Source organism: Abyssogena phaseoliformis symbiont OG214, from assembly GCF_016592595.1.
Classification (GTDB): domain Bacteria; phylum Pseudomonadota; class Gammaproteobacteria; order PS1; family Pseudothioglobaceae; genus Ruthia.
Genome location: NZ_AP012977.1, coordinates 786,363 through 898,536, shown reverse-complemented (window position 1 = coordinate 898,536; position 112,174 = coordinate 786,363). Strand labels below are relative to the sequence as shown.

The 112,174-nt window shown below is 36.4% G+C and carries 131 protein-coding genes, 1 other RNA gene, 12 pseudogenes and 1 riboswitch (2 of these 145 only partly in view); of the genes and pseudogenes, 96 read left to right on the top strand and 48 right to left on the bottom strand.

Annotated features, from left to right (window positions below; all coding sequences use genetic code 11):
• From glyQ to ccmA, 5 genes are all read right to left on the bottom strand, one after another.
• A protein-coding gene (gene glyQ / locus CVPH_RS05720) for a glycine--tRNA ligase subunit alpha (protein ID WP_201340778.1) crosses the window boundary here: on the bottom strand, nt 1-55 show its 5' end (the start). 869 nt of this gene lie to the left of the window's left edge; only the first 55 of its 924 coding nucleotides appear in the window; the start codon lies at nt 53-55; the stop codon falls past the left edge of the window.
• 99 nt (nt 56-154) lie between these two features.
• A complete protein-coding gene (locus CVPH_RS05715) occupies nt 155-1,525 on the bottom strand; it encodes an adenosylhomocysteinase (protein WP_201340777.1) in 1,371 nt (456 codons plus the stop codon).
• 25 nt (nt 1,526-1,550) lie between these two features.
• Nucleotides 1,551-1,622: riboswitch (S-adenosyl-L-homocysteine riboswitch) on the bottom strand.
• A gap of 23 nt (nt 1,623-1,645) precedes the next feature.
• Nucleotides 1,646-2,779: a methionine adenosyltransferase gene (gene metK, locus CVPH_RS05710; RefSeq protein WP_201340776.1), complete on the bottom strand. Its 1,134-nt coding sequence runs from the start codon at nt 2,777-2,779 to the stop codon at nt 1,646-1,648.
• A gap of 153 nt (nt 2,780-2,932) precedes the next feature.
• Complete coding sequence (ccmB, locus tag CVPH_RS05705; protein ID WP_201340775.1) at nt 2,933-3,598, bottom strand: heme exporter protein CcmB; 666 nt, start codon at nt 3,596-3,598, stop codon at nt 2,933-2,935.
• Nucleotides 3,595-4,191, bottom strand: coding sequence for a cytochrome c biogenesis heme-transporting ATPase CcmA (gene ccmA / locus CVPH_RS05700; RefSeq protein ID WP_201340774.1), 597 nt, complete (start codon nt 4,189-4,191; stop codon nt 3,595-3,597). The genes ccmB and ccmA overlap by 4 nt, the downstream gene beginning before the upstream one ends.
• Nucleotides 4,192-4,206: 15 nt before the next feature.
• On the opposite strand from ccmA, the gene CVPH_RS05695 reads away from it, so the two are divergent.
• A complete protein-coding gene (locus tag CVPH_RS05695) occupies nt 4,207-5,154 on the top strand; it encodes a S49 family peptidase (protein ID WP_201340773.1) in 948 nt (315 codons plus the stop codon).
• 151 nt (nt 5,155-5,305) lie between these two features.
• On the opposite strand, the gene CVPH_RS05690 is transcribed toward CVPH_RS05695, so the two are convergent.
• A complete protein-coding gene (locus tag CVPH_RS05690; protein WP_225879651.1) occupies nt 5,306-5,740 on the bottom strand; it encodes an outer membrane protein assembly factor BamE in 435 nt (144 codons plus the stop codon).
• Between the two features lie 64 nt (nt 5,741-5,804).
• On the opposite strand from CVPH_RS05690, the gene fur reads away from it, so the two are divergent.
• Both fur and CVPH_RS05680 read left to right on the top strand, forming a co-directional pair.
• Nucleotides 5,805-6,212, top strand: a complete 408-nt coding sequence (fur, locus tag CVPH_RS05685; RefSeq protein ID WP_201340772.1) for a ferric iron uptake transcriptional regulator — start codon at nt 5,805-5,807, stop codon at nt 6,210-6,212.
• Nucleotides 6,213-6,218: 6 nt separating this feature from the next.
• Entirely contained in the window at nt 6,219-7,007 is a 789-nt protein-coding gene (locus tag CVPH_RS05680) for a metal ABC transporter permease (protein WP_201340771.1), read from the top strand.
• On the opposite strand, the gene prfA is transcribed toward CVPH_RS05680, so the two are convergent.
• On the bottom strand, nt 6,999-8,090 hold the full coding sequence (gene prfA / locus CVPH_RS05675; RefSeq protein WP_201340770.1) for a peptide chain release factor 1: 1,092 nt from the start codon (nt 8,088-8,090) through the stop codon (nt 6,999-7,001). The genes CVPH_RS05680 and prfA overlap by 9 nt on opposite strands.
• Nucleotides 8,090-9,340 carry a glutamyl-tRNA reductase gene (gene hemA, locus CVPH_RS05670; protein WP_201340769.1) on the bottom strand — a complete coding sequence of 417 codons (1,251 nt, stop codon included), beginning with the start codon at nt 9,338-9,340 and terminating at the stop codon, nt 8,090-8,092. Before hemA ends, prfA begins: the two co-directional genes overlap by 1 nt.
• A gap of 76 nt (nt 9,341-9,416) precedes the next feature.
• Here hemA and CVPH_RS05665 point away from each other — a divergent pair, with 76 nt between their 5' ends.
• The 12 genes from CVPH_RS05665 to CVPH_RS05610 all read left to right on the top strand — a co-directional run bounded on the left by CVPH_RS05665 (nt 9,417) and on the right by CVPH_RS05610 (nt 18,361).
• Nucleotides 9,417-9,929 (top strand): lipoprotein insertase outer membrane protein LolB, encoded by a 513-nt coding sequence (locus tag CVPH_RS05665; protein WP_201340768.1) that lies wholly within the window; start codon nt 9,417-9,419, stop codon nt 9,927-9,929.
• A gap of 22 nt (nt 9,930-9,951) precedes the next feature.
• Nucleotides 9,952-10,980, top strand: coding sequence for a Holliday junction branch migration DNA helicase RuvB (gene ruvB, locus CVPH_RS05660; RefSeq protein ID WP_201340767.1), 1,029 nt, complete (start codon nt 9,952-9,954; stop codon nt 10,978-10,980).
• Nucleotides 10,981-11,370: 390 nt separating this feature from the next.
• Entirely contained in the window at nt 11,371-12,036 is a 666-nt protein-coding gene (gene tolQ / locus CVPH_RS05655; protein WP_201340766.1) for a protein TolQ, read from the top strand.
• Between the two features lie 3 nt (nt 12,037-12,039).
• Nucleotides 12,040-12,492: a protein TolR gene (gene tolR / locus CVPH_RS05650; protein WP_201340765.1), complete on the top strand. Its 453-nt coding sequence runs from the start codon at nt 12,040-12,042 to the stop codon at nt 12,490-12,492.
• Nucleotides 12,492-13,373, top strand: a complete 882-nt coding sequence (tolA, locus tag CVPH_RS05645; RefSeq protein ID WP_201340764.1) for a cell envelope integrity protein TolA — start codon at nt 12,492-12,494, stop codon at nt 13,371-13,373. The genes tolR and tolA overlap by 1 nt, the downstream gene beginning before the upstream one ends.
• Nucleotides 13,373-13,765, top strand: a complete 393-nt coding sequence (locus tag CVPH_RS05640; RefSeq protein ID WP_201340763.1) for an antitoxin Xre/MbcA/ParS toxin-binding domain-containing protein — start codon at nt 13,373-13,375, stop codon at nt 13,763-13,765. The genes tolA and CVPH_RS05640 overlap by 1 nt, the downstream gene beginning before the upstream one ends.
• A complete protein-coding gene (gene minC, locus CVPH_RS05635; RefSeq protein WP_201340762.1) occupies nt 13,762-14,463 on the top strand; it encodes a septum site-determining protein MinC in 702 nt (233 codons plus the stop codon). Before CVPH_RS05640 ends, minC begins: the two co-directional genes overlap by 4 nt.
• 16 nt (nt 14,464-14,479) lie before the next feature.
• Nucleotides 14,480-16,558: a glycine--tRNA ligase subunit beta gene (gene glyS / locus CVPH_RS05630; protein ID WP_201340761.1), complete on the top strand. Its 2,079-nt coding sequence runs from the start codon at nt 14,480-14,482 to the stop codon at nt 16,556-16,558.
• Nucleotides 16,558-16,995 carry a D-aminoacyl-tRNA deacylase gene (dtd, locus tag CVPH_RS05625; protein WP_201340760.1) on the top strand — a complete coding sequence of 146 codons (438 nt, stop codon included), beginning with the start codon at nt 16,558-16,560 and terminating at the stop codon, nt 16,993-16,995. Before glyS ends, dtd begins: the two co-directional genes overlap by 1 nt.
• Complete coding sequence (locus tag CVPH_RS05620; RefSeq protein ID WP_201340759.1) at nt 16,989-17,399, top strand: PGPGW domain-containing protein; 411 nt, start codon at nt 16,989-16,991, stop codon at nt 17,397-17,399. Before dtd ends, CVPH_RS05620 begins: the two co-directional genes overlap by 7 nt.
• Nucleotides 17,400-17,426: 27 nt before the next feature.
• Nucleotides 17,427-18,035, top strand: a complete 609-nt coding sequence (locus CVPH_RS05615) for a hypothetical protein (protein WP_225879650.1) — start codon at nt 17,427-17,429, stop codon at nt 18,033-18,035.
• Nucleotides 18,032-18,361 (top strand): Spx/MgsR family RNA polymerase-binding regulatory protein, encoded by a 330-nt coding sequence (locus CVPH_RS05610; RefSeq protein ID WP_201340757.1) that lies wholly within the window; start codon nt 18,032-18,034, stop codon nt 18,359-18,361. The genes CVPH_RS05615 and CVPH_RS05610 overlap by 4 nt, the downstream gene beginning before the upstream one ends.
• Before the next feature lie 3 nt (nt 18,362-18,364).
• On the opposite strand, the gene trxA is transcribed toward CVPH_RS05610, so the two are convergent.
• Nucleotides 18,365-18,724 carry a thioredoxin gene (trxA, locus tag CVPH_RS05605; protein WP_201340756.1) on the bottom strand — a complete coding sequence of 120 codons (360 nt, stop codon included), beginning with the start codon at nt 18,722-18,724 and terminating at the stop codon, nt 18,365-18,367.
• Between the two features lie 91 nt (nt 18,725-18,815).
• Here trxA and ruvC point away from each other — a divergent pair, with 91 nt between their 5' ends.
• Nucleotides 18,816-19,286, top strand: coding sequence for a crossover junction endodeoxyribonuclease RuvC (gene ruvC, locus CVPH_RS05600; RefSeq protein ID WP_201340755.1), 471 nt, complete (start codon nt 18,816-18,818; stop codon nt 19,284-19,286).
• Here ruvC and CVPH_RS05595 read toward each other — a convergent pair.
• The 4 genes from CVPH_RS05595 to CVPH_RS11235 form a co-directional block, all read right to left on the bottom strand.
• A complete protein-coding gene (locus CVPH_RS05595) occupies nt 19,283-20,437 on the bottom strand; it encodes a cation diffusion facilitator family transporter (RefSeq protein ID WP_201340754.1) in 1,155 nt (384 codons plus the stop codon). The two genes, ruvC and CVPH_RS05595, sit on opposite strands and share 4 nt — an antisense overlap.
• 49 nt (nt 20,438-20,486) lie before the next feature.
• Nucleotides 20,487-20,807, bottom strand: a complete 321-nt coding sequence (locus tag CVPH_RS10780; protein ID WP_425353129.1) for a tyrosine-type recombinase/integrase — start codon at nt 20,805-20,807, stop codon at nt 20,487-20,489.
• A gap of 65 nt (nt 20,808-20,872) precedes the next feature.
• A complete protein-coding gene (locus CVPH_RS11240; protein ID WP_201340753.1) occupies nt 20,873-21,025 on the bottom strand; it encodes a tyrosine-type recombinase/integrase in 153 nt (50 codons plus the stop codon).
• Nucleotides 21,026-21,191: 166 nt separating this feature from the next.
• Nucleotides 21,192-21,377 carry a phage integrase N-terminal SAM-like domain-containing protein gene (locus tag CVPH_RS11235; protein WP_201340752.1) on the bottom strand — a complete coding sequence of 62 codons (186 nt, stop codon included), beginning with the start codon at nt 21,375-21,377 and terminating at the stop codon, nt 21,192-21,194.
• A gap of 469 nt (nt 21,378-21,846) precedes the next feature.
• Between CVPH_RS11235 and bfr the strand changes: the two genes are divergently transcribed.
• The 17 genes and pseudogenes from bfr to CVPH_RS05495 all read left to right on the top strand — a co-directional run bounded on the left by bfr (nt 21,847) and on the right by CVPH_RS05495 (nt 37,363).
• Nucleotides 21,847-22,197, top strand: a complete 351-nt coding sequence (bfr, locus tag CVPH_RS05575) for a bacterioferritin (RefSeq protein ID WP_225879649.1) — start codon at nt 21,847-21,849, stop codon at nt 22,195-22,197.
• A gap of 71 nt (nt 22,198-22,268) precedes the next feature.
• Nucleotides 22,269-22,658, top strand: coding sequence for a ferritin-like domain-containing protein (locus CVPH_RS05570; protein ID WP_201340751.1), 390 nt, complete (start codon nt 22,269-22,271; stop codon nt 22,656-22,658).
• A gap of 1,298 nt (nt 22,659-23,956) precedes the next feature.
• A complete protein-coding gene (locus tag CVPH_RS05565; protein ID WP_201340750.1) occupies nt 23,957-24,223 on the top strand; it encodes a hypothetical protein in 267 nt (88 codons plus the stop codon).
• Entirely contained in the window at nt 24,217-24,525 is a 309-nt protein-coding gene (locus tag CVPH_RS05560) for a hypothetical protein (RefSeq protein WP_201340749.1), read from the top strand. Before CVPH_RS05565 ends, CVPH_RS05560 begins: the two co-directional genes overlap by 7 nt.
• Nucleotides 24,494-24,682 carry a hypothetical protein gene (locus CVPH_RS05555; RefSeq protein ID WP_201340748.1) on the top strand — a complete coding sequence of 63 codons (189 nt, stop codon included), beginning with the start codon at nt 24,494-24,496 and terminating at the stop codon, nt 24,680-24,682. The genes CVPH_RS05560 and CVPH_RS05555 overlap by 32 nt, the downstream gene beginning before the upstream one ends.
• Nucleotides 24,683-24,732: 50 nt before the next feature.
• Nucleotides 24,733-26,040: an imelysin family protein gene (locus tag CVPH_RS05550; RefSeq protein ID WP_201340747.1), complete on the top strand. Its 1,308-nt coding sequence runs from the start codon at nt 24,733-24,735 to the stop codon at nt 26,038-26,040.
• A 43-nt stretch (nt 26,041-26,083) separates the two neighbouring features.
• On the top strand, nt 26,084-27,385 hold the full coding sequence (locus CVPH_RS05545) for a di-heme oxidoreductase family protein (RefSeq protein ID WP_225879648.1): 1,302 nt from the start codon (nt 26,084-26,086) through the stop codon (nt 27,383-27,385).
• Between the two features lie 21 nt (nt 27,386-27,406).
• On the top strand, nt 27,407-27,733 hold the full coding sequence (locus CVPH_RS05540) for a hypothetical protein (RefSeq protein ID WP_201340746.1): 327 nt from the start codon (nt 27,407-27,409) through the stop codon (nt 27,731-27,733).
• The gene (locus CVPH_RS05535; RefSeq protein WP_201340745.1) at nt 27,726-28,289 is read left to right on the top strand and encodes an imelysin family protein; all 564 of its coding nucleotides are present in this window, start codon (nt 27,726-27,728) and stop codon (nt 28,287-28,289) included. Before CVPH_RS05540 ends, CVPH_RS05535 begins: the two co-directional genes overlap by 8 nt.
• 160 nt (nt 28,290-28,449) lie before the next feature.
• The gene (locus CVPH_RS05530) at nt 28,450-29,277 is read left to right on the top strand and encodes a sterol desaturase family protein (protein WP_225879647.1); all 828 of its coding nucleotides are present in this window, start codon (nt 28,450-28,452) and stop codon (nt 29,275-29,277) included.
• A 2-nt stretch (nt 29,278-29,279) separates the two neighbouring features.
• Nucleotides 29,280-30,977, top strand: a complete 1,698-nt coding sequence (locus tag CVPH_RS05525; protein WP_201340744.1) for a multicopper oxidase family protein — start codon at nt 29,280-29,282, stop codon at nt 30,975-30,977.
• 62 nt (nt 30,978-31,039) lie between these two features.
• Complete coding sequence (locus CVPH_RS05520) at nt 31,040-31,690, top strand: ABC transporter ATP-binding protein (RefSeq protein WP_201340743.1); 651 nt, start codon at nt 31,040-31,042, stop codon at nt 31,688-31,690.
• Nucleotides 31,691-31,745: 55 nt separating this feature from the next.
• Entirely contained in the window at nt 31,746-32,765 is a 1,020-nt protein-coding gene (locus tag CVPH_RS05515; RefSeq protein ID WP_201340742.1) for an extracellular solute-binding protein, read from the top strand.
• 92 nt (nt 32,766-32,857) lie between these two features.
• A complete protein-coding gene (locus CVPH_RS05510) occupies nt 32,858-34,465 on the top strand; it encodes an ABC transporter permease (protein ID WP_201340741.1) in 1,608 nt (535 codons plus the stop codon).
• Nucleotides 34,466-34,686: 221 nt separating this feature from the next.
• On the top strand, nt 34,687-35,916 hold the full coding sequence (gene argJ, locus CVPH_RS05505) for a bifunctional glutamate N-acetyltransferase/amino-acid acetyltransferase ArgJ (protein WP_201340740.1): 1,230 nt from the start codon (nt 34,687-34,689) through the stop codon (nt 35,914-35,916).
• Between the two features lie 5 nt (nt 35,917-35,921).
• A pseudogene (locus CVPH_RS05500) lies at nt 35,922-36,555 on the top strand (formyltransferase family protein).
• A gap of 385 nt (nt 36,556-36,940) precedes the next feature.
• Nucleotides 36,941-37,363, top strand: coding sequence for a TSUP family transporter (locus CVPH_RS05495; protein ID WP_225879646.1), 423 nt, complete (start codon nt 36,941-36,943; stop codon nt 37,361-37,363).
• Here the strand turns inward: CVPH_RS05495 and CVPH_RS05490 are convergent.
• Nucleotides 37,360-38,235, bottom strand: coding sequence for a LysR family transcriptional regulator (locus CVPH_RS05490; RefSeq protein ID WP_201340738.1), 876 nt, complete (start codon nt 38,233-38,235; stop codon nt 37,360-37,362). The two genes, CVPH_RS05495 and CVPH_RS05490, sit on opposite strands and share 4 nt — an antisense overlap.
• Nucleotides 38,236-38,358: 123 nt before the next feature.
• On the opposite strand from CVPH_RS05490, the gene CVPH_RS05485 reads away from it, so the two are divergent.
• From CVPH_RS05485 to CVPH_RS05470, 4 genes are all read left to right on the top strand, one after another.
• On the top strand, nt 38,359-39,741 hold the full coding sequence (locus tag CVPH_RS05485; RefSeq protein ID WP_201340737.1) for a ribulose-bisphosphate carboxylase: 1,383 nt from the start codon (nt 38,359-38,361) through the stop codon (nt 39,739-39,741).
• A gap of 101 nt (nt 39,742-39,842) precedes the next feature.
• Complete coding sequence (locus CVPH_RS05480) at nt 39,843-40,652, top strand: CbbQ/NirQ/NorQ/GpvN family protein (protein WP_201340736.1); 810 nt, start codon at nt 39,843-39,845, stop codon at nt 40,650-40,652.
• A gap of 15 nt (nt 40,653-40,667) precedes the next feature.
• A complete protein-coding gene (locus tag CVPH_RS05475) occupies nt 40,668-42,914 on the top strand; it encodes a nitric oxide reductase activation protein NorD (RefSeq protein WP_201340735.1) in 2,247 nt (748 codons plus the stop codon).
• Complete coding sequence (locus CVPH_RS05470) at nt 42,914-43,219, top strand: hypothetical protein (protein WP_201340734.1); 306 nt, start codon at nt 42,914-42,916, stop codon at nt 43,217-43,219. Before CVPH_RS05475 ends, CVPH_RS05470 begins: the two co-directional genes overlap by 1 nt.
• A 101-nt stretch (nt 43,220-43,320) precedes the next feature.
• Here the strand turns inward: CVPH_RS05470 and mog are convergent, their stop codons facing one another.
• A complete protein-coding gene (gene mog, locus CVPH_RS05465) occupies nt 43,321-43,851 on the bottom strand; it encodes a molybdopterin adenylyltransferase (protein WP_201340733.1) in 531 nt (176 codons plus the stop codon).
• Nucleotides 43,852-44,089: 238 nt separating this feature from the next.
• Between mog and CVPH_RS05460 the strand changes: the two are divergent.
• The 12 genes and pseudogenes from CVPH_RS05460 (at nt 44,090) to CVPH_RS05400 (ending at nt 54,045) form a co-directional block, all read left to right on the top strand.
• Nucleotides 44,090-45,033 (top strand): annotated as a pseudogene (locus CVPH_RS05460) (MFS transporter).
• A 256-nt stretch (nt 45,034-45,289) separates the two neighbouring features.
• Nucleotides 45,290-46,406: pseudogene (locus tag CVPH_RS10170) on the top strand (MFS transporter); the annotation flags it as partial.
• A 166-nt stretch (nt 46,407-46,572) separates the two neighbouring features.
• Nucleotides 46,573-49,866 (top strand): annotated as a pseudogene (locus tag CVPH_RS10775) (molybdopterin-dependent oxidoreductase).
• Nucleotides 49,863-51,392 (top strand): annotated as a pseudogene (gene narH / locus CVPH_RS05435) (nitrate reductase subunit beta). The pseudogenes CVPH_RS10775 and narH overlap by 4 nt, the downstream one beginning before the upstream one ends.
• Nucleotides 51,389-51,541 (top strand): hypothetical protein, encoded by a 153-nt coding sequence (locus CVPH_RS05430; protein WP_201340729.1) that lies wholly within the window; start codon nt 51,389-51,391, stop codon nt 51,539-51,541. The pseudogene narH and the gene CVPH_RS05430 overlap by 4 nt, the downstream one beginning before the upstream one ends.
• A complete protein-coding gene (narJ, locus tag CVPH_RS05425; RefSeq protein WP_201340728.1) occupies nt 51,519-52,103 on the top strand; it encodes a nitrate reductase molybdenum cofactor assembly chaperone in 585 nt (194 codons plus the stop codon). Before CVPH_RS05430 ends, narJ begins: the two co-directional genes overlap by 23 nt.
• Nucleotides 52,100-52,730, top strand: a pseudogene (gene narI / locus CVPH_RS05420) (respiratory nitrate reductase subunit gamma). Before narJ ends, narI begins: the two are co-directional and overlap by 4 nt.
• A 142-nt stretch (nt 52,731-52,872) precedes the next feature.
• Complete coding sequence (locus CVPH_RS05415) at nt 52,873-53,193, top strand: hypothetical protein (protein WP_201340727.1); 321 nt, start codon at nt 52,873-52,875, stop codon at nt 53,191-53,193.
• Between the two features lie 68 nt (nt 53,194-53,261).
• Entirely contained in the window at nt 53,262-53,411 is a 150-nt protein-coding gene (locus CVPH_RS11230; RefSeq protein WP_425353104.1) for a TusE/DsrC/DsvC family sulfur relay protein, read from the top strand.
• Nucleotides 53,408-53,539: a TusE/DsrC/DsvC family sulfur relay protein gene (locus tag CVPH_RS11015; protein WP_342590476.1), complete on the top strand. Its 132-nt coding sequence runs from the start codon at nt 53,408-53,410 to the stop codon at nt 53,537-53,539. Before CVPH_RS11230 ends, CVPH_RS11015 begins: the two co-directional genes overlap by 4 nt.
• 138 nt (nt 53,540-53,677) lie before the next feature.
• Complete coding sequence (locus CVPH_RS05405) at nt 53,678-53,893, top strand: HPP family protein (protein ID WP_201340726.1); 216 nt, start codon at nt 53,678-53,680, stop codon at nt 53,891-53,893.
• A 17-nt stretch (nt 53,894-53,910) separates the two neighbouring features.
• A complete protein-coding gene (locus CVPH_RS05400; RefSeq protein ID WP_245396145.1) occupies nt 53,911-54,045 on the top strand; it encodes an HPP family protein in 135 nt (44 codons plus the stop codon).
• A gap of 63 nt (nt 54,046-54,108) precedes the next feature.
• On the opposite strand, the gene moaD is transcribed toward CVPH_RS05400, so the two are convergent.
• Genes moaD through CVPH_RS05380 form a run of 4 tightly spaced genes read right to left on the bottom strand, consistent with a single transcriptional unit; the run spans nt 54,109 to nt 57,155 of the window.
• Entirely contained in the window at nt 54,109-54,345 is a 237-nt protein-coding gene (moaD, locus tag CVPH_RS05395) for a molybdopterin converting factor subunit 1 (protein WP_201340724.1), read from the bottom strand.
• Nucleotides 54,346-54,365: 20 nt separating this feature from the next.
• Nucleotides 54,366-55,361, bottom strand: coding sequence for a GTP 3',8-cyclase MoaA (gene moaA / locus CVPH_RS05390; RefSeq protein WP_201340723.1), 996 nt, complete (start codon nt 55,359-55,361; stop codon nt 54,366-54,368).
• Nucleotides 55,354-55,893 carry a cyclic pyranopterin monophosphate synthase MoaC gene (gene moaC / locus CVPH_RS05385; RefSeq protein ID WP_201340722.1) on the bottom strand — a complete coding sequence of 180 codons (540 nt, stop codon included), beginning with the start codon at nt 55,891-55,893 and terminating at the stop codon, nt 55,354-55,356. Before moaC ends, moaA begins: the two co-directional genes overlap by 8 nt.
• Entirely contained in the window at nt 55,890-57,155 is a 1,266-nt protein-coding gene (locus CVPH_RS05380) for a molybdopterin molybdotransferase MoeA (protein WP_201340721.1), read from the bottom strand. The genes moaC and CVPH_RS05380 overlap by 4 nt, the downstream gene beginning before the upstream one ends.
• An 81-nt stretch (nt 57,156-57,236) precedes the next feature.
• Between CVPH_RS05380 and mobA the strand changes: the two genes are divergently transcribed.
• A complete protein-coding gene (mobA, locus tag CVPH_RS05375) occupies nt 57,237-57,821 on the top strand; it encodes a molybdenum cofactor guanylyltransferase MobA (RefSeq protein ID WP_201340720.1) in 585 nt (194 codons plus the stop codon).
• Nucleotides 57,822-57,823: 2 nt separating this feature from the next.
• Here mobA and moaE read toward each other — a convergent pair whose 3' ends face one another.
• The gene (moaE, locus tag CVPH_RS05370; protein WP_201340719.1) at nt 57,824-58,273 is read right to left on the bottom strand and encodes a molybdopterin synthase catalytic subunit MoaE; all 450 of its coding nucleotides are present in this window, start codon (nt 58,271-58,273) and stop codon (nt 57,824-57,826) included.
• A 288-nt stretch (nt 58,274-58,561) separates the two neighbouring features.
• Here moaE and nirB point away from each other — a divergent pair, with 288 nt between their 5' ends.
• The 4 genes from nirB to CVPH_RS05350 are packed head-to-tail and all read left to right on the top strand — an operon-like array spanning nt 58,562 to nt 65,607.
• Complete coding sequence (gene nirB / locus CVPH_RS05365; protein ID WP_201340718.1) at nt 58,562-60,937, top strand: nitrite reductase large subunit NirB; 2,376 nt, start codon at nt 58,562-58,564, stop codon at nt 60,935-60,937.
• Between the two features lie 15 nt (nt 60,938-60,952).
• Nucleotides 60,953-62,419 (top strand): MFS transporter, encoded by a 1,467-nt coding sequence (locus CVPH_RS05360; RefSeq protein ID WP_201340717.1) that lies wholly within the window; start codon nt 60,953-60,955, stop codon nt 62,417-62,419.
• Between the two features lie 2 nt (nt 62,420-62,421).
• The gene (locus tag CVPH_RS05355; RefSeq protein WP_201340716.1) at nt 62,422-64,122 is read left to right on the top strand and encodes a bifunctional protein-serine/threonine kinase/phosphatase; all 1,701 of its coding nucleotides are present in this window, start codon (nt 62,422-62,424) and stop codon (nt 64,120-64,122) included.
• A 9-nt stretch (nt 64,123-64,131) separates the two neighbouring features.
• Nucleotides 64,132-65,607, top strand: a complete 1,476-nt coding sequence (locus CVPH_RS05350) for a molybdopterin oxidoreductase family protein (protein ID WP_201340715.1) — start codon at nt 64,132-64,134, stop codon at nt 65,605-65,607.
• A gap of 161 nt (nt 65,608-65,768) precedes the next feature.
• On the opposite strand, the gene CVPH_RS05345 is transcribed toward CVPH_RS05350, so the two are convergent.
• The 7 genes from CVPH_RS05345 to CVPH_RS05315 all read right to left on the bottom strand — a co-directional run bounded on the left by CVPH_RS05345 (nt 65,769) and on the right by CVPH_RS05315 (nt 69,022).
• Entirely contained in the window at nt 65,769-65,915 is a 147-nt protein-coding gene (locus CVPH_RS05345; protein WP_201340714.1) for a hypothetical protein, read from the bottom strand.
• Entirely contained in the window at nt 65,915-66,067 is a 153-nt protein-coding gene (locus tag CVPH_RS05340) for a hypothetical protein (protein ID WP_201340713.1), read from the bottom strand. The genes CVPH_RS05345 and CVPH_RS05340 overlap by 1 nt, the downstream gene beginning before the upstream one ends.
• Nucleotides 66,068-66,156: 89 nt before the next feature.
• On the bottom strand, nt 66,157-66,528 hold the full coding sequence (locus CVPH_RS05335; RefSeq protein WP_201340712.1) for a hypothetical protein: 372 nt from the start codon (nt 66,526-66,528) through the stop codon (nt 66,157-66,159).
• Nucleotides 66,529-66,554: 26 nt separating this feature from the next.
• On the bottom strand, nt 66,555-66,881 hold the full coding sequence (locus CVPH_RS05330) for a hypothetical protein (protein ID WP_201340711.1): 327 nt from the start codon (nt 66,879-66,881) through the stop codon (nt 66,555-66,557).
• Between the two features lie 143 nt (nt 66,882-67,024).
• Entirely contained in the window at nt 67,025-67,585 is a 561-nt protein-coding gene (locus CVPH_RS05325; RefSeq protein ID WP_201340710.1) for a hypothetical protein, read from the bottom strand.
• 607 nt (nt 67,586-68,192) lie between these two features.
• Nucleotides 68,193-68,375: a hypothetical protein gene (locus tag CVPH_RS05320; RefSeq protein WP_201340709.1), complete on the bottom strand. Its 183-nt coding sequence runs from the start codon at nt 68,373-68,375 to the stop codon at nt 68,193-68,195.
• Between the two features lie 194 nt (nt 68,376-68,569).
• Nucleotides 68,570-69,022, bottom strand: a complete 453-nt coding sequence (locus CVPH_RS05315; RefSeq protein ID WP_225879644.1) for a hypothetical protein — start codon at nt 69,020-69,022, stop codon at nt 68,570-68,572.
• A gap of 289 nt (nt 69,023-69,311) precedes the next feature.
• On the opposite strand from CVPH_RS05315, the gene CVPH_RS05310 reads away from it, so the two are divergent.
• Nucleotides 69,312-69,455: a hypothetical protein gene (locus CVPH_RS05310; protein WP_201340707.1), complete on the top strand. Its 144-nt coding sequence runs from the start codon at nt 69,312-69,314 to the stop codon at nt 69,453-69,455.
• Nucleotides 69,456-69,543: 88 nt separating this feature from the next.
• Here the strand turns inward: CVPH_RS05310 and CVPH_RS05305 are convergent, their stop codons facing one another.
• Genes CVPH_RS05305 through CVPH_RS05295 form a run of 3 tightly spaced genes read right to left on the bottom strand, consistent with a single transcriptional unit; the run spans nt 69,544 to nt 71,719 of the window.
• Nucleotides 69,544-70,581: a 4-phosphoerythronate dehydrogenase gene (locus CVPH_RS05305; RefSeq protein WP_201340706.1), complete on the bottom strand. Its 1,038-nt coding sequence runs from the start codon at nt 70,579-70,581 to the stop codon at nt 69,544-69,546.
• On the bottom strand, nt 70,581-71,255 hold the full coding sequence (gene ung / locus CVPH_RS05300; protein ID WP_201342434.1) for a uracil-DNA glycosylase: 675 nt from the start codon (nt 71,253-71,255) through the stop codon (nt 70,581-70,583). Before ung ends, CVPH_RS05305 begins: the two co-directional genes overlap by 1 nt.
• The gene (locus CVPH_RS05295) at nt 71,237-71,719 is read right to left on the bottom strand and encodes a redoxin domain-containing protein (RefSeq protein ID WP_201340705.1); all 483 of its coding nucleotides are present in this window, start codon (nt 71,717-71,719) and stop codon (nt 71,237-71,239) included. The genes ung and CVPH_RS05295 overlap by 19 nt, the downstream gene beginning before the upstream one ends.
• A 27-nt stretch (nt 71,720-71,746) precedes the next feature.
• Here CVPH_RS05295 and CVPH_RS11225 point away from each other — a divergent pair.
• The 19 genes and pseudogenes from CVPH_RS11225 (at nt 71,747) to CVPH_RS05200 (ending at nt 85,853) form a co-directional block, all read left to right on the top strand.
• Nucleotides 71,747-72,415, top strand: a pseudogene (locus CVPH_RS11225) (class I SAM-dependent methyltransferase).
• Entirely contained in the window at nt 72,372-72,686 is a 315-nt protein-coding gene (locus CVPH_RS05280; RefSeq protein WP_201340703.1) for a cold-shock protein, read from the top strand. Before CVPH_RS11225 ends, CVPH_RS05280 begins: the two are co-directional and overlap by 44 nt.
• Nucleotides 72,683-73,291 (top strand): transglycosylase SLT domain-containing protein, encoded by a 609-nt coding sequence (locus CVPH_RS05275; RefSeq protein WP_201340702.1) that lies wholly within the window; start codon nt 72,683-72,685, stop codon nt 73,289-73,291. Before CVPH_RS05280 ends, CVPH_RS05275 begins: the two co-directional genes overlap by 4 nt.
• Before the next feature lie 5 nt (nt 73,292-73,296).
• Nucleotides 73,297-73,593: a Rieske (2Fe-2S) protein gene (locus CVPH_RS05270; RefSeq protein WP_201340701.1), complete on the top strand. Its 297-nt coding sequence runs from the start codon at nt 73,297-73,299 to the stop codon at nt 73,591-73,593.
• Between the two features lie 4 nt (nt 73,594-73,597).
• Complete coding sequence (locus CVPH_RS05265) at nt 73,598-74,662, top strand: anthranilate phosphoribosyltransferase (RefSeq protein WP_201340700.1); 1,065 nt, start codon at nt 73,598-73,600, stop codon at nt 74,660-74,662.
• Nucleotides 74,663-74,841: 179 nt separating this feature from the next.
• Nucleotides 74,842-74,970 (top strand): hypothetical protein, encoded by a 129-nt coding sequence (locus CVPH_RS10770; RefSeq protein ID WP_281064620.1) that lies wholly within the window; start codon nt 74,842-74,844, stop codon nt 74,968-74,970.
• A gap of 448 nt (nt 74,971-75,418) precedes the next feature.
• Nucleotides 75,419-75,793, top strand: a pseudogene (locus tag CVPH_RS10765) (pyridoxal-dependent decarboxylase); the annotation flags it as partial.
• 7 nt (nt 75,794-75,800) lie between these two features.
• Nucleotides 75,801-76,445, top strand: coding sequence for a pyridoxal-dependent decarboxylase (locus CVPH_RS10760; RefSeq protein WP_342590475.1), 645 nt, complete (start codon nt 75,801-75,803; stop codon nt 76,443-76,445).
• Between the two features lie 87 nt (nt 76,446-76,532).
• Nucleotides 76,533-77,021 carry a cupin domain-containing protein gene (locus CVPH_RS05250; RefSeq protein ID WP_201340699.1) on the top strand — a complete coding sequence of 163 codons (489 nt, stop codon included), beginning with the start codon at nt 76,533-76,535 and terminating at the stop codon, nt 77,019-77,021.
• Nucleotides 77,011-77,865 carry a hypothetical protein gene (locus CVPH_RS05245; protein ID WP_201340698.1) on the top strand — a complete coding sequence of 285 codons (855 nt, stop codon included), beginning with the start codon at nt 77,011-77,013 and terminating at the stop codon, nt 77,863-77,865. The genes CVPH_RS05250 and CVPH_RS05245 overlap by 11 nt, the downstream gene beginning before the upstream one ends.
• Before the next feature lie 468 nt (nt 77,866-78,333).
• Nucleotides 78,334-78,477: a DUF1566 domain-containing protein gene (locus tag CVPH_RS05240; RefSeq protein WP_201340697.1), complete on the top strand. Its 144-nt coding sequence runs from the start codon at nt 78,334-78,336 to the stop codon at nt 78,475-78,477.
• A gap of 569 nt (nt 78,478-79,046) precedes the next feature.
• Nucleotides 79,047-79,295: pseudogene (gene bufA1, locus CVPH_RS05235) on the top strand (BufA1 family periplasmic bufferin-type metallophore).
• An 18-nt stretch (nt 79,296-79,313) separates the two neighbouring features.
• A complete protein-coding gene (locus CVPH_RS05230) occupies nt 79,314-79,496 on the top strand; it encodes a YgaP family membrane protein (RefSeq protein WP_201340695.1) in 183 nt (60 codons plus the stop codon).
• A 77-nt stretch (nt 79,497-79,573) separates the two neighbouring features.
• Nucleotides 79,574-79,933 carry a rhodanese-like domain-containing protein gene (locus CVPH_RS05225; RefSeq protein WP_201340694.1) on the top strand — a complete coding sequence of 120 codons (360 nt, stop codon included), beginning with the start codon at nt 79,574-79,576 and terminating at the stop codon, nt 79,931-79,933.
• A gap of 226 nt (nt 79,934-80,159) precedes the next feature.
• Nucleotides 80,160-80,456: pseudogene (locus CVPH_RS05220) on the top strand (multinuclear nonheme iron-dependent oxidase); the annotation flags it as partial.
• Complete coding sequence (locus tag CVPH_RS05215; protein WP_201340693.1) at nt 80,449-80,802, top strand: HvfC/BufC N-terminal domain-containing protein; 354 nt, start codon at nt 80,449-80,451, stop codon at nt 80,800-80,802. The pseudogene CVPH_RS05220 and the gene CVPH_RS05215, both read left to right, overlap by 8 nt.
• Nucleotides 80,803-81,341: 539 nt before the next feature.
• Nucleotides 81,342-82,825: pseudogene (locus tag CVPH_RS05210) on the top strand (FMN-binding glutamate synthase family protein).
• A gap of 12 nt (nt 82,826-82,837) precedes the next feature.
• Nucleotides 82,838-84,478: an acetolactate synthase large subunit gene (locus tag CVPH_RS05205; RefSeq protein ID WP_201340692.1), complete on the top strand. Its 1,641-nt coding sequence runs from the start codon at nt 82,838-82,840 to the stop codon at nt 84,476-84,478.
• Nucleotides 84,471-85,853: an aldehyde dehydrogenase family protein gene (locus tag CVPH_RS05200; RefSeq protein WP_201340691.1), complete on the top strand. Its 1,383-nt coding sequence runs from the start codon at nt 84,471-84,473 to the stop codon at nt 85,851-85,853. The genes CVPH_RS05205 and CVPH_RS05200 overlap by 8 nt, the downstream gene beginning before the upstream one ends.
• On the opposite strand, the gene msbA is transcribed toward CVPH_RS05200, so the two are convergent.
• A complete protein-coding gene (gene msbA, locus CVPH_RS05195) occupies nt 85,850-87,571 on the bottom strand; it encodes a lipid A export permease/ATP-binding protein MsbA (protein ID WP_201340690.1) in 1,722 nt (573 codons plus the stop codon). The two genes, CVPH_RS05200 and msbA, sit on opposite strands and share 4 nt — an antisense overlap.
• A 64-nt stretch (nt 87,572-87,635) precedes the next feature.
• Between msbA and CVPH_RS05190 the strand changes: the two genes are divergently transcribed.
• The 12 genes from CVPH_RS05190 to CVPH_RS05140 all read left to right on the top strand — a co-directional run bounded on the left by CVPH_RS05190 (nt 87,636) and on the right by CVPH_RS05140 (nt 94,017).
• Nucleotides 87,636-87,842, top strand: a complete 207-nt coding sequence (locus CVPH_RS05190; protein ID WP_201340689.1) for a hypothetical protein — start codon at nt 87,636-87,638, stop codon at nt 87,840-87,842.
• Nucleotides 87,843-88,001: 159 nt separating this feature from the next.
• On the top strand, nt 88,002-88,283 hold the full coding sequence (locus tag CVPH_RS05185) for a DNA methyltransferase (protein ID WP_201340688.1): 282 nt from the start codon (nt 88,002-88,004) through the stop codon (nt 88,281-88,283).
• 165 nt (nt 88,284-88,448) lie between these two features.
• Nucleotides 88,449-88,820, top strand: a complete 372-nt coding sequence (locus tag CVPH_RS05180) for a DNA methyltransferase (RefSeq protein ID WP_201340687.1) — start codon at nt 88,449-88,451, stop codon at nt 88,818-88,820.
• Between the two features lie 68 nt (nt 88,821-88,888).
• Nucleotides 88,889-89,065, top strand: coding sequence for a hypothetical protein (locus CVPH_RS05175; RefSeq protein WP_201340686.1), 177 nt, complete (start codon nt 88,889-88,891; stop codon nt 89,063-89,065).
• Nucleotides 89,066-89,267: 202 nt separating this feature from the next.
• Nucleotides 89,268-89,432, top strand: a complete 165-nt coding sequence (locus CVPH_RS05170) for a DEAD/DEAH box helicase family protein (RefSeq protein WP_201340685.1) — start codon at nt 89,268-89,270, stop codon at nt 89,430-89,432.
• Nucleotides 89,422-89,667: a hypothetical protein gene (locus tag CVPH_RS05165; RefSeq protein ID WP_201340684.1), complete on the top strand. Its 246-nt coding sequence runs from the start codon at nt 89,422-89,424 to the stop codon at nt 89,665-89,667. Before CVPH_RS05170 ends, CVPH_RS05165 begins: the two co-directional genes overlap by 11 nt.
• 56 nt (nt 89,668-89,723) lie before the next feature.
• The gene (locus tag CVPH_RS10755; protein WP_281064618.1) at nt 89,724-89,858 is read left to right on the top strand and encodes a hypothetical protein; all 135 of its coding nucleotides are present in this window, start codon (nt 89,724-89,726) and stop codon (nt 89,856-89,858) included.
• Between the two features lie 492 nt (nt 89,859-90,350).
• Entirely contained in the window at nt 90,351-91,151 is an 801-nt protein-coding gene (locus CVPH_RS05160) for a hypothetical protein (RefSeq protein ID WP_201340683.1), read from the top strand.
• Nucleotides 91,135-91,485, top strand: a complete 351-nt coding sequence (locus CVPH_RS05155; protein WP_201340682.1) for a hypothetical protein — start codon at nt 91,135-91,137, stop codon at nt 91,483-91,485. Before CVPH_RS05160 ends, CVPH_RS05155 begins: the two co-directional genes overlap by 17 nt.
• Before the next feature lie 45 nt (nt 91,486-91,530).
• Nucleotides 91,531-93,168 carry a CTP synthase gene (gene pyrG / locus CVPH_RS05150; RefSeq protein WP_201340681.1) on the top strand — a complete coding sequence of 546 codons (1,638 nt, stop codon included), beginning with the start codon at nt 91,531-91,533 and terminating at the stop codon, nt 93,166-93,168.
• An 88-nt stretch (nt 93,169-93,256) separates the two neighbouring features.
• Complete coding sequence (locus tag CVPH_RS05145) at nt 93,257-93,799, top strand: M48 family metallopeptidase (protein ID WP_201340680.1); 543 nt, start codon at nt 93,257-93,259, stop codon at nt 93,797-93,799.
• Between the two features lie 77 nt (nt 93,800-93,876).
• Entirely contained in the window at nt 93,877-94,017 is a 141-nt protein-coding gene (locus CVPH_RS05140; protein ID WP_201340679.1) for a hypothetical protein, read from the top strand.
• Nucleotides 94,018-94,041: 24 nt separating this feature from the next.
• Here CVPH_RS05140 and der read toward each other — a convergent pair whose 3' ends face one another.
• The 3 genes from der to hisS are packed head-to-tail and all read right to left on the bottom strand — an operon-like array spanning nt 94,042 to nt 97,329.
• Nucleotides 94,042-95,439: a ribosome biogenesis GTPase Der gene (gene der / locus CVPH_RS05135; RefSeq protein WP_201340678.1), complete on the bottom strand. Its 1,398-nt coding sequence runs from the start codon at nt 95,437-95,439 to the stop codon at nt 94,042-94,044.
• 7 nt (nt 95,440-95,446) lie between these two features.
• On the bottom strand, nt 95,447-96,064 hold the full coding sequence (locus CVPH_RS05130; RefSeq protein WP_201340677.1) for a YfgM family protein: 618 nt from the start codon (nt 96,062-96,064) through the stop codon (nt 95,447-95,449).
• Nucleotides 96,061-97,329, bottom strand: coding sequence for a histidine--tRNA ligase (gene hisS / locus CVPH_RS05125; protein WP_201342431.1), 1,269 nt, complete (start codon nt 97,327-97,329; stop codon nt 96,061-96,063). The genes CVPH_RS05130 and hisS overlap by 4 nt, the downstream gene beginning before the upstream one ends.
• Nucleotides 97,330-97,549: 220 nt before the next feature.
• On the opposite strand from hisS, the gene CVPH_RS05120 reads away from it, so the two are divergent.
• The 4 genes from CVPH_RS05120 to CVPH_RS05110 all read left to right on the top strand — a co-directional run bounded on the left by CVPH_RS05120 (nt 97,550) and on the right by CVPH_RS05110 (nt 99,597).
• Complete coding sequence (locus CVPH_RS05120) at nt 97,550-97,729, top strand: integrase (RefSeq protein WP_225879643.1); 180 nt, start codon at nt 97,550-97,552, stop codon at nt 97,727-97,729.
• Between the two features lie 483 nt (nt 97,730-98,212).
• Nucleotides 98,213-98,377, top strand: a complete 165-nt coding sequence (locus CVPH_RS05115) for a hypothetical protein (protein WP_201340675.1) — start codon at nt 98,213-98,215, stop codon at nt 98,375-98,377.
• Nucleotides 98,378-98,602: 225 nt separating this feature from the next.
• Nucleotides 98,603-98,728, top strand: a complete 126-nt coding sequence (locus CVPH_RS10750) for a hypothetical protein (RefSeq protein ID WP_281064617.1) — start codon at nt 98,603-98,605, stop codon at nt 98,726-98,728.
• Nucleotides 98,725-99,597, top strand: a complete 873-nt coding sequence (locus CVPH_RS05110) for a toxin TcdB middle/N-terminal domain-containing protein (RefSeq protein ID WP_225879642.1) — start codon at nt 98,725-98,727, stop codon at nt 99,595-99,597. The genes CVPH_RS10750 and CVPH_RS05110 overlap by 4 nt, the downstream gene beginning before the upstream one ends.
• Nucleotides 99,598-99,842: 245 nt before the next feature.
• Here the strand turns inward: CVPH_RS05110 and CVPH_RS05105 are convergent, their stop codons facing one another.
• On the bottom strand, nt 99,843-100,034 hold the full coding sequence (locus tag CVPH_RS05105) for a hypothetical protein (RefSeq protein WP_201340673.1): 192 nt from the start codon (nt 100,032-100,034) through the stop codon (nt 99,843-99,845).
• 89 nt (nt 100,035-100,123) lie between these two features.
• On the opposite strand from CVPH_RS05105, the pseudogene CVPH_RS05100 reads away from it, so the two are divergent.
• The 4 genes and pseudogenes from CVPH_RS05100 to CVPH_RS10475 all read left to right on the top strand — a co-directional run.
• Nucleotides 100,124-100,414: pseudogene (locus CVPH_RS05100) on the top strand (RHS repeat-associated core domain-containing protein); the annotation flags it as partial.
• A gap of 17 nt (nt 100,415-100,431) precedes the next feature.
• Nucleotides 100,432-100,857 carry a hypothetical protein gene (locus CVPH_RS05095; RefSeq protein ID WP_201340672.1) on the top strand — a complete coding sequence of 142 codons (426 nt, stop codon included), beginning with the start codon at nt 100,432-100,434 and terminating at the stop codon, nt 100,855-100,857.
• A gap of 242 nt (nt 100,858-101,099) precedes the next feature.
• Nucleotides 101,100-101,348: a transposase gene (locus CVPH_RS11220; protein ID WP_201342409.1), complete on the top strand. Its 249-nt coding sequence runs from the start codon at nt 101,100-101,102 to the stop codon at nt 101,346-101,348.
• The gene (locus tag CVPH_RS10475) at nt 101,272-101,475 is read left to right on the top strand and encodes a transposase (RefSeq protein ID WP_201340671.1); all 204 of its coding nucleotides are present in this window, start codon (nt 101,272-101,274) and stop codon (nt 101,473-101,475) included. Before CVPH_RS11220 ends, CVPH_RS10475 begins: the two co-directional genes overlap by 77 nt.
• A 163-nt stretch (nt 101,476-101,638) precedes the next feature.
• On the opposite strand, the gene CVPH_RS11215 is transcribed toward CVPH_RS10475, so the two are convergent.
• The 6 genes from CVPH_RS11215 to CVPH_RS05055 form a co-directional block, all read right to left on the bottom strand.
• The gene (locus CVPH_RS11215) at nt 101,639-101,749 is read right to left on the bottom strand and encodes a JmjC domain-containing protein (RefSeq protein WP_201340670.1); all 111 of its coding nucleotides are present in this window, start codon (nt 101,747-101,749) and stop codon (nt 101,639-101,641) included.
• Nucleotides 101,750-101,802: 53 nt separating this feature from the next.
• Nucleotides 101,803-101,958, bottom strand: coding sequence for a JmjC domain-containing protein (locus CVPH_RS11210; RefSeq protein WP_425353103.1), 156 nt, complete (start codon nt 101,956-101,958; stop codon nt 101,803-101,805).
• A 34-nt stretch (nt 101,959-101,992) separates the two neighbouring features.
• The gene (locus tag CVPH_RS11010) at nt 101,993-102,163 is read right to left on the bottom strand and encodes a hypothetical protein (RefSeq protein WP_342590423.1); all 171 of its coding nucleotides are present in this window, start codon (nt 102,161-102,163) and stop codon (nt 101,993-101,995) included.
• 135 nt (nt 102,164-102,298) lie between these two features.
• Nucleotides 102,299-103,759, bottom strand: a complete 1,461-nt coding sequence (gene guaB / locus CVPH_RS05065) for an IMP dehydrogenase (protein ID WP_201340668.1) — start codon at nt 103,757-103,759, stop codon at nt 102,299-102,301.
• Entirely contained in the window at nt 103,759-104,409 is a 651-nt protein-coding gene (locus CVPH_RS05060) for a TIGR04211 family SH3 domain-containing protein (RefSeq protein ID WP_201340667.1), read from the bottom strand. Before CVPH_RS05060 ends, guaB begins: the two co-directional genes overlap by 1 nt.
• The gene (locus CVPH_RS05055) at nt 104,406-107,153 is read right to left on the bottom strand and encodes a valine--tRNA ligase (protein WP_201340666.1); all 2,748 of its coding nucleotides are present in this window, start codon (nt 107,151-107,153) and stop codon (nt 104,406-104,408) included. Before CVPH_RS05055 ends, CVPH_RS05060 begins: the two co-directional genes overlap by 4 nt.
• 75 nt (nt 107,154-107,228) lie before the next feature.
• Between CVPH_RS05055 and CVPH_RS05050 the strand changes: the two genes are divergently transcribed.
• Together CVPH_RS05050 and CVPH_RS05045 are read left to right on the top strand one after the other, a co-directional pair.
• Entirely contained in the window at nt 107,229-107,321 is a 93-nt protein-coding gene (locus tag CVPH_RS05050; RefSeq protein ID WP_225879819.1) for a GIY-YIG nuclease family protein, read from the top strand.
• Nucleotides 107,322-107,526: 205 nt separating this feature from the next.
• Nucleotides 107,527-107,685, top strand: a complete 159-nt coding sequence (locus CVPH_RS05045; protein WP_201340665.1) for a hypothetical protein — start codon at nt 107,527-107,529, stop codon at nt 107,683-107,685.
• A 344-nt stretch (nt 107,686-108,029) separates the two neighbouring features.
• Here CVPH_RS05045 and CVPH_RS05040 read toward each other — a convergent pair whose 3' ends face one another.
• The 7 genes from CVPH_RS05040 to CVPH_RS05010 form a co-directional block, all read right to left on the bottom strand.
• Nucleotides 108,030-108,299 carry a hypothetical protein gene (locus CVPH_RS05040; RefSeq protein ID WP_201340664.1) on the bottom strand — a complete coding sequence of 90 codons (270 nt, stop codon included), beginning with the start codon at nt 108,297-108,299 and terminating at the stop codon, nt 108,030-108,032.
• A 118-nt stretch (nt 108,300-108,417) separates the two neighbouring features.
• Nucleotides 108,418-109,002: a recombination mediator RecR gene (recR, locus tag CVPH_RS05035; protein WP_201340663.1), complete on the bottom strand. Its 585-nt coding sequence runs from the start codon at nt 109,000-109,002 to the stop codon at nt 108,418-108,420.
• Nucleotides 109,002-109,307, bottom strand: a complete 306-nt coding sequence (locus CVPH_RS05030) for a YbaB/EbfC family nucleoid-associated protein (RefSeq protein WP_201340662.1) — start codon at nt 109,305-109,307, stop codon at nt 109,002-109,004. Before CVPH_RS05030 ends, recR begins: the two co-directional genes overlap by 1 nt.
• Nucleotides 109,300-110,889 (bottom strand): DNA polymerase III subunit gamma/tau, encoded by a 1,590-nt coding sequence (dnaX, locus tag CVPH_RS05025; protein ID WP_201340661.1) that lies wholly within the window; start codon nt 110,887-110,889, stop codon nt 109,300-109,302. Before dnaX ends, CVPH_RS05030 begins: the two co-directional genes overlap by 8 nt.
• 33 nt (nt 110,890-110,922) lie before the next feature.
• Nucleotides 110,923-111,018: signal recognition particle sRNA small type (ffs, locus tag CVPH_RS05020), an RNA gene on the bottom strand.
• Between the two features lie 14 nt (nt 111,019-111,032).
• Nucleotides 111,033-111,707, bottom strand: a complete 675-nt coding sequence (murU, locus tag CVPH_RS05015; RefSeq protein ID WP_201340660.1) for an N-acetylmuramate alpha-1-phosphate uridylyltransferase MurU — start codon at nt 111,705-111,707, stop codon at nt 111,033-111,035.
• A protein-coding gene (locus tag CVPH_RS05010) for an aminoglycoside phosphotransferase family protein (RefSeq protein WP_201340659.1) crosses the window boundary here: on the bottom strand, nt 111,695-112,174 show its 3' portion. It continues 465 nt past the right edge of the window; only the last 480 of its 945 coding nucleotides appear in the window; its start codon lies beyond the right edge, outside the window — the gene reads right to left on this strand; its stop codon occupies nt 111,695-111,697. The genes murU and CVPH_RS05010 overlap by 13 nt, the downstream gene beginning before the upstream one ends.

Below are 112,174 nucleotides of genomic sequence, written 5' to 3'. Positions count from 1 at the left end.
ATTTTAAGATTAAATTTTGGAATGAAGTACAGGCGTCTAAGTCTGAAATTGACATACTAATTCAACAGAAAAATAACAAAAATTTTACCGCAAATTGCCATAAAAAAGTCTTGTATCAAAGTGTTTTTTCTGGGCGTCTTTTTGACATGATTATTTAATACTTATAGCTTTCAGGCTTGAAAGGGCCATTTTTAGGGGCATTAATGTAGTTAGCTTGAGTAGTTGTCATAACTGTAAGTACACCACCAAAACCACTCACCATGTTTGAGGCCACTTCCTCGTCTAACTTTTTAGGCAGTACCTCAACATAAATATCACCGCCTTTGTCGGCAAATTTTGCATCAAATAAGTGCATTTGTGCCAAGACTTGATTGGCAAATGAGCCATCCATAATACGGCTTGGGTGTCCTGTTGCATTGCCCAAGTTAACTAGGCGACCTTCGGATAATAAAATTAAATAGTCATTTTTATTATCTGTTCTAAAGATACGATGAACTTGAGGCTTTACTTCGTCCCAACGCCAATTATCACGCATATACTGTGTATCAATTTCATTGTCAAAATGCCCAATATTGCAAACTACTGAGCCTGATTTAAGGGTTTGTAGCATCGCATCATCACAAACATTAATATTGCCTGTGGTGGTGACGATTAAATCAGTTGTACTTAACAAGTCTTTATTGATACCATTAATTGAGCCTGTATTGATGCCGTTAATATAAGGAGAAACAATTTCAAAACCATCCATACAAGCTTGCATGGCGCAGATTGGGTCAATTTCACTGATTTTAACAATCATGCTTTCTTGGCGTAATGATTGCGCAGAACCTTTACCAACGTCACCATAGCCAATCACCAGTGCTTTTTTACCCGACATGAGCATATCAGTGCCGCGCTTAATAGCATCATTTAACGAGTGACGACAACCGTATTTATTGTCATTTTTTGATTTGGTGATTGAGTCGTTTACATTAATAGCAGGCACTTTAAGCGAGCCTTTTTCCATCATTTCTAATAAACGATGAACACCCGTTGTGGTTTCCTCAGAAATACCGTGAATGTTAGCCAACATTTCTGGATATTTTTCGTGTAGCATTTGGGTTAAATCACCACCATCATCAAGCACCATGTTGGCTGCCCAGGGTTTGCCATTTTCTAAAATAGTTTTCTCAATACACCATAAAAATTCCTCTTCAGTCTCGCCTTTCCAAGCAAAAGTTGGAATATTGGCTGCTACCATAGCACTAGCGGCGTGGTCTTGGGTTGAAAAGATATTGCAACTTGACCAGCGCACTTGTGCACCTAAATCAATCAATGTTTCCATTAAAACAGCGGTTTGAATGGTCATGTGAATACAGCCAAGAATTTTGGCATCTTTTAATGGCTGCGTGCTTCGATATTTTTCCCGAAGTGTCATCAGTGCTGGCATTTCTGCTTCTGCAAGCTCTATTTCTTTACGGCCATAATTGGCTAGTGCCATATCAGCAACTTTGTAATCTTGGTTATTTAAGGTTGGGTTACTCATTTTTTTGTTCTCCTAAAAGGGTTTAAAAAAATGAGCGTCGTTTTGATTTGCCAAGCCTGATTGAAAAGGGTTTTTCAATGCAACGCTCCTTGGTATGTTGGTTATTATACCAATAATGATTTATTTTAATAAGTGAGCACGGTCAGTTTTTTCCCAACTGATGTCATTTTCTATACGTCCAAAGTGACCATAACTGGCAGTTTTTTGATAAATAGGGCGTTTAAGGTCAAGCATTGCAATTAAGCCTTTAGGACGTAAGTCAAAGTGCTCGTGTATTAAGCGCTCAATTGCCTGGTTGCTGATTTTTCCTGTACCAAAGGTTTCCACATTAATTGAGGTAGGTTCTGCCACACCAATGGCATAAGAGACTTGAATCTCACACCTATCAGCCAAGCCAGCAGCAACAATATTTTTAGCTATATAACGCGTTGCATAAGCTGCAGAGCGGTCAACCTTTGATGGGTCTTTGCCAGAAAATGCACCGCCACCGTGGCGAGCCATGCCACCATAAGTGTCAACAATAATTTTACGACCTGTAAGACCTGCATCACCTACTGGGCCACCAATGACAAAATGACCTGTTGGGTTGATGTGATACTGGGTTTTATTACTTAGCCATTCACTAGGCAGTACAGGCTTTATGACTTCCTCCAAGATAGCCTCTCGCAAATCTGTAAGCGAAATATCATTATCATGTTGGGTTGATAAAACAACAGCGTCAATACCTTTAATTGTATGACCATCATAAATCATGGACACTTGGGATTTTGCATCAGGGCGCAACCAAGGTAATGTACCATCTTTCATTAGTTTTGCTTGACGTGCAACCAAAAGGTGTGCATATAAAATAGGTGCCGGCATCAATACGTTAGTGGCATTGCAAGCATAACCAAACATTAAACCTTGGTCGCCTGCACCTTGTTCGTGATTAGATGATTCGTCAACGCCTAAGGCGATATCTTGAGATTGTTCACCTAATAAATTAGTAATGTCGCAAGTGTGACCATTAAAGCCATATTCATCACAATTGTAGCCAATGTCAATAATAGTGTTGCGCACAATTTGCTCAAAGTTAATGTTGGCGCCTGTGGTAATTTCACCTGCCAGTACGACATGATTGTCTTTAACTAAAGTTTCAACAGCAACACGTGAATTTTTATCTTGTGTTAATGCTGCATCTAAGATGGCATCAGAAATTTGATCACAAACTTTATCAGGGTGACCAGCAGAGACAGATTCAGAAGTGAATATCATTGTTTATTCTCCTTGTAAAACAAAAAAACCCTTAAAGCGGGTTTTCAATAAAGAAGAACACCTACTTTAGCTTGTTTTAGCTACCTTTTAGGTAACAACGCTAGCAATCGGGGCAAATCAGCGTGTGATTGAAATTATAACAGAGGTAATTAATTACTCTAGGCTTATTTTTAAGGCAATACCACTGACAAATGGTGCAGTCATTAAACTTACCATGAGAATTGTGGCTAAAAAATACAATTGGCCAGTAATCTCTAAGCCAAATTGTGCTTGAGATACTGCACTTGAGGCAAAAATAAGAATGGGAACATACAAAGGTAGTATCAGTAAAGATAACAACATGCCAGAATTTTTAATACCAACAATCAGTGAAGCGCCAATGGCACCAATAAGACTCAAGCTCGGTGTGGCTAGTAATAGCGTTATCATTAGTACCCAAATACCATCGCTATCAAGAAATAAAAACAACCCCAATAAAGGCGATAGTAGAATAATGGGAATACCAGTTAAAATCCAATGAGCGATTATTTTTGATAAAATAAGCAAAGGCAATGAGTGATGAGAAATCACCATTTGTTCTAAAACGCCATTTTCAAAATCGTGATGGAACAAAGCGTTAAGTGAAAGCAGTACTGAAAGCATTGAAGCAACCCAAATAATGCCCGCTGCAATTTGAGCAAGCGTGGTAGCTTCAGGACTGATGGCTAAGGGAAATAGTGATACTGATATTATAAAAAATAATAGGGGGTTTAGTATGCTAGAAGGGTTGCGAATAGCAATACGCAAGTCACGCTTTAAGGCTTTAAGGTAAATATTCACAGCGCTAACATCTTTTGATTAAGCAGGGTTGAACTTTGATGTGTAGTAAATAGGCACAAACCACCTTGTTCGCAGTGTTTGCTGATTCTACGCTCAATAATGGTTACACCATTAGGGTCAAGTGCAGTAAAAGGCTCATCTAGTAGCCAAACTTTAGCATTGGAGATGAATAATCCTGCCAAGATAACGCGGCGCTTTTGTCCTGCTGATAGTTTGGCGCAGTATTCATCTTCATAACCTTTTAAACCAATGCTACTTAATGCTTTAATTAATTGCACTTGGTTGGTAGATTTATTAAGCCCAGTTAAAAATTCAAGATTTTCAAGCGCACTTAATTCTCCACTGAGTGCTGATAAGTGGCCTAAATAAAAAATTTCTTCTTGGTAGGCTTCTGATTTGACCGCATGATTGTCTAAAGAAACACAGCCTTGTTCTTGCACGTCAAGGCCTGCTAAAATTTTGAGCAGTGAAGTTTTACCGCTACCATTGGTACCAATAATGCGTAAAATATCACCTGAGTTGACCTCGAAAGAAAGACGGTTGAATAAAAGATTGTAGCCTTTTTGGCAACTAAGATTATCTATTTTTAACATAAACGAAGATTATATATGAAACGCACCACTGATGAACAACTAGCCGATATTGCACAAGAATTTGTACGTCAAAATAAATCCAAACGTCGTTGGCGTATTATATTTGGCCTATTGTTTATTGGTTATTTTTCTTTTGTATCTTATATTGGTATGAGTGAAAGCGGTCTATTAGAAACTGTACTTAAAAAAGAATCCCCTTTTGTTGCTGAAGTGGTACTAAGTGGCACCATTCAAAGTTCAGGTTCAATTGATGCTGATGAGGCTATTGAATTACTACGTAGTGCATTTGAATCAGAAAATGCAAAGGCCGTTATTCTAAGAATTAATTCACCAGGTGGCTCACCCGTGCAATCTAGTAGAATTTACAAAGCCATTGTGCGTTTTAAAAAGCAGTTTGATAAAAAAATCTATGCGGTCATTGAAGATGTTTGCGCTTCAGGTTGTTATTATATTGTCTCAGCTGCTGATGAAATATATGCAGACGAATCTTCAATTATTGGTAGTATTGGCGTGGTTATGTCTAGTTTTGGTGCGGTTGATGCTATTAAAAAACTAGGCATTAAAAGGCGGCTCTATACCGCAGGAAAATATAAGGGCTTGTTAGATTCTTTTTCCCCAGAAGATGAAAAAACATTAATACACATTCAAACCAACATCTTAGATAAATCACATCAAAACTTTATTGATGCCGTTAAAGCGGGCAGGGGTGACAGATTGTCAAAACATAAAGACTTATTTACAGGTTTGATCTGGCTTGGGCAAGATGCTAATAAACTAGGGTTAATAGATGGCATTGCAGATGCGAATTATATCGCTAAGCATATTATTGGTATTGATTCAAGAATTTTATTTGAAAAAGAAAAGACCCTGTTAGAGCAGTTAACCGAAGCAAGTGCTAAAGGTGTTACATTGGCTATTGGCGATAAGTTAACATTTCAAAACCTCATTGGATCTTTACAGTAAGTAATTAGGTAAAGGCCTTTACTAAAACTTATATTAAGGTGTTTTTGTATTAACAATCTTTTCATTGCTGGTGCTATTTTCTAATTGGTTTGCAAATTTACGAATGGATTTTTTGGCTGTTTAGCGTAACTCTCTAATGCTTTGGCTTTGGTCACTGCTTTTTCTTTAGCAATTTTAGCTTTTTTGCCTCTTTTTCATCGCCAATACGTTTGTTTTCTGCCTCTTTTTCTTTGTCAGTGAGTTGTGATAATGAGCCGATACCAGTTGTGTTGATATGTGTCAGTACGTCATCGTTAAATTTTAATACTAAGCGATAGTGAATATCATCCTTTTTATGCAAAGTAGAATGGTTAATGTAGTCCCATTGGTTATTGTGAAAGGAGTCAATAATGCTTGGCGATCCAATTAAATCTTGCACCTGTATTTTAGACATGCCTAATTTCAATTGATTAATTTTAAACCTTTCCAGTACCGAACCTTGGCGGATGTCATCTTTATATAGTGTTAGTAATGACATATCTGGTATTTCAGGCAAACATGCAGATAAGAATGGTAATAAGAATACAATCAAAGTTAATTTGTTCATTTGCTGGTTTTTGATTTAAAATGATTAAAAATCATTGGCTAATTTTACATTAAGGATATTAAATATGGACGCTCAAGATTTAAAAAGCGCAGGGCTTAAAGTCACACTACCAAGGTTGAAGATTTTGGAAATTTTAGAAACCAGTGAAAATCATCATATGAGTGCTGAAGATATCTATCGCACTTTAATCATGCAGGGTGAAGAAGTAGGTGTGGCAACGATTTATCGAGTACTCACTCAATTTGAAGAGGCGGGTATGGTCAATAAACTTAATTTTGACAATGGCCAAAGTGTGTTTGAGTTGTCCAATGTGGATCATCATGATCATTTAGTATGCGTTAAATGCGGTAAAATCGATGAATTTGCTGATGAGGTTATTGAGCAGCACCAACATGGTATCGCTAACAAATATGGCTATCAACTTACCGATCATTGTTTGTATTTATACGGGCTTTGTAAGGACTGCCACTAATCCATTGTGGAAGATTTTATTTTTAGGGCTGTTCTAGCGGCTATTGGCATTTCAATTATTGCAGGTTCATTGGGCTGTTTTATTATCTGGAAACACATGAGTTATTTTTCAGAATCGATTTCGCATTCGGCGCTTTTGGGCGTGTCTTTAGGGCTTGCTAGTGGTCTAGGTATTCATTTTGGTTTGGTAATAGTGGGTGCAATATTTGCAATACTTATTGTTATCTTACAACGAAGGCGGTTTTTGTCTAATGATGCTATTTTGGGTATTTTTTCACACATTGCCTTATCATTAGGCATTGTTGTTTTAAGTTTTATTGGTGGCGCTAATACGGATTATTTTTCACTCTTATTTGGTGATATTTTATCTATTACTAACGCTGATATTGTTTGGGTGTATGTCATTTTAATGGTGCTTGGCTCACTACTTACTATTTTTTGGCAACGTTTATTATTACTAACCTTAAATGAAGAGCTGGCAGTCGCACAAGGGCTTAATCGAGATTTTTATCAGTTGTTATTTATGTTAATGATTGCGTTGGCTGTCTCTGTTTCAGTGCAAATTGTGGGCGTGCTTTTGATTACTTCTTTGCTGATTATTCCACCAGCTATTGCCAGGGCATTTGCTAATACCCCCAGTGGCATGGTATTTCAGTCAGTTATTGTTTCCATGGTTGCAGTTGGTATTGGTCTTAGTACTTCAATGGTTTATGATTTAGCCACAGGACCAGCAATTGTGATTGCGTTGGGTGGATTGTTTATATTGTCACAACTTGTGTATAAAAGATCAGCTTAGAGCGTCATTCAATTCTGTTAATTGATTGGTTTGTTGCTCAACGATTAATGGTTCAATAATTGCACTTAAATCGCTTTCCATAATTTCTGACAGTTTGTATAAGGTTAAATTAATGCGATGATCGGTAATACGTCCTTGTGGGTAATTATAGGTACGAATGCGCTGTGAACGGTCGCCACTACCTATCAATTCCTTGCGAGTTGATGCTTGTTGTTTGTGTTGCTCTTGCTGTTGTGCGTCAAGAATACGTGATGCTAATACTGATAAAGCTTGCGCTTTATTTTTATGTTGTGAGCGACCATCTTGGCATTCAACCACAGTACCAGTTGGAATGTACGTTACGCGTACAGCAGAATCAGTTTTATTAACATGTTGACCACCTGCACCACTGGCTCTGAAGGTATCAATGCGGACATCACTCATATTAATATTGACTTGTTCAATATTTTCAACCTCAGGCATGATGGCAACTGTACATGCTGAAGTGTGCACTCGACCTTGGCTTTCAGTTTCTGGTACACGTTGTACGCGGTGTGCACCAGATTCAAATTTTAATTTTGAGTACACATCCACACCACTAATGCGCGCAATGATTTCTTTAAAACCACCATGCTCGCCAAGGCTGGTGCTTATAACTTCTATTTGCCATTTTTGTTTTTCGGTGTAGTGACTGTACATTTTGAACAAATCGCCTGAAAAAATACTGGCTTCATCGCCACCTGTGCCTGCTCTAATTTCAATGATAATGTTTCGAGAATCGTTAGGGTCTTTTGCTAAGAGAGATTTTTTAAGCTCTAAATCAAGATGGTCTAAATTTTTTTTAGCATCCAATATTTCTTCTTTGGCCATGGCTTTTATATCCATGTCGTCTTCAAGCAGCATTAACTGTGCATCTTCTAGATTTTTCTGATGTGATAAATAGGCCTGAAATTGTTGATTAACTGGGGTTAATTGAGCATGCTCAATAGACAGCTTTGTGAATTTTTTAACGTCACTAGCAACTTCTGGGTCGGATAACATGGCACCCACTTCTTCAAGGCGCATTGATAGTTGTTCTAATTTAGCAAGGATAGATGTATTCATTATTTTTTAATAGGAGGTATACAACCTTCACATTGGGATAAATTTTCAATGGAAGTTTGTTTGATGTTTTTAAAGGGTAAATGTAATAGTTTGTTGGCTAATTGATCAGCAAGCTTACGAATAATATCTTCAGAATCAGCACCATTTTTTAGTTGTTTGATGGCTTTTTCTAAGAGTTCGTCTTTAATTGAATTGGCACCAAATCGGTAAAATTGCACCAATTGCTCATTAGGTAAAATATCCAGCCATTGATTAAAAACTTGATTTTGCTTAATAATAATTTCTTGTGCCAAGCCTTTTTCTTTTTCTCTATTGCCAATATTATCATTAACCACCTGTTCCAAATCATCAACGGTATATAAATACACATCATCTAATTGGCCTACTTCAGGTTCAATGTCACGAGGAATGGCTATATCAAGCATAAATATTGGTTTGTGTTTGCGCTTTTTTAAAGCGCTTTCAATTAAGCCCTTGCCAATAATGGGCACTGAAGCTGCTGTTGAAGAAATAATAATATCTGCTTTGTGCACAACGGATGAGAATTGTTTTAGACTAATAGACTGTGCTTGGTATAAATGAGCAATTTTTTGTGCATTTTCAATGGTTCTATTGGCAACAATCATCTTATTAACCCCTTTCTGGTTAAGATATTGCGCACACAATTCAATCATCTCTCCTGCACCGATGAGCAAAACAGTTTGTTCAGACAACTGTTCAAAAATCTTTTCACTAAGTTTAACCGCGCAATAGGCGATTGAGACGGGTGAAGTACCAATTTGAGTATCGGTGCGTACTTTTTTGGCAGTTGAAAACGCATGTTGAAATAGTTTTTCTAATAGCTTGTTTAGGGTTTTGGCTTCTTTTGCTATGTGGTAGGCATCTTTTAATTGACCCAGAATTTGCGCTTCGCCCAGTACTAATGAATCAAGACCTGTGGCAACGTTACACAGATGTGTAAGCGCTTCATTGTCTTCAAAATAATTTAAATAAGAATTAATTGTGTCACGTTTAATATTGTGCGTTTTGGCAAGATAATCACTCAATAGTTCTTTAGGGTTTTGGTGATTAGAAGCGACATAAATCTCTACGCGGTTACAAGTAGAAAGAATAATACAGGCGTCAATACCATCAATATGATGAAGATTATTGAGTGCTTGAGTTAATTTATCTGGCGTAAAAGCAACTTTTTCTCGCACTTCAACAGGCGCGAGCTGGTGATTAACACTTAAAATTGCAATTCGAGACATAAATTAGCAAAGATAACTCAAATAAACGCTTGATTATACCCAAAGGACAAGTTTCACGCTACAATGAGCAACTTATATGAAACGAATAATAATGACGTGCTTTGCTTTGTTTTTATCAAGTTGCTCAACACTTAACATCCAGCCTATAAAGTTAGCATATCAACAAACTTTGCCGAGTGTTTGGGAGGCGCATGGCAGATTAAGTGTGAGTATTAATAATGACACAAAAACATCAGGTTTTGAGGTGAGTTTTAATCACCATGACTATAAACTTATATTAAGCACAGCCCTTGGCTTTGGTCAAATTTCGATTGAATTTAATCAACAAAAATTGTTGGTTAATGATAAGTTAATCAATCTAATGTTCAATCAGTGGATGATGAGTGAGATGGGGTGGTACTTGCCTATTGACATCTTGGCAAAGATATTGTTTAAAAATGAGATAAATAGCACTCGTCTTTGGCAGACTAAAATTAGTCGTTATCAATTGATTAATGGTATTCAATATCCAAAAGTGATTCGTTTTAATCATTTGACTAAACCCATCAAAATCAAACTACTGATTAATGAAGTTAATCAGTTAAAATAGCATAAAAATTAAGTAATTTAGCATGATAGAAGAAGATTCTTTAGTAGGTGGGCAAAACCAAGGCAATGAAGATTTGGTGATGACTTCAGTGCGTCCAGATTCTTTAGAGAGTTATATTGGACAAGATGATGTTAAGTCGCAAATGGCATTGTTTATTAAAGCGGCAAAAAAACGCAAAGATGCACTGGATCACTGTTTAATTTATGGCCCTCCTGGTTTGGGTAAAACCACACTAGCAAATGTGATTGCCAATCAAATGTCCACAGGTATTAAGCAAACCTCTGGTCCAGTATTAGAGCGTTCAGGAGATTTGGCAGCAATTTTGACAAAACTTGAGCCGTATGATATTTTATTTATTGATGAAATTCATCGCCTCAACCCTGTAGTTGAGGAAATTCTTTATCCAGCTTTAGAAGATTTTAAATTAGATATTATGGTGGGTGAGGGTGTGGCTGCGCATTCTGTGCAACTTGAATTACCACCTTTTACGTTAATTGGTGCCACTACTCGTGCTGGCATGTTAACTTCACCACTTAGAGATCGTTTTGGCATTGTCCAGCGTTTGCAGTTTTACAATGTTAAAGATTTAAAAACGATTGTTGAGCGTTCAGCAGGTATTTTGGGCATTCAAATTGAATCAAAAGGCGCATTAGAAATTGCCAAGCGATCTCGTGGAACGCCTAGAATTGCTAATCGCTTATTGCGTCGCGTTCGTGATTTTGCTGATGTCAAGACCAATAGTGTGATTCATCAAGCCATTGCCAAAGAAGCACTAACAACACTTAAAGTAGATGAGGCAGGACTTGAGCAATTAGACCGTGATTATCTTGCTATTATGATGAATAAATTTTCTGGTGGTCCTGTGGGTTTGGACACACTGGCAACCGCTATTAGTGAAGAGCGTGGCACCTTAGAAGACATGGTAGAGCCGTATTTGATTCAACAAGGTTTTATTATGCGCACGCCACGTGGGCGTAGTGCTACAGACTTAGCTTATGCACATTTAGGCTTAACCAATGGCTCAAAATCGAATGATTTATTTAATCAATGAGTCAATTAAACGTTCGTGTTTATTACGATGACACTGATAGTGGTGGTGTGGTTTATTATGCCAATTACCTTAAATTTATCGAAAGGGGCGTAGTGAATTTTTACGAGAGTTGGGTTTTGAACAAGATCAATTAATGCATCATCAAGCAATTATTTTTTGCTGTCAAATCACTGAGTGCCGAGTATTTACTCCCAGCCAAATTTAATGATTTATTAACCGTTTACACTGAAATAGAAAAATCAAACTGGCGCGCCAGTTTGATTTTTTCACAAAAAATAGTGGGTTTAAAGCAAAATAAGGTATTATTTAAAGTGCAAATAACCGTAGCTTGTTTGAATGCAATTAGTTTTAAGCCTTGTGCTATTCCCAGTGCAATTTTGGAGAAAATAAATGGATAACAGTTTATCAATTTTTAGTTTAATTCTTAGTGCTGGCTTTGTGGTGCAAGTAGTGATGTTTATTTTAGTATTGATGAGCATTTATTCTTGGGCGCTTATCTTGTCAAAAAAGAAAATCTTGATTGATGCTAACAAGGATATCAAATTATTTCATCAAAAGTTTTCAGCCGATGTTGATTTAGAAAAATTAGCACACCAAACGCTTCAAAAAGCCACTAATCAAAGCTCAATAGAGCGTATTTTTAGCACAGGCTTTCAAGAACTTACCCACACCACCTCAAATTCTAACCAGGTATTAATAGATGCTGAGCGTGCTTATCGTATTATGAATACCACGGTTAATAATGAAGTTGATCGCCTAGATAGCGGTTTGAGCATTCTAGCTATGACTGCTTCATCTAGCCCGTATATTGGCTTATTTGGTACAGTTTGGGGAATTATGCACTCGTTTATTGGCTTGGCATCAGTTAAGCAAGCAACCATTGCCATTGTTGCTCCGGGTATTGCTGAGGCGCTTATTGCAACGGCATTTGGTTTGTTTGCTGCTATTCCTGCCACCATCGCCTACAATCGTTTAATTTCCCAAGTGGGATCGATTAACAATAAATATACAGCCTTTGTTGAGCAATTGTTTGTTATGTTTCAAAGACAAAAATAAATAATGATTGAACTACCAAAACGCCACAGACCTGTCATAGATGCACAAATTAATATTGTGCCATATATTGATGTAATGTTAGTACTATTGGTAATTTTTATGATGACCACGCCTATTATTGAGCAAGGTATTGAGGTTGATTTACCTTCTGCTGAGGCAAAAATGGTAGATTTCACGCAACAACAGCCTACAATTATTACCATTGATAAGCAAGGTAAATATTTCATCAATTTACTTAATGAGGATGATTCTGATGTTGCCAAAGGTGAAAAATTGCCATTAGGCATTATTGCAGGGCGCGTTAGCGCTCGGCTTGAAATTTATCCACAAATGAAAGTATTTGTTCGTGGTGATAAGCAGGTGGCTTATGGTTCTGTTGTATCATTGATGTCTTTTTTACAAAAAAACGGGGTTGATAAAGTTGGTATTGTGACTGAATCTCCAGATGCAAAATAATGAACATTGATTTTTTAAAAAAAATTAAACCGCCTAAAATTGCCAGGCAACACCCTTTTGCTTTTTGGGTGGCAATTGTGCTTCATGTTGGGTTGGTTATTGGCTTGCTATTTTCAAATGTTCAACGTTGGGAAATTCCAAAACAGACTGCTAAATCAAGCATGACACTTAAAGCAGTGACGATTGATTTAACTGAAATTAAAAAAGAAAAACAACGATTAATCAATATTAAGCAAAAGCGAGAAAAGCGTCTTGAAGCGTTACAACGTGCAGAAAAAAAAGTTGAGAATGAACGTTATAAAGAACAACAACGCTTGAAAAAACTCAAAGCTAAAGTTAAACAAGAAAAAAAAGCTAAAATCATTGCACAAGCCAAAAGAAAGAAAGCTGAAAGAAAAAGTAAACAAGCCTTAAAGAAAAAGAAATTGGCTGAGAAGAAAGCCCTTGAAGCAGAAAATAAAAAACAAGTAATTGAAAAATTACGCCAAGTCGAAGCTAAAAAATTCAAAAAAGAACAAGACAAGCGCTCATTGAAAAAAGAAATTCAGGCTGAAGAAGACCAAGATAGACAACTCGCTCAAGAGGATATTTTAAATGAGCTAAAACTTAACTATATCAATCAAATTGCTTCAAGAATAAAAGAAAAATGGCGTTATCAAGGCGCGAAAGATAGTTGGGGTTGTGACGTTGAAATTTTACAAGATTTGAATGGACAAGTAAAAAGTGTCCACCTTAAATCTTGTAATGTTGATAACAGCGCTAAGGCGCAATCATTTAAAGACTCAATTGAGCGTGCTGTTTATAAAGCATCGCCATTACCACATGCGCCTGATAAGAGCGTATTTGATGCGCAAGTCTTGTTTCACTTTAGGGTCAATTAATGGATATTTCCAAGTTAGATGATAAGGCTCAGTCAAAGCTTACTTTTCAGCTGTCTCAAATCTTAGAAAATTGGCATTTAGAAGATGTTGAGCAATTGAAATTATTAGGCCTATATGGGGTTATTAAGCCTAGACATTTGTACTTATACAGACGTTTAGATAAGTCGTTTTATTTTGATGAGCAATTGGCAAAACGCACTGAAATGATTTTAGGAATTAGTGAGTCTTTGGGTACAACTTTTCCAACCAATAAAGAATATGGGGCAATTTGGTTAAAGCGCTCGGTTAAAAAATTCAAGCATAAAACGCCGTTAGAACTTATGCTAAGTGGTGATACTGGTATGACACGCGTTTGGCATTTTTTGGATTGTACTCAAGGGTGGAGAAATTGAACAAGGTTGAAATTATTACTCAATCTGAAGTGCTTTATACACTCAAAATACGTACTAATGATACTGATGTATTGGCACAGAAAATTAACACTCTGAGTTGCGATAACAAGCAGCAATTTCAATATGCACCTGTTATTATTCAAATTGAGGATAAAAATTTATCTGCAAATGAATTGGCAGTACTGGTTGAAATTTTGACCCAAAATGATATGGTGGCAGTGGGCATTCGTTCAGATAAGCAAGAGTTAATTGATTTTGCTAAGTTTTCTGGTATGGCTGTGTTTGGTAAATCACTTACGTCCAATAAGCCCGAGTCAATTCAAGAAAAAACAACCAAAACCGCATTAAGCTTACTTCAGGATAAAGCCTATCAAGCGCCTAAAGTTGTCACTAATGAGGTTAATTCGTTTGAACAAATTATTGCAAAAGATAGTGATTTGGTTCTTTTGGATGAGGTTAAATCGGGCGCTGAAATTATGTCATTTGGCAATATTTCAGCCTACAAAGAAGTACAAGGGTGTTTGTTTGCGGGCATTGATGGTGATGAAAAAGCCACTATTTTTGTGCAATCTTTTAATGCGCAATTAATATCCATTGCTGGCATTTATAAACGATTTGATGTGGTGCCAACCAAATTATATGCACGTCAAGTGATGATTGATTTATCAGATGGTAAGTTAAGATTCCAAATTGTCTAAGATAAAATACACCCTTATGAATACACAAGATTTTTTATTAGAGCTTGGATGCGAAGAGCTTCCACCAAAGCGTTTACAACAATTATCCAATGCACTTACGCACAATTTAACCACTGAACTGGATAAACTTAAACTGTCTTATTCAAGCGTTGAATCTTTTGCCACGCCTCGTCGTTTAGCAGTGCTAGTTAGTAACCTTCAACTGCAACAAAATGATCAAACTATTGAGCGCAAAGGCCCACCAATTAGTGCACCTAACCAAGCCATTGAGGGCTTTGCTAAATCTTGTGGTGTGGCCAAGAATGTGTTAGCGAAAAAAGTATTTGGCAAGACGGAATATTATTTTTTCACTAAACAGCAAAAAGGCTTTAAAACGATAGATTTACTTGAATCTGCTATTGATGCTAGCATTCAAAATATCCCTATTGCTAAACCCATGCGCTGGAGTGATTTAGATACGTATTTTGTACGCCCAACGCATTGGCTGATTATGATGCTAGGTTCTGATGTTGTGCCAGCTTCGATTATGGGTTTGACTTCTAACAATACAACCAGAGGCTTACGTTTCACAGGTGAGCGCACATTTGGCATTGCTTACGCTAAGGATTATCAAAAAACTCTCCTTGAAAAAGCACAAATTGAAGTTAATTTTAATGCACGTAAGGAAATTATTCGAAAGCAAGTGATGCAGGTGGCGAAAAATAATAATGCTATTGTGGTTATTGATGAATCTTTGCTTGACGAAGTTTGTGCATTGGTTGAATATCCACGTGCATTTTCGGGTAGTTTTTCAAATAAATTCTTAGATGTGCCGAAAGAGGCGCTTATTTCTGCAATGAAGTCGCATCAAAAGTATTTTCATATGTTGGATACGGATGGTAATTTGATGTCAGCATTTATTTCAGTTGCTAATATTGAGTCTAGTGATTTATCAGTGATTGTCGATGGTAATGAGCGTGTAATTCGTCCACGGCTAGCTGATTCAGAATTTTTCTGGGAGCAAGATAAGTCAACTACTTTAGAATCTAGAATTCCAAAATTAGACAGAGTGTTATTCATGGATGGACTTGGTTCAATGGGTGAGAAAGCTAGGCGCATTGAAACATTATCGGGCTATATTGCTGATATTATTGGTGCAAATACAAAACACAGTGCACGCGCAGGGCTACTATCGAAAACGGATTTAATCACTGATATGGTGAGTGAGTTTGCCGATTTACAAGGAGTGATGGGTGGATATTACGCCCTTAATGATGGCGAAGACCCAGTAGTCGCAAGTGCTATCAGTGAGCATTACCATCCAAGATTTTCAGGCGATACATTGCCCTCTACAAAAGAGGGTTTATGTGTTGCAATTGCCGATAAAGTTGATAGTATTGTGGGTATTTACGGTATTGGACACAAACCAACTGGCTCAAAAGACCCTTATACACTAAAACGTGCGGCATTAGGTTTGCTACGCATGATGATTGGGTCAAAATCACAGCTGGATTTATTTGAATTGATTGAACAATCAGTTAAGTTGTATGAATTTGACGAAGAAATTATTCAAGAAATTTATGATTTTACTGTTAGCCGTTTAGAGATGTACTACCAAGAACAAGATATTGATAAAACAGTTGTAAAGGCAGTGTTAGCAGTAAAAAGTAGTGAGTCTATTGTTTATGACTGGCACTTACGCATTAAAGCAGTGCACAATTTTGTGCAAGATGAAAATTCAAAAAGCTTGATTGGGGCTTACAAACGCATTAACAATATATTTAAAAATATTAGTTCTAAAGATACGGCTGATGGTAGATACATGCTTGAACCATCTATAACTATAGATGGTGAAGATATAGAATTTACCAATAAATTTGATAAAAATCTTTTAAATGCACACACAGAATTCTGTGAAAAAATAGAGGGAAATAAACGAAATTATTTATTTATCGTGGGCGCTCTTTTAGAATTAAAACCTGCTATCGATGACTTTTTTGATAATGTTATGGTACTTGATGATGATTTAGAACTTAGAGAGAAAAGAGTTGGTTTGCTTATGGCAGTAAATTATTCATTTAGGTCTATTGCTAATTTTTCATATTTGTCAAAATAATGAAAGCCCTAATCCAGCGTGTTTCCAATGCTAAGGTTGAAGTAGATGGTAAAGTAACAGAGGAAATTAAGCAAGGGATTTTGGTCTTTTTAGGGTTTGAGAAAAATGATGAAAAACTACAAGTTGATAAAATGATTAAGAAGTTATTGATTTATCGAGTATTTGCTGGTGAGCAAGAAAAAATGAATTTATCAATTAAAGAGGTATTGGGTGGTATATTGGTTGTTTCTCAATTTACCTTAGCAGCCGATACTAATTCAGGCGCAAGAGCTGGTTTTTCTACCGCTAAGTCACCAGAACAAGCCAAAGTATTGTTTGATTATTTTTTGACCCAAATGAGGGCTGATTATCACAAAGTTGCCAGTGGTGTTTTTGGTGCTGACATGCAAGTATCTTTAACTAATGACGGGCCTGCGACATTTTTATTATCATGTTAGATGACATTATGGTACTTTTAAGTCAATTTGAAGACGTGTTAATAATGATTGGTATCGTTTCTGGTGTGGTTTTTATCATTAGTTTATTATTAATGCCTTATTTATTAGGATTAATTCCATCAAATTATTTTTTAAAAAACTCAGAAAAGCAATTAAAAATAAACAAACCCTTTGACTTAATCAAATTGATACTTAAAACACTGATTGGCTTTATATTACTGATTGCTGGTATTATTATGTTGGTGACGCCAGGTCAAGGACTGGTATCAATTTTATTAGGTTTGTTTTTAATGGAATTTCCAGGCAAGCGACAATTAGAGATTAAATTAATCAATCACAATCCAACCTTTAAAACACTCAACTGGCTGCGTTCTAAAGCTAATAAACCTCTATTTAAACGATAATTCATGAAAGAAAGCAAAATAATATCGATGGTGTTATTAGCAGCAGTGGCAATATTTATGCTGTTTTATCTACTGACTCGTGACATGCAAATGCCACAAAACCAATCCATGCCGTGGCAAAGTTTTATCAATAATCAAGGCAATACAGTTGCGTTTAATTTAACTATGGGTAGTAGTAATCTTACCGATGCAATGCATTTATTCGGCTCTGAGGTTGAGGCTTCTTTGTTTGAAAGTAAGGGCAAAATGCCAGAACTAGAAGCATTTTTTTCCAGCACCAAAGTAGGCGGTATTGGTACTAGTATTATTTTAAATTTAATGCTTGATCAAAAACGCATTGAGCGTTTAAATAACAACATTAAAGAATCAATGGTTATGCCTTCAGGCGTTAGAAAAATAACGTTTAATTTAACTGCTGAAGCGTTAATGTTTGATTTAAAAATTAAGTCATTAACTTTTATACCCAAAGCAGATTTATCAAAAGAAACGATTATTAATCTATTTGGTGAGCCTAGTAGAGTAGAGCTGGCCAGTCAGGGTGTGTCGTACTGGTATTATCCAACCAAGGGTTTACGTATTATTGTTGATGATGAAAATAAAGAAATTTTAGAGTTTTATAATGAGACAATTCAATGATTAAAATGTATGGCATTAAAAACTGCGACACCATTAAAAAAGCACAAAAATTCTTAATTAATCATCAAGTTGATTTTGAATTTATTGATTTTCGTGACAATCCGATTGATAAAACCAAACTGCAAACATTTGTAGATAAGCTCACTTGGGAAAAACTAATCAACAAGCGCTCTACTACTTATCGAAACTTAAATGATAAAGAAAAAGATAATATTACTTTAGAATTAGTATTAAAAAATCCAACACTTATAAAACGTCCAGTGTTGGTAACGAATAATGATATTATAGTTGGATTTAGCGAAAAATATTATTTAGAGTTGTGTTAACTATTATTTTTGCTCTTTAATTTCTTCACGTACTTTATCCATATCAAGCGCTTTGGCTTTGTCAATAACAGCTTTCAAGTCAGCACCTGACATTGCGCCTGGTTGAGAAAAGACTGCAACTTGCTCTCTAAAAATCATCAAAGTAGGAATGGAGCGGATTTGAAAATTACTTGCCAGTTCTTGTTGATCTTTAGTGTTTACTTTGGCAAAAATAACACCATCTACTTTGTCAGAGACTTCATCATAAGTAGGTGCAAATTGCTTACAAGGACCACACCATGGTGCCCAAAAATCCAACACAACAATATCGTTATTTTGAATGGTTTCGTCAAAATTACTTTGGTTTAATTCTAATACTGCCATTTGATTAATCCCTAAAACTTAAAAAATAAAAGTATATCATAAGGGTGTAATATGTGTCGAACAAAGCCCAAGCTTTTGATAAAATATTTTTATGAAAATTTTAGGGATTGATCCCGGATCAAGAATAACAGGCTTTGGCTTAATTGAAGCCAATAAGCTTAAATTTAATTATTTATCTAGTGGCTGTATCCGTACTCAAGGTACGCTGCCTGAGCGCATTACGACTATTTTTGTAGAAATCGAGCAAATTATTCAGAAATATCAGCCTGATGTTGTGGTGATTGAGCGTGCTTTTATGCGCCCTGATCGTCCAAATCCTGATGCAGCAATTAAGCTTGGGCATGCGCGAGGTGCTATTATTTCAGCAGCAGGTTCAAATCATAGGCTGATGGTTGAGTACAGTCCTAATCAAATCAAAAAAGCTGTTGTTGGGAATGGACATGCCGCTAAAGAGCAAGTATCGTTTATGGTGCAGGAGCTATTAAAACTTAATAAAGCGCCCCAAGCAGATGCAGCAGATGCATTATCAGGCGCTATTTGCCATGCTTATCATTGTCTTTAATCTTGGCTAAAATAAACTTTAATTTTGCCAAAACCCTTAAGCTTGCTAACAGTTTCTTGTAATTTTACTAGTATTTTGTCGGCACTATTATCAGGCTGGAGGCATTTAAGTGGTAGGTAAAAATCCACATGAATTTTGCCTCCTAAATAGTGCAACTGAATACGGCTAATTTCACCATCGCACTCATTATTAAATAAAGCTTTAGTCAAAATTCCCAATGCTTGCGCGCGTTCTGGCAAAGCCTCGTAAGGCATATTAATTTCATCATTTTCTACGTCAATATGCACGGTTACATCGCTTAAATCTTTTAAGCATTTTTTAGCCACACGCTCCACACTAACACTAATAATATGCCCCTCGCTAACACTTAAAAATGGATCAACCTGCACATGTACATCACAAGAAATGGTGTGCCCAATTTTGCGAGTGCGTAGGGAGTGAACACTATTAACACCACTAATTTGCCCTAGTGCGTGTTTTAATTGCGCCACTTGTTGTGCGTCAATAGAGGTGTCTACTAGTTCTTTGGTTGCATCTAAACCCAATTCCCAAGCAATGTAGATAACCATCAAACCCACAACAATAGCCGCAATGTTATCTAAATATGGATAGCCATTTAAACTGCCAAAAATACCAATCAACACTACAATTGAAGACAATGCATCTGAGCGGTGATGCCAAGCATTGGCTTTTAATAAGTCAGATTTATAAGCATTAGCCACCTTTAAGGTATACCAATATAAAGCCTCTTTAGAAAAAATTGACAAAGCGGCAATGCTTAAAAGTAGGGCACTATGCGAAAGTGAGGCAGGGTTGGCTAATCTGGCCATGGCATCAAAAATAACACCCGAGCCAACAATGGCTAAAATAACTGCAAGACCTAGCGTGGCAACCGTTTCAAAGCGCTTATGCCCATAAGGGTGTTCTTCATCAGCATCAAGGGCTGAATGTTTGGTGGCATATAAAACCAAGCCATCAGACAATAAATCAGAACACGAGTGGATACCATCTGCAATTAAAGCACCAGAATTGCCAATAAAACCTACAATAATTTTAAATACTGCTAATAAAAAATCAACAACAGCACCCACAAAGGTGACTTTTTGACTGGCTTGTGTGCGTTTAGCTAAATCCAAAGTGGTAAAAATCATGAATGACGATTGCCTTATTTTATGTTATCTCTGTTCAAATATGCAATTATTAAACCATGTCTAGTGGTGATAATGGCTTATTAGAGCTTTCTTTTTGTGCAGCATGTGAGTAAATTAAAGTAGAGCCTATGTATTTGTGACTTAAAAGTTTTTGCACAGTTTTAAGGTCAATTTGATTTTGTAATAAATGCACTGCATAGGAATGCCTGAATGTTTGTGTGCTGATTTTCATGGTTATTTTTGCCTTTTTTGCTGCCAAGGAAGGGTTGTAATTAAGTGTGTTTCTAATAATAGGCAATCTAATTAGTAGCCTATCTACGTTATTGCATAATTGTTTTATTGGAAATAAATAACATTCATCTTGCTTGATTTGGTGAAAATATTTACTTTTTATATCTTTTTAAAATTGTTTTTTAACCAATTTTATTTGGTGGTTTAAATGGCTAATAATTTTAGTGGGCAAGATAAAGTTCTAAAATACCTAGGGTTGGAAATGGTGAGTTTATTAGTGCTAAAATTAATGTCTTTGATTTTAAGTTTAAGTACTTCACTTGGTCTTAAACCACAGCTATATAATAAAGTAAGCAATAAACTGATAAGTGCCTTTTAGTTGACAGATGATTGATTCTATTTGTTCTTGGGAGAGAATATCAGGCAAGTTTTTCTTATGATTAACTCTTTTTAATGCTAATTTTTAATATCTTTTGATAAAAAAACAAAATTGAATTTAGCGTTTGATTGTGAGTGGATACTTTTAATTTTTTTTATTGAGTAAATGGGACAAATATTTTTCAATGTGACTCAAGTTAAATTGAGCACTTTTAAGATGATGATATTTTACAAAACGCAAAATCCAAGATTGATAAATAAGAACCGTATTTTGACTGTAGTGATACTTGGTTAATTGATTATTAATATCTTGTTTGCTAATAAACTGCATTTAAAATTCAAGGAATAAAATGGTGAAATGTCATTATTCATTGATAAAAATAGTACAAATGATCTAAGGTAATTTACTTAAGCGGTATAGTTAAGTAATGGTCATTAAGTAGGGATTGGGGTTGCTTTAAGGCTGGGGATGTTTAAGGTTTAAGGTTTGAGCGGGTGAAAAAGAAAACTGGTTTAGTATTTTTTTAGCGCAAGATTTACAACGACTACAACAGGTACCGACGTTGAGTTGTGTGCTTAAATCATTCATTGAACAAGCACCCTTGTTAATTGCTTTTTTTGATGTCTTTATCGGTGACTGCGTTGCAAATGTACATGGTTATTAAATGTTAATAAGAATGGTTAATATTATAATGTAGGTATTCATTAAATGTCAATCACACACAATAGGAGAAAAAATATGAAAGTTGATAATAATATTAATCATTCGTTAAACTAAGTGCTCAAAGAGTCTTTAAAGCATGATTAATCAGTATTTTTTGCATGCAAGAATGCTAGAAGATTGGGGTTTTAAGGGGCTTAGTGAGAAGAATTTTAAGTATTCAATCAAAGCCATGAAAGAATCTGACAGCATAGTTCAGCGTATTTTGTTTTTAGAAGGTTTGCCAAATCTACAGGATTTAGGCAGGCTCAACATTGGCGAAGATGTGTCCGAAGTTTTAACAGCTAATTTAAATATGGAGCTAAGTTTTAGGACCATACTTCAAATAGAGATTGCTAAGGCTGAAAAGGAAAGGGATTATGTGACTCGTGATTGTCTTAAAGAGTGTTTAGAGGCATGCGAAGAGAGATTAGATTATTTTGAAACATAAATTAGCCTACTTTTAAAGGTAGGTACGGATAATTATCATCAATCAATTATGTAATAGTAAGGAATGTTAATATGCAAGGCAACACAAGAGTAATTAATCAGTTACAGGACTTATTAAAAGGCGAGTTGGCGGTTCGCGACCAATATTTCACGCATTCACGTAGGAGCTTATCAAAGTTATTTGAGCGTTTGAATCATGAAATGGAAGAGGAAACTGACCATGCTGATCAAATTATCAAACGCTTGCTGTTTTTAGAAGTCGCACCAGATTTATCAATTCAAGAAGGTTTGAATATTGGTCGTGATGTGACATCATGCATTGAAAATGACCTTAAGTTGAAGTATAAAGTGGTAAGTGATTTAAAGAGCTCTATTAAGTTGTGCGAACAAGAGCAGGATTTTATTACACGCACGATGTTGACAAGTCAGCTAGAAGCTACCGAACAAGACCATACTTATTGATTGGAAAAACAATTGGGCTTGCAAAATTATATCCAACCACAAATGTAAGCTTAGCTTGCTCAAAATGTTTTAATAGCACGATTTTTCGTGCTATTTTTTTTATGTTATTTCACAAAAATATATTTTTTGCATAAATGACTTGCAATTATAAATGATAATGAGTATCATTTGTGTTTAAGTTCTTCAAGAGAAGATGCTTACTAACAAAAAAAATACAACTTGATGGAGAAGTGTAATGCAAAAGGAATATTTCATATTGTCACAAAAAGAATTGAAAGATTATTTGGCTTATTTTGATAAGTTGGCTAATTAATTAATGCAGGTTAGAAATGTATTGCTTATCTCTCTTCGCTAATTACCTCCGATAGCAATCATTTCAACATCGCCTCATGCTCTTAAATCAAGTGTGAGGCAAACCAAAAATGCATGACGGGTTTATATCATCCAACCCCTCAAATTCAATGGGTAAATTGGTTACCCCAGCCTTGTAGGGGCAACTATTTAACATGGAAAAACAAATGAAAAATATCATAACACCATCAAGCAAATCTAAGTCTTGCGGTAGTTGTGCTAATAAAATATAAATATGTTTGGTTTTTGGCAACAATATAAACTTAGTTATCTGCGCAATCATAATCGATTAGATTTAGACTCTATAGCGGCGCTTTAATTTTCCAAACTAAATGATTAAACAAACATTTCTTGATGAAATAAAGAAAGACTTAAGCAACCATTTTGAATAAGAATTGGGAGTACGAAAAGAGTGATTATTAATTAAATTAAGTGCAAATACTAGATCTATGGAAATTAATTTAATTAATAGCATGGCTAAGTATTTAAGAGATTTTGACGATTCACTTTTAATTGAGAGTGAACTTGATTTGACTGAAATTTAGCTACTAAACAATATTTTTGCTTATTAAGTTGTTTGTTTGAACTGTTAAGAAAATGATATATCATAAAATTCTTATATCGTATTGCAAATACAAATACGAACTGATATCATTTACTAACTCAAAAAATTAACCCTCTAATAAAAAACAAAAGAAGTTGAATTAAGAGTGATGCGTATAGGCATCAAATTTGCAGGAGTAGTTCTGCGACATTTCTAATTAAAATGTATAGGATAGACACAATGAAAAGAAATAAGGTAATAGCATTAAGTATGTTAATTGTTGGTACAACTGCACTTGCAAGTACAGAAATAGATGTATTAAAAGATCGTATTACTGCTTTAGAGACAACGTAATCAGCAACAAGTGTCAGCGGCTTGATTGAAACGGTATACAGTTCAAGTAATGACAAAGGTTGAGTTTGGCGATTTAGAACTGACTGTTTCACACGCAGTGAATGAGCAGTTTGATGGCACAATCAAAGTTAAAAGAAGAGGGGAAGACGATATTATTTTAGATGAGGCAATGATTAATTATCACAATGGTAACTTTACAGCTAATAAAGTCCGTATTGGTGTGCCATCATTTGGCACTTATAAAACTGGCATGATAACAGACCCACTTGCCAAGGGCATAACAAATGCCGACAAGGGGGTAGCAAAGATATGCTAATGCTAAGTGCTGATTTTGGTGATGTTCAAGCTTCTATTTACAGTTATAAAGACACTGATAACGATACTGGTGTTAGCATTAATTATGGCAAAGATATTTTTAGTACTGGTATGGATTATTTCAAAGGCGGCACAACAGGTTACGGCAGTTCTAATGCTTATCATTTAGGAGTTAGTTTGGACAATGGCTTGGGCTTTTTTTACTATGAAGCTGTGAAAACTAACCAAGGTGTGGCAAATAGCATTAAGGCTCAATATATTGAATTGAGTTATGCTCACCCAATTAAAAGGCATAGATGCTAGTCTTAACTTGGCTTATAGTAAGATTGATGGCGGCGATAAACAAAAAGGTTTGACTTATAGTCTTTCACCGGCAGAAGGTGTTACTGTCTTTTTTGAAAACAATAAAGTGGATGGACAAAAAGCAGTCAATGGCTTAAAAGTTGCTTACGAATTCTAATGAAAGCAAATATTTTGAGTAAAATTTAAAAATTTTAAGGAGAAATACACATGAAAGTACAAAAAAAATTGATAGTTTCATCTGCTTTAACAGTGGCAATGGCAATCTCTACTGCAAGCGCATTTTGGGGTAATGACGAGACCAGCCCATTGTTGAGCACTTATGCAGACATTGCAACAGCAAATTACACGGATGCTTTAAATGATGCTAAAACACTAAAGACAAAGCTTAAAGCTTTTACTAATCGTCCCACAATGGTTTTGATGGAAAATGCTAAAGCAGCATGGTTAAATGCTCGTGAATCTTATGGCCAAACGGAAGCATTCAGATTGTCTAATGGACCTATTGATGCAGAGGAAGGTTGGCACACGTCTTATGGCGCGCCAGAAGGGCAATTAAATGCTTGGCCATTAGATGAAAATATGATTGATTATACGACTAATGCTAAGGGTAGAAAAACGTCAGGTAATATTATTGACACCAAAGGCATACTCAATCCAGGTGGTGAAAACCCAACAGCGGTTGATGTCAGTACAATTACTCCTAGTGTATTAGCAGCTCTTAATGAAAATGGTGGCGATGCTAATGTTGCAACGGGTTACCACGCGATTGAATTTTTATTATGGGGTCAAGATCAAGATTATGCTAATTTTATGAAAGATAGTGTAACCAATGGTGCGCTGGTAGCAGGTCAAAGAGCGCTTTCTGATTATACAACTAATGCAAATGCTGATCGTCGTAAGCAATATTTAAATGCAGCAGCAAGTTTAATTGTTTCTGATTTAGAGTCAATGGTTTCAGCTTGGGCAGATGGCGATAACGCTAATTACAAGGCGGCATTATTGGGTAAAAATTCTGATGCAACTAAGAATATTGACGCAAAAGTAGCACTAAGACAAATCTTTTCTGGTTTAGGTGTTTTTATTAAGTCTGAGCTTGCTAATGAGCGTATTGCAGTGGCGGTGCTTACACCTTCTGAAGAGGACGAGCACAGTTGTTTTTCTGATAACACACATCGTGATATTACGCAAAATTTCCAAGGCTTTAAGAATTTGCTGTTTGGTACTTATAATGGTGTTGATTATGGCGTAGCACCTATTGATGCTATGAAAGATAAAACTAAGTTGATGGATTTGATTGCATCGGCTAATGCCAAAATTAATCAAATGAATACATTGGCACAAGTGAGCCGTCATTTTGATTATCAAATTCGCCCAAATGATACGCAAGCTAGACAAATCAAAAAACTTAAAAATGAGTTAAGAGCTATTGGAGATCAAATGATTTATGTGGCAAAATCAAATGGCGTTGATTTGACAGTTGGAGATATAACAGATATTGAGGAAACCAAACTATAAACGTTTAGTGGTTCTAAGCATATTAACCCTTGCTGTTAGTCTAATGGCAAGGGTTTTTGCTAGTGGCTTGGAGGATTTATCAACCCAAATATTAAATCAATCTTTTACACAAGCCAAGCCTGACTTAAATAATGATGAGGTGGATGAGTTTATTTTAGGCAAAAGTTTTTTTCGCATTCCTTGGGTGGAGGCACCTTCTGCAACAACAGCACGTGATGGATTGGGTCCATTATTTAGTGCCAATACTTGTGTTAATTGTCATGTAAAAAATGGTCGTGGCAAAGTATTTGAAGCAAGCAATATCGTTGATAGGTCGCATGTGATACGCTTGTCTATACCGTCCAATGGCACTGATGAACATCAGCGTATGACGGCCAAAATTGGCTTTATTCCTGAGCCGAGTTATGGTGCTCAAATTAGTATTAATGGTGTGTTAGGCGTGCCTTTTGAAGCCAAGCTCTTGGTGCATTATTCAACTAAAGATATTCATTATCCTGATGGTGCTATTGTTACCTTGCAACAACCAATAATTAAGTTAAAAAATTTGGGTTATGGTGATTTACACCCTAATACAATTGTCAGTGCTAGGATTGCACCAGCACTTGTGGGATTGGGTTTGTTAGAGCAAATTACTGATGCGCAAATCCTAGCCAATGAAGATGTGAATGATGCTAATCATGATGGCATTTCTGGCAAGGCCAATCGGGTTTGGTCAAGTCAAACCAAGCAAGTGGAGATTGGTCGTTATACTTGGAAAGCTTCTGTACCAACGGTAAGGCATCAATCAGCCAATGCTGCTATTAATGATATGGGTTTGACTAATCCTATTCATGAACATCAGTCGTGTACACCAATACAAGTTGCATGTATTAACGCTTCAAAAGATGGGGGAAAGCATGAGCTGACAGCACAAAGATTAAGCGCCATTAGTTACTATTTGACACACTTAAAACTGCCAAAATCTATTGTTAAAGAACATCAAGGACAAAGACTATTCTCTGAAATTGGCTGTTCGCAATGCCACGTTCCAAGTTACTCACTACCTGGCACTACTATATATCCATATAGTGATTTTCTATTGCATTATATGGGAGAGAATTTGGCAGATTTTCGTTCAGAGTTTGATGCTTTGGGCAATGAATGGCGTACACCGCCATTATGGAGACTGGGTAGAGCTGCTTTAATACTCAAAGATAATAAGAATTTTTTGCATGATGGTCGTGCACGCAACCTTGAACAAGCAATCCTTTGGCATGGCGGTGAGGCTGAGAAGTCTAAAATTTTGTTTATGAATTTACCTATTAGTAGTAGGGGTAAAATATTTCAATTTTTGAATGAAATATAGGGCGAATTGATGAAATACTTGATGGCGGTTGTTTTTTTGCTTGTGTCGGTTGGTACAAATGCAGTTGGCGAAAAATTCTTTAACCAAGTTATTATTGTTAATGTTGTATCAGCTATTAAAAATGCTGAGTTGTTGATTGATAGTATTAACCAATCTAATCAGACAGTCGTTAAAAGGCAATTTGGTAACTTAGTTTCAAGTTGGAAAAAAGTCGAAACCACTTATTTATTGGGTGATTTAAATGAGGATTATTTAGACACACCAAGACACATTGATATATTTCATGGCAATAATGAGAATATCAAATCTCAACTAGACTTAATAATAATGATGATGTGCTATGTATAAGCATTCACATAAAACCATTAACGCTTTGGAATACATACTTTTTACAAAAGATTTGTCCCATCAAAGGGTCAAAAATATGGCGTTAATGATTACCAAGTCAATCAAAAATTATTTGTCTGAAATTCTAAATAGTTATAAGGTGCATCAGTCAAAATTTCTTGAAAGCGAGCAATACGCCAGGGCAATTTTGCTAAATACTTTGGTTGATGGCACTTATAAACTTAAAGAGTGGCGCATTGGTGATGTGGCTGGTTTGAGTAAGAAATTTAAGAATAGACCAAACAATCATAGGGCGGAATACGCAATTAGTGGCAATAGCATGAATTCCATTCTTGCAACGCAAGTTCAGGTTATTAATTCACCAGATTATCAAGATTTCGGCGATATTGCGCGCCAATTTAAAGCAAGCAAAGAGATTGATCAGGCTATTAGTGCATTAAATGATTCGATTGCTAATGCGAACGATATATGTCCGAGTTTGATTTTATTAATAACAAGGGTAAGTGCTTATACCAATCAACCAATAGGCTTATGCAAGCTTATTATATTTCTTTAATGGATAGACTGGGATTTGTCTCTAAGGTATTGGATGCTGATGGAGATTAATCCACTTGAATATTCAATAAACCCTCATAAGCGAATTTATTGGCTGTTTTTGTTAAGTTCGCTGGTGATTGCTTTTATTTTTTTAAAGCACTACCCAAAGCAAAAGCGTATTGTTTTATCAAAAAAAACTATGGCTACATCCCTCTAGTTTATTGGATTACGGCTACTTTATTTTTTCTGTATTTTTTAAAGTTACGGGTATTTTACCAATACTAATAAGCGCTAAAGAAGTGGCATTATTTGTTAATATTACTTTATTAGATCAATACGGTTTTGTACACATAGATGGCTTTTCTTATGTGCAAGTAATGGTGTTATTTACACTTAGTTTATTTATTTTAAGCGATTTCACCCGCTACTGGTTGCATCGTCTATTGCACTTTACGTCATGGTTGTGGGCGTTTCATAAAGTGCACCATAGTGCCAAGGTTTTAAATCCATTGACGTTTTATCGAGTGCATCCTGTAGAATCCTTGTTGTTTGGCTTGCGTTATTTCCTGAGCATTGGTTTTGTGACAGGTATTTTTGTATTTTTATTTGGCAGCTTAGTGGGTGTTTATGATATTTTAGGGGCTAATTTATTTTCTTTTATGTTTTTATTGTTAGGGTCTAATCTTAGGCATTCACATATTAAGTTAGGTTCTGGCAATGCGGTTGAGCGATTTTTAATTTCTCCGCTACAACATCAAATTCACCATTCTAAAAACCATGTTAATACCAATTTTGGTGGTTTTTTGTCAACTTGGGACTATCTATTTGGTATATTAACCCTTTCAAAAAATATAACTAATATTAAATTTGGCTTAGAAAGGGCGCAGATGAAAAACTTTCAAAGTCTGCAAGTTTTGTTGTTTTCCCCTTTTGTTGCTATTTATAAGCAAATAAAAGTCAAGAATTTTATAGCAGTGTGTAAATTTCAAAAACTAAAAATACAGTAACAATGAAACGTAGAAATTTTATTAAAACATCCATATTGGCTAGCAGCGCTTTGGTGGTGGGCTGTGGTGATAAAAAGTCTGCCAAATTAATCCTGCCTGACTATGCAGATAGAATTTTTGTTGTACCGCCACTCATTGAGCCTGGAATTATTAATGGTAAAAAAATCTTTAAATTTTCAATTAATCACAACACAACAGAAATTTTTAAAGGTAAATTAACGCATGTATTGAGCTATGGTGATAGCCTTCTAGGCCCAACTATTCGGGTGAATAATACAGATGATGTGGGTTTTGAAATAACCAATCATTTGTCAGTCAATACCACCACACATTTCCATGGATTGCATTTGCCAGCCAAAGAAGATGGCGGTCCGTATCAAGTTATTCCACCTAATAAAACGTGGAAACCCAGCTGGCGTATCAATCAATTAGCCTCAACCCAGTGGTATCACCCACATCTTGAGGGTTATACGGGTGAGCAAGTGTATAAAGGCATGGCGGGTTTTTTCTTAATTGATGATGAAACATCCAAATCATTAGATATTCCTAAAACCTATGGTGTTGATGATTTACCCATGGTGATTCAAGATAGGCGGTTTGATAAAGATGCTCAATTGCTGTATTTAAATAAAGGTGATTTTGATAAATCAGGTGGCATGAAAGGGCATACAATTTTGGTGAATGGCAGGCCTGTACCTATTTTAAATACACACGACCAAGTGATTAGATTGAGAATACTCAATGGCTCTAATGCAAGAATTTATAATTTGGGCTTTGAAGATGACATTCAGTTTTATCAAATTGCCAGTGATGGTGGTTTTTTAGAAAAACCAGTGCCGCTCACTAGAGTGCTATTAGGCCCTGCAGAACGCGTGGAAATTTTGCTTGATTTGGGTAAAAGTAAGGGAAAAATATTACGACTAAAAAGTTTTAGTGCTGAATATTATGATAAACAAAAGCTTAATGGACACCAGTTTGGAGGGTCATTTAAAGTAGGTGGCGCAGGTCGTCTGTCGCATTCAGTAGATGCGCTAGATAAAGTCAATTTTGATATTATGAGTATCCACGTTAATCAATCAACTAGTACTAATGCGGTTAAAAAAATTCCTAATAAACTCACTAAAATAACCCGATTAAAAGCACCAGATGCCGCTAAAACTAGGCATTTTGGATTGACAGTCATGAGTGGTTTTAGAATCAACAGACGAGTGTTTACTTCGATGTTTAAAACCATCAACGGTATTGCGCTTGAAGGCGAGCATATGTTGCATTTAATTAATGGTATGCAAATGGACATGAGCGTGATTAATGAAGTGGTAAAAAAAGGTGATGTTGAAATTTGGCGAATTACCAATGGTGCGCACACCACACATCCTTTTCATATTCATGACATTCAGTTTCAAATTCTTGACAGAGAGCAAGGCGATAGCTCAGACCCAACGCCACCTAATGAAAATGAGCGTGGCTGGAAAGACACTGTGCTACTCATGCCAGAAGAAACCGTGCGAGTGATTGCTAAATTTGACCACTACGCCGATACTCAATATCCTTATATGTACCATTGCCACATATTAGAACATGAGGATGCGGGTATGATGGGGCAGTTTTTAGTAGTGGAGCCAGAGGATTTTGACATGGTCATGGCTGATATTGATAACAATAAAAGAATACCGTTAAAGTCTTTTTGCAAGGTTAGTTAATCATGGCATTCTTTTTAGTTATCTTATATAATGATGCGAATCATTATCATTTTTATTGTTAAATGCTATCAGTTAACGATTTATCAATTGCTTATCAAACCACTCAAATCTTAAGTGAATTTGATTTAAGCCTTGCTACAGGTGATATTTTTGCATTAACAGGTGATAGTGGCAGTGGCAAAAGTTCAGCACTTAGATTTATTGCTGGTCTTGATGAGGTGCAAAGCGGGCGGGTTATTTTAGATGGCAAGCAATTATCTAACAATGGCGTACATAATATAGCGCCAGAATTAAGAGAAATAGGTATGGTGTTTCAAGATTATGCGTTATTCCCACATATGAATATTAAAAAAAATATTGCTTTTGGTATTCACTATTTATCAAACAACAAACGAAAAGCAAGGGTTGAAGAATTGCTTTTGATGATTGGTTTGGAAGGCATCGAGAAAAAGTATCCACACCAACTTTCAGGTGGTGAGCAACAGCGTGTTGCCTTGGCTTGTGCATTAGCACCTTCACCAAAATTGTTATTATTGGACGAGCCGTTTTCTAGTTTAGATAAGAACCTTCAAGAACAACTAGTATTACAGGTCAGGGATATTTTAAAGAAAACCAATGTCACTTCAATTTTAGTAACACATGACAAGCAGGAAGCGACTATTTTTGCTGACAAAGTAGGAGTGATTGAGAATAAGCAGTTGACTATTAATTAATAATAGATATCAATTGTATAACGTAGTCAGTTTTTCATAAGGAGCAAAAATAAGAATGAATATAAAAACATGGGCGCTATTAACATTGGTAGTGTTGGCATTAGCAGTAACCAGTATTGGCATAGTGCAAGCAAAAAGTGAAGATTCAGTTATTGTGTATAGCTCTAGAAAAGAGCATTTAATTAAACCATTATTTGAGTCTTTTACAAAAGACACAGGTATTAAAGTTATGTATTTAACGGGTAAGGGCGGTGCATTGATTGAGCGTTTGAAATTGGAAGGTAAAAATACCAAAGCTGATATGTTTATGACTGTAGATGCAGGCAACCTTTGGTATGCGGCTACACAAGGTTTATTTCAAGCAGTACAAACGCAAACATTAGAAAGTAATATTCCAAGCCACTTGAGAGACCCTAAAGGTTTATGGACAGGTTTATCAGTGCGTGCAAGAACTATTGTTTATAGTACTGAGCGTGTCAATCCAACTGACTTATCAACCTATAAGAATTTGGCAGATGCTAAATGGGCGGGTAGATTGTGTCTGAGAACCAGTAAAAAGATTTACACTAAATCATTGGTGGCGTCGATGATTTATCATCAAGGAAAAAATAAAGCGGGTGATATTATTAGTGGTTGGGTGAATAATTTAGCAGCCACGCCCAACGCTAAAGATTCTCATATCATGAATGCAATTGTTTCAGGTCAATGTGATGTTGGCTTGGTAAATACTTATTATTTTGGTCGTTTAATTGCTAAAAATCCTAATGTACCATTGAAGCTATTTTGGGCAAATCAGGATACCACGGGTGTACATGTGAATGTATCAGGTGCTGGCGTGACAAAATATGCCACCAATACCAAGGGTGCTATTAGATTATTAGAGTGGTTGTCAAGTGCTAAAGCGCAAGCCATTTATGCCTCGCTTAATAAAGAATACCCAGCCAATCAAAATGTTGCTTCAGATGACGTGGTATCAAGTTGGGGATCGTTCAAACAAGATAAAATGAATTTGGCACAAACGGGTGTATTGCAAGCTGATGCAGTGAAGTTAATGCAAATAAAAGGTTACAGGTAGACTCTTTTTTATATGTTATAAACCTAAGGCCTGGGAAAGTCTTAGGTTTTTCTGTTTTAAAATAGTATTAGTAGAAATAAAAAAGAAGTATTTTGGAAAAAAACTGCCTTAAATCAAAAATTTGGATTAGTGTATTGGCGCTATTAGTGGCTATGCCAATTTTTGTCGTGGCTTTGTCGTGGTTGTTCCCAGAGCGTGAATTGTGGGCACATTTTTCCACTGTTTTATTGCCAAGTTTAATTAGTACTACTGTGATTTTGCTTATTGGTGTAGGGCTAGGCGTTACACTTTTGGGTACAATTTTAGCGTATTTGGTGGTGATGGTGGAATTTCCCGGTAGACGATGGCTAGAGTGGGCGTTGTTTCTGCCTTTTGCCATTCCTGCATATGTACTGGCTTTTGTATATTTAGGTGTGTTTGATTATTCTGGCTATGCGCAAGTGTGGATGCGTGAAGTGTTGGGTTTGCCAGGATTTGATATTCGCACTGGATCGTGGGCGATTATTCTTACTTTCGTATTGGTATTTTACCCTTATGTATACATGATGGCACGCGCCTCATTTAAACGCCAAAAGATTAATATAATTGAAGCCGGTCAATTATTAGGTGCCAGTCCTTTACGTGTGTTTTTAAAAATATCTCTGCCTATGGCACGCCCAGCTGTTGCTGCTGGGTTGTTAGTAACGCTAATGGAAACACTGGCTGATTTTGGTGTGGTTAGTCTGTTTAATTTTGATACTTTTACTACGGCAATTTATTCGGCTTGGGGTGATTTTCGTTCCATTGAAGTGGCAGCGCAATTAGCATCATTATTAGTGCTAGTGGCATTTTTCTTAATTTATTTTGAAAAAAAAGCACGCGGCCAAGCAAAATATTATTCAAATGACGTGTCTAATAAAAAGCCTTACCATGCTTTAGGTGCTGTTGGCTGGCTGATTAGTTTGTTTGTATTTGGCGTGTTTATGCTTTCTTTTGCTATGCCTATGTTACAACTAATCATTTGGGGTTGGACGTCTGTAGGTGAGGAATGGAGTGTTAAGTATGTTGATTTGATTATATCAACTTCGGCTCTAACTGTATCAGCTGCTTTAATAACGGTTAGTATTGCTACTATATTGGCATTGCCTAGTCATTGTAAAAGGAACAGTCCTTGGCTTAAAGGTGTGATCAGCATGGCTACGTTAGGCTATGCATTACCAGGCTCAATTATGGCTGTTGGGTTGCTATATGGCATTAATCAAGTGTCAGCAATCAGTGTATATTTTGGCGGGCCAAGTATTAATCATATTATTTTTGGCTCCATTGCTTTGTTGTTGTTTGCTTATGTATCTCGTTTTATGGCAATTGGTTATAGTTCAATTAAAGCTAGTGCTGAGCAAATTAAGCCCGTGTTTACCCAAAGCGCACGCCTACTTGGTGCGTCACGCTTACGGCTTATTTGGCAAATATACTTACACATGATGAGCCCAGGAATTTTGGCAGGTGGTTTGTTGGTTGCCGTTGATGTGATGAAAGAACTGCCAGCCACTTATTTATTGCGCCCATTTGGCTGGGATACATTAGCAGTTCAGGTGTATGAATTAAGCGCTGAAGGTTTGTTTGAACGAGCCGCTGTACCGGCACTTATAATGGTACTATTTGGTGCAGCGCTAATGTTGATATTTCAGTTATTGGATAAAAAATCTTCAAAAAACTTTTAAAACGAGACCTTTGTATAAATATGAATAATCATCAAAACACCATCTTTCATCAATTTTAAAAAATTCCCAGATTAATAAAATCTGTTATTTTGCCAATCATCCCTATTTATGCAAAGTCCTATAAAACAAAGTTATAAACAATAATTCATGATGTTATTTGTCTATACATTTATAATAGCATTCAAAAAACAAGTCTTAATTGGCTAAAACTTTTATACGACATGGATGATTTATTAAACATTAACGGCGTTACTTGTGCAGCAATCAATGCTGGCATTAAGCGTGCACAAAATTCATCGGTAAACTCAAACACTAAGGATACTAAAAAGCTAGATTTATCTATTGTTAGCTTGGGAAAAGGCACACAAACTGCAGCAGTTTTTACGCAAAATGTATTTTGTGCTGCGCCTGTATTGGTGGCAAAAAATCATCTTAATCATACCATTAAAGCATTGGTCATTAATAGTGGTAACGCCAATGCAGGCACAGGTTTAGGCAGTGGTAGCGTAGGGCTTAAAAACGCTTATAAAGTTTGTGAATTGGTGGCAAAAGAGTTAGGCGTCAAGGCTGAACAGGTGTTGCCATTTTCAACAGGTGTGATTGGGCAAGCATTGCCCATGGCTTGTTTTGAGGACAATGTATCTACATTGGTTTCTAGTTTGGCAATAGACAACTTACCCCAAGTAGCACAAGCCATTATGACCACTGATTTGGTTGATAAAGTGCATTCTGAACAATTTAAAATAGGCGGTGATTTGATTACCATCACTGGTATTGCTAAAGGATCAGGCATGATTCGCCCTGACATGGCAACCATGCTTGGTTTTATTTTTACCGATATTGAAGCCACTCAATCCGAGTTACAAAATTGTTTAACTCAAGCAGTTAACCAATCTTTTAATCGCATTACTGTTGATGGCGACACCTCTACTAATGATGCTTGTACGTTAAGTGCGACTGGCACATCTGGTGTTAAAATTAATGATTGTATGGATGAGTTTCAACAGTCACTAAATGCTGTCACTAAAACGTTGGCATATAAAATTATTAAAGACGGTGAAGGTGCAACTAAGTTTGTCGAAGTGTGCGTTAAGGGTGGAGTAAGCGCCAAGGACTGTCTTGAAGTGGCCTATACGGTTGCACATTCACCTTTGGTTAAAACTGCTTTATTTGCTTCCGATGCAAATTGGGGGAGAATTTTAGCAGCGGTAGGGCGTGCCAATATTGCGCATTTAAAAGTTGAAGAAGTGAGTGTTTATTTAGGTGACGTGTGTTTGATTAAAGCAGGGGAATTGAATACCCACTACACTGAAACGCAAGGTCAGGCACAAATGGCAAAATCTGAAATTGTTATCACCATTGAAATTGGCAAAGGCGTGTCAAAAGAAAGTGTATGGACAACTGACCTTTCTTATGACTATATAAAAATTAATGCAGAATATAGGACTTAACCATCATGAGCGTTTATAGACTTTTAATTTCATGTCCAGATGCGCATGGCTTGGTGGCTGTAGTCAGTCAATTTATTTTTAAGCATCAGGGTAATATTAAGGAGGTTCACCACCATCTTGATGAACAAAACCAACATTTCTTTATGCGCATTGAAATTGAATCAAGTTCTTTGTCTTGCTCCTTAAGTGAATTTAAAAATGCCTTTATCTTAGTTGCTAATCAATACAATATGGTTTGGTGATTAAGCGATGCGGTGCAGTTAAAAAGAGTATTCATCAATCAACTAAAAATGATGATATTGCCAAAATGAGCAAAGCAGTCAATACAAAAATAAAATTATTAATATCCATCATAGCTTCTTGCTATCATTTACAGGTGCAAATCCATATTCTCGTGCCGCGCAACGTGGTGTTAAATTAATCGGCGCAACTTGTCATTATGTGATTGGCGTGTTAGATGAAGGCCTGATTATTGAAATTATTGAACAAGATGTCACCAGAGTGAGTCATGGTGATAGTGCGGATGATATGAAGAAGATAGGGCAAGATATTGAGAAAATTACGCTAGCAAAAGGCTTGCAATACCATTTGGAAGATCGAGTGTTAACTTGCCATAATAAAACCATTGTGTTTTCTTAGTGGTTAATTGACATTGATAACGGCCGGTATTATTTTGTAAAATAGTCATTAATGGAACTAATTCCTTATTTTAAGTTTGTTTTACCGCTGATATTTTTTGTGGCGGTGTTTGTGCATTCGTCTATTGGTCTTGGCAGTGGTTCGTCTTATACAGCATTGATGGGGTGATTGTTGGCATGAACATTAGTTGTTCCTATGATGTCTTTGTCGCTTAATTTGTTTGTTAGCACTTTAGGTAGTTATAATTTTTTGCGCAACAAACATGGCAAGTTGTCTATTATTTTGCCATTTTTGATATCTGCCATGCCTTTTGCCTATCTGGGCGGCACATTACATTTGTCAAAAACTGCATTTTTATGGGTATTATTAATGTCACTTATTTGTGGTGTCTGCGCGTATTTATTTTTGGAAAAATGCTAGCTTTAGACTAGATTTAAACCATCAGAAAAAAATCATCATCTCTTTAGTTTCTGGTTCGATACTTGGATTGGTTGCAGGTATTGTTGGTATAGGTGGCGGGATATATTTAATCCCTATTATTATGTTTAGAATTGGCTCCCCAAAAGAGGCGGCAGCAACAGCTACAATTTTTGTTTGGAGTGTGTTATTTTCTGGGCTTGTTTCACGCTTGCAATACAACTCGATTGATTTAACGCAGTATATGCCACTTATTACAGCAGCCATTATTGGTGGCTTTTTTGGTTCTTATATGGGTTCATTTAGATTTAGCCTGAAAGCCATGGAAAAAATATTAGGTCTTATTATTTTAGTAGCGATTGCATTTTTATTTAAAAAGTTATTGTTTTAACTACTTGCAATAATGAATGCTTTAAAGCGCTTTGCAATGGGCGAGAGTTTATTATTATTGTGCACCACGTGCCAGTGACGAGTAATGGGGAATTTTTCAACATTAAGCTGCTTGATAATACCACTTTGTAATTCTAACTTAACCGTATGCTTAGAGACAAAACCGATACCTAGCCCTGCCTGAACTGCTTTAATGGTTACTTCGTTAGAGTTAATTTCAATATTTGAATTAAATTGCATACCTGTAATGCGCTCAATAGTAATACGTGTGCCTGAGCCTTGTTCACGGGTAATTAAAGTTTCATGCATAAGTGTTTTAATGGTGTTGTGATTGTTAGCAAGTAGTGGGTGTTTAGGATGCACAATAGCGATGAGCGGGTTTTCCATAAAGGGCTGTGTTATTAGTGGCATGTCTGATGGCGGTTCTCCCATGACAACCAAATCGGTTTCATTGTTATTTAGTTTTTCAAGTAGCAGTTTACGGTTGGTCACTTCTAAGTGAAAGGTCATTTTTGGATATTGTCGTTTAAATTTTGCCAAGACGCGGCTAATGAATGAGTTAGTTGTGGTGGCAACTGCAATTTGCAGATGTCCAGAGTCAGGATCTAGTGTTTGCTCAATATCAGATTTGGTTTGTTCTAGCTTGTTAATCACTTCCAAGCAGGTTTGATATAGTTTTTTTCCAATAAAAGTAGGATGGATGCTTTTGCCTTTAATATTAACCAAATAAGAACCAATATTTTTTTGCAATTGTTGGATTTGCATATACACAGCAGGTTGTGTAATATTAAGTTCTTTGCTAGCCTTGGTAAAACTGGATAGACGTATTACCGCCTCAAAGCTGTATAGTTGTTTCAATGTATAGTTAATCATTTTGATAAGATTTGCTTGTTATAAAAATCATAAGTAAATATTATTATTTACTAAATAAATATTATTTTACATTATTTAAATGTTCTTGTATCATGGGTGTTTTTTAATAGACAGGAGTTCACAATGGATCAATCCAATAGATACGCCGATTTGTCATTAGACGAAGAAACGTTAATTAAAGAAGGTAATCATTTTCTTGTTGCCTACACTATGACACCAATGCCTGGTTTTGGTGGTTATTTAGAGACAGCGGCTCATTTTGCTGCCGAAAGTTCAACAGGAACCAATGTAGAAGTATCAACTACTGATGATTTTACTAAAGATTTAGATGCAATGGTGTATGAAATTGATGAAGCTAAAGGCATCATGAAAATTGCATATCCTAACAACTTATTTGACCGCAACTTAATTGACGGTCGTGCTATGGTTGTATCATTACTTACTCTGATTATTGGTAATAACCAAGGCATGGGCGATGTTCAATGTGCTCAAATTCAAGACTTCTGGATTTCAAGAAAATTCTTAGAAATTTTTGACGGTCCTTCTATGGACATCACTGATTTATGGAGTATTTTAGGTCGTCCTAGAACTGATGGTGGTTATATTGCGGGAACAATTATTAAACCTAAGTTAGGTCTTCGTCCAAAACCTTTTGCTGAAGCGGCGTACCAGTTTTGGTTGGGTGGTGATTTTATTAAGAATGACGAACCTCAAGGTAACCAAGTTTATGCTCGTATGAAAGATGTAACACCTTTAGTTGCTGACGCTATGAGGCGTGCGCAAGATGAAACTGGCGAAGCTAAAATTTTCTCTGCTAATATTACCGCTGATGATCACCATGAAATGTGTGCTCGTGCTGATTACATCTTAGAAACTTTTGCTGAAAATGCGCATCATGTGGCTTTCTTAGTTGATGGTTATGTTGGTGGCTGTGGTATGATTACTACTGCACGTCGTAACTACCCTAATCAATACTTGCATTATCATAGAGCAGGCCATGGTGCGATTACTTCTCCAAGCTCTGTGCGTGGTTATACCGCCTTTGTTTTAGGTAAACTTTCTCGCCTAATGGGTGCGTCTGGTATCCATGTAGGTACAATGGGATTTGGTAAAATGGAAGGTGGTGCTGACGATCGACATATTTGTTACATGTTAGAACGTGATAGTGCTGATGGTCCTTTTTTCCATCAAGAGTGGTTTGGCATGAAACCTACTACTTCAATTATCTCTGGCGGTATGAATGCACTACGTCTTCCTGGTTTCTTTGAAAACTTAGGTCATGGTAATGTAATCAACACTTCTGGTGGTGGTTCTTACGGCCATATTGACTCTCCTGCGGCGGGTGCTAAGTCACTACGTCAAGCCTATGAGTGCTGGATGGCGAAAGCAGATCCAATCGAGTTTGCTAAAGACCATAATGAATTTGCCCGTGCATTTGAGTCATTCCCAGGGGATGCTGATTCTTTATATCCTGGTTGGAGAGACAAGCTAGGCGTTCACAAGTAAAACTTGTAGCAAATAGTTCATAAAAAGCCTCTGGGCTACATGCAGGGGTTTTTTATATACAAAGTATTAAAATATAAACATTATAAATTCAGGATAGAGCTATGTCAGATTTCGATATCAACCAATTTAAAATTAAATTAGAGCCTTTTTATGAAGCTCAATCAAACGAAGTAGAACTATACACTGCAGCCTATAATGTAAAATTACCAGTGATGGTCAAAGGACCAACAGGTTGTGGAAAATCTCGTTTTATTGAACACATGGCTTATAAACTGGACAAGCCTATTATTACCGTATCTTGTAACGAAGATATTACCGCTTCGGACTTGATTGGTCGTTTTTTGTTAGACACTAATGGCACTCGCTGGGTAGATGGCCCATTAACACTAGCAGCACGTCATGGTGCAATTTGTTATTTGGATGAAATTGTAGAAGCACGCCAAGATACAATGGTGGTTATCCACTCCCTGACTGACCATAGGCGTGAGTTAATGTTGGATAAAAAGGGTGAACTTGTCAAAGCACACTCAGACTTTCAATTGGTGATTTCATATAACCCAGGTTATCAATCATTGATGAAGGATCTTAAGCAATCAACTAAGCAGCGCTTTACTGGCATGGATTTTGATTACGCTAATGCTGAATTAGAAGCCAATATTGTTGTTAAAGAATCAGGTGTTGATGTTAATATTGCAACTAAATTAGTCAAACTTGCTCATGCGACTCGTAATTTGGTTGGTCATGGGCTTGATGAGGGCGCATCAACGCGATTACTTAATTATGCGGGTACACTAATTACTTCAGGCGTTGGCGTGAAAGATGCTTGCAACATGGCACTGGTATGCCCAATTACTGATGATGCAGAAATTCGCACCACCATGAGTGGTGCAATTGACGTAATTTTTGACTAAAAGTTATTTAATAGCATGGCTGACGTAAGTCAACATCAATCCTTAAATTGTGCTTTTAACACGGTTCAAAGAGTGTTTTCTGCAAATATTGAGCAAGCCACTCAAAAACTTTCAGAACAAAGTTTAATTGAGTACTACAACGGTGCTGAATTTTTAGCAAAAATTGGGCAGGGAGATGCACTGTCGATTGTTTTTTTGAAAACCATGCCTTGGGTGGGTGAGTTTTATGGTGATGGCAGTATTCAAAAAATTGTGGATTTTGCCTATCAAAAAATATCTAGAACACCCAACAAAGGAGCAGTTGAGCCATTCTTAAATAGCTTTATTGATGTTGTTGAGCATACAAACAATGAACAGCTTGATGAGTACCTGAATTTAATTGAATATCATTTAAGTAAAACCACATTTTCAGTGCACGGTATTCATGATACGCATGCTTCCCCGTCATTAATAGCCATGCTTACTAATATGCATTTGTTGTTGGAGCAATTAGAATTTAAAGGTGTTTATGAGTGGATTAATTATGGTTTAAGATATTTTCAAGACCATCCTGAACGGCAAGAGGAGTATTTTTCATTATCAAGCGCTGATTCAAAAGCTGTATTTCAACGTCAAAGAAAGGGTTTGTTGTTTAGTGATATTGAGCGAGAAATTAATTTGTTTCAGCGCGCGCTTTGGAAAACAGACTTTATGTATGCACCGTATTCTCCAGATTTTGAAAAATTAGAACATTTTCATCCTTATTTAGAAGGTAGCGTTATTCGTTTGCCTGATATTTATGAGCCATTAAACGGTATTAGTGCTTGTAAGCGCTATATGGCTTTAGTGGCACATTTGATTGCACATCACCAATTCACCACCAAGATTGTGGCTGACAATGTTTCACCACAACAAAGATTTTTTACTGAGATTTTTGAAGATGCTCGGGTTGAGTATTTGTCCATTCAAACCTACCCTGGTTTGAAAAATTTATGGTTAAGCTTAATTCCAATTGTTGATGAATTGGATTGTGATAATGAGCACCAATCTTGCTTGCGCCATCGCGCCATTATACTCACGCGTGCGCTACTTGATGACAATCATCCTTATAAAAATAAAATCATCCTAGATTATGTTGAAAAATTTAAGCTGTTAATGAGTGCAGGAGAAACAAGCACATCAGATAGTTTAAGCCTTGGTTTGGGGTATTTAATTAAAACAAGAAATGCTTCAGATGCACTGGCTAATATTTATTTTGAAAATACTGAAGTGACTTATCGAGATGATAATCGCTCAATGTGGCTGTTTATCGAAGAGTTTGATGAAGAGGATAATATTTTTGAGCATCAAAAAAAATCCGAAGAAGAAGATGAGGGGCAAGTTGAAATAATACCACCACATTATTATGATGAATGGGATTATACTTATAAGTCTTATAAGCCTGACTGGGCAGCTGTGTATGAGCGATTGCATTCGCACAGCGATGCATCAAAGATTGATAGAATTCTTGACAAACATTCAGCCCTGGTTAAGCAACTTAAAAAAGTGCTTGATTTACTCAAGCCACAAAATAAGAAACGCCTTCGTTATCAAGAAGAGGGTGCTGAGTTAGACCTTGATATTGCATTACGTAGTGTGATTGATATTAAAAATGGCTCTCAGCCTGATACCAGAATTAATATTGATTTTGAACATGATTCTCGCAGTGTATCCGTGTTATTGTTGTTAGATTTATCAGAGTCGTTAAATGAAGTTGTGGGTCAATCTGGGCAAACTATTTTAGAGCTCTCACAAGAGGCAGTATCTTTGTTGGCTTGGGCGGTGGAGCAGTTGGGTGATAATTTTGCTATTGCTGGGTTTAATTCTGACACCAGACAAAAGGTTATGTATTACCACATCAAAGGCTATGGTGAGCATTGGGATGATGCAGTAAAGTCACGTTTGGCCGATTTAAAAGCTGAATTTTCTACTAGAATGGGCGCTGCTATTCGCCACGGCGCACATTACTTAGATTTACAGCAAAGCGATAAAAAATTAATGTTGATTTTGACTGATGGAGAACCTGCTGATATTGATGTTCATGATCCAAAAACCCTAATTCAAGATGCACACAAAGCTGTGCAAGAAGCCCAACAAAAAGGCATGTACCCTTATTGTATTAGTTTGGATAAAAAAGCAGATGAATATATAGCTGATATTTTCGGCTCGCATTATTCGGTGATTGACCGCATTGAGTCTTTGCCTCAAGAGTTGCCAAAATTATTTTTATCATTGACTAAATAATGTTCATTAATACGTTTACTGTTAATATTGATTATCAAGGTCAGCATTACGCATTAAAAGATGTGATAGATATTGACCATATTATTTATCATGAGGATTTTTACCATTGCGTTTATTTATCCATTGTACGATCCAACAATATTGATTTACACTCTTATCAATTAGAAATAATGATGTTGTGGATCAAGCTATTGTTTTTTCCAATGAAAAAGAATGTGTTCAAGGATGTGGTTAGTCAAGGTGTTTTGGATTTAGTTTTATTAAAAGAAGCACACCAAAAAGGTAGAATGTTTACCAGTCATTGAGCGTATTATCCAACAGCACATTCCCCAAGCTAGAGCGTAGTGACAATATCACTACGGCGTTGATAGATGCCTATATTTTAGGAAAAAGTGCCAGTTAATTTTTACTCAAACTTTTGTTCTATAAAATCTAAATCAATCTGAATATTAGACTGATCAAGTAATTCTAAACATTTGGGCACTGCCAAAAACACCGCACCTAAACATACTGCAATTGCAGTTGGCTTACCTGGCAGGTTGACAATTAAGCTACTGCCACGTGTGCCTGCCGTTTGGCGGGATAAAATAGCTGTAGGAACCGTACGCAATGATACGTTACGCATTTGCTGCGCAAAGCCATCAAAGATGCGTTCACATACAGTATGCGTTGCTTCGGGCGTTACATCACGTGTTGTAGGTCCAGTGCCACCAGTGGTGAAAATTAGGTTGCAACACTTGTTATCAGCAAAATCAATCATGGTTTTTTCAATTAAAGATTGCTCGTCTTCAATAATAATGGTTTCTATCTCATAAGGAGATAGAACGGCATTTTTAATCCAATCTTGCATAGCAGGACCACTAATATCCTCATATTCACCGCGAGCAGCGCGATCAGATATAGTAATAAAGCCAATTTTAATGTTTGTTTTGCTCATATATTTAAAGACCAGTTAGTTAATTTTTTTGATTAATTTTACCATTCAAGAGATTGTTAAAAATAGTCTAATTAGTCAATTTTAACCAAATTCAAATTATTTTCTTACTTTGCTTTGATATAAATATAAAAAACTTATATTTTCTTGGCCTAGGTCAAGGGCTTTAATTAGATTGAGTGTAAAATTACCCCATTTATTTTAAATTAAACCAAAGGAGAGAGTTATGGATTTATCAATGATTAGTAGTCAAAAATCACAAGCTAATTTAGTCTTAGCGGCTAATACTATTGCATTTACAACGTGTTTTGCTGTGCGGGCCATGTTTTTCAATTATTAGTATCCCAATTAAAGAGTTGTTGGCATCATCAGAGACCCAATTTGGACTATTGGTAGCAACCCCTGTTCTAACAGGTTCACTGTTTAGATTGCCAATGGGTATGTTGACTGACAAAATTGGTGGCTGTATTGTTACTTTATTTTAATGCTGACCATGATTATTCCATTATGGTTTATTGGTGATGCAACCCAGTATTAGCAATTCTTAGTATTGGGCTTGTTTGTGGGTATTGCCTATACTGCCAAATGGTTTGATAAAGAGCATCAAGGTTTTGCCATGGGTATTTTTGGTGCGGCGTTAACTAAATTTATTGCGCCTTCCTTGGTAGTGGTTTACAGCTAGCAAGCAGTGCCAAAAATTTATGCGGTTGTTCTTTCTTTGTGGATGACAAAATATTATTTCAATGAATATGGGTTTGAACTAACCACTGCGGCATTGCTAGCAGCAGTTTTTGTATTACCTTCAGATGTCATTCGTGCGTTGGGCGGGTGGTTTTCAGATAAGTATGGTGCTTACAAGTAACTTGGTGGGTGATGTGGATTTTATTAATTAGTTTATTTTTCTTATCCTATCCTATCCACAAACTGCTTTGGTGATTAAAACAACCACAGGTGAGACAATGTTTGATTTAAGTCTTAATGTTTGGGTGTTTGCTGATTTTTTGTTTGTTTTAGGCATTGCTTTGGGGTTTGGCTGGCGGTGTGGGTGGTTTTTTATTGCCGATTATGTTTGGCATGTTGATTGACTATACAGGTATTAATAGTGTGGTATTTATGCTGTTGTATGGCGCAACAGTAATTTCTTTGGTTTGGATGTATTTTACTTTTGCTAAAGAGAAAAAATAAAACATGCTAAAAAAGCAAGAGAAGAGGCGTTAAAAGAATTTGCACAAACACACGACAACCCTGATGATGTGATTGCTGTTCAAGCGGTGTTAGAACAAATAGATTTGATTGAAGAATTTAATAAAAGATACAACGAGTTTAAACAAGAACGTATTAAATAATTTTTAATAAAGGAGATCAAAATGGCTCAAGATATAAAAAGCTGGAATCCGGATGATAAGTCCGAATGGGAAAGCACAGGTAAAGCAATTGTAATTTGTGGATATCTATTCCAAGTTTATTATTAGGTTTTGGTGGCGGTAACTTTGCCTCTTCAATGTCTAATATTTCCTTTTTCTTTCCAAAGAAAATTCAAGGTTATTCTTTAGGTATGAATGCTGGTTTGGGTAATTTTGGTGTAACCACCATGCAAATTGTGATTCCATTGGTGATGACTCTTGCAGTGATGGGTAACCCAACAGAATTGCAAATTGCCTCAGGCACTTTGATTGGCAAAATTCCTGCTGGCACTGATACCTATTTGCAAAATGCAGGTTATATTTGGTTGATTATTTTAATTCCACTTTCTATTGCCTCTTGGTTAAGTATGAACAATATTACCGAAGATCATGTTTCTCCTAAAATTGGATCAACTTTAGGAGCGTTTATTAAAATTATTGTAATGTTGATTTTAGGTCTTGTAACTGCAGCTTTTGGCTTGTGGTTGATGTTGTCTGAAGTGGCATATGGGTCAGGATTAATGACAAGTAAATGGGTGGTACTACCTATTATTGCTTTAACAGTATTTTTATTAAAGTTCTTACCTTTGAGTACTGACTATAAAAGAAGGTTTGAGGCGTCAGTATAAGATTTTTGAAAACAAGCACACTTGGGTGATGACTATTATTTATGTAATGACATTTGGCTCTTTTATTGGTTATACAGCAACGTTAGCTTTTTCAATTAAAGTTATTTTTGGTTTTCAGCATATTATGGTTAACGGTGTTATGACGCACAATACTGTCAATTTGAATAGTCCTTCGGCACTTACTTATGTTTGGATGGGTGCTTTTGTTGGCATGATTGCCGATAAGATTGCGGTGCTAAGGTAACACAAATTATCTCTGGTGTTATGACGTTATTAGCATTAGGCGTGGCTTATTTTATGAAACAAGCCTATGCTAGCGCCACACCAGAGGAGTTTTTCTGGCTGTTTTTATTTTATTTGTGGTGTTATTTGTAATGACTAGCTTAGGTAATGGCTCCACTTTTAGAACCATTTCACAAGTGTTCAACAAAGAACAAGCAGGTCCTGTACTGGGTTGGACATCTGCAGTAGCGGCGTGTATGGTGCGCTTATCATTCCTAAGGTGTTTGTTGGTGAACAAATTAAAGTAATGCGAGTTATTCCTCTTTATCAAAAAAAATATGTGTTATTTTTTTGATAAAGTATTTGATTTATTGACCTACATCAAGGTTTTATTAAAAGCACTGAGTAGAATAATGTTTCAATGATTAAAATTTAGTAATTAACAAATAAGATAGAAATAGGAGATAAGAATGAGTCATTTATTAGATAGAATAACATTTTTTAATAAAACAAAGCCCGAAGATTTTTCTAATGGTCATGGAAAGTTGGTACATGAGAATAGAGATTGGGAAATGGCATATCGCAACCGTTGGGGCATGATAAAGTTGTTCGTTCAACGCATGGTGTTAACTGCACAGGTCTCATGTAGTTGGAAAATTTATGTAAAAAATGGCTTGGTGACTTGGGAGACACAACAAACCAACTACCCAAGAACTTGTCCAGATTTGCCAGACCATGAGCTTAGAGGCTGTCAAAGAGGTGCAACGTACTCATGGTATTTATATAGCTCTACTCGCCTTAAATATCCTTTGATTCGCTCTAGATTATTAAAAATTTAGCGTGATGCTAAAAAATAAAATGTTGCACCCTGTTGATGCATGGAAATCCATTATGGATGATAAAGCCAAAACGAAAGAATACAAACAAGTTCTTGGGTAGGTGGTATGGTTCGTGCCGACTGGGAGGGGGTTAATGAAATTATTGCAGCTGTCAATATCTACACTGCCAAAACTTATGGTCCAGACAGGGTTGTTGGTTTTTCACCTATTCCTGCAATGTCAACGGTGTCTTATGCAGCAGGCTCTCGTTATTTATCATTAATTGGCGGTATTTGTTTAAGTTTTTATGACTGGTATTGTGATTTACCGCCATCATCACTTCAAACCTGGGGTGAGCAAACTGACGTGCATAGAAAATGCTGATTGGTATAACTCATCTTATATTATGGCATGGGGCTCTAATGTGCCTCAAACCCGTACCCCAGGATGCTCACTTTTTTACAGAATCTCGTTATAACGGCACCAAGACGATTGCAGTAACCCCTGATTTTAGTGAAGTTGCTAAGTTGTCTGATGAATGGATGAGTCCAACTCAAGGTACGGATGCAGCCCTTGCTATGACAACGGGGCATGTGATTTTAAAAGAGTATCACGTCACCAACAAAAGCGAATATTTTACCAACCATATCAAGCAATATACAGACATGCCGTTTTTGGTAATATTGGAAGAAAAAGAAGGTGTGCTTGCAGCTGGGAGAACGCTTCGAGCTTCAGATATTTATGGCGCTTTGGGCGAAAAAGATAATACTGAATGGAAGCCATTATTGATTGATGGCACTACTAATGAAATCGTATCCAATGGTTTCCCGTATTTTAATAACAAAGCACACGACCAAGAAATATTTACAAACACAGAACATGATTCTGTTTTAATGAGAAACGTACCCATTAAGACAGTTAAATTGGCTAACGGCAAGCAAGTTAAAGTTGCAACTGTGTTTGATTTAATGATGGCAAACTATAGTGTTGATCAAGGATTAGGTGGCGATAATATGGCCGCTTCATTTGATGATGCACACCTTACATGCCCGCTTGGTGTGAAAAAGTAACAGGCATGCCAAAAGAACAAACCATTCGTATTGCTAGAGAATTTTCAGAAAATGCGGATAAAACACAAGGTAAATCAATGGTCATTTTAGGGACTGCTGTTAACCATTGGTACCATATGGATATGATTTATCGTGGCATCATTAACATGTTAATGATGTGTGGTTGTATTGGTAAGTCAGGTGGCGGCTGGTCTCATTGTGTGGGTCAAGAAAAACTTCGTCCACAAACAGGGTGGCAGCCATTGGTATTTGCGCTGGATTGGCATCACCCACCCCGCCATATGAATGGTACACTTCATTCTTTTATAATCATTCTAGCCAATGGCGGTATGAGAAATTAGAAGTTGATGATATTTTATCTCCATTAGCGAATAAAAAAGAATGGGAAAACTATTCTATGATAGATTGTAATGTTCGCAGTGAAAAAATGGGCTGGTTGCGCCTTCTGCGCCACAGTTTGAAGAAAAACCTATTAGAAATTACTAAGCAAGCAGAAAAAGCAGGCATGAATGTTAAGGATTATATTGTTAAGCAACTTAAATCTAAAGACTTGAAGCTCTCTTGTGAAGACCTTGACAATTCAAAAAACTTTCCTCATAACATGCTTATTTAGCGTTCTAATTTATTGGGCTTTAGTGGCCAAAGGCCATGAGTATTTACTTAAGCATTTACTAGGTGCACAAAATGCAGTACTGGGCAACGAGACAGACAAGAAACTATCTGAGGTTAGGTGGCGTGAAGGCGCAGAAGGTAAGGTTGATTTGTTTGTAACGCTTGATTTTAGAATGTCAACCACGTGCCTGTATTCAGATATCGTTTTGCCATCAGCAACCTGGTATGAAAAGAATGATTTAAATACTTCAGATATGCATCCATTTACTCATCCACTGTCTAAAGCAGTAGATCCTGCTTGGGAATCAAGGAGTGATTGGGATATTTATAAAGGCTTAGCCAAAAAATTCTCAGAGCTTTGTCCTGGGTATTTAGGTAAAGAAAAAGATGTGGTTGCCCTGCCTATTTTGCATGATACACCAGCAGAAATGGCGCAAGCAACTGATGTTAAAGCTTGGGAGGTATTAGGAAAAATAACAGGTAGAGACCATACTTACTTAGCAAAACCAAAAGAAGATGAGAAAATTAGATTTAGAGATGTGTAAGCATAACCTAGAAAAATCATCTCATCACCGACTTGGTCAAGACTTGAGGACGAACACGTTAGTTATAATGCAGGCTATACCAATGTACATGAATACATTCCTTGGCGAACGTTAACAGGTAGGCAGCAGTTTTATCAAGACCACAAGTGGATGGTATATTTTGGTGAAAATTTATGTACTTACAAGCCATCTGTTAATACTAAAAACAGTTGCACCTATTATTAATGAAAATGATGATGGACGCTCTCAGGTTATTCTAAATTGGATTACACCGCATCAAAATGGCTACTTATTCTGATAACTTATTAATGCTCACACTTAATCGTGGTGGTCCAGTAGTATAGATTAGTGAAATTGATGCCAAAAAGATTGGTGTGGCAGATAACGATTGGATTGAGTTATATAATGTTAATGGTACGATTGCAGCAAGAGCTGTGGTATCACAAAGAGTACCAAAAGGTATGTCAATGATGTATCACGCTCAAGAGAAAATAACCACCACGCCTGTGGCAGAAAAATCTGGGTTTAGAGGCGGTATCCACAATTGAGTCACTAGAACAATTACCAACCCAACCCATATGGTTGGTGGCTATGTACAATTGTCTTATGGATTTAACTATTATGGCACAGCGGGTTCTAATCGTGATGAGTTTGTTGTTGTACGTAAAATGAATAAAGTAGATTGGAAGGATGAGCCAGCAAAAGGAGTGAACTCATGAAAATAAAAGCACAGATAGGAATGGTTTTAAACTTGGACAAGTGTATTGATTGTCATACTTGCTCGGTAACTTGTAAAAATGTATGGACCTAGCGCTAAGGTGTTGAGTACGCTTGGTTTAATAATGTAGAAACAAAGCCTGGTATTGGCCACCCTGTTGATTGGGAAAATCAAGACAAGTGGAATGGTGGCTGGGTGTCTAAAAATGGTAAATTGCAACCAAAAATTGGCGGAAGTTTAGATTGTTAGCAAAAATATTTGCCAATCCTGATTTGCCTGAAATTGATGATTACTATGAGCCATTTACGTTTAATTATGCGCATTTGCAAAATGCACCTGAAATGGTTACACCGTCTGTGGCAAGACCACACTCTATGATTACTGGCGAAATGATGGAAAAACCAGAATGGGGGCCTAATTGGGAAGAAATTCTGGGTGGTGAATTTGAAAAACGCTCAAAAGATTACAACTTTAAAACCATAGAAAAAGAAGTTTATAGACAGTTTGAAAATACATTTATGATGTACCTACCGCGTCTGTGTGAGCACATTGCCTTAATCCAGCTTGTGTGGCAGCACGCCCATCTGGCGCTATTTATAAGCGTGAAGAAGATGGTATTGTTTTAATTGATCAAGACAAATGTCGTGGTTGGAGAGTGTGCGTTAGTGCCTGTCCTTATAAAAAGATTTATTACAATTGGCAATCTGGCAAATCAGAAAAATGTACATCTTGTTATCCAAGAATAGAATCTGGAGAGCCAACGGTTTGTTCTGAAACTTGTGTTGGTAGAATTCGCTCATTAGGCGTTATTCTTTATGATGCAGATAAAATTGAAGAAATGGCTAATATGAGTGATGAAAAAGATTTATATGAAGCTCAGTTGAGTATTTTCTTAGACCCAAATGATAAAGAAGTTCAAGCACAAGCTAAAAAAGACGGTGTACCTGATAGTTGGATTGAAGCTGCTCAAAACTCACCTGTTTATAAAATGGCAATTGACTGTAAGGTGGCTTTCCCACTGCATTCTAAGTACAGAACACTACCTATGGTTTGGTATGTGCCACCCTTATCTCCAATTCAAAATGCAATTGAAAAAGGTGTGATTGACAATCGAGGCCCTATTCTAAATGTTGAAGAGTTGCGTATTCCAATCCGTTATTTGGCGAATATGTTCACAGCAGGTGATGATAAACCTGTTATATTTGCTTTAAAGAGAATGATCGCAATGCGTAACTTTATGTGTGCAAGGCGTGTTGATAACGCCATTTTAACGGAGGTATTAGATGAGGTGATATGGTTGATGATATGTATAGAACCATGGCATTAGCTGCTTATGAAGATAGATTTGTCATTCCTACTAATCATAAAGAATATGCAGGCGAAACTCCTTTTGATAACGAAATTGCTTTTGATGCCAGGCCTTCTTGCAGATTTAGTTTTGGCAATGGTTGTTCTGAAGGTGCGACAACGGCGACTTTATTTGGTGATAAAATGCATTCTAATTCCATGAATGGAAAGATTGTATGAAAACACTTAAAGTCTTAGCTGTTTTATTATCTTATCCAGACATCAAAGTTTATAAAAATATTGATGATTTGACTGAGGTTTTAAAACAAGGATCTTTACTATCTAAAAAAACACTTAAAAGAGTTGTTGTCTTTTATAGAGGATTATAAAAACCAGGATTTTTTAGAGTTGCAAGAGCGCTTTGTGGCAAATTTTGATAGAAGTCGCGCTCATTGTTTAAACTTATTTGAGTATATTCATGGCGAATCGCACGATCGTGGTCAAGCTATGGTTGATTTAATTGATATGTATGCAAAGAAAAATTTGTTTCTTGATAAGAAAGAATTACCTGATTATCTGCCGTTATTTTTAGAGTATTTATCCTTATGCGACACTGAAGAGGCGATAGCCTCATTAGGAGATACGATTGATATTATTGCTTTAATTGGCGGGCATCTTAAAAAGAACAAATCACCTTATCGCGCTATTTTTCTTGCATTAGAAGAGTTGTCTAGCATTAAGGCAAATCAATTTAAAGTGGCAGAAGTAATAGAAAATAGCCCTAAAGAGCCAGAAATATTAGACGAGTTATGGCAAGAACAAGAAGCATTTAGTGGAGAATCATCAGAGTGTAGCACTTGTGAAACCAACGCAACACTAACAACACGGAGATATATTATGAACACTTTTTTAGATCAGTTTTTTTCGGCTACTACCCTTATATTGCTATGACAATATTTATTATGGGCAGTGCATTACGTTATGATAGAGACCAATATACTTGGAAAGCAGACTCATCGCAATTATTACGAAAAAAAGGCGTGTTGTGGGGTAGTAACTTGTTCCATGTCGGGATTATTTTATTATTCTTTGGTCATTTTGTTGGTTTATTAACGCCAGAATGGGTGTATCACCCATTTATGAGTGCTGGGACTAAGCAAATAATGGCAATGACTGCTGCTGGTATTTTTGGCACAATGTGTTTGGTTGGTATGTTAATTTTATTAAATAGACGCTTGTTTGATAAGTGTATTAGCAAAACCAGTAAGTTTAGCGATACTTTTATCTTGCTTTACCTATTTGCACAGTTATTGTTAGGGTTGTTAACCATTCCTTATTCAGCACAACATTTAGATGGCAGTTCAATGGTTGTTTTGGCTAATTGGGAACAACACATCACTACCTTTAGAAACGGGTGCTGCTGATTTTATTATTGCCGAAGTTTGGGTATCTAAGTTGCATTTAATATTAGGTATGACGCTTTTTGTTATTTTTCAATTTACTCGATTGGTGCATATTTGGAGTGTGCCAGTGCAATATCTAACCCGCACAAATTATCAAATAGAGAGAAGAAAGTAATTAATTATGCCCATTAAAGTCAACCATGCAGAAATTAGCGATGATGATGTATTACAAGAAATGCAATTATCAAACAGATGCTTCAAATGTAGAGGGGGTTATTTTTAAAGCAGCATAAGCATTAGTTGTTCAACAATTATTATTGCAAGCAGTCGGTGTTAAAAAAAATGCCATTAATGAGGAGGAAAAAATTAATCAACTGTTAAGTGATAATGTAATAATGCCTATAGCAAGTGTAGAATCTTGTAAGCATTATTATGATAACAATAAAGTTAAATTTTTAGACAAAGAAAGAGATGAAACATTGCTATTTGAAATGGTAGAGGTGCATATTAAAGAATATTTACAAAACCAGTCCACAACTTCTGGCATCAATGAATATAGCAAGATGCTTACTGCAGATGCGGATATACAAGGATTTGATTTTAAAGATCCTAGTGTTATGAATATAAAAATACAATAAATAATCATGAACATCAACCATAAAGAAATAGAGTTGGATGGTGAGGGCTATTTAGTTCATCCAGAAGATTGGAACAAGGAGATAGCCTTATAGAGTTAGCCACATCAGAAAATATAACGCTAACAGATGATTATTGGACTATATTTGATTTTATGAGAGATTATTATAATGAACACGGGGTTGTGCACCTGATGCTCGTCATACTACCAAACAAATAGCAATTGATTTTGATGTAGATAAAAAATCTGTCAAAGCCAAGTTGTTTAACTTGTTTCCCTATGGCTATGTAAAGCAAGCTTGTAAAATATCTGGCATGAAACGCCCAAGAGGTCGGAGTACAGGCTAAAGGCTTCAAGATTACTTTTTCTTTACTGAGTTTGATTGATTAAATTTTTATCATTCATCTCATTGAAGATGTTTTAAAATATACATATATAAATAAAGTGTATTTATGATTATTTGTTGAACTACTAAGGGGAAAGTGGTGAGTAATAAAGAATTATTAATATCAGCCATAGGTGCGTTCATAGCAGTTGTTACGGCTGGATTTTTCTCTAATGTTATTCTACAAAGCACTGGCTCCCCTTTAATTATCGCTTCAGCTAGCGCTTCAGAGAAGTTGGTATTTGGCTTGCCACACGCTTTAGTTTCTCGTTTGTGGAACTTAATTGGCGGGCATAGTGTTTCTCTGCTGTGGTAGGTGTTGCTTGTTTTTATTTGATTGCTGATACGTTATTAGCGACTTCAATTGCCATCCCACTTGCGCTTGTTGCCATGCATTTTTTGAAATGTATGCATCCACCTGGTGGCGCAACGGCAGTGACTGCCATTATTGGCGGTAGGCAGTTTTAGAGATAAAAATCCGTTTGAAGATTATTTGTAATCAGGTTGTTCATAAGAAACTGAAGATATTATTTATCCGCCAGTAACTGGCGGATAAAAGGCTACTTCATCTGTTTCACTGATAATAACCGCATCATTAGCAATTTCTTGATTGACCGCACAAAGAACATTGTTTGGAAAATGATGCTCGCCATGTTTATCAATAAGCTGTTTTTTTAATTGTGCTGTTGTGGTGTTAGTAGCAAGAATAATCTCTTCACTGGACAGTTTAAGGGATTCTTTAAGTAAAGCAAAATATAAAATTTTCATAATTTATTTTAAGTATTGTTTTACCCGCCAATTTCTACCATTTGCCGGTTGCTGATATTGTCAATAACAGAGCTAAACTCATGCTTTTCAGGTTTTTTATTAATTGCATTTAGAATCATGCGTTTAATTTCATCCTCTGTTAAATCTGAACGTACGGCGTCTTTTAAAGAAATCGAATCTTCTTGCCCTAGGCATAAGATTAAATCTCCTTTGGCAGTCAGTCTAACACGATTGCAAGTTTGGCAAAAATGGTTTGATACGGCACTGATTATGCCTACTGTAGAGTTTGTGCCTTTAATTTTAAAATTATGAGCAGGACCGGCAGTTTTATTAGATGTGATGGGGGTTAATTGATTGTTTAGGTGTTTGTTGATTTTAGCAAAAATGTCTTTTTCACTAATGTGTTGAGCAAGTGCCTTTATGCCTGACAATCCAATTGGCATGGTTTCAATAAAGCGGATATCAATGCCTTTATTAATGGCAAAATCAATCATTGGTTCGATTTCATCATCATTAACGCCACGCATTGCCACTACATTAATTTTAATTGGGCTCATGCCTGCCTGTATTGCCGCATCAATGCCTTTAATAACTTGTGTTAAATCGCCACCACGAGTAATTTCTTCAAACCTTTTAGGAATGAGTGAATCAATAGAAATGTTTACTCTATTGATGCCATTTTGATAAAGCTTTCCAGCAAATTTTTCTAATAAATGTGCATTGGTTGATAAGGGCACATCATTAATACCATCAATACGATTGATGAGCTTAGCAATTTTAGAAATACCTCTTCGTAGTAGCGGCTCGCCTCCTGTTAATCTAACTTTGGTAATGCCTAATTGTGCAAAAAGTTGAACAATTTTTTCAATATCTTCATAACTTAGAATGTCTTCACGTTTGCAATTTGGCGTGTGTTCATCATCACGACAATAAAAACATCGATAGTTGCAGTGTTCAGTCACTGAAAGTCTTAGGTAGTTAATCTCTCTACCAAATTTGTCAATTAACTTAGGCATTTTCAAGTTTCTGTCTGGATTGCTGTGTATCGCTTATCCAATGGCCAGATTTTCCGCCCCTTTTTTCTAGTAATTGAATTTCTCCAATTTTGATAAAACGATCTACTGCTTTGCACATATCATAAATAGTGAGCGCTGCTACACTTGCTGCGGTGAGTGCTTCCATTTCTACGCCAGTTTTACCGTCAAGTTTAACAAGCGTTTTAATCTCAATCGTGGCATTTTTTTCATTAGGCGTAAGCTCAACCGTTATTTTTGACAGCATTAAGGGGTGGCAAAGTGGAATTAAATCCCAGCATTTTTTAGCAGCGCAGATGCCAGCAATACGCGCTACAGCGAGTACATCTCCTTTAGCATTTGAGCCAGATAATATCAACTCAAGGGTTGATTGTTTCATACTAACCACAGCCATGGCTGTTGCTTCACGCGTGGTAACTTGTTTATCAGATACATCAACCATTTGAGCATGACCTTTTTGGTTAATATGGGTTAATTTACCCGCTTGGACTGCTGTGTGTCGCTTGTCACTCATGATAACATCTCATTTAATGGGTAAAAGTTCAGAACTTCACCTCGTTTAAAAGTGGTTTTTTCTGGAATTTCTATCAATCCATCTGCCCACACCATGGAACTAAGCACGTCAGAGCCTTGTTTTGGATACAGATTAGCCTTAGTGGGGAAGGTTGTATAGTCAAGGCGCACACGCACAAATTCACGTCTAGGTTTTGGCTTGTACCAATCAAAGTTTGCTTGAGTTTTAAAAGCAGTATTTAGATAGTGACTTGCACCTTGCATTTTTTTAATAAAAGGCCGGGCAAAGAGTAAAAAAGTTACCATGGCGGAAACTGGATTGCCCGGAAGTCCAATAAAGGCGCAACGCCCTACGCTACCAAAAGTAAGTGGATTGCCTGGTTTTATCTTGATACGCCACAAGTTTAATTGACCTAATTTTTTTACAGCAGGCTTAATATAATCCTCTTCACCAACAGACACACCACCTGTGGTTATGATTAAATTACAATCAGATTTTAATACCTCTAGCGCATCACAAGTGGCATTAAAGGTGTCTTTAATGTTGTCTAAGTTGACAACTTCGCAACCAAGTTTGCTTAGTAGTGCTACTAACGAATAGCGATTAGAGTTAAAAATTTGCCCTTGTTGTAATGTGTTTCCAGGCTTGACCAGTTCATCACCTGTGAAAAATACACCAACTTTAATTTTATGAAACACTTTAAGTTTATCTATGCCCACAGAGGCGGCCAGCGCAATATCTTGTGGTTGTAGTTGTTTTCCTTTGGGTAAGATGATATCACCTGATTGGATGTCATTACCCATAGGCCTGATGTTTTCACCCAGTAGAATGGCTCGATAAACTTCAATTTTTGATTTGTTTTCAACCAACTCGCATTCCTCTTGCATGAGCACTGTATTGGCACCTTTTGGTATGGGAGCACCCGTAAATATACGTGCTGCACAGCCTGGTGCCAGCGCATTTCCAGTGCTACCTGCAGGAATACGGTCAGTAATTTCAAATGCAAGTCCACTGGGTGTATTTATTTGATTTTCTTTAAGATTAATGACGTAGCCATCCATGGCGGAATTATCAAAACTAGGGACAGAAATATTAGCGTGTATATCAACGGCTAGCATTCTGTTTAATGTATTATCAAGTTCTATTAATTGAGCGCTATTGGTAATTTTAGCAGAATTTATTAATATTTCTAAAGCCTCATCAATAGAAAGTAAGGATTGTGGTATTGTGTCGCATCCACAATCAACTTGTTGGTTGTCCATGATAAATTTTTACGGTTTATAATTAAAGTTAATTGTTTGATTGTATCATACAGCCTATACATTCGACAACAACATACCCATATGAAAAGCATTATTAAAAGTAACATCACTGCTGTCATACTTTCAGGTGGTCAGGCCATGCGTATGAACCATCAGGATAAGGGTTTAATTTTATTTAACAATAAGCCTTTGATTAGTTATGCGGTTGATATTATCCATCAAGATGTCCATAGTATATTGGTAAGTGCCAATAGAAACCTTGATGCATATCAAAAATTTGGTGAAGTTATTACTGATAGTTTGCCTGGGTTTCAAGGACCACTTGCTGGTATTTTGTCGGCTTTAATTAAAGTCAAAACAAAATATTTATTGGTCGTGCCGTGTGATGGGCCGTTTATTAATCAAAGTCTTATGGCTAGATTATTAGAAAATATGCAATGGTCTGATGCCAGCATTTGTGTGGCAATGCAAGGGCAAAAAATGCATCCTACTTTTTCATTAATTAGGACTAATTTAAAAGACAATTTGAGTGAATTTTTAGCACAAGGCAATCGCAAGATGGGCATGTGGTTTAAGAGTAATCATGCACAAAAAGTTGATTTTTCAGATCAAGCAGAGATGTTGATTAATCTAAATTCACCTGAGGATTTTAAAATTAGGCAGTAAGATTATTCCCAACGATTTTTTTGGCTTTTGTCACTATTTTTGGCTTCAACCCATTTGCTTTTGTTTTGAGTGTGTTCTTTTTTCCAAAAAGGCGCTTGAGTTTTTAAATAGTCCATGATAAATTCGCAAGATTCAAAAGCAGATTGACGATGTTTGCTGCTTGTAATCACCAATACAATTTGATCATTAATATTTAAATCACCCACGCGATGAATAAGGGCTATATTGCCAATAGACCAACGTTTTTTGGCTTGATTAACAATAGATTTTAGTGCTTTTTCAGTCATCCCGGGGTAATGCTCTAACGTCATTTTTTGAATTGTAGCGTCATCTAAGTCACGTACAAAGCCAACAAAACTGACCACTGCGCCAATATCAGAATCGTTTTTTTTGACCAGTGCTATTTCTGTTGATAAGTCAAAATCTTGTTGTTGTATAATTATTTTATCCATGTTAAAAAACCTTAATAATAAAAATATTATAATAAATTAAGTCACTTTAGCTTAATTTTTTGATATAATTTCACGCAGTTACCTAATGAAGGGCGACAACAAACACAGACGTTTACTTAATTTTTCTTGATGGGATTATTAAGTAAGCGTTTTTTTTCGTCAATTTCAAAGTAGAGTTGGCAATTGGGTATTGAAGCCAGTTATTGTATGTCTATGTATATAAATGCGATAACTGGCTCTTTTGCTTTATAAGAAGCATAAAACATTAAAACAAGGCAGGGAAATAGCATGAAAAATTTAGTCATAGTTGGATCGGGAATGAGTGCCATGAAGGTGGTTGATGAGGTGTTAAAAATTGACCCACTAATGTATCAAATTACCATTATTGGTGAAGAAAAGGTATTGCCATATAACAGAATTATGCTCTCACCTGTTTTAGCAGGAGAGAAAGATTTTGAAGATATAAAGACGCATGACGAGTCTTATTTTTCTCAAAATAACATTACCTTTAAACCAGGTTGTTTGGTGTCATCTATTGATAGATTAAATAAAAGTATTTTATTAACCAATGAGAAGGCATCATATTCAGTAGCATACGATCGATTAGTGATTTGCACAGGATCAAAGCCTTTTATTTTGCCATTGCCAGGTAAAACGTTAGAGGGTGTGGTGTCGTTTAGAGATATTTATGATGTTGAGTATATGCAATCAAAAGTTGGCCAAGCTAAAAAAGTATCCGTAATTGGTACAGGTTTATTAGGACTTGAGGCTGCTAATGGGCTCAATGAGTTAGGGTTTGATGTCACCGTGATTGGCAATATGGATTCTATTATGAATAGGCAACTAGATGCTTCATCTGGTGGCTTATTGCAAAAAGTATTAGAGCAGAAAAATATTAAATTCAAGTTAGGTGCAATCACTAATAAAATTATTGGAACAAATACAGTTAAAGCCTTGGGCTTTAAGGATGGAACGGCAATGGATGTTGATATGGTTGTTATGTCGGTAGGCATCATTCCTGAAGATTCTTTAGCCAAAGTTGCAGGGTTACAGACAGATAGAGGTATTATTGTGGGTGATACAATGATGACCTCTGATCCTGCTATTTACTCAGTAGGCGAGTGTATTAAGCACCGAGGCATGTCGTATGGTTTAGTAGCACCACTGTTTGAACAAGCGCGTGTGTGTGCTGAGCAGGTGTGTGAGGTGTCACATCATATGTACACAGGCTCAGATATTTTTACCAAGCTAAAAATTTCAGGTGTGGATGTCTTCTCAGCAGGGGAATTCGATAATCCTGAAGATGAAGTTATGTGTTCCAAGGATCATGCACTTAACACTCGTAAAAGATTGTCTATTAGAGACAACAAATTGGTTGGTGCAGTTTTATTTGGCGATTCAACAGATGGATTGTTTTATTTTGACTTAATCAAAAAAGAAACAGACATTACCAGCATTCGTAAAACTTTACTATTTGGTGATATTAATATTGACGACTCAAGCGCAGGTGCCAAAGGTGTTGAGAAGATGGCCGAGGATGAGCAAGTATGTGGTTGCATGGGTGTTACCAAAGGCGATATTGTTAGTACAGTGGCAGGTGGTTGTAACACTTTTGAAGCATTACAAGAAGAAACGGGTTGTGCTACAGGTTGTGGTGGTTGCGCTTCAGTTGCCAAACAAGTATTTAGTTTTGTTTCTGGCGCTGAAATATTAAGTAAAGATGCTTTGTGTGATTGTACAAAACACTCAACAGAAGAAGTGCGTCAATATATTAGAGCATTAGACAAAGTTGTTAGTGTTGATGATGTTCGAGGTAAACTTGATTTTGATAATACTTGCGAAGCTTGTGGTGCCACTATTAACTATTATTTATCTTCACAGTTTAATGAAGCATATATTCATAATGATGATGAACGACCGCACAATGAAAAAATGCATGCTAATAAGCAAAGAGACGGTACTTATTCCATTGTGCCACAAATGCAAGGTGGATTAACAACACCTAAAGAACTCAAGGCATTGGCTGATATTGCCGTTAAATATGAGGTTCCCACGATTAAAGTTACTGGTGGGCAGCGCATTGACTTATTAGGCATTCCTAAGGAAAACTTAAACGACATGTGGGATGAAATGACTGAGGCAGGTATGGAATCTGGTTATGCTTATGGCAAAGCCACTAGAACGTGTAAATCCTGTGTTGGCACAGATCATTGCATGATGGGTACGCAAGATTCTATGGGGCTTTCTATTAAAATGGAAGATGCTATTTGGTCACACTTTATGCCACACAAATTTAAAATGGGTGTGAGTGGTTGCCCGCGTAATTGTGCCGAAGTTACGATTAAAGATTTTGGCGTGATTTGTACTGAAAAAGGTTATGAAATTCATGTGGCAGGTGCTTGTGGGATTCGAACTAAGATCTGTTTGAAAGATAGATTTTTTGAAACCGAAGAAGAAGTGATTGAATATCTTAAGGCTTTTGTGCAGTTATATCGTATTGAGGCTAATTATCTTGAGCGAGTGATGCATTTTGAGGAACGCGTGGGCCTAGACTATATTCAATCCAAACTAAAGACACCTTCAATGATCAAACATTATGCAGACTTGTTACCCAAAACCATTAAAAACCCATGGGAAGCAGCAGACCATAGGCGTTCAGCATAATATAAGGAGTTAATCATGGAAGATAAATTAAATCTATTTTCATTTAAGGGCAAGTATCGCATTTTGCATTTAACTTGGTTTGCTTTTTTTATGACCTTTGTTATATGGCTTAACCTTGGGCCAATGATGCCATTTATACAACAAGCCTTGTCATTAAGCGAGCAACAGGCAAAAGTGTTGCTAATTCTTAATGTTGCTATGACCATTCCAGCAAGAATTGTGGTTGGTATGCTAGTTGATAAATTCGGGCCTAAAATTATGTTCTCCTCTATTTTGGTTTTAGGCGGGCTTGTTTCAATTGCATTTAGTTGGATGCAATCTTATGAACAACTTGCTCTGCTTAGGTTTTTGTCAGGTTTTATTGGCGCTGGATTTGTGGTCGGTATTCGTATGATTTCTGAGTGGTTTCCAGCAAAACAAACGGGTACTGCACAAGGTATTTATGGTGGCTGGGGTAATTTTGGTGCATTTGGTGCGGCCATGTCATTACCTTTTATCGCAAGTAGTTTTGGCGAGATTGATGGTTGGCGTTATGCGATTACCATTGCTAGTGTATTGGCAATAGGCTATGGTATTTTTTATTACTTTAATGTCGCTAATACGCCCAAAGGGTCCACTTATTTTAAGCCTAAAAAAATGGGCGCAATGGAAGTGAGTAGCTATTCGGATTTGGTGTTGTATATTTTAATGAATGTACCCTTATATCTTGCTTTGTCGCTACTCACTTGGAAATTATCACCTGAAAAAATGAATATTATTTCATTAAGTGTGGCGTTTGGCGTGTATATTGTTTTGGCATCGGTGTTTGTTTTCCAAGTGTTTAAAACTTGGACTATTAATGCGCAGCATTTAAAGAATTCTGTGCCTAAGCAACATCAATATAACTTTAAACAGGTGGCGATTTTGGATTGGGCTTATTTGGTTACTTTTGGTACTGAATTGGCTGTGGTTTCAGTTCTAGCCATGTTTTATGTTGATTGGTTTGAGTTGCCCAAAATTACAGCAGCTTTGTTGGCAGGTGTGTACCCATTTATTAATTTATTTGCCAGACCAGGTGGTGGTTATTTGAGCGATAAATACGGTCGAAAGGTAACATTAGTTGTGCTTTTCTCTGGCATTACTTTAAGTTTTTTAGCATTGGGCAATGTGGATAAAAGCTGGTCTATCTATTTAGTGGTGGCGTTGACAGTTATTGGCGGTATTTTTTCCAAGGCAGGCTCAGGCGCGGTATTTGCTTGTGTGCCACTAATCCAAAGAAGGCTAACAGGTCAGATTGCAGGTATGGTAGGCGCATTTGGCAATGTGGGTGCAGTATTGTTCTTAACTGCAAATTCTTTGGTAGATTATGATGAGTTTTTTATGCTAATTGGCATGGTTAGTGCGGTAGTATTAGCACTAATTGTTATCTTTTTAGAAGAACCGAAAGGACACATGACTGAGATTTTAGACGATGGTACGGTTGAAATAATCAAGCTAAATTAATTATGAAACAATTAAAAGTCATTGTTAATTCACACTGCATTGCAGGTGTTAAGGAGGAAAACCAAGATGCCTGCGCTTACCATGTGCCCAACCCTCAAACACTAGAATACAAAGGGATTGTAGGCGTTATTGCCGATGGCGTAAGTGCTTGCGAGCGAGCCAAAGAAGCAAGTGGTTGTTGTGTTAAAGGGTTTTTGAGTGATTATTATTCAACCCCTGAATCTTGGAGCGTTGAATATTCAGCTGGTCAAGTCATCTCAGCACTTAATAATTGGCTGTATTCCCAATCAATGCGTTTTGGTGAAATTTCATCCATGTTATGCACGCTTAGTGTGGTTATTATTAAATCAAATACCGCACATATTTTTCATGTAGGAGATTCACGAATCTATCGTTATAGAAAAGGCGTGTTGACACAACTGACCAAAGACCATATTCTAAGCCTCAACAAAGAAAAAACCTATCTATCAAGAGCGATGGGTTTTGATTTAAGCATTAATGTTGATTACCAAACTTTTGATCTTGAACTGGGCGATCAATTTTTAATGACAACTGATGGTGTGCATGACTATTTACAACATGCATCATTAGCAACATTAATGGATAAAAGCTCGTCTGCTGATAAGATTGTTAAACAGGCAATTAAGCAAGATTCTCAAGATAATGTTTCGGCTATGATTATAACGATTGAGCAATTGCCAGAGAAAAATCTAGGTGAAGCGTTTGATGAATTAACCCAAAAACCTGTACCACCTGAATTAACTAAGGGCATGAAAGTCAATGGTTTTGAGATAGAATCTTTAATTATTTCAAGTGCAAAAATGCAACTGTATTTGGCTAAAGATATTGTGACTAAACAATTAGTCGCCCTTAAAACTCCTTCTGTTAATTTTGAAGATGATCCAGAATACTTACAACATTTTATGTATGAAAAGTGGGTAGGGCAACGAGTGCAAAGCCCCAATGTCGTCAAAATTTACAACAGTCATAAAAAAGCCAACTTTTTGGCTTATGCCATGGTGTATGTTAAAGGGCAAACTTTGCGAGCGTGGATGGATGTAAATAGGCATCCTGATATTGAAGTGGTGGTGAGTTTTGTGAAGCAAATTATTCAAGGGCTTCGAGCATTTCACCGCCAAGAAATGTTGCATTGTGATTTAAAGCCAGAAAATATCATGATTGATGAAATTGGCCAAATTAAAATTATTGATTTTGGCTCAGCCAGAATTGCAGGCGTAGCAGAATTGGTTAACCCTATTAATTTCATAGCTAATCAGGGCACGCAAGGTTATACTGCACCAGAGGTTATTTTAAATGAAAGTGTTTCACAAGCCTCTGATCAATTTAGTTTAGGTGTGATTGTGTATGAGATGTTTTCATCTCATCTGCCTTATCAAAATAAATTAGATAAGAGTCTGAGCACTAAGAAATTATCTAAATTAATTTATGAGCCAGTGTTGATATACAATCCAAATTTACCTGTATGGATTGATGGCGCTATACGCAAGGCGTGTTGCTTAGATTATGCGCAAAGGTATGAGGCTTTGTCAGAATTTTTATATGACTTAGAACATCCAAATTTAGTGTTTTTATTACCTCAAAAGAACAAGCAACCAAAATTAAAGTTAACTAAATACCGGCTATTAAGTGCACTATCGCTTGCGTTAAATTTTATTTTGTTGTTAATGTTGGTTTTTAAGTAAAAGAAAAGAATGATGGATTTTAAGACAACTTGCCCTTACTGCGGCGTGGGGTGTGGCATTGAAATTACCCGAACGGGGTCTGTATTAAAATTAACAGGGGATAAAGGCTCTCCTGTTAATCAAGGCATGCTTTGTATTAAAGGGCAGACTTTATTAGAAACAGTAGGCACAGATAATGAGAGATTAATCAATCCATCATTAGGTAGTTGGGACAAGTCCATTAAAGCCATGGCCAAAGCGTTTGAATCAACACCAAAACATCAAATAGCTTTGTACTTGTCTGGGCAAATGTTAATGGAAGATTTTTATGTTGCTAGGCAATTTGCAGAGGCTTACGGCATTGATAACATTGAAAGTAATTCAAGGTTATGCATGTACTCTACTGTTAAGGCCAACAAAAGAGCCTATGGTGCTGACATTGTACCTGTGTCATTTGATGATATTTATCAAGCACAAACTATTTTTATTATTGGCAGTAATACTGCAGATTGCCACCCTATTGTATTTAATCATATCAAAAAATCCAAAGCTTTTGTGGTTTGTGTTGATGTCTATGAAAGCACCACAGCCAAAAAATCTGATTTATTTATTCAAGTTGAGCCTGGCAAAGACATGGACATTATTAATAATCTGCCTCACCAATCTTGGTTTAAAGACAAAAAAGTACTCAGTGTCTACTCACAAGGATTAACCCAATCAACTGATGCAACTGATAAGGTCAATGCCTTGATTAATGCACATATTATCACTGGAAATATCAACAAACCTGGTTGTGGCGTGTTATCTTTAACAGGGCAATGCAACGCCATGGGTGGTCGTGAAATTGGCATACGAACAAATGATTTAACCGCCACTGAATTTTTTTCCAACAATCAAATTAAGACCTTATGGGTAATGGCAACAAATCCTGCACATAGCATGATTAACTATCGACAATTTGAAACATTAATTGTGTCTGATTTTACAAAAACTCTAACCACTGACGATGCAGACATCGTTTTGCCAGCATGCAGCTGGTCAGAAAAAACAGGGCACATAAAAAACTCAGAACGCAGATATTTAAAGCAAAATGCCTTTTTACCACCTGCTGGCGACTCAAAACCTGATTGGGAAATTATTTGCTTACTTTCTAAAGAATTAGGACTTGATGGATTTGATTATCAATCAGCAGGTGATATCTGGCAACAAATGGATATTGATGAGTCTTGGCAGCCTAGAATTCAAGTTAAAGAAGAGCTGGTAACTATTAAAGTCACTAATCGCATTGATAACGATTCAATTAACAACGTTAGACTTTTGACCCAATGGCACTCAATGTCACGGACAGGTAAAAGCAAAACCCTTAATAAAATGACAAAAGTTTCTAATGAGGTTATCTCTATACATCATGTAACCAACGCTGAATTGTTTAAAAACAAAACTGTTGAACTGGATAAATATTCTAAACAACCTTGTTTTAAGGGTTCAATAAGTAAAATGAAATGACCGCAGTGCTGATAATGGCCTAATATTTTCTTAGATACAATGCTTTAAGTTACTTTTTTTTAATTCACTATGTTTTTGGCCGTGGAATTCTAAATGGCTGTGGCATTGTTTTTATAGGTGATTTATGGTATTCATCTACTCTCCCAAGTAAGTAATTTTTATTATGCCATGAGTTTGTAAAGCATAAAGTCTATTGACCTTCTTCCATAGGCGCCATTGACAAAGTAGCCCAGTGAGCCAATACCTCTTTCTGAAAGAATAGTTTGGTTAGCGACACCCATCTCCTGAAATAATGCTAGTTCCGCCATCACCAGCCCAATAAGCCTCCACTTGTTACGGATATGTCATTAAAACCGCCGTCACTACCGTTTGATGCAGATCCTGCACCACCTAGTGCTTGACCATACTCAGAGCCACCATGAGCAATTAATGATGAGCCAAATGTTGTGTTTTTCACCATGTTGGGCTTGAGGTGGTACTTTGGTTGCCCTTAAAGAAGAAGAGCCACTCCTTCTCTTGCCAACAACATAGGTAACTATATTATTTTTTCTAAAGGGTTATATGTGTTAAAAAACACCCACCATAGCGATAAATGCCTGGAATTTGACCTGTTATTGAGGTTACTAAAATCTCTACATTGTCACTGTAATACCCTCTAGTATATTGTCCACCACCGCCAGCAATGCCATAAATTTCATATTTGCCTGTCCAAGTACCGGTACCCGTATGTAGATAAATAGGTTGCCCCCAAAAATCCACTTCTCTTTCAACATTCGCCCAAAAGTTACCCTTGCTAGAGTCGCTTATATCTTCGATTTTATAACCATAGCTGAGTCTAAGTGTGTGGCTTACCATTGGGTTGGTTAGATAAATCAAAGGTATGGCTAAATTCTGTCGAGGTGATTTTTGTTTTGTAATCATCGGTCTTATCAAGGTCAATAATTAAATCAATTTTCATTGAAACTTGGAAATACTAACTTGGCATCTTTGTCATTTATGAATGTCTTAGAGTTTGCAATGCCCGTCAATACTGCTATATTAATTTTTGCAATTCTTAACCTTCCTTTTATGGTGAATTTATTACCATTTTTTATTAATTTAACGTCAATAAATTCAAAATCACCACTATTAGAAATATGAGGATTTTTTAACTCTAGACAATTATTATTGCTAGAACTAATATTGCTAAGACAACTTAGTGGGTATTCAAATTCAAAAGTGTATTGATTGTTGCTATCTTTTCCAATATTTGCAGAAAAATGATGAAATTCCATAATTTCTTAATATATGAATTTTATTATAATTTCCACCGATACGCACAAATACATTGGTTGCTATTAAATTGGTTTCACCAAGTATGCTGAATAGGTATACCCCTTTTTTCAATTCATTGTATTTTACGATATACTTGTGAGCATTATACAAGACAAAGACTTTCCCAATTATCACTGTAATAACCACACCAAAGCCCTTCAGGATGGAGAAATGTATAAAACTCAATCGCAGGTTGTAAATCAAGATTGGCAATAATACGTGCAGCTTGAGTTTTGATTCTTTCACCGCTTTGCTTGCCATTTAAATATGAGGAAATAAATTGATGATTAACAAACCAATCAGACTGAGGAAAACTAGTTGGCTTTAGGGTGTTGGTAACAGCGCTATCCATTGAACCTGGTATTAAGGAGGCGGTGTCCAGTCTTAATTTAACCAAGTCAGTAACTTTTGCCTTGTCACCTGTGTGGTGTAAATTATTACCCAAATGGTTTGCAGGGCTGGCTATTGCTAAGTAGCCTAGCGATGGATGATAGTTGCGTTGTTTGTGAAAAAATGAGCCATCAGCATTTTTGTCATCAGTATAGTTAAGATATTCATCATAAATTCTGTCCCATACAGTATTGGCATAAAAATTACCTTGTGAATGGGCAACGAGTAATACCTCTTTGTCACCACCCAAAGACTCTTTAGAATATCCAACCATCTTATCTGTTAGTGCATTAGAAATGGGAATGGATTTAAGGGCATTGTTTTTAAACCATTCTGAGGCGGTAGCTGCGGCTATAGTTGTGTAGTTAGGCTTTCCTTTTAACAGTATGATACGATAAGCCTGCCATAAAGATTTTTTAGGCCCTGAAAGTTATTCATCTTTAATGGCTTGACCATAAGCCTGTTTTTAATCTTTAAAGAGACCTTTGGTAGGATTTAAATACTTATTACTATAGTTAAGTGTTTTGCTATTAATGTTTGTGTTTAGCTTGGTAATTAATGCATTTCTTAATTCTTTAAAATCATTTTTTGTAGTGTTAATGCCATTAATAAAATAAACATCGACTTCATTGCTTGTGATGTTGGTGAGTGCATTAACATTGCTTATAAGTAAACAATAACCAATGGATTAAAGTGCTTCATTTGATAATCCCTAAACTCTGGCAAGATTCTAGATTAGATAAATCTAGGTAAGGGATATTCTCTAGCCTTTTTGTTTCTATATCAGTAATAGCGGCAACCCTTTCATAACTATCGCTCAAAATTACAGGATAGATATGGCGAGGGTCGTATTTATTTAGGTAATATTTACATTCTACTTTTTATCTACTGTCTGATCTTCCAAAATCAGAAAATTGGTAATATCCTGCACTGGGTCTTGCAAACATGGTTCTTTGCTTTCTTACTGCATCATGCTGCCTAAGCTTTAAAATCAGTGGCTTATCCTTAAACTCTTGGATGATTTGCTCTCTTTCAACATCATCTCTTATCTCATTATTATTCACATCCTCGCCCTTTAAAGTGTCATAATCTTTATCACCTGGGTCATTAGGTACTTCAAACTAAGTCAGCTTAATATTTTTAATCTTAACTTGATTGCTGGTTTGGCTAAACTCAATGGTTTTGATATCAGCATTTGCTGAAGATAAATACCCAATTAGCAAAGATTGATAACGACTAGTATCACAAGTTCTATCTGTTAGCGTATAGGAATCACATCAAACTTATAAGGTTGTCCTTCAATATTCATATACATATCATAGCAATAAGGGTCGTTAGTACTAATGCTCTGTTCGTTAATGATCTCATCATCAGCATTGGTAAATTTAAGCGTTATTTGATATTCATTATCATTACAATTGATTGATTGATACATACCGTAGGCTTGGAATAGTATCTCTTTGCCCGCATCTAATGCTTGCTTAAGCCTTAGATAATCCTCAACACTAATACTTTGCGTTTGTGTGCCAGTGGTGTCAATTGATGAGTCTGCCAATAGATTGTTATTGATAACCTTCAATGATGAGATTTGTCTATTAAGTTCCCATAGATTAGCTTCATCTAAAAAATAGTATTTGTGCTTGTCTGTAAAGCTCATATCACTATAAATATCCACACTCATTCCAAGTGGCATATGTACAGACTTAAACAAATCATCTTAGCTATTTGTCTACTGAGGCATGCTCACCTGCCCCAAAACAAAATTCACTGCCTTTGTGCTCAACACTAGCGTAGAAACAAACTTTATTGGCATGTGGATCAAACTCCCTAGGAGGGGTTAAGTTGATGATTTTAAAAGAAGAGACTTTTTGACTTAAATCATAGAGTTCAGTTTGGCTATCAACCTCGGTAGCGGTTTTCTTTATAAAGCACCATTGCGAGTTTTTAAGCGAACGTGTTGGTGTTCATCTATGTAGTGTTTGAATTGAATGGGGTTATTATTGAGTGAGCGAAGAGTGGTGGTGTTGCTGATGGTGATGTTAGCGTTGGTTGTTAGGGCTAGTATAAAAAGGAACAAGAAGGAAAGAGACTTGGCTAAGTTTGGCATGGGATATCCTGTTGTTTTGATTGAAGAAGTGCGATAAACTATGTTTTTATTATGAGTTTTTGAGTGATTATTTTTTATAAGGTGATTTGGTTAAGTTTGAGATGCAAAATTTTATTGAAAATTAATCAAACAATTGGCAAGGTGATTTTGCTTTTAAAATGGCGCCATTCATAACGAATGGGGTAGTTTCTGCGATAGTCCTCAAAGTTGTTAATATCTTTAATGGCGTTTGCATCTTGTTGAAAATCATAAATTTTATTTAAGGTATCCTTTAAATTATTTTTATCGATGAATAACTCATCAGAACTAATTAAATTTTTGATATTTTTATCTTGCTTTTCGCCTAAGAAAGCGCACAATGCTTCATTTATCATAAAGCTGCCCATAAATTTTGCATCAACTGAGTGTCCAGCAATGTGCGGTGTGGCTAAATAAGCAGTATTTTGTAAACTTGGGTTGATGTTAGGTTCACCCTCCCAGCAGTCAATAATATTAGCAAGTGTTTTATACTTTTGCCATATTGCTTCTTTTATCACACCACCACGTGCGGCATTAAAAAGAATAGTTTTATTTGTAATGTGATGAAAATTATTTTCATTAAGAAGTTGATAGGATGGGTGCTTGCCATCCATAGTCAGCGGCGTATGGAAGGTAACAATATCAGCGCTTAATGCTGTATTTAAATCAACAAAGTTGTCTAGATTTTCGCGCATTTGGCGTGGTGGATCATTCAATAAGGTTTTAATGCCCATCAATTTGGCTTTTTCTGCCAATCTTATACCCACATTGCCGACACCAATAATGCCTAACGTTTTCTTTTGATAGTCAAAATTCAACTCATCTGCTAAATTAACAATGGCACTTATCACAAACTCAGCTACTGCCATTGAGTTGCAACCTTGAGCTGAGAAAAATTGAGCACCTTTAGTCTTTAAATAATCTTGATCAATGTGATCCAATCCAGCAACTGTTGAGCCGACAAACTTTACTCGGCTACCGTCCAATAATGCCTGATTAACTTTAGTGCGCGAACGTACAATTAATACATCTGCATCTTTAACCGAGCTGGCGTTAATATCTCTACCAGCAATGGCAGTAATTTCACCAAAACAGTCAAAAAATTTCTTATAGGCATAACAAGCATCATCAATAACCAATTTCATTATGACCAACTAATCACTTGTTGATTGTGCATTTTAAGATAATCATTGGCTTTTGAAAAATGCCGACATCCTAAAAAACCACGATGTACTGATAAAGGAGAGGGATGCGTGGTAGTAAGGATTAAGTGCTTATCTTTATCAATAAAGATCGATTTTTTCTGTGCATAAGCACCCCAAAGCATGAATACTAAATGTTGTCTTTCTTTGCTTAGGGCTTTAATAATACCATCGGTAAATACCTCCCAACCTTGGTTGGCATGAGAGGCTGCCTGATGAGCTTCAACAGTTAAAACACTATTAAGCAGTAAAACACCTTGTATTGCCCAGTGTGTTAAATCGCCACTTTGGCTAGGCTCAATGTTTAAATCACCATGTAATTCTTTAAAGATATTGCCAAGCGATGGCGGTTTTTTTACTCCTTGAACGACTGAAAAACTCAAACCATGAGCTTGTCCTAATCCATGATAAGGATCTTGCCCAAGAATAATGACTTTAACTTTATCAAACGCAGTTAATTCAAAGGCTTTAAACCAGTTTTTAGAATGGGGAAAAATAACTTTTTTAGCTTGTTTTTGTTGATTTAAAAATCGTTTTAAATCAACCATTGATTGTGTTTCAAGTAATGTTTTGATACTTGGATGCCAGTTTTGTATGTTCACAAACTTGCCCACCATAATCTTAAGCAATAACCCAGCGTACTCACATAGCCCACTTCGCTAAATTTAATTTGGTTGTTTTTTGAGATGAAAAAACTCGTTGGCGTGGCTTTAACGCCAAGCAACCTTGCCAAAGAACCAGAATTATCATTAATGATATTGTTTGTTTGCATATCATGCTCTTGTGCGTATGTTTGCAAATCAGCATCAGAACCAGATTGCATAGCAATATTAAGCACTCTATAATCACGGCTTATGGTCTGAATATTGTCATTTTCAAGTTGACAAATGCCACACCAAGTGGCCCAAAAGTGTATTAAAGTTGGCTCATTTGAGTGTGATGAAACAATTGCTCCACTTAAAGTTTTGCTATTAAAATTTGGTACGATGCCACTACTCAAGTTATGTTGCTGATAAGCACGAAAACTAAAAATAGCAATAATAACCAGCAGCCATTGTAAATTTTTTTTTCTTTTTTTCATGGATTATTATTATATATGACTGATTGAATAACGCACTGGCAAGAAGGGAAAATAGGTTGGCATAAAAATCAACCTAACTCAAGACTAATTGAATTTATTGATTGTGTAAAACTAAGTACTAATGCTTGTATGTTTGTGCCATTATGTGGAAAAAGCGTTGATATGTTGTATTTTCTAGAAAAAAGTTTCAAGGTGTTGGATGTTGAGTTGAATGAGCTTGCTGCTTAGCAGTTTTTTGTAGAAAATGAGTTGCATTTTTCAACTAAGAAAAGCAGCAAATTTGTGATTTTTTCTTCAAAAAAATATTGATATTTATTGTGGTGATTATTTTTAATCATATTAGTGCTGTGTTATGATAGAGCGTCTTTAATCGTACTGCCTTTAGTTTTAAGAGCGAAATATGCATCCCACTTATACGCTATAATACCCGCTGGTTGTAGGGTGCTATTATTAACCTTAAATTATCCTCAATCACAAGTAAATGGACCGTCTTATGTGGTTAATAAGACAGAAGTGGTTTCACTTTTTAAAGGGTTTGAATGTCAGCAGTTACAATGTTTTGATGACATTAAAAATGAGCTCAAGTTTCAACGTGAAAATGTTGATTTTTTTGAAAAAAAACGTATTGTTTGCGTAAAAAATAAGAGGAAAAATGGCAAAAAAAATAAAAGGAATAGTGGCGCAATTTGGCACTAAGGGATATGGTTTTATTACGGGTGATGATGGTGAAAAATATTTCATCCATCAAAAAAATATTTTTGACAAATCTCGTCTAAAAGTTAATACACGCGTTGTGTTTAGCGCGCAAAACTCTGAGAAGGGTTGGGTGGCAATGGATGTTAATCTAGAAAAAGGCGCTAAGATACCTAGTTCTGAGTCTAAGCCGTTATCAAACGGCGTTGTTAAGGGCATGTTTATCATTTTGTTTATCATTCAAGTGATTGTTGTTTATAAAATATTTATATGATAAAAAAATACTTACTCATCTCGTTAATTTCATTAACACTTAATGGGTGTTTTTCAACGCCTGCTGTACAAGTGAGTAATATTTGCCATTTAATGGATGAGCAGGTGAGTTGGTATCAAGCAGTTAAAGCTAGCGAGAAAAAGTATGGTTCACCTATGCATGTGCAGTTGGCTATTATGTATCAAGAATCGCATTTTGCATCAGATGCAAGACCGCCAAGAAATAAGTTATTTGGCGTTGTACCGTGGTTTAGATCAAGTAGTGCCTATGGTTTTGCACAAGCTAAAGACACAACTTGGGAATGGTATCAGCTAAAAACGAGTAATCAAAATGCCAATCGTGATGATTTTGACGATGCCATAGACTTTATTGGCTGGTACATTAATCAGTCTAGTAAGCGTTCTGGTATTGATAAATCAGATACTCGCAATCAGTACCTTGCTTATCATGAAGGACACGGCGGTTTTAATAAACAAACTTATTCTGCTAAGCCATGGCTTATAAAAATAGCACGTGGTGTTGATGACAATGCACAGCGTTATAAACAACAACTTCAACAATGCTCCTCTCAATTAGATGGTAATAATGTTTGGAGACTCTTCTAGATTTTATGTGGGTAAAAGTTCTAAATCGAGCTCCAAAAGAAGGCACAATGGTTGAAGTTGTTGTAGAGGGCAGAGATTTATTGATTATACTTAATCAAGGTGAGTTGTATTGTGCAGATAACCGCTGTCCACATGAAGATATTAAATTGACGCTAGGTTGTTTAAAAGGCAATCGAATCAAGTGTTCACTACATGGATTCAGCTTTGATTTGACCACAGGGGATAGCGCACAGGTAGATGTTGATAATTTGCACGTTTATCCTACTAAACAAGAAAATAATAAAATTTATATTAATATTTAAAATTATGAAAACATCTCAAACACTTATGCACTCAATTATTCAACGCATAGCAACAGGCCCTGATTTGAGTAAAAATATTGATTTTGAAGAGGCTAAAGCAGGTATGCAAGGTATATTGCGTGGTGAGATTAATGACGTGCAATCGGCTATCTTTTTAATTGCACTTCGCATGAAACGTGAAACACGTGAAGAGAATGAAGGCATTCTTGCTGCTATTCTTAGCGAGTCTGATCAGCAGCAGGTGATGGTTGATGATTTGGTAGATTTGGGCGACCCCTATAGTGGCTATAATCGTTCTGTCCCCATTTCATCATTTTTACCACCATTGTTGGCTGAGCTTGGTTTGCCTACTGTTATTCATGGCTTGGACAGTGTATCACCAAAATATGGGCTTACTCATCGGCATATTAATAAAGCTTTAGGTTTAGAAGTTGACCACTCAACTACACAAGCAAAAGCTCGGCTTGAAGATGACAATATTGGTTGGTCATATATTGATCAAGCAAACTACTGCCAAGGCTTACACAACCTTGTACCTTTGCGTAATCAAATTATTAAACGCAGTGTGATTAATACAGTAGAAACTTTAATTGGACCAATGCGTGGTAAAAAAACGCATTCTATTTTGGGTTATGTGCATAAGCCTTACCCTCCTATTTATGCACACTTGGTAACTGCTTCGGGTATGGATACATCATTGTTAGTTCGTGGCGTTGAGGGTGGTGTAATTCCCTCACTTCGCCAAAAGGGTTTAATGATTTCTTATCAAGGTTTGGTTGAGCAAGACAGAGTAAATATTGCCCCTAAGTCATTGGGCATTAATCAAGACATGCGCGCTATTTCATTTCCTAGTGAACTGGATGTGCATAATGACATTAAAGCCTTGGCAGATTACACAGTTAAATTGGGAAAATCTGCCTTATCGGGTGAACAAGGGCTGTTTTATGATGGCTTGGTTTTGGCAGCTAGTTTGATTCTTTGGCATACTAAAAAAGCCAGTTCATTAGTTGAAGCTGCCGACATAACAAGAATGTCCTTAGACTCTGGTAAGGCATTGAATCGTTTATAATTAAACTTTAAAAATCATCATAAAACAAAAAAGGGAGTAGAAAAAATGAATAATAATATTAAAGTTGTTGTTAGCTGGTTAATTGCTTTATGGGCATCATATGTTTTTTAGGTTCATTGCCGTATAAATTCAATGGTGCAGCAGAGCCACTACATATCTTTTCTATTTTAGGCGCATGAATGAGTGGGGTTTTAGGCAATACGATGGGTGAATTGTTCACTCAATATGGCGCTTATATTGTTGGCGGTTTTGAGTTAATCACTTTCTTGGTTTTGCTATCTCCTCTTGTTTTGTGGCATCGAAGATAAAAACTACATTGCATTGGTGGCTTAATGGCGTCAGTGGCGATGGCGGGTGCAATATTTTTCCATTTGTTTACCCCGTTGGGTTTGGGGTGGTTAAGTGGAGTGAGAATGGGTAAATACAAACTGACTTAGGCTTGGCAAATGCTGCTTTGTCTATTTTAGTTTTAGGTATTGTCATGGTTATTCTAAATAGACGAGCCTAATTGATGCAAGATCAGGATATCTTACAAAAAAAATAGCCTGAGTCTGAGCCACTTCAAATTTTTAAAAATCCAAGCAACTCATTAATTATCAAACTATTAATGAGTTGGAAAAAACCCTAAATCTAAATAAACAAGGCTCATAGTGTTGGGATGAGATATTTGCATGGGTGAGGAAATATTTAGAATATTCTCCCAATACTAGCCATCCTAATTTTACCAATCGTATGTAGTCGGGCGCCAATCAACCTTCCATTGTGGGTGAAATTGTGGCTACGCTGAGTAATACTGCAAATTGCACTTTTGAATCTGCGCCTGTTGTGACGTTAATGGAAAAATACATGATTGAGCAAATGCTTGACATAGTGGGTTTTAAAAACGGCGAAGGACAAATGACAACAGGATCGAGTAATGCCAATATGATTGCCATGATGATTGCGCGTAATCAAGCATTGAAAGAGGTAAAAAAGCAAGGACTGTTTAATCAAAAATATTTGTTTGCCTTTGTTAATAAAGATGCGCATTATTCGCTAGACAAGGCGGCTAATATATTAGGCATTGGCACTGATCATTTAATTAAAATAGCCACTTTTGAAGACAGCTCAATGAACACAACATTAACTTGATAAGAAAATCAAGAAAATCAAACAACAAGGTGGTATAGTCTTCTTTGTTTGTACGACATTAGGCACAACAGTGCGAGGTGCTTATGACAATATTGAAGCTTTAACCGCACTGAAAAATAAGCACAATTTTTGGCTACATGGTGGTGCAGCAATTATGAGCTTAAAATTAAAGAAGAAATTTTTAGCAGGTATTGAATATCTAGATTCTTTCACCATGGATTTTCACAAAATACTGGGTAGTAATTTAATGTGTAATTTTTTATTGTTAAACCATCAGTATTTATTATCATGCATTTGTGCAGATGGAAATGGCAGCTATATTTTTAGAGACAATGGCGTTGATTTTGGCATTGCTTCATTGCAATGTGGCCGTCGTGTTGATAGTCTAAAATGGTTTTTAGATTGGAAATTCTATACCAAACAAGGCTTTTCTGATAGAGTTGAGAGTTACCATCAATTGGCAAAACCTGCTGAGAATTTTATCAACGCCAGTGTTGATTTGGAAATGATACTGAAACGCACCTCTTTTAATGTTTGCTTTCGCTTTAAAACTAAACACCCTGATAAAAATAATTTTAATCAGCGCTTGCGTGATAGTTTGTATCAAGAGCAACACGCCTTGCTGTCTTTAACTTACGTGGAAAAAAATTAGTGTTTAGATTATTAATTAGTAATATTAATAAAATGAAACTAATTGATTTATTTAATCGTTTAATTAAGACAGGAAAGGCACTAAATAATGTTTAAAAAAATTCAAAATACGCATTACACACACTCAACTGATTTCGATTTTAAGACGTTGTGTGTATTACTTCATGAAGAAAAATATGCTTTAGCTATTGAACGAATAAAAACACTAGCTTTGGATATAGATTTAAAGGCCTTGTTGTTTGATCAATGTAGTTATACAAGGAATATTGTTATTAACAATAAAAGCTATTGGTTAGGGTTGTTAAATTGGGACAAAAGCGCAACAACACGTATTCATGGACATCCAGACCGTGCTTTTATTTATGTGATTAAAGGGTGGTTGATGTGTAAAGATTTTGACAAGAACCCACTGACCAAGCTTAGAAGCAGCACACTTGTTGATGGCGCATGCCAATATAGTAATGGTGTGAAAGGAAAAATGGACAATTACATTCATCAAATTAGTGCCATTGAGTCCAGCCTAAGTTTACACTTCTATTCAGACAACCCTGCCAGAGGAGAGATTTTTGACTTTTAGGTTGATTTTTTATTATATTTATTGGTCGTTAAGACTCGGCATTCTACCTTGGTATTATTTTCAAATCAATGCTGAGCGGTACAATAAAGAAAAAAGGTTTTATTCTAAAATTGATATGGATGAGAGCATCCCTTTAAAGTGGCGATTAAAGCAAACCTATCTTGATAAAAACAACCCGCCTTGTAAATTTCCTGTGTTTTTAAAACCAGAGTGGGGGCAAAATTCTAATGGTATCAAAAGGGCTGATTCAAAGGATGATTTTTTAGCTTTTAATCATAAAAAAAGCAAAACTCCTTATATTGTTCAAGAGGCGGCAACAGAAGCGCAAGAATATGAGATTTTCTATATTCGTGACTCTGATAATGAAACGAGTTGTATTACATTAACAATTACCCAAGCAATTAATCATTCGGATGAGCCTTATCCTATCAATAGCATTAATAATAAACAGGTAATTTATCAAGATTGCATATTAGATTTTTCATCCAGTGAGTTTAAAGAATTGCACAATCACTTGCAAGAATTGCCACATTTTCGTATTGCCAGAGTAGGGCTTAGAGCTAACTCTAAGCAAGATTTATTAAAAGGTTTGTTTCACATTATTGAGATTAATTTATTTGCACCATTTCCGATTAATCTACCAGATAATAGCATTTCGAAAAAAACCAAACACCAGTTTATTAAAGACAACATGTATCACCTTGTTAAAATCAGCAATACAACACCTAAAGAACATTTTAATCGCTTTGTATTTTTCAAAAAAGTCATCAAGTATTATCAAAAGATGAAAAAACTAATTTTAGCATTAATAGTAATGTTTTCTTTACCAGTAAAGGATAATTAGCCTAGTTATGCTGCAGAAATGAAAGAAGTTGTTTGATTGTTTTGAACAGTTAGTACTTATAACAATGTTATCAATTTAGAAATTTAGAAATTTTTTTTAAGAATACTCGGGGGCCAAAAGGATAAGGGTGACTTAATTTGTATGTGTAATTTGTTAAAAAATTACGAGCCCATAAAACAAGATTTTAGTTATTTTTATAATCAAAGGGCGAATAAATTATTAAAAGAGTTAAGCGAATTAGAAAGAAGAATGAGTGTTAATGCGTTTTTCTATGTTGGCTAGTAATCAATTTAGGTAATAAGTTAAAGCAACAAAGGAAAAAAGAAATGATCAACTGGAGAGGCAGAAAAAATAAAATATACAAAAATGCGAACAACAAGGCAGTGTTAATATTGGCAAGTATAGAGATAATTGTAACGGCACAGTAACAGATGCCACAACAGGATTAATGTTGATGCGTTGTTCACAATGGGCAAGAGGTGGGATGGCGGCACTTGTATAGGTGATATTAAAGAGCATACATGGCGTTCTACCAACAATTTAAGTGCTAATTTTGCAGGGTATTCTGATTGGAGAATGCCAACTATTAAAGAACTTAATACTTTAGTCTAATAGGTGAATTTAGTGTTTTTGCAATGTTTTCATAAGTTAGACCATTGAAGTAAGATATTAGTAAAACGTTCATAATTTCTAGTTTGAGTTGTTTTAGGTACTGGGTTAGCTGTTGATGAGCTTGTTCTTGTTTAGGTTCACTTAAAAAATCCAACTGCTCATTACTAATGGCATGTAATTCAATATCATCTTGAATGGGTAATTAACGTTTACGTAGAAAGTCAATTGCATGGTTTCTGGCAATAGTTGACATCTAAGTCATTACACTCACTGGCTTTGTTTTCAAAGTAACTGTTCGTCCGGATGCCAAATTTTTACATATACTTCCTACAAGCAATCCTCACTTAATTCCCGTTTCTTTAATATACAAAGAATAACGGCAAAAAGTTGCACGTTTGAAAGCTCATATATTTTTTAAAAGGTTTTTTGATTTTTATTTTGTTGAAGTTGCTTAAAATAATCATTAATGTTTTTCTTCATATTTGAAACTGACCAGTGATGTATGCCGTATAAGTATAGCGTGATTGATTAAATTCAATGATTTTTATTAACTTTATAAGGAAAAAACAATGAACAAAATAAAAACACTAGCTCTGGCAGGCTTAACTTTATTGGGCTCTAACTTTGTTACAATAAAGGCTAGTGCTGCATCCAAAGAGAAATGTTATGGTATTGTTAAGGCAGGGCAAAATGCCTGTGCTACCAAGGCTTCATCTTGTGCAGGAACTTCAAAATCTGATGGATAAACTGATGCTTTTATTACACTATCTAAAGGCTTATGTGAAAAATTGGTGAATGGTAGCCTGACTTCCTCTTAGGTTTTTTGGAGAAATAAGATGAAACAAAACGTAGGCAGCATCGACAAAATTTTAAGAATAATAGCTGGTATTGCATTAATTATTTATGCACTTTATAGTGGTGCTTTATGGGCTTGGATTGGTATTATTCCACTGCTAACGGGATCAATGGGCTGGTGTCCGCTTTATCCCGTGTTTGGATGTTCAAGTTGTAAAAAATAAGCCATGAGAATATTGACTCTAATATGCTTGTTGTCATTAGAAGCTTTTTCTGACTTTACGACGCTTCAACTAAGTAGGTGCAAGAGAAAATAGCCCAAGGCGTTGTAATTATTGATGTTCGAAGACAAAATGAAGTTGACAAATATGGCATTATGCCCATTGCGCATAAGTTAACATTTTTTGACAATAAGGATAATTACAACGCGAAAAAGTGGCTAAGGAGTTTGTCTAGTCTTGTTAAAACTAAAGATACGCCATTTATTTTGGTTTGTGTTCACGCCAATCGTACTAAGATTATTGGCAGGTTTTTAGATGCCAAAACAGATTATAGACACATCTTTGAATTGGGTGGCAGTATTAATAATGGCTGGATTAGCAAAGGATTAAGTACCGCTAAAGCGCTCACAAAACTAAAAAAACCTTGGTGGCAGTTTTGATAATAGCATCCAACAGTGTTGGTATAGGATTAAGACACCAATACTTGGCGCAATTTGTTGATGAAAAACCAGATATTGCCTGATTAGAGGTGCATACCGAGAATTTTTTCTCTGAAGGTCAGCATGCTTATCAGCTGGATGAGGTAACGCGATATTAGCCACTAAGCTTGCACGGTGTTGGGTCATTTTAGGTTCATCTGATAAGTTGAACTAGAATCATTTAAAGCAGCTTAAACGCGCTATTAATAGATATAAGCCAAAACTATTTTCTGAGCATTTGAGTTGGGGTAGTGTTAATGGTCAATATTTTAATGATTTATTGCCAATGCCTTATACAAAAGAAAGCCTGAATCATTTTGCTGACAAGGTTAAGCAAGCTCAAGATTATTTAGGCAGGCAAATACTAATTGAAAATCCATCTTTTTATTTACAATTTAGTGAATCGGATATAAATGAGTGGAATAATAACATTCCAGCTTTATCAGTTTTGTTGGGCGAAGCGCAAAAAATACTCAATGCTTAAAACCATTCAAACTACTTTCTCTAATGATGTTATTAATGACCAAGTACAAGGTGATTATTTTTCACAAGGTAATTTTAGTGCTGCTGAGTTGATTCAGATTTATCGCAACCACTATATCTTAAGTTTAATTGGTACACTTAAATCAAGCTATAGTTGTATATTGCGTCTAGTAGGTGAAGGTTTTTTCACATTATTAGCAAAAAATTACATTAGTGAACATCCGCTTAGTGCTGGTTATTTGCAAAATTACGGTCATTTTTTTGCTCAATTTTTAAAAGGTTTTAAGCCTTGTAAGCCCTATCCATATTTAATTGATATTGTTTATTTTGAAAGATATTATGAATAGTGCTACCATAGTGACAATGCACAATTTTTAATACATTCTATTTATCCTATTATAGATATTTGGCAATTAAATGAAAGCAGCGAAGATTTAAACCTTACAGAACAAGCACAGTATGTTTTAATAGCCAAGAGAAATTTAGAAGTCGTGGTTAGTAAAATAAGTCAGTCAGATTTTTTAACACTAGGGGGAATTACCTAATTTATATATTTAGCAACGATTTTCTTAAATTATTTGTACGTCTTTATGTTGCAGATGCTTTTTTTCGTGCTGGTTGGATTAAACTTAACGCTTGGGATCCAACTTTATATTTATTTGAATCAGAATACAGCGTACCCTTTATTTCTTGGGAGTTAGCAGTTTATTTAATACTATTGTAGTGGTGTCTTACCCTATTTTGTGGGAAGGTGGGTTTTATGATCATAAGCTTTGGGGTATTATGTTGCTATTGACGGTTGTTTATGGGCAGGGGAAATTGTCATTGGATCGTTTAATTTGTAAGAAGTGTTGTTAATAAAAAGGAGTTGTCAATGAAAATGGAAATGATGGAGGCTGTTAGGACAGTTACGCCTATTTTAGAAATACTTTCCACGTTATTTATTTTTGTTATAGGTTTGGTTGCTTTGGTTGTTATTGATAACAACCAAAGCAAAAAGTGCAATTTTACGAAATTATCTAGTTGTTGGGCATTTTCGTTCTATTTTCTTAAGTTTAGGTGAGTTTTTTCGTTAGTATTTTTTTGCCATGGATAGAGAGAGGAAATGCCCTTTAATCGTGCAGAGAGAGATTGGGTGCATAAAGCAGCAAATAACAACAATGCCACGGTTGTATTCAGTTCAACTAAAAATCTCAATTCTGTTGGTACGGTACTTTTTGCTAATTGTCTTCCTACTTTGGATGAAGATGCTGTAGAGACACGCCCTGTTACTATTGGAAGGGATTTTTGTAAACAACCTTATCAGGCAAAACCAGTTTTTAATATATCAGGTATGAGTTTTGGCGCCATTTCGAGGCTTACGGTATTGGCGCTGTCAAATGGCGTAAGAATGGAAAATTGTTGGTATAATACAGGCGAAGGTGGTTTATCGCCTTATCATTTAGAAGGCGGTGCAGATATTGTTTTTCAAATTGGTACGGCCAAATATGGCGTGCGTGACGAAAAAGGCAAACTAAGCGATGAAAAATTGCTTGAGATTGCCCCGCGCACGATCAAGTGAAAATATTTGAAATTAAGATGAGTCAAGGCGCCAAACCAGGTAAGGGCGACATTCCTCCAAAGGAAAAAGTAACCAAGCAAATTGCTGAAATTCGTGGCATTAGTATGGGTGAAGATTCTATTTCGCCCAATCGACATGTAGAGATTACTTCAATTAATGATTTGCTCAATATGATTAATCATGTGTGTGAGGTAACAGGAAAGCCTACTGGATTTAAGTCTGTAATTAGTGTAACAGCATGGATAGATGATTTTTTTAAAGAAATTAACAAGCGAGGCGAAGCTTGTGCGCCTGATTTTATTACCCTTGATAGTGGTGATGGCGGCACAGACGCAGCACCCATGTCGTTACTTGATAATGTCGGACTTCCCATTAAAGAAACCTTGCTATTTTTAGTGGATAAACTCAATCAATACAATTTAAAACAGCGTGTGAAGGTCATCACTTCTGGCAAGTTAATTACACCAGCTAGTGTGGCATGGGCATTGTGTGCAGGTACTGACTTTGTTGTTTCAGTGCGTGGATTTATGTTTTCATTGGGCGGTATTCAAGCGTTAAAGTGTAATAAAAATACTTGCCCCACTGGTATTACTACTCATAGTAAGCGTTTGAAAAAAAGGTTAAATCCAGAAAACAAAGCATTAAAGGTGGCTAATTATATTCGTAATATAACCCATGCAGTGGAGATTATTGCTTATTCTTGTGGCGTGAGAGAGCCGCGAGAACTTAATAGGTCCCATGTTCGCATCATTCAAAACAATGGTCGTTCTGTTGCTATGGATGAAATCTACCCTTCCCAATCTGAATAGGAAAATAAAAAAATGAAAGCATCTGATTTATTTATAAAAGCACTTGAAAATGAAGGTGTTGAGTATATTTTTGGCATTCCAGGTGAAGAGAACTTAGATTTTCTAGATTCTCTACGACGTTCAAATATTCGACTTATTTTGACACGTCATGAGCAAGGCGCTGCTTTTATGGCAGCAACCTATGGGCGGTTAACAGGAAAAACAGGTGTGTGTTTAGCAACGCTTGGACCTGGAGCAACCAATTTAGTAACTTGTGCAGCTTATGCACAACTTGGCGCTATGCCAATGTTGATGATTACTGGACAAAAACCAATTAATTCTAGCAAGCAAGGACGTTTTCAAATTATAGATATTGTGCGGATGATGGAACCATTAACCAAATCTAGTAAGCAAATTGTTAATGGTGTTATGATTCCTTCCTTGGTGCGTGATGCATTTCGCTTGGCTGAGGAAGAAAGGCCAGGCGCGGTGCACTTAGAATTGCCTGAGGATGTGGCAGGCGAGCAAGTTAAAAATTGGCACATATTTACCAAACATGAAATTCGTCGTCCTGATGCAGACAAGCAAGCACTAGATGAAGCAGTGGTAATGATTAAGGCGGCTAAACGACCTTTGGTGCTTATCGGTGCAGGCGCTAATCGTAAAAAATTATTTCAACCATTGCAAAAGTTTATCGAAAAAACAGGCATTCCATTCTTTAATACACAAATGGGTAAAGGTGTGGTTAGTTGTGAAAGTCCTTTGTTTTTAGGCACTGCTGCATTATCAGATGGGGATGTGGTGCACCTCGCAGTTTCCTTAGCAGATTTGATTATTAACGTTGGGCATGACGTGGTAGAAAAACCACCATTTTTTATGCATGAAGACGGACAAAAAGTGATTCATATTAATTTTAACTCTGCCCAAGTTGATGAGGTGTATTTTCCGCAATTAGAGATGGTGGGAGATATTGCAACTAGCATTACTGCTTTAACGAAAAAGTTGTCAGGACAATTAAACAATCAAGTATCTGATTTATTAACAATAAGAAAAAAAATTAAAAAAATTATTCATGAATTTGATGAAGATGACTCATTTCCAATGCTACCGCAAAGAATTGTGGCTGATGTTAGAAAGGCGTTAGATAAAGACGCTATTATTGCGCTTGATAACGGCATGTACAAACTTTGGTTTGCTCGTCATTATCATACTTACATGCCTAATACAGTGTTGCTTGATAATGCCTTGGCAACAATGGGTGCAGGACTCCCTTCGGCAATGGCATGTGCGTTGATATATCCTAATCGTCAAGTAATGGCGGTATGTGGCGATGGTGGTTTTATGATGAACTCACAGGAACTAGAAACCGCCATGCGCTTAAAGCTTAATTTGGTAGTATTGATTGTAACTGATAAGGCTTACGGCATGATTCGTTGGAAGCAGGAAGGCCAAGGTTTGGATGACTTTGGGCTTGAGTACAACAATCCTGATTTTGTAAAATATGCGGATAGTTATGGTGCCTCAGGTTATCGTATAGAAGAAGCACAGGCACTTGTACCCCTTATTCGACAATGTTTTTCTCAAGGCGGTATACATATTATTGATACACCAATTGATTATAGTGAAAATAAACGCTTATTCCCTAAAAACTTAAGCGAGGTTTTAAATGACTAAAAAAATATTAATAATTAAACAAGCTTACACTGAACAAGTGATAAAAAAGTTAGAAATGCATGATGCCCAATCTGTTGAGAATATGCTAAATACGGCATCAAATTTACATAAAAAAGGATATCTACCCGCTTATCAACGACTTGAAATTTTGCAAAAATTGGCAAATTTGGTGACTGATGAACACGAAAGTTTTGCACAATTGATTGCTAATGAAGGTGGCAAGCCTTTAAAAGATGCACGCATAGAAGTAACTAGAGCGATTGACGGTATCCATATTGCCATTGCTGGCATTAGAAATATTAAAGGTGAGCAAATTCCAATGGATTTGACTCAAGCAGGTATGCAGCGCCTAGCCTTTACAGTTATGGAGCCAATTGGTGTGGTCGTAGCAGTGAGTGCTTTTAATCACCCACTTAATTTAATCATTCATCAAGTAGTGCCTGCTATTGCAACAGGATGCCCAGTGATTGTTAAACCGGCAGAAGTGACACCTTTATGTGCATTACGCTTTGCTCAATTGGCAATTAAGGCAGGCTTACCTGAGGGTTATTTGCAAGTGGCGTTGACTGATAGGGAGAACTCAGAAAAATTAGTCACCGATTCAAGAGTAGCATTTTTTAGTTTTATTGGTTCTGCACAAGTAGGCTGGGTGCTTAAATCTAAGCTCGCACCAGGAGTGCGTTGTGCATTAGAGCATGGTGGCGTTGCCCCACTTATTTTTGATGAGTGTAGTGACATGGATGGATTTATTGCAGGCGTGGTTAAAGCTGGTTTTTACCATGCTGGGCAGGTATGCGTTTCAGTACAACGTGTATTTGTGCCTAAAAATAAGGCCAAAGAAATTGCAAAAAAAATTGCAAATGTTGCCAGTCAACTGATTGTGGGTGATGCTATTGATGAAGTGACTGATGTAGGTCCATTAATTTTACCTAAAGAGGTAGATAGAGTTGAAGCGTGGGTTAATCAAGCCATTGCCGAAGGTGCGACTTTAATCACAGGTGGCAAGCGCATTAATTCGGTGAGTTATGAACCAACTGTGCTATTAAATCCTAGTAATCATTCTAAAGTTTCTAATCAAGAAATATTTGGCCCTGTGATCTGCATATATGATTATTTTGATATTAGTGAAGCGATTGAAGTTGCTAACAGCTTAGAGGTGTCGTTCCAAGCATCAATCTTTAGTGATAATATTACCACTGCCATGAACAGTGCAAAAGCGCTATCTGCTTCAGCCGTTATGATTAATGATTACACCACCTTTAGGGTGGATTGGACGCCATTTGCAGGACGCAAACATTCAGGCTATGGTGTTGGCGGTATTAACCACACTATGCATGACATGCTTGAGCATAAAATGATTGTTATTAAACATTAATCCTCAAATTGGTGTTTATACAATTGGGAATATTCGCCTTGATGGTCTAACAGTTTTTGATGAGTACCTTGTTCAATGATACTACCATGGCGCAGTACGATAATGAGGTCGGCCTTTTGAATGGTGCTTAATCGATGGGCAATAACAATAGTGGTTCTGTCTTTTTGCATTTCATGAATTGCGTTTTGCACCTGTTTTTCAGTAGCACTGTCTAATGCTGAGGTGGCTTCGTCTAAAATTAAAATAGGGCTGTCTTTAGCAATCGCCCTTGCAATAGCAAGTCGTTGGCGTTGTCCGCCTGAAAGCTTGGCGCCATTTTCGCCAATTTGCGTATCAAATCCATGTTCTAGTTGTTGAATAAATTCATCAGCATTGGCAGCAATTGCTGAACGTTTGATCTGTTTATCTGGCATGGTGTCTAGTTGTCCCAAGGCAATATTGCCTCTAATAGAGTCATTAAATAGTTGCATATTTTGATCAACAAAGGCAATATTTGAGCGTAATGAATCAATTTCAAATTGGTTAATATCTATACCATCAATAGTGATAGAACCTTGTTTTGGCGAATAAAAGCGCATCAATAATTGAATAATAGTGGTTTTACCACTACCTGTTGCACCAACAAATGCAATTGTTTCACCTGGTTTAATGTCTAGATTGATACGTTTAAGCACGGTCGTATTATTGTTATAAGCAAATGATACGTCGTTAAATTGAATGGCACCTTTAGGTTTTTTTAGTTTTTTAGTACCAACATTAGATTCTTCCTTTTCGTTAATAAGTCCAAACACACTTTCACCCGCTGCCATCGCATTTTGCAAAGGTTTGTTGATATTGACTAAATTTTTGGCAGGTTTAAGTAGCATGCCCATTGCCGTAAAAAAAGACAAAAATTCACCTGCACTCATTTGTAGTGAAGTAGAGGAAAAATACACCACACTACTTAGAGATAGTCCAATTAAAACATTAACAAAAGCGGTATTAGAACTACTGGTCATATCAACTTTAAAACGTTGTTGACGGATATTTTTAATCAAGCTGTTAAACTTTTTACTTATTTGAGATTGGGCGTGATAAATTTTAACCAAGGTGTTGCCAGAAATATTTTCATTAAGTAAGTGCGTCATATTACCCATTGATTTCTGCACATTAACACTTGAACGACGCATACGATTAGAGGAGAGTTTAACGGCTAAATACACCAGTGGTAGGAGCACTAATAGCGTTAAACTCAGTTGCCAGTTTTTATAAAATAAATAGCCAATTAGGATAACAACAGTTATTGATGATTTAATAAAATCCAGCCAAATGGTTGAGGCACTGGCTGCAATTTGCTCAACATCAAAAGTGAGTTTAGATAATGTTTTTCCCGTAGGATGTTGATCAAAATACGACTTAGGTAATTTCAACAATTTAGCAAACATGGTAACGCGTAAATCCATAATCACTTTATTAGACACCCAAGAACTAACCGCAGTAGAAGTAAGCGTAAACAACGAACTAAGAACAACAATACCAAACAAAGCAAAAGCATAAATAAACGCAGTTTTTGATTCATGTTCAGTTACAAATAATTCATCAACAATTCTACCTGTGATTTCTGGCACCGAGCTCTCAAGCACTGTTGCCAACATCATCATGACTGAAGTAAAGACAAGTTTGCCAACGTGTGGCTTCAAATAAATAAATAAATGAGAGGTGAATTGTTTGTATTGCATGGGTATTATTAATTTTGGATTAAGGTATTATAGCAACTTTAGTTTTATCAATCCTTGATAACCAATGAACACACAAGAAAATAAGTTGAAACAAAAGATTGAGGAGCTTGAACATCAAATTAAACATCTTAAATCACGTAAGAGGTACGGTCTAGTTTGGGAGAAAAAGCCAGAGGAGTTTGAAATCATAGCAAAAAACGCTTTTTCCTATTTTAAAAGCCAAAATGATAAGACATATTCAGATATAAATGTGGATATTGCGAGGGGGTAGATTTACCTGTTAAAAAATCACACATTCTAATTGAAGGCGATAATTATCATGCTCTATCTATTTGAAGTTACACTCATAAAAACAAAATCGATGTCATCTATATCGACAGCTTTGTAGACAAAGAGGATAGTTTTCGCCATTCTATAATGGTTAAGTTTTATGGCAAAACGCCTCAGACTTGCCAAAGGTTTGCTTGCTGATGATGAGGTGATTTTTATCTCCATTGATGATAATGAGCAAGCTCAGTTAAAACTGCTTTGTGACGATATTTTTGGAGAGAAAAATTTTATTGGAGAGGTGAATAGAAAAACTAAATCAATGACTGGAGACGAAGGTGCTGGTTTTAACTTACAATATGAAAATTTAATTATTTTTCAAAAAATAAAGAAAAAGTATTTTTACACGGAGAAAACAAAGATTTTGAAAGTTATAAAAATATAGATGGAGATGTTAATGGAGATTGGGTATCTGGCGACCCAAGTGCAAAAAGTGGTGGAGAGGCTACTTATTTTGGAATAAAAAATCCGTTTACGAATAAAATTGATTTACCACCAAATGGCAGATATTGGGTATTTTCAAGAAATAGTTTAGATAAGTATATAAAAAATGGGAAGGCAAAGTTTAAGAAAAAACATAAAAAATAATGAACCTGGCTTCATTTTTAAAAGATATAAAAAAGACTTAAAAAACTCTTTTGATATAGTAAATAGTCTTTTTACCTTAAAAAATTATTTTATGAACCAAGCCGAAACAAAAGAGTTAAAAAATATTTTTAATAAAGAATTATTCAAAAATCCAAAACCAGTGTTATTTTTTAGTAAATTGGTTCAATATTCAATAAATAAAAACTCAAAAATTTTAGATTTTTTTGCAGGTTCGGGTACAACAGGGTATGCAGTTTTAGAGCTTAATAAAGAAGATGGCGGCAATCGGAAATTTATCCTTTGCACTAACAATAAAAATGATATTTGTGAGTAGGTTACTTATGAGCGTATTAAGCGAGCTATGTAAGGTTACACCACATTAAAAGGTAAAAAATTGATGGATTGGGAGGGAGTTTAAAATATTTAAAAACTGACTTTATTAAAAAGCAAAAAACCAATGCCATTACTGATGAAGATAAAATAAAACTAATTTATCAGATAGGATGTATATTAGCACTCAAAGAAAATACGTTTAACGAGGTAAAAAAGACTGAATATTTTCATCATTTAAGCAATTAACAGCCATTTATTTTAGTGAAAATAAAGTAGGTTTGTCTGAGTTGGTTGAATTTTTAGCGACGAAAAACAAACTTTGTAAATTGTATATATTTTCATGGGTTAAAGGCGAATATAAGCATGAATTTAGCGAATACAGTAATATTATTGCTGAGGATATTCCCGAACCAATCTTAGAAGTTTATAAAAGCATAGGAATTGTCTAATGCAATTAAAAAACTTCCAAGATAAAGTAGTAGAGCAACTAAAAACAACTTTTTATCAACTTTGGCAGGGTGGAAATAGAGGCGTTCCTTTGGTGTTTAAATCTCCAACAGGTAGTGGAAAAACTATTATGATGGCGGAGTTTTTACGGCCGAGTGAGTGGTGAGGCAAGTTTTGATGCTGACAAGTGTTTTGTGTGGATATCTAAGGGTAATTTAGCCAATCAAAGCAAAGAAAAACTAGAAAGATATTATAACAGCGGTATTCCTTGGGCAAATTGCCTAGATTTGAATAATGGTTTTTTAAAAAAGAATGAGATGTTTTTTGTTAATTTGGAAAAAGTATTATCAATCCTAGAATTAAAATTTACATCTCTGCAACACCTAAATATTTACCTTTAATTTCCGAGATTGAGGATTCGAGTGCTGGTTTTGTTCGTGTAAGGCATGAAGATATTGTGGCTGAAGGGTTAATTAAAGAAAGCGTACAAATAATGCCTAAAGAAGAGGTTGAGGCATTAGATGAAAATAATAAAGATTTGGATAAGTTGTTAATTGATTTAGCCTTAGAAAAACAAGCCAATATAAAATAAGCTTATAAGGCATTAGGTTTAGATATTAACCCGCTTATTTTAATTCAATTACCTAATGACGAAAAAGAGAAAAAAGATACAGAAGGTCAGAGTAAATTAGATTTTTCTAAAGAATATCTTAAGACAAAAGGTATTGTTGATAATGAAATTGCAGTTTGGCTGAGTGATAAAAAGAAAATCTAGATAATGTTGTAAAAAATAGCGCCTTTGAAAAGATTCTAATTTTCAAGCAAGCGGTTGCTACAGGTTGGGATTGTCCAAGAGCACAAATTTTAGTCTCTCTTAGGGAGATTAAAAGCCCAGTGTTTAGGGTGCAAGTATTAGGCAGGGTGTTGCGTATGCCTGGGGCAAAGCATTATGAAAACAATTTATTAAATCATAGTTATTGTTATACTTCATATTCAAAGCAAGAAGTGTCAATTACAACAAGAGAAGATGGCGATAATAAGCCAAAAATTCATCGTACAAATATTAAATCAGGTTTGAGTAATATTGTTATCCCATCTGTATTTTTATCACGTTCTAATCCCATCTGTATTTTTATCACGTTCTAATTATAATGATATTGGCGATAGTTTTACTCAAACCTTTGTTAAAGTTGCCAATCAATATTTTGGTATTGATAATAACGACATACTGGGAAGAGGTGTTCAGAAATTAAAAGAAAAAAGTTTAGAGATCGATGTTGTTTCTATTCAAAATCATTTAATTATTAATGCCAATATTAGGGTTTATTATGATTTTATCAATCAGTTAAAAAATACAGATGTGTTAAACCATAAATCTTCATATAACGATATTAAGAAGTTTTATGATTTATTACTTTATCGTGAGATTGTCAATCAAGAGGAGCAAAGTAAGTTTGGTAACGTTGCCCGCTCATATGGTAAATTAAAATCTTCAATGAATGTTTGGTTAAAGCAGTTTATTAAAGAAAATTCACCACTTTATGCCATTGTTTGTAACGATTTATCAAAAGATACTGATAGTGTATTAAAAATAGTGATTGAGGAGGCTTTAAAAGAATACAAGCCAATACCAAATGACGAGGTGTTAAAAAAAGTTAAAAAATATAGAACAGATTTGGTTTTTTCTATTTTGCCAGAACATGCGTATTCTGATAATTATGAGTTAAATATGGGTATACAAAAATATGCACTAGATAAGTGTTATTTGAACTACACACCTGACATTGAAAAAACATTCATACATTATTTAGAAAGTCAAGAGAGTGTTGATTGGTGGTATAAAAACGCAGACAGCGGACGGAGAGGCATTGGCAATTCAATATGAAAGCAAATATGGAGAATTAAGGCTTTTTTATCCAGACTTTGTTATTAAACGGAGTGACAGAATTGGTATTTTTGATATAAAATTAGGACAGATTGCTGAAAGTGTTACGGAAAAAGCAGAGGCACTTTATCAATATTGCCAAAATAATAAAGGCAACAGTTTAATTGGAATATTAAGTAAAGAAGTTAAAGGTATTTTAAAAGACGGCGATTTAAAACTTTTGGGTGGTATTGCTGTTTTATCTAGGAATGGATTATTTAAGTTCCATGATGGTGATAGTTATGAATATTATATTAATAATCTAGATGAGTGGCAAGATTTAAAATTTAAGTAAGCATTTTTTAGGTATCATAACCCTTTCAACTTTGCTACTTTTCTTGTGCCAACAAAATACATTTTTATTACTGGCGGTGTGGTTTCCTCTTTAGGAAAGGGCATTGTAAGTGCATCATTAGCTTCAATTTTAGAATCACGTGGTTTGAATATTACCATGCTCAAACTTGACCCTTATATTAATGTTGACCCTGGCACCATGAGCCCATTTCAGCATGGTGAGGTTTTTGTAACTAACGATGGCGCTGAAACGGATCTTGACTTGGGTCATTATGAGCGTTTTATTCGCGCTCAATTGGGCAAGAAAAATAATTTTACCGCAGGTCGTGTGTATGAAAATGTCATTGAGCGAGAGCGTTGCGGTGAGTATTTGGGCGATACGGTTCAGGTCATTCCACACATTACCAATGAAATTAAGCGCTTGACTCAGGCAGGCGCACAAGGGGCTGATGTTGCTTTGGTTGAAATTGGTGGTACCGCAGGTGATATTGAGTCGCTTCCATTCATGGAAGCAATTAGGCAAATGGGTTTTGAGTTGGGTCGTGATAATGTGTTGTTTATTCATTTAACCTTATTGCCTTATATTAAAGTCGCAGGCGAGTTAAAAACCAAGCCAACCCAGCATTCTGTTAAAGAACTCAGAGGTATTGGCATTCAGCCCGATATTTTAATTTGTCGGTCTGAGCATCCATTGCTAGACGCCGAGCGTGCCAAGATTGCACTATTTACCAATGTTCCTCAAGATTTTGTGTTTATTTCATTGGATGTTGATACGATTTATAAAGTACCAAGAGCCCTGCATGAGCAAGGTTTGGATGATGCGGTGGTGAAAAAATTATCACTAAATTGCAAGCCAACCGATTTGAGTGATTGGGATAATGTGGTTGAGAAATTACAACACCCTAAATCTAGTGTTGATATTGCCATGGTGGGCAAATACATGGATTTGACAGAGTCTTACAAGTCTTTGTCTGAAGCTTTAATCCACGCCAGCATACACACACAAACCAAAGTTAACATCCATTATTTTGATTCTGAAGAAATTGAAAAAAGCGGCACTGATTGTTTATCTGAGATGAGTGCAATTTTAGTACCAGGCGGTTTTGGTAATCGTGGCGTTGAAGGCAAAATTGCCACAGTTAAATTTGCTCGTGAAAACAACGTGCCTTATTTAGGTATTTGTCTTGGTATGCAGGTTGCTGTGATTGAATATGCACGCAATATGGCGAACATGACTGGCGCCAATAGTACAGAATTTAATGAAAGCACACCTTATCCTGTTATTGATTTAATAACAAAGTGGCAAGATGCAGATGGGCACAAACAAATTCGGAATAAAGACTCAGATTTGGGCGGTACAATGCGTCTTGGGGGGCAAAAATGCGTTTTAGTTGAGGGCACCGATTCACAAAATATTTATACTAAGTCAGTTATTACTGAGCGCCACCGCCACCGTTACGAGGTTAACAATGCATTAATTAAACAATTGGAAACAGCGGGTTTGAGCGTTTCTGGGCGTTCTATCGATGGTACTTTAGTCGAAATGGTCGAAATTAAGGACCATCCTTGGTTTGTGGCTTGTCAGTTCCATCCAGAATTCACTTCAAACCCGCGTGATGGGCATCCACTATTTGAAAGTTTTATTAAAGCTGCCAATAAAGCGCATGACCTTATTTTGTTCTAATCTGTTTACAAAAATATTGACCCGACCGCCCTTTTTATTTTGCGCGTTATTATTATCTTCATGCTTATCAACGATTGACAAAGGGCTTATGTCAGCCAGCAATGCCATTAGCCTTGTTGATCTGGTGACAGGAAAACGTGAAATAAACTTTGAATCTAAAGCGCAAGAGATTAAACGTGCAAATACACAAAGTAAAGAAATTTTTGCTGATTTAAAGCGAAAGAAGATAAAAATTGATAATCAAAGTCAATATTTTTCTCGTATTCAGCGTGTATTTAATCGGCTTAAAAAAGTCACGCACAGAGCAGATTTACCTTGGGAAGTGCACCTAATTGACAATCATCAGTGGAACGCTTTCACATTGGTGGGCGGCAAAGTTTTTGTTTACACAGGGTTATTTAAAGGCAAATTGGCAGTGCGCTCTGATGATGAGTTGGCAGCCTATGAGGCAAGTTTCACCACCAATCAAGAAGATGAAGCGGATAAATATTCAGTGATTTATTCAGAATTAGCAGGTTACAAACCAAGTGTAGGTGCTGAGATATGGGTGCGTATGCACAAGCAATTAGGCAGTGATTCAAAAGACAGATTGCATGACCATTCACTTAACGTTGACAGGGTAAAAGCCTAGCACGTTATGCAAAGTTAGCTGATCAGTACTATCATAGTGGCAAGATAAGTAAGGATCATAAATACTATTGGCGAATAATGCCGTGTTTTTTTCATCAAGATGCATCAGCCCTTAAAGCGGGCGAGGGTGGTGGATTTTTATCCCTATTTGAAACTTTGGGTAACGTTTATGTTGAGGCAGAAAAAGCCAAGCAAGAGCAGCGCAAGCGTGGTCTTTAATGCAGTGCTGATATTAAGAATACCTTAGCGCTTTTTAACAAATTTCATTAAACGACGTTTTTTGGTAATTTGTCTAGCATTCAATACATTTTTTCTATCTTTAAAAGGGTTATCACCACTTTTGTATTCAATTTTGATAGGGGTATTGGTTAATTTTAAAGCATTAATAAAAAAGTTCTTTAAATAACTCTCATAGGCATTTGGCACATTTTGTAGGTGATTGCCATGAAAAGTAAATGTCGGCGGAAACACATCGGTTTGATTGACGTATTTAATTTTTAGCCTTCTGCCTTTAACAGGTGGTGGTTGATGGCCCTGATTGGCCTTTTCTAAAATTTTATTCAATACTGAGGTTGAATATTGTCCACCAGCGTTTTGATAAGACTGATTGATGGTTGCAAATAATTTACCCACACCAGAGCCGTGTAGGGCAGAAATGTAATGCACGCTAGCATAATTTACAAAAGAAAGTTTAACGTCCAATTTGCGCTTAACTTCTTGCTTTTGATAATCATCCAAACCGTCCCATTTGTTAATGACAATGAGTAGCGCTCTACCTTTATCTGCAATCATACCTAATAGGGTTGCGTCTTGTTCAGTCACCCCAGTTTGGGCATCTAGTACAAGAATAACAACATGAGCCTTTGCCAAGGCATCAATGGCTTTAATAATGGAGAATATTTCAACTTTTTTATGAGTCGAGCGTTTACGGCGAATGCCTGCTGTGTCAATGAGTGTATATTTTTGTCCTTTATGTTTAAAAGGGATATAAATACTATCACGCGTGGTGCCTGGTAAATCAATCACCAGTACGCGCTCTTGCCCTAAAATACGGTTAATTAATGTTGATTTACCCACATTAGGTCTGCCAAGTACGGCTACAGCAATACCTTCTACTTCTTCCATTTCATCAATGGTGGCTTGAGGTAGTAGGGGCAGGGTGGCGTCAATTAAATCAGCAATGCCTTGGCCATGTTCGGCTGAAATCAGCATAGGCTCACCCAGTCCAAGCTCAAAAAATTCAGCAGCTAAGGTCGGGTTTAAGCCCTCAGCCTTATTACAAACCAAGATGATATTTTTTTTAAGCTTTCTAAGGCGTGCTGCGATTTCTAAATCAAGACCAATCACACCATCTCGGCTACTAACCATAAAATAAATAACGTCTGATTCTTCTAGCGCGTTCAGCACTTGATCTTGGATGCCACTGTCAACTAGATTGTCTTTATTGGTAAGTCCGCCTGTGTCAATAATTGTGGCAAAAGTTTGCGTATCATCATCTAAAAGCACTTCTACATATTGACGATCGCGAGTTAATCCTTCAAAATCAGACACCAATGCTTGGCGTGAATAGCTTAGGCGGTTAAACAGCGTGGACTTACCAACATTAGGACGTCCAACAAGACAAATAGTAGGTGAGCCCATAGGGAGATTAATTAAGATCGCTTAATTTAATTTTAATCAAATTTTGCAATCCAGAATTTTTAAAAATTTGATTTAGAGCTAATTCATAATGTTTTTTAGCATTGTCAGTTTGCTTGTCAGCCAAATAAATATCCCCTTTAAGCTGATTATACAAGCCGTCAAATGCACTATTAGGCGCAGTGTTTAGCACACTAAGTGCTTGCTTGTAATTACCCATTTCTAAATGTAGACTGGCTATTCTCATATTAACAACTTTGGCAATAGAGACATTGCTTGCATCACTCAAGGGAGTAAGGTATTCAAGTGCTTGTGTATAATTTTTATTAGCCACTGCATTTTTAGCTAGAATTAATGTCGCTTGATCAAGATAGCCACTACTTGTACGGTTATTTTTTAGTTGTTCGTAGGCTTGCGTGTCGTTAGGATTGGCGCGAAGTGTTAAGTAAATACTTCGCGCTTCAATCAATTGAGAGTGTTGATAATTTTTATAAGCATCAAAACTCCAAATGCCACCCAAGCCCAAGGTAACACCAACTACAATTTGTAGCGTATTTTCTTTAATCCAGCGTTTAACTTGCTCAACCTGTTCTTCTTCAGTCTTACCTAGTTCAATAAAATTTTTCATGTGTTTTCCTTAAAATATTTAATCGCTTCTTTTAAACCCATGGTTTGTTGCACTCCTTGGCCTTTTAAGGGTTTGATACTCACTTGATTGTTGTTTAATTCTTGTTCACCCAAGATTAATGCAAAATGCGCTTTAGCTTTATCTGCCTTTTTAAACTGACTTTTAAAACTACCCAGAGTGATGTCATTATAGATGATTGCATTAGGCAGTGTATCATGCAAATAGCTGGCTATTTGCATTGATTTAATCTGTGCTTTTTCACCTAGTGCAACTAAGTAAATAGACAAAGTAGGCTCGATTGCCATTAGGTTTTGCGCCTCTAACAGTAACACTAAGCGCTCTAAACCAATCGCTAAACCAACTGCTGGTGTTAGTATACCACCCATTTTTTCAACCAAACCATCATATCGTCCACCGGCGCAAATCGTACCTTGTGCACCCAAATCAGTTGTCGTCCATTCAAATACAGTGCGGTTGTAATAATCTAACCCGCGAACCAAGCGAGTATTAATCACATAAGCAATATCCAAGGCGTCTAAATAAGTCTTAAATTGCTCAAAATGTTGTGCAGATTCTTTGTCTAAGTAATCCATTAACTTAGGTACATTGCTAATTAAAGAGTACATTGCTTTATTCTTACTATCCAAAATGCGCAAGGGATTGGTTTTTAATCGTCTTAAGCTGTCTTCATCAAGCTGCTCTTTGTGCTGATTAAAATACGCAACCAATACTTTTTTATAAGCAGCTCTAGCCTCACTAGAGGCTAAAGTATTAATCTCTAATACAATATTTTTCAAACCTAAAACTTGCCACAAAGCATGTGTCATCATCATAAGTTCAGCATCCACCTTGGCATCAATTGCACCAAACACTTCAAGCCCCACTTGGTGGAACTGGCGATAACGCCCCTTTTGCGGGCGCTCATGCCGAAACATCGCTCCTTGATAAAAAACTTTTTGAATCCCTTCTCTAGGTAAATTATGCTCAATCATCATACGTACACAACCTGCTGTGCCTTCAGGCCTTAAGCTTAACGACTCACCACTTGACTCTGTCCACGAATACAGTTCCTTTTCAACAATGTCCGTAGCCCTGCCAATCGCACGACAAAAAGTATCCGTTTTCTCAACAATTGGCGTGCGAATATTTTGATAGCCATAACTAATAAACAAATTAAATATTGTCTTTTCTAACGACAGCCAAAGCACAGAATCTTTGGGTAATAAGTCGTTCATGCCACGAATGGCCTGGATTTTTTTACTCATTTGTTGGTAAGTGTTAGAAGTTTTCAACATTTTACCAATTTCTATCTTATGGATTAGAAAAATAAAATAAGTTATTTATCTTTTTTATTTTATTGCATTAGGTCAATATCAATTTGGATTTTTTGTGGTATTATATTACTGTTAAAGTTGATTTAAAACTTTAGCATGGGTTTGATACGGTTGTCCTGCCCGTTTTTGCAAGGCTTTGGAGTTAAGTTATATGTCAATGATGTTATCTAGCACTTATGAGGCGTTTATTGCTGCTGGCACACCACCAGAAAAAGCCAAAGAAGCCAGTGAGGAAATTGCAGGCTGTGATAGACGCTTGGTCAGACTTGAGGTTATGAATGCTTTAATTTTAGCTGGCGTTCTTAGTTTGGTTATTAAAGCATTCTTTTAATGGGATATTAACTAAAAAAATCAATGTAAAGCACAAAATTCTTTGGCAATAAGTCGTTCATGCCACGAATGGTCTGGATTTTTTTACTCATTTGTTGGTAAGTGTTAGAAGTTTTTAGCATTTTACCAATTTCTATCTTATGGATTAGAAAAATAAAAAACAAAATGTAGTATTTTTATGATAGAATTCCTTTAACTTATTCAAACACCTAGGAGCATCCATGCCCACCAACTAGCGCTACCTGTCCTTCGGTATCGCTGTTTTTGTTGTTGCTCTTATCATCTTCTCCCTCAACATTGACACTCAACCTAATAACAACACCTCATCTATATTCACCCAAACAACCCAATCTGACACACACCAAACCCAAGCAAACGCAACCACAAACATTGACACCAACCACCCTAGTTGACAGCACCGCAGGTAGCTTCAGCGTTAACCAAGACGCTGTCAACTACACCATCCCCATCACTGTCCCACCCGGTGTTGCAGGCATGCAACCCGAACTCAGAACTCAGTATTAACTACAACTCAAACGCTGGTAACAGCATTCTAGGCATGGGCTTTAGCTTAGGTGGCTTATCTCCCATCCACCGCTGTTCAAAGACCACTGCTACTGATGGCATCAAAGGCGGCATTCAACTATGACGATAACGACAGATGCTGCCTAGATGGGCAAAGGCTCATCGTCATATCAGGCAACAATGGACAAGCCAACTCAGAATACCGCACTGAGATTAATAACTTCAGCAAAGTTAAATACAATGGTAACCACTGGACAGTGAAACCAAATCGGGGTAAACCTTTGGGTATGGTAATACACAAGACTCAAAGATTAAAGCCCAAGGTAAATCAACCATTAGACTCTGGGCAGTGAATAGAGTCACAGATGCTACAAACAATGCTGTTAACTATGTCTATGATGAAGACAATGCAAATGGCGAATACACGCTTAATAGAATTAATTATGCTAATAATTCGGTTAGGTTTGTTTTATGAAGACAGAGAAGATGATATTAAAACTAAATTCAAAAATAGAAACTACTAAGCGACTAAGAAATATTCAAACTTTTGCAAACAACAGTTTGGTTAGGGATTATCAGGCTAACTATCAATACAGTAGCAAGCCAGAAACCAGTCAGATTACTGAAATTATACAAAAGACGGGCGGTGGTGAGGAGACTCTTAGTCCAATTGTTTTTACTTGGGATGAAATAGACCTGCCTGTTCATGGTAAGTCTGGTCAATGCTACAGACAAAGTTATAAATATAGAGGCTGGGGACGTAGCAAGCCATCAGAATTAGTTGGATATAATGAGGGTGATATTGAGGGTTTCTATCCAAATGGAATAGCGAGATATAGCTACTTACTTGAGTTTGTCGATGTCAATGGCGATGGGCTGAGTGATATGATTGTTAAAGGAAAGGCGTTTTTATCTAATGGTTCTAGTTTTTATGCTAATAAGCATCTCGGCTCTTGTGGTAGAGTTATTTATAAGAATTATGAGATTAGAACCTATAAAAATGACACCTATGGTTATGCCGATGTCAATGGTGACGGCAAGGCAGACTTTATTAAATCAAGTGATGGTATGGTTACAGTATCCTTGTCAACCTTTGATAAGACAAAAACAATTACTAGCATTGATAACGGCTTTAACATTAGCACTACAATTAATTACAAGCCTTTAACGGGTGAGGGTATCTACCAACAAGAGGCAAAAGCATACCACCCAAACAAAAACATTTATGCGCCCATGTTATTGGTCTCCAGCACAGCAACCAACAACGCCATTGGTGGACAAAACACCGCCACCTACCAAAATACGGTGGCGCAAAGGTCAATCTCCAAGGTCGTAGCAACCTAGGCTTTACTTGGATTGAATCTTTCGATGAACAATCCAACAAATTCACCCACACCGAATACAATCAAGACTACCCTTATGTAGGACAAATAAGTAACACTCAAGAATACATTAAAACCAATAACAATCGCCAACTATTAAACAGCCAAACCAACACCCACCAAGACAAGTCCAGCCATAACAACAAAATACACGCCCCTTACCTAACCCAAAGCCTCTCAAAGTCTTTTGATTACAACTCAAACGCATTACTCACCACCACAACCACCAGCCAATCCAACATTGACGATTACAGCAACGTAGTCGACCACCACAGGCAATGTGGAAAGACCTTCACCAAAACCACCACCAGTGGCACTGACATCACTACCCGAAGTATCACCACTGAGTATTCCCAAGACGGCAAATTCCCACTCACCACCACGCCATAGTGAGACCAAAACCTATGACAACCTAGGCAGCATCGACACCATCACCGATGGCCAAGGCAATGTCGTGGAAAGAATGAGCCGCGGCCGCCTTTGGCGAAAGGAGAAAGGCAGACTGGCGCGCAGCTGACCCACTCCTGCCCATCATCCTAGCACTCACTAACCGAGGCTTTACTGGGCATGAGCACATTGATGAGATGGGGCTGATTCACATGAACAGTTGGGTATATGACCCGCAGATTGGGCGTTTTCTTTCAGCAGATTCACATATACAAGTGCCTTACAACACACAGAGTTACAACAGATATACGTACGCACTCAATAATCCACTTAAATACACAGACCCAAGTGGCTATTTGGGGGTGCTTTATTTAGTGCCATCTTTAACGTAGTAGTTGCAACAGCAGTAGTGGTTGTGCAAGTTGTTACTGCTGTTATTTCTACCGTATGGCAGGTAGGTTCTGCAATTTTTAATACAGTAGGCACTATGGCAAATTCAATAGACGGTGCTATTGGTGCAACTGGTAAAATACTAACTGCAATTACCCAAGGTGCACAAATAGGCTTTGTTGGTGGTATTACAGGCGGCTCACTTGAGAGTGCAAATAAAGGCGCAAGCACAGGATTGGCACAAAGTATCGGACACAATTGGCTTGGTACTGGTGAAGGGCTTACAGGTACACAATATTCATATGACATGACTCGGAGTTGGGTGGATACAATCCAGGATGGGGAACTGGAGAAACAGGAGGACTCTCTTATAAAAGAGAGTGTTGGAGGTAAACTTGATTGGAAGTATGATTTTGAATTGGAGGTAATAAAAGATGCAAGATAAAAAAATAAACTTAGGCTGTACCTAGGTTATTATTTTTTTATTACCCTTATTGCTTTTTATGTTTATAGCTTTTGATTCATCAAATTTTAATTTAATGTTTGACTATATTGTTTTTATTTTTTGCGTTATGTTTATAGGAGTAGTATTTTATTTTTGGACTATTTATAAACCAATGATGAGATGAATAAAGGGGGTGCTACCCTTTAATTACAAAACCCTGTTAAAATACACTTTATGCCAAGATAACCCGCAGCAGTGTATTTGCCAACATTTCCCGCCATATTACTCAAAGAGGCAATCACAAAGAAAACGTTTTCTTTTCTGATGCTAACAAAAACTATTATTTAAAGCTATTACAACAGTATGCTTTAAAGCATCAAGTAAAAATACTTGCCTATTGTTTGATGACAAACAATGTTCATCTTATTTTTCAGCCAGCAACAAAAGAAGGATTGCAAAAAAGTATTAAAACCTGTGCATATGCGTTATAGTCAATACATTAACAAACAAAAAAATTGGCAAGGTGTTTTATGGCAAGGACGATTTTTCTCATCCCCACTTGATGAGCAATACAGTTACCACGCTTTTCGCTATGTTGAAAACAATCCAGCGCGGTAGAAAAAGCAATAGAGTACCAATATTCAAGTGCTGCTTATCATTGTGGACTGGTTACAAACAACATCATTACCGATTATGATATCGGTAATGGTATAAAGACGTATGAAGATTATTTAATGATGGATGAAAATAAAAAAGCATTAGACATGTTAAGGCGTAATGTTTATAAAGGATTGTCGTCTAGGCTGATGCCGTGATGTACAACTTTGGGTGGTATATAGAGTATATCTCCTGGCTCGACATCAAAGGTTTGCTCGGGTTGAAAGGTGCTCATAATCCTAAGGCGGAGTGTTGGCTAAATAGTTGTCTAATTCATAATGTTTGGTGCTAATATACCAGCGACGTTTGGCCACTGCTTTGTAGTAAAAATACGTCGTAATAATTCATGTGTGGACCGACACTGCCACCTAAAGTGGCATAGGATATCGTCAAATCGCCAACGTGGTATAAAATCGAATTGCTTGATGAGTTGGTACACTTCATCAATGTGTCTATCAACCCCTTGAATTAATAGTGTCTAGTCTTGTTCTGGCAAATTGGCGAATGTATTGTCAAAAAATGGGCCATTACTTAGCGACCACTCTTGATTGGCAATTGAGCCAGTAATTAGCCTTGATTCAAATTTTTCTTCAAGTGAAAGACCGGCTAATTCATCAAGGGTGATGGGTAAGATAAAATTAGGCAGCACCTGTTTGATTAGCGCTGGCTTTTTTGCCAGTAATTGGTTAAAAATTCTTGCTCAGAGATTATTCTAAAATAAAGCACCTTTGCGGTATTTTTTGGCTAAACAAGCAAAAGAAATATTAGTAAGAAAGCTTAATGATTATTGATGGTAGTTTGGCGCTTCTTTGGTAATGGATACATCATGAACATGGGATTCAACCATACCTGCGGAGGTGACTTGTACAAATTGTGCGTTTGTACGCATTTTTTCTAATGTATTACAACCAGTGTAGCCCATAGAAGATCTAACGCCACCAACCATTTGATGGATGATAGGGCGCATAGAGCCTTTAAATGGAACACGACCTTCAACGCCTTCTGGTACTAATTTGTCAGCCTTAGAGTCTGATTGGAAATAGCGATCAGATGAACCATGTGCTTGGTTCATTGCACCTAGTGAGCCCATACCACGGTAGGATTTGTAAGAACGACCTTGATAGGGTTCGACCTCGCCTGGAGATTCTTCAGTGCCCGCTAGCATTGAGCCTAACATAACGCAGTATGCGCCAGCAGCGAATGCTTTGGCAATGTCGCCAGAATAGCGAATACCACCATCGGCAATAATTGGTACGCCCGTGCCTTTGAGTGCATCTGCCACGTCTGAAATGGCGGTGATTTGTGGCACGCCTACGCCAGCAACAATGCGAGTGGTGCAAATACTACCTGGACCAATACCTACTTTTACACAGTCTGCACCTGCTTTGACTAAATCTAGTGCCGCCGCACCTGTGGCGATATTGCCAGCAATAATGGCTAAGTTTGGATGTTTACTTTTGGTTTTTGCAACTCTGTCAAGTACGCCTTGAGAGTGCCCATGCGCAGTGTCAATCACAATAACGTCCACACCTGCTTCAACAAGTGCATCAACACGCTCGCTTGTGCCAATAGCAACACCAACAGCAGCACCTACACACAAACGCTCTTCTGAGTCTTTGCAGGCATTGGGAAAGTCTGTTGATTTTTGAATGTCGCTGACATTAATCATGCCTTTAAGGTTGAAGGTATCATCAGTTATGACAACGCGCTCAATACGGTGTTTTTGTAATAATGACCTTACCTCGCTCATGTCTGTGCCTTCTTGAACAGTGATTAATTTGTTTTGTGGGGTCATGACATTTTCAACCAATTCACCCAAACGGGTTTCGAATCTTACATCTCTACCTGTCACTAGACCGACAATAATATTGCCCTCAAGCACAGGCAAGGCAGAAATGTTGTGCTGTTGTTGCATTTTAAAGACATCAGCAATGGTTGCCTTTGGTGAGATGGTGATTGGTTCTCTGATAATGCCTGATTCAAAACGTTTGACACGGCGCACTTCGTTGGCTTGCTCTGCCACTGACATGTTTTTATGAATAATACCAATACCACCTTCTTGGGCAATGGCAATGGCTAGTTTGGACTCGGTGACGGTGTCCATTGCTGCTGAAAGAATGGGTGTATTAAGGGTGATATTTTTAGTTAATTGCGTTGTTAGGCTCACTTCTTTTGGCATGGTTTTTGAGTGTGCGGGTATTAGCAACACATCATCAAATGTGTATGCGGTTTTTAGTAAATTCATTAATATCTCCTGCGGTTAACAAAGTTTGGAAAAATGAAACCTATCATCATGCCAAAAAATAACACCAAGCCACCCGCAATGAACCAATTACGAGAACTGGACTCTTGCGTAGCGATGCTGTTACTTTCTAATAGTTGAATCTCAGTTTTTAGTTGCAACACTTGCGTGGCGAGCCTTTCATTAGAATGTTCAAGTTTTAGTGCATCTTTATAAATTTTCTCAACGTGTTGCTTTTCAGCTTGAGATTTGCTAATTTGCATAGAAAGCCCAGTATTTTTATTTTTTAGTGTTTTAACTTGTTTTGAAAGTTCTGTGTTTCTTTTGCTTTGTTTGGTGGTTAGTAATTGGTTAGCGTTGTAGCTTTGTCTAAGTTTTTCTAATTGCATTCTTGCGGGTGGATTGTTAGATAAGTATCTTGAAATGACCCAACCTGTTGAGTTTTCATACTTCACTTGAGTCCAGCCATCTTCAGTGGCTTGTAGGATGGAGAGTTTTGAGCCAGAAGATAAAGAACGCACTATATTGTTACCAAATGTTTTATCTTCGCGCATTGGAATGTCTACTTGGTCAGTGATGTAGACAAATGACCTGGCGTTAGCAAGTGTACTAAGTAGTATGAGCGTTAATGATAAATGTTTAATTAAATTCATAAGCTGGATATTTTTTTAAGTTGATTGATGAAATCATTAATAGCAGATAGTGTTACAGCTAGTCTTTCTTTTTCTATATTGATGATTGTTTTAGGTGCGCCTTTTATAAAATTTTCATTGTTTAATTTACCCTCAAACTGAGTTTTTTGCTTTTCTAATTTTTCAATTTCTTTATTAAGGCGCACGATTTCTTGGTTTTTATCAATCAAGCCAGCCAATGGAATGAAAATTTTCATATCACCAACCAAAGCGGTAGATGATTCTGGTGCTTGCTCGGTGGTGGTTAGCTTGTCAATATTTTCCATTTTTGCCAGCGAGTTTAGAATGCTCATATTATTTGTCAGATATTGCTCATCCGTAGCGTTAAAGTTTTGCACAAAACAAGGTAGTGGCTTTGAAGGTGGAATTTTCATTTCACCACGAATTTGGCGAATGCCTAAAATAAAGGTTTGTAGCCATTTAATTTCTACCTCGGCTTTGGTAGATATTAAATTATTAATGACTTGCGGATAAGATTGAGTCATTAAACTCGTGCTATTACGGCTTGTAATGACATTGCATTGCTCAAAGATTTCCTCAGTGATAAATGGAATGATTGGGTGTAACAGAGTTACTATTTCGTTTAGCACTTTGATTAAAGTGGCTTGTGTGCCTGCTTTGGTTGCATCATCTTGTAATAACGGCTTAGACAATTCAAGATACCAATCGCAATAGTCGTGCCAAACAAACTCATATAGGGTTTGGCTCATTAAATCAAGGCGATAGTCAGCTAGATGCTTTTCAACGTTGTTTTTGGTGTTTTGTAAACAAGATAAAATCCATTCGTCAGCAGTTGATAATTGTGCGTTAGTATCAATGGTTTCACTTTCAAGTTTCATCAACACGAAACGTGAAGCATTCCACAGTTTGTTGCAAAAATTACGATAGCCTTCAACTCGCTTTAAATCAAACTTAATATCACGACCAAAAGAAGCTAAGGCGGCAAAAGTAAAGCGTAGCGCATCAGTACCAAAGGCGGGAATACCATCAGCAAATTCTTTTTTAGTTTGTTTTTTAATTTTTTCTGCCATTTTTGGCTGCATTAACCCTTGCGTGCGTTTTTTAAGTAAATCTTGCAAAGTAATGCCGTCAATTAAATCAATTGGGTCAAGCACGTTGCCTTTGGATTTGGACATTTTTTGCCCTTGTCCGTCTTTGATTAAGCCAGTGATATAAATGTCTTTAAAAGGCACCTTGCCTGTAAATTTAAGCCCAAACATAATCATGCGAGCCACCCAAAAAAAGATAATATCAAAGCCAGTGACCAGTACATCAGTTGGGTAAAAATGAGATAAATCAGGTGTTTTTTCTGGCCAGCCTAGGGTTGAAAATGGCCATAAGGCGGAGGAAAACCAAGTATCAAGCACATCTTCATCTTGAGTGAGTGTTATCCCTTCTCCTGCTTGTTTTTGCGCTTGTTCAAGTGAGTCTGCAACAAAGATATTGCCTTTGTCGTCATACCATGCGGGAATACGATGCCCCCACCAAATTTGGCGAGAGATGCACCAATCTTGAATGTTATCCATCCAGTTAAAATAAGTTTTGTTCCAGTTTTCAGGAATAAAGCGAATGTCTCCATTTTTAACTGCATCAATGGCAGGTTGGGCTAATGGCTTGATTTTAACAAACCACTGGTTGGTTAAATAAGGCTCGATGACTGCATTTGTTCTATCACCACGCGGTATCATTAATTTATGTGGCTCGATTTTTTCTAGTAAATCCTGATTATCTAAATCTTGAATGATGTGCTTGCGTGCTTTAAATCTATCCATGCCTGTGTAGGCACTATCAACTATGTTGTTAATTTTAGCATCATCAGTTAGGATGTTAATAACCTCTAAATGATGGTGCAGCCCAATTTCATAGTCGTTAAAGTCATGAGCAGGGGTGATTTTAACGCAGCCTGTACCAAATGCCATATCGACATAATTGTCTGCAATGATTGGAATTTTTCGATTGGTTAGGGGTAAGTCAATGGTTTTACCAATCAGATGTGTATAACGCTTATCATCAGGATGAACAGCAACGGCGCTATCGCCTAGCATGGTTTCAGGGCGTGTGGTTGCAACAATCATTACCTCATTAGTATTAGTAATAGGATAACGCATGTGCCAAAGTGAGCCTTGCTCTTCAGTGCTAATGACTTCAAGGTCAGATACAGCGGTGTGTAATACTGGGTCCCAATTGACCAAACGCTTACCACGATAAATCAGCCCTTCTTCAAAGAGTTGTATGAATACTTTTTTAACAGCATTAGACAAGCCTTTATCCATAGTAAATCGCTCTTTTTTCCAATCAACTGATGAGCCAAGTCTGCGCATTTGTGACGTGATTGTGCCACCAGATTGTGCCTTCCAATCCCAAATCTTATCAATAAATTTATCCCGACCAAGCTCATGACGAGTCACCTCTTGTGCTGCTAATTGACGTTCAACCACCATTTGTGTGGCAATGCCTGCATGGTCTGTACCTGGCAGCCAAAGGGTTTGTTCGTCATTTGCACGATGATAACGCGTTAATATGTCCATAATCGTATGTTGGAAAGCATGCCCCATGTGTAGCGATCCTGTAACATTTGGGGGTGGTAGCATAATGCAGTAGGCATTTTTGCTGGTGGTATTTGAATCAGATGAGAATAGGTTTTTGTCTTCCCAAAGTGAGCTAAATTTTGCTTCAATTTGTTTAGGATTGTAAGTTTTTTCCATTAAAGTAGCAAGATGGATTAAACTTCGTCATTATACTATATCATCAAAATTAAATTGGTTAATAAAGCTTGGTTTGTGTATTTACTTCATTATGCCAACAACTTGCTTTATTGTGGTGTTAGCAATGATATTAGCAGACGTATCAGACAACATAATGGTGTGAGATAAAAGGCGGGGCAAAATACACACATGTACAGCGCTCCTTGTGAGTTGGTTTATCAAGAAAAAGCAAATAATAAAAGCTAAGCGTTTAAGCGTGAGTACGAAATTAAGCAAATGAGCCGTATTGATAAGCTCTTATTAATCGAAAAACAATGAAAAAAACTACTTACAAATCTTCTGCGAAGATCATAGTATTTATGAGTTAGTCATCATGCGCTCACAATCCATAGAGGTTCTTATTGATGAGACTATTCAAGTAATTAGGCTAAAAGATATCATCAATAAATCTACAGAAGAATTTTTAATTTTTTTAGATGAACAGAGCGTGGAACAAGAATTACGAGTAGATAAAATTACTATAAAAGAGTGATTTTAAGAACAGGGTTATAATGTGAATCTATTTTTTTTGAAATAAGAAATAATTAAAATCTTGCGTATTGCCGTTGGGGTGAGAGTGAATTTCAGAAGTGGTTTTTATTAATTTAAAGTTGTTGCCTAATAATTGCGTGATTTTTTTTACATCATATTGAACAATATTAAGCTCTGAACACAACTTGGGACCACTGGGTGAGAATGTGGATAGTAAGAAATAACCGTCTTCTTTAACTTGACTGGTTAGTTTTCTAATATAAGTTTTTTGGTCTTTTTTATCTGTTAAAAAGTGAAATACAGCACGGTCATGCCAAAGAGAAAATTGATGATTAGATTTAAATTCTAAAATATTTTCATGGTAAAAATGAACTTTTTAATGGCGCTCAAAGCGCTACTTGAAAGTTCTAGTAATGATAAATTGGTATAACCCTTGTCAATCAAATTATCAACCAGAACTGATACACCACAACCTACATCAATGATGGCATCATTCTTACTTGTAAATTCTAGAATCCAATCAAGTGATATGGTTGACTGGGCTTGATGCCAACTTACTTGAGTGTATTCTTGATTTTGGTAAATATTATCCCAATGAGTGGACGTATCTGTCATTAACTTGGTGTTTATAATGATATTATTGAGAATTTTACACACAATGTTGTGAGTGAGTGATTTAGAAAAATCTATTAATTTTTACATAAAAGTGTTAGATATGAGATACAAAGATATTTTAATCGTACTTTTTACGACCTGATAGTGCGTGAGCAATGGTATTGATATCAGCGTATTCTAATTCACCACCAATTGGGATGCCATGAGCGATTCGGGTGATTTGAATGTCAAATTGTTTAGCCATACTGCTAATATAATGAGCAGTTACTTCGCCTTCTACTGTAGCATTAGTTGCTAGAATAATTTCCTTTATATTTTGGTTGGTTAGTTTTTGTTCTAGTTCATTTAAGCCTAATTCAGATGCGCCAATACCATCAATAGGGGATAGGTAACCACTAAGGACAAAATATTTACCCTTATAAACCCCACTTTGTTCAATGGCATGAACATCAGTTGGTGTTTCTACAACGCATAATTGTGAAGCATCACGCACTTCACTAGTACAAATATGACATAAGGTTTTTTCACTTAATGTTCGGCATGAGGTGCAGTGTTTGACGTGTTCCATAGCATCAACTAACGCTTTGGCAAGATCCATACCACCTTCACGATTGCGCTCTAATAGATGATAAATAAAGCGTTGTGCGGTTTTACTGCCTACACCGGGTAATGTACAGAAGGCTTTGTTGAGTGATTCAATCATTAGAAAGGTAAGTTCATACCACCTGTGGCAGTTTTCATTTTGGCAGATGAGGCTTCAGAGATTTGTCTCACAGCATCGTTCATTGCACTAAGGATTAAATCTTCAAGTAGTTCTTTATCATTCATCACTTCATCAAGGATTTTAATATCAGTTACTATGTGTTCACTATTTAAGGTGATTTCAACGCAGCTACCAGCAGCTTTTCCAGTGGCAGATAGATTTTTGATTTCCGCTTGTACTTGTTTTATATTATCTTGTATTTGCTGGGCTTTTTTCATCATCCCAGCCATTCCGTCTTTAAACATGGTTAATTTCCTTAATTGAGTTAATATTAATTTTTGTATCGAATATTTTTTCTAGTTTTTGCACACCTTTATCATTTAAGAATTGTGCTTGTATTTTTTTCATTTTTTCATTATGTGCTTGAGTTTGTTTTTGTGCTAATGTTTGAGTATTGGGCTTGCCAAGGTTAATTACCAAACTTAGTATTGAAAATTTTTGTCTAAGTGTTGTTAACATGCTTTTTTGTACGTGGTCACTTAGTAAATTAGTAAATTGGTTATCCAATGTTAGTGTTAGCGTTGTATTGTTGACATTGTCAAATAGTGTATTTTTTACCAACATTTGCGCACCGCCTTTAAATTCTAGCACTTGGGTGAGTGTTTCCCATTGTTGTTGATTGTTAATATCAAGTGTGGCGGGTTTTACAACGTCTGGTTTTTGCTCTACTTTTGGTAGTGGTTTTTCCTTAATTGGTGCCGGTGTTTTAACTTCAGGGCTGATTTTCAGCGTTTTTTTTTCCGCGTTAGGCTGGGCATCGCTGCGAAATGCCAACATTCTAAGTAGTGTCATCTCAAACCCAATTTGTTCACTAGGGGCTAGTGCCATGTCTTTAGAGCCATTGACTGACATTTGATAAAAAATTTGCAAATCAAAGTTTGATATTTGTGTGCTAAGGTTTTGAATAGTCTTGTTACTTTCAGTATCAACAATTTGTGCAATAGATATTTTGTGAAATAATGAACTTAAATCTTTAAGTGCATTGCTAAGATTTTCGCCGCGGTGAGACAAGTCCTTAATAAAATCAATCACCGCTCTGGCATCTTGGCTAAATAAATATGTTGCTAATTTAATAATATCATCATGATGTACCAAGCCCAGCATGGCTTTAATATCAGCATTGGTTACTGTGCCTTTGCCATAAGAGATTGATTGATCAAGCAAACTCAGTGCATCGCGCATTGAGCCATTGCCAAAATCAGCAATTTGGCCAAGAGCTGATTCTTCATAGCTCAGCGCTTCGGCACCCATGATAAATTTTAGCTGGCCTAGAATTTCATCATGGGTTAGTTGTTGTAATGTGAATTGCAAGCAACGCGATAAAACGGTTACGGGTAGTTTTTGTGGATCTGTAGTTGCTAATAAGAATTTAACGTGTTCTGGCGGCTCTTCAAGGGTTTTTAAAAGAGCATTAAAACTGCTTTTGGACAGCATATGCACCTCATCGATAAGATAAATCTTATAACGATTTTTGCTTGGCGTATATTGCGCATTTTCTAAAATGTCGCGCATGTTATCCACCCCTGTGTGTGAGGCAGCGTCAAGCTCAATTAAATCAATTGATTGACCTTTGTCAATTTCAATGCAAGTAAGGCATTTGCCACATGGGGTTGAACTAATGCCTTGTTCACAGTTAATAGATTTGGCAAAAATTCTGGCAATGGTAGTTTTGCCAACACCACGTGTGCCTGTGAATAAAAAGCCGTGGTGCAAATTATTAGCATCAAGTGCATTGATTAGGGTTTTTTTTGTGTGCGTTTGACCTACCAATTCAGCAAAAGAATGCGGGCGATATTTTCTAGCTAAAACTTGATAGTGTTCACTCATCAAAAATAGGGTTGATTTTATTAAAAGTGATAGCACCAAGAATATCATCCAACACACAAAAAAATTATTACCGTTGCTTCCTTCCAGATCTGGCGGGGTTCATAACCATTTATTGTCGGCACACCCTTGACACTATCAGTAAGTTATTTTACATTCAGTCTGGCTTGCTTGTTGGCTAATTCTAAACGTTCTGGTGTGCCTATATCTTGCCAGTAACCAGCATAATGTTCTGCACTAATTTGATTTTTAGCTATGGTTGCTTTTAGCACCTTTGAAAGTGCTAATTTTTCCTCGAATAAATAAGGTTTAAACAGATCAGGGCGATAAACACCGACACCAGAAAAGGTGTAAGTTTTTTTGTTTGTTAGGATTAATTGGGTATCGTTTAATGAAAAATCACCTGCTGGATTGTGTTTAGGGTTGTCAATTAGTACAAGATGAGCCAGTGAGTTTGTTGGGAGTGTTAGGTTTGATAAGTCATAATCACAAAGCACATCGCTATTAATGACAACAAAAGGCTTGATGCCTAATAAGGGTAATGCTTTCATAATACCGCCCGCAGTTTCTAATGCGCCTTTTGACTCATTACTGTAGTGAATATTGACACCAAATTTTGAGCCATTACCAAGATAAGACTTAATTTGTTCGTCTAAATATGAAATGTTAATGACTATTTTGCTGATGCCAGCATTTTTTAAGGCATTAATTGAATGTTCAATGAGTGTTAAGCCTTGAACTTTGATTAAGGGTTTCGGTGTATTTTTGGTCAACGGCATCATGCGTTTTCCTCGACCTGCTGCTAAAATCATACCAAGCATAAGATCTCTTTAAGGGGTGCAAATTCTGGGTATTTATTGGCTGTTTGTTGTGCATACTTTTTAACCAATGGTAAGTCATTTAAGTATTGGTGTTTGTTGTTTCTAATTGACAGGCGTTTAAAGATGCCTAATATTTTTAAATGACGTTGCAACCCCATCAATTCAAACTGTTTTTCAAATTCAGAAAATTCAGAATCAATATTAACTTGATCGTAGTAGTATTGCAAAAGTATTTGTAATTCAAAGGGTTTCAATTCAAAGTAAGCGTCTTTAAGTAGTGAACATAAATCATAAGTATTTGAGCCAATGAGTGCATCTTGAAAATCAATTACAGCTAAATCATTATTTTTTAGCGTCATTAGGTTGCGACAATGATAATCACGATGCACAAACACTTGTTTTGAACTAAGTGCATTGTCAGACAATAGCCTAAAAATAGCTTGTAAATTTTGAAGATGGGTATTGGA

Excerpts from the sequence above, each read along its gene's own strand:
- glyS (WP_201340761.1), top strand. The coding sequence starts at position 14,480 with ATGAATACACAAGATTTTTTATTAGAGCTTGGATGCGAAGAGCTTCCA.
- CVPH_RS05555 (WP_201340748.1), top strand. The coding sequence starts at position 24,494 with ATGCTCACCCAATTAAAAGGCATAGATGCTAGTCTTAACTTGGCTTAT.
- prfA (WP_201340770.1), bottom strand. The coding sequence starts at position 8,090 with ATGAATACATCTATCCTTGCTAAATTAGAACAACTATCAATGCGCCTT.
- CVPH_RS05690 (WP_225879651.1), bottom strand. The coding sequence starts at position 5,740 with ATGAACAAATTAACTTTGATTGTATTCTTATTACCATTCTTATCTGCA.
- CVPH_RS05205 (WP_201340692.1), top strand. The coding sequence starts at position 82,838 with ATGAAAGCATCTGATTTATTTATAAAAGCACTTGAAAATGAAGGTGTT.
- CVPH_RS05140 (WP_201340679.1), top strand. The coding sequence starts at position 93,877 with ATGCCGTGTTTTTTTCATCAAGATGCATCAGCCCTTAAAGCGGGCGAG.
- CVPH_RS05280 (WP_201340703.1), top strand. The coding sequence starts at position 72,372 with ATGGCAAAAAAAATAAAAGGAATAGTGGCGCAATTTGGCACTAAGGGA.
- moaC (WP_201340722.1), bottom strand. The coding sequence starts at position 55,893 with ATGAGTGACAAGCGACACACAGCAGTCCAAGCGGGTAAATTAACCCAT.
- CVPH_RS05475 (WP_201340735.1), top strand. The coding sequence starts at position 40,668 with ATGGCTGACGTAAGTCAACATCAATCCTTAAATTGTGCTTTTAACACG.
- CVPH_RS05270 (WP_201340701.1), top strand. The coding sequence starts at position 73,297 with ATGTGGGTAAAAGTTCTAAATCGAGCTCCAAAAGAAGGCACAATGGTT.
- argJ (WP_201340740.1), top strand. The coding sequence starts at position 34,687 with ATGGATGATTTATTAAACATTAACGGCGTTACTTGTGCAGCAATCAAT.
- CVPH_RS05055 (WP_201340666.1), bottom strand. The coding sequence starts at position 107,153 with ATGGAAAAAACTTACAATCCTAAACAAATTGAAGCAAAATTTAGCTCA.
- bfr (WP_225879649.1), top strand. The coding sequence starts at position 21,847 with ATGATTAATCAGTATTTTTTGCATGCAAGAATGCTAGAAGATTGGGGT.
- CVPH_RS05350 (WP_201340715.1), top strand. The coding sequence starts at position 64,132 with ATGATGGATTTTAAGACAACTTGCCCTTACTGCGGCGTGGGGTGTGGC.
- mog (WP_201340733.1), bottom strand. The coding sequence starts at position 43,851 with ATGAGCAAAACAAACATTAAAATTGGCTTTATTACTATATCTGATCGC.
- CVPH_RS05470 (WP_201340734.1), top strand. The coding sequence starts at position 42,914 with ATGTTCATTAATACGTTTACTGTTAATATTGATTATCAAGGTCAGCAT.
- trxA (WP_201340756.1), bottom strand. The coding sequence starts at position 18,724 with ATGGCAGTATTAGAATTAAACCAAAGTAATTTTGACGAAACCATTCAA.
- moaE (WP_201340719.1), bottom strand. The coding sequence starts at position 58,273 with ATGGATAAAATAATTATACAACAACAAGATTTTGACTTATCAACAGAA.
- CVPH_RS05110 (WP_225879642.1), top strand. The coding sequence starts at position 98,725 with ATGAAGACAGAGAAGATGATATTAAAACTAAATTCAAAAATAGAAACT.
- CVPH_RS10770 (WP_281064620.1), top strand. The coding sequence starts at position 74,842 with ATGAGTGGGGTTTTAGGCAATACGATGGGTGAATTGTTCACTCAATAT.
- msbA (WP_201340690.1), bottom strand. The coding sequence starts at position 87,571 with ATGCAATACAAACAATTCACCTCTCATTTATTTATTTATTTGAAGCCA.
- CVPH_RS05595 (WP_201340754.1), bottom strand. The coding sequence starts at position 20,437 with ATGATTTTTACCACTTTGGATTTAGCTAAACGCACACAAGCCAGTCAA.
- moaA (WP_201340723.1), bottom strand. The coding sequence starts at position 55,361 with ATGCCTAAGTTAATTGACAAATTTGGTAGAGAGATTAACTACCTAAGA.
- ccmA (WP_201340774.1), bottom strand. The coding sequence starts at position 4,191 with ATGTTAAAAATAGATAATCTTAGTTGCCAAAAAGGCTACAATCTTTTA.
- CVPH_RS05615 (WP_225879650.1), top strand. The coding sequence starts at position 17,427 with ATGGTGTTATTAGCAGCAGTGGCAATATTTATGCTGTTTTATCTACTG.
- CVPH_RS11210 (WP_425353103.1), bottom strand. The coding sequence starts at position 101,958 with ATGAAGTGTACCAACTCATCAAGCAATTCGATTTTATACCACGTTGGC.
- CVPH_RS05120 (WP_225879643.1), top strand. The coding sequence starts at position 97,550 with ATGTCAATGATGTTATCTAGCACTTATGAGGCGTTTATTGCTGCTGGC.
- der (WP_201340678.1), bottom strand. The coding sequence starts at position 95,439 with ATGGGCTCACCTACTATTTGTCTTGTTGGACGTCCTAATGTTGGTAAG.
- CVPH_RS05275 (WP_201340702.1), top strand. The coding sequence starts at position 72,683 with ATGATAAAAAAATACTTACTCATCTCGTTAATTTCATTAACACTTAAT.
- recR (WP_201340663.1), bottom strand. The coding sequence starts at position 109,002 with ATGATTGAATCACTCAACAAAGCCTTCTGTACATTACCCGGTGTAGGC.
- CVPH_RS05665 (WP_201340768.1), top strand. The coding sequence starts at position 9,417 with ATGAAACGAATAATAATGACGTGCTTTGCTTTGTTTTTATCAAGTTGC.
- CVPH_RS05525 (WP_201340744.1), top strand. The coding sequence starts at position 29,280 with ATGAAACGTAGAAATTTTATTAAAACATCCATATTGGCTAGCAGCGCT.
- ruvB (WP_201340767.1), top strand. The coding sequence starts at position 9,952 with ATGATAGAAGAAGATTCTTTAGTAGGTGGGCAAAACCAAGGCAATGAA.
- CVPH_RS05640 (WP_201340763.1), top strand. The coding sequence starts at position 13,373 with ATGGATATTTCCAAGTTAGATGATAAGGCTCAGTCAAAGCTTACTTTT.
- CVPH_RS05715 (WP_201340777.1), bottom strand. The coding sequence starts at position 1,525 with ATGAGTAACCCAACCTTAAATAACCAAGATTACAAAGTTGCTGATATG.
- CVPH_RS05485 (WP_201340737.1), top strand. The coding sequence starts at position 38,359 with ATGGATCAATCCAATAGATACGCCGATTTGTCATTAGACGAAGAAACG.
- CVPH_RS05325 (WP_201340710.1), bottom strand. The coding sequence starts at position 67,585 with ATGGTTGGATATTCTAAAGAGTCTTTGGGTGGTGACAAAGAGGTATTA.
- tolQ (WP_201340766.1), top strand. The coding sequence starts at position 11,371 with ATGGATAACAGTTTATCAATTTTTAGTTTAATTCTTAGTGCTGGCTTT.
- CVPH_RS05430 (WP_201340729.1), top strand. The coding sequence starts at position 51,389 with ATGAAAACACTTAAAGTCTTAGCTGTTTTATTATCTTATCCAGACATC.
- CVPH_RS05570 (WP_201340751.1), top strand. The coding sequence starts at position 22,269 with ATGCAAGGCAACACAAGAGTAATTAATCAGTTACAGGACTTATTAAAA.
- ung (WP_201342434.1), bottom strand. The coding sequence starts at position 71,255 with ATGGTGGGCAAGTTTGTGAACATACAAAACTGGCATCCAAGTATCAAA.
- ruvC (WP_201340755.1), top strand. The coding sequence starts at position 18,816 with ATGAAAATTTTAGGGATTGATCCCGGATCAAGAATAACAGGCTTTGGC.
- dtd (WP_201340760.1), top strand. The coding sequence starts at position 16,558 with ATGAAAGCCCTAATCCAGCGTGTTTCCAATGCTAAGGTTGAAGTAGAT.
- moaD (WP_201340724.1), bottom strand. The coding sequence starts at position 54,345 with ATGAAAATTTTATATTTTGCTTTACTTAAAGAATCCCTTAAACTGTCC.
- CVPH_RS05170 (WP_201340685.1), top strand. The coding sequence starts at position 89,268 with ATGCAATTAAAAAACTTCCAAGATAAAGTAGTAGAGCAACTAAAAACA.
- metK (WP_201340776.1), bottom strand. The coding sequence starts at position 2,779 with ATGATATTCACTTCTGAATCTGTCTCTGCTGGTCACCCTGATAAAGTT.
- CVPH_RS05345 (WP_201340714.1), bottom strand. The coding sequence starts at position 65,915 with ATGGCGGAACTAGCATTATTTCAGGAGATGGGTGTCGCTAACCAAACT.
- nirB (WP_201340718.1), top strand. The coding sequence starts at position 58,562 with ATGAAAAATTTAGTCATAGTTGGATCGGGAATGAGTGCCATGAAGGTG.
- CVPH_RS05240 (WP_201340697.1), top strand. The coding sequence starts at position 78,334 with ATGGGCAAGAGGTGGGATGGCGGCACTTGTATAGGTGATATTAAAGAG.
- tolA (WP_201340764.1), top strand. The coding sequence starts at position 12,492 with ATGAACATTGATTTTTTAAAAAAAATTAAACCGCCTAAAATTGCCAGG.
- CVPH_RS05335 (WP_201340712.1), bottom strand. The coding sequence starts at position 66,528 with ATGATTACAAAACAAAAATCACCTCGACAGAATTTAGCCATACCTTTG.
- CVPH_RS05610 (WP_201340757.1), top strand. The coding sequence starts at position 18,032 with ATGATTAAAATGTATGGCATTAAAAACTGCGACACCATTAAAAAAGCA.
- CVPH_RS05355 (WP_201340716.1), top strand. The coding sequence starts at position 62,422 with ATGAAACAATTAAAAGTCATTGTTAATTCACACTGCATTGCAGGTGTT.
- CVPH_RS05540 (WP_201340746.1), top strand. The coding sequence starts at position 27,407 with ATGGCGGTTGTTTTTTTGCTTGTGTCGGTTGGTACAAATGCAGTTGGC.
- CVPH_RS05330 (WP_201340711.1), bottom strand. The coding sequence starts at position 66,881 with ATGGAATTTCATCATTTTTCTGCAAATATTGGAAAAGATAGCAACAAT.
- mobA (WP_201340720.1), top strand. The coding sequence starts at position 57,237 with ATGAAAAGCATTATTAAAAGTAACATCACTGCTGTCATACTTTCAGGT.
- CVPH_RS05190 (WP_201340689.1), top strand. The coding sequence starts at position 87,636 with ATGAACACACAAGAAAATAAGTTGAAACAAAAGATTGAGGAGCTTGAA.
- CVPH_RS05130 (WP_201340677.1), bottom strand. The coding sequence starts at position 96,064 with ATGAAAAATTTTATTGAACTAGGTAAGACTGAAGAAGAACAGGTTGAG.
- CVPH_RS11215 (WP_201340670.1), bottom strand. The coding sequence starts at position 101,749 with ATGAGCACCTTTCAACCCGAGCAAACCTTTGATGTCGAGCCAGGAGAT.
- CVPH_RS05145 (WP_201340680.1), top strand. The coding sequence starts at position 93,257 with ATGTCAGCCAGCAATGCCATTAGCCTTGTTGATCTGGTGACAGGAAAA.
- CVPH_RS05490 (WP_201340738.1), bottom strand. The coding sequence starts at position 38,235 with ATGATTAACTATACATTGAAACAACTATACAGCTTTGAGGCGGTAATA.
- guaB (WP_201340668.1), bottom strand. The coding sequence starts at position 103,759 with ATGAATTTACTAAAAACCGCATACACATTTGATGATGTGTTGCTAATA.
- CVPH_RS05185 (WP_201340688.1), top strand. The coding sequence starts at position 88,002 with ATGGCAAAACGCCTCAGACTTGCCAAAGGTTTGCTTGCTGATGATGAG.
- CVPH_RS05380 (WP_201340721.1), bottom strand. The coding sequence starts at position 57,155 with ATGGACAACCAACAAGTTGATTGTGGATGCGACACAATACCACAATCC.
- CVPH_RS05360 (WP_201340717.1), top strand. The coding sequence starts at position 60,953 with ATGGAAGATAAATTAAATCTATTTTCATTTAAGGGCAAGTATCGCATT.
- CVPH_RS05060 (WP_201340667.1), bottom strand. The coding sequence starts at position 104,409 with ATGAATTTAATTAAACATTTATCATTAACGCTCATACTACTTAGTACA.
- CVPH_RS10475 (WP_201340671.1), top strand. The coding sequence starts at position 101,272 with ATGTTCATCTTATTTTTCAGCCAGCAACAAAAGAAGGATTGCAAAAAA.
- dnaX (WP_201340661.1), bottom strand. The coding sequence starts at position 110,889 with ATGAGTGAACACTATCAAGTTTTAGCTAGAAAATATCGCCCGCATTCT.
- CVPH_RS11235 (WP_201340752.1), bottom strand. The coding sequence starts at position 21,377 with ATGCAGTTTATTAGCAAACAAGATATTAATAATCAATTAACCAAGTAT.
- CVPH_RS05560 (WP_201340749.1), top strand. The coding sequence starts at position 24,217 with ATGCTAATGCTAAGTGCTGATTTTGGTGATGTTCAAGCTTCTATTTAC.
- CVPH_RS05545 (WP_225879648.1), top strand. The coding sequence starts at position 26,084 with ATGGCAAGGGTTTTTGCTAGTGGCTTGGAGGATTTATCAACCCAAATA.
- CVPH_RS05515 (WP_201340742.1), top strand. The coding sequence starts at position 31,746 with ATGAATATAAAAACATGGGCGCTATTAACATTGGTAGTGTTGGCATTA.
- CVPH_RS05520 (WP_201340743.1), top strand. The coding sequence starts at position 31,040 with ATGCTATCAGTTAACGATTTATCAATTGCTTATCAAACCACTCAAATC.
- CVPH_RS05535 (WP_201340745.1), top strand. The coding sequence starts at position 27,726 with ATGTATAAGCATTCACATAAAACCATTAACGCTTTGGAATACATACTT.
- CVPH_RS05250 (WP_201340699.1), top strand. The coding sequence starts at position 76,533 with ATGTTTAAAAAAATTCAAAATACGCATTACACACACTCAACTGATTTC.
- CVPH_RS05305 (WP_201340706.1), bottom strand. The coding sequence starts at position 70,581 with ATGAAATTGGTTATTGATGATGCTTGTTATGCCTATAAGAAATTTTTT.
- CVPH_RS05550 (WP_201340747.1), top strand. The coding sequence starts at position 24,733 with ATGAAAGTACAAAAAAAATTGATAGTTTCATCTGCTTTAACAGTGGCA.
- CVPH_RS05340 (WP_201340713.1), bottom strand. The coding sequence starts at position 66,067 with ATGGTGAAAAACACAACATTTGGCTCATCATTAATTGCTCATGGTGGC.
- CVPH_RS05620 (WP_201340759.1), top strand. The coding sequence starts at position 16,989 with ATGTTAGATGACATTATGGTACTTTTAAGTCAATTTGAAGACGTGTTA.
- CVPH_RS05480 (WP_201340736.1), top strand. The coding sequence starts at position 39,843 with ATGTCAGATTTCGATATCAACCAATTTAAAATTAAATTAGAGCCTTTT.
- tolR (WP_201340765.1), top strand. The coding sequence starts at position 12,040 with ATGATTGAACTACCAAAACGCCACAGACCTGTCATAGATGCACAAATT.
- CVPH_RS05180 (WP_201340687.1), top strand. The coding sequence starts at position 88,449 with ATGGGAAGGCAAAGTTTAAGAAAAAACATAAAAAATAATGAACCTGGC.
- CVPH_RS05040 (WP_201340664.1), bottom strand. The coding sequence starts at position 108,299 with ATGACAGATACGTCCACTCATTGGGATAATATTTACCAAAATCAAGAA.
- CVPH_RS05265 (WP_201340700.1), top strand. The coding sequence starts at position 73,598 with ATGAAAACATCTCAAACACTTATGCACTCAATTATTCAACGCATAGCA.
- hisS (WP_201342431.1), bottom strand. The coding sequence starts at position 97,329 with ATGAGTAAAAAAATCCAGGCCATTCGTGGCATGAACGACTTATTACCC.
- CVPH_RS05045 (WP_201340665.1), top strand. The coding sequence starts at position 107,527 with ATGCGCTCACAATCCATAGAGGTTCTTATTGATGAGACTATTCAAGTA.
- hemA (WP_201340769.1), bottom strand. The coding sequence starts at position 9,340 with ATGTCTCGAATTGCAATTTTAAGTGTTAATCACCAGCTCGCGCCTGTT.
- CVPH_RS05200 (WP_201340691.1), top strand. The coding sequence starts at position 84,471 with ATGACTAAAAAAATATTAATAATTAAACAAGCTTACACTGAACAAGTG.
- murU (WP_201340660.1), bottom strand. The coding sequence starts at position 111,707 with ATGCTTGGTATGATTTTAGCAGCAGGTCGAGGAAAACGCATGATGCCG.
- CVPH_RS05215 (WP_201340693.1), top strand. The coding sequence starts at position 80,449 with ATGCTTAAAACCATTCAAACTACTTTCTCTAATGATGTTATTAATGAC.
- CVPH_RS05230 (WP_201340695.1), top strand. The coding sequence starts at position 79,314 with ATGAAACAAAACGTAGGCAGCATCGACAAAATTTTAAGAATAATAGCT.
- CVPH_RS05695 (WP_201340773.1), top strand. The coding sequence starts at position 4,207 with ATGAAACGCACCACTGATGAACAACTAGCCGATATTGCACAAGAATTT.
- fur (WP_201340772.1), top strand. The coding sequence starts at position 5,805 with ATGGACGCTCAAGATTTAAAAAGCGCAGGGCTTAAAGTCACACTACCA.
- CVPH_RS05030 (WP_201340662.1), bottom strand. The coding sequence starts at position 109,307 with ATGTTTAAAGACGGAATGGCTGGGATGATGAAAAAAGCCCAGCAAATA.
- CVPH_RS05295 (WP_201340705.1), bottom strand. The coding sequence starts at position 71,719 with ATGAAAAAAAGAAAAAAAAATTTACAATGGCTGCTGGTTATTATTGCT.
- CVPH_RS05565 (WP_201340750.1), top strand. The coding sequence starts at position 23,957 with ATGACAAAGGTTGAGTTTGGCGATTTAGAACTGACTGTTTCACACGCA.